The 89,553-nt window shown below is 59.7% G+C and carries 99 protein-coding genes (1 of these 99 running past the window's edge); 52 read left to right on the top strand and 47 right to left on the bottom strand.

From position 1 onward, the window contains the following. Nucleotides 1-9 precede the first annotated feature (9 nt). Nucleotides 10-1,128, bottom strand: coding sequence for an alanine dehydrogenase (gene ald / locus ACR0I7_RS15035; RefSeq protein ID WP_480512419.1), 1,119 nt, complete (start codon nt 1,126-1,128; stop codon nt 10-12). Between the two features lie 136 nt (nt 1,129-1,264). On the opposite strand from ald, the gene ACR0I7_RS15030 reads away from it, so the two are divergent. Beyond that, a complete protein-coding gene (locus ACR0I7_RS15030) occupies nt 1,265-1,723 on the top strand; it encodes an Lrp/AsnC family transcriptional regulator (protein WP_480512417.1) in 459 nt (152 codons plus the stop codon). On the opposite strand, the gene ACR0I7_RS15025 is transcribed toward ACR0I7_RS15030, so the two are convergent. Next, entirely contained in the window at nt 1,720-2,556 is an 837-nt protein-coding gene (locus tag ACR0I7_RS15025; protein ID WP_480512415.1) for a CPBP family intramembrane glutamic endopeptidase, read from the bottom strand. The two genes, ACR0I7_RS15030 and ACR0I7_RS15025, sit on opposite strands and share 4 nt — an antisense overlap. A gap of 201 nt (nt 2,557-2,757) precedes the next feature. Between ACR0I7_RS15025 and ppk2 the strand changes: the two genes are divergently transcribed. After that, nucleotides 2,758-3,675: a polyphosphate kinase 2 gene (gene ppk2, locus ACR0I7_RS15020; protein WP_480512413.1), complete on the top strand. Its 918-nt coding sequence runs from the start codon at nt 2,758-2,760 to the stop codon at nt 3,673-3,675. Between the two features lie 46 nt (nt 3,676-3,721). Here ppk2 and ACR0I7_RS15015 read toward each other — a convergent pair whose 3' ends face one another. Together ACR0I7_RS15015 and rpsU are read right to left on the bottom strand one after the other, a co-directional pair. After that, nucleotides 3,722-4,675 carry a CAP domain-containing protein gene (locus tag ACR0I7_RS15015; protein ID WP_480512411.1) on the bottom strand — a complete coding sequence of 318 codons (954 nt, stop codon included), beginning with the start codon at nt 4,673-4,675 and terminating at the stop codon, nt 3,722-3,724. Nucleotides 4,676-4,973: 298 nt separating this feature from the next. Continuing rightward, on the bottom strand, nt 4,974-5,180 hold the full coding sequence (rpsU, locus tag ACR0I7_RS15010) for a 30S ribosomal protein S21 (RefSeq protein ID WP_005614280.1): 207 nt from the start codon (nt 5,178-5,180) through the stop codon (nt 4,974-4,976). Between the two features lie 111 nt (nt 5,181-5,291). Here rpsU and ACR0I7_RS15005 point away from each other — a divergent pair, with 111 nt between their 5' ends. Further along, a complete protein-coding gene (locus tag ACR0I7_RS15005) occupies nt 5,292-5,984 on the top strand; it encodes a COQ9 family protein (RefSeq protein ID WP_480512409.1) in 693 nt (230 codons plus the stop codon). 72 nt (nt 5,985-6,056) lie between these two features. After that, the gene (locus ACR0I7_RS15000; protein ID WP_480512407.1) at nt 6,057-7,043 is read left to right on the top strand and encodes an NAD(P)H-quinone oxidoreductase; all 987 of its coding nucleotides are present in this window, start codon (nt 6,057-6,059) and stop codon (nt 7,041-7,043) included. 30 nt (nt 7,044-7,073) lie between these two features. Here the strand turns inward: ACR0I7_RS15000 and ACR0I7_RS14995 are convergent, their stop codons facing one another. Continuing rightward, on the bottom strand, nt 7,074-7,931 hold the full coding sequence (locus tag ACR0I7_RS14995; RefSeq protein WP_480512405.1) for a DUF2189 domain-containing protein: 858 nt from the start codon (nt 7,929-7,931) through the stop codon (nt 7,074-7,076). A gap of 192 nt (nt 7,932-8,123) precedes the next feature. On the opposite strand from ACR0I7_RS14995, the gene ACR0I7_RS14990 reads away from it, so the two are divergent. Continuing rightward, nucleotides 8,124-9,107 carry a quinone oxidoreductase family protein gene (locus tag ACR0I7_RS14990; protein WP_480512403.1) on the top strand — a complete coding sequence of 328 codons (984 nt, stop codon included), beginning with the start codon at nt 8,124-8,126 and terminating at the stop codon, nt 9,105-9,107. Nucleotides 9,108-9,161: 54 nt separating this feature from the next. Here the strand turns inward: ACR0I7_RS14990 and ACR0I7_RS14985 are convergent, their stop codons facing one another. The 9 genes from ACR0I7_RS14985 to ACR0I7_RS14945 all read right to left on the bottom strand — a co-directional run bounded on the left by ACR0I7_RS14985 (nt 9,162) and on the right by ACR0I7_RS14945 (nt 15,919). Beyond that, nucleotides 9,162-9,695 carry an outer membrane protein gene (locus ACR0I7_RS14985; RefSeq protein ID WP_480512401.1) on the bottom strand — a complete coding sequence of 178 codons (534 nt, stop codon included), beginning with the start codon at nt 9,693-9,695 and terminating at the stop codon, nt 9,162-9,164. A gap of 265 nt (nt 9,696-9,960) precedes the next feature. Further along, the gene (locus ACR0I7_RS14980; protein ID WP_480512399.1) at nt 9,961-10,437 is read right to left on the bottom strand and encodes a YHS domain-containing (seleno)protein; all 477 of its coding nucleotides are present in this window, start codon (nt 10,435-10,437) and stop codon (nt 9,961-9,963) included. 233 nt (nt 10,438-10,670) lie between these two features. Further along, on the bottom strand, nt 10,671-11,507 hold the full coding sequence (locus tag ACR0I7_RS14975; protein ID WP_480512397.1) for a fatty acid desaturase: 837 nt from the start codon (nt 11,505-11,507) through the stop codon (nt 10,671-10,673). A gap of 75 nt (nt 11,508-11,582) precedes the next feature. Continuing rightward, nucleotides 11,583-12,125, bottom strand: coding sequence for a GbsR/MarR family transcriptional regulator (locus ACR0I7_RS14970; protein ID WP_480512395.1), 543 nt, complete (start codon nt 12,123-12,125; stop codon nt 11,583-11,585). Nucleotides 12,126-12,206: 81 nt separating this feature from the next. Continuing rightward, the gene (plsY, locus tag ACR0I7_RS14965) at nt 12,207-12,815 is read right to left on the bottom strand and encodes a glycerol-3-phosphate 1-O-acyltransferase PlsY (RefSeq protein ID WP_480512393.1); all 609 of its coding nucleotides are present in this window, start codon (nt 12,813-12,815) and stop codon (nt 12,207-12,209) included. Beyond that, the gene (gene pyrC / locus ACR0I7_RS14960) at nt 12,815-14,095 is read right to left on the bottom strand and encodes a dihydroorotase (protein ID WP_480512391.1); all 1,281 of its coding nucleotides are present in this window, start codon (nt 14,093-14,095) and stop codon (nt 12,815-12,817) included. Before pyrC ends, plsY begins: the two co-directional genes overlap by 1 nt. Further along, on the bottom strand, nt 14,092-14,481 hold the full coding sequence (locus tag ACR0I7_RS14955) for a hypothetical protein (RefSeq protein WP_480512389.1): 390 nt from the start codon (nt 14,479-14,481) through the stop codon (nt 14,092-14,094). Before ACR0I7_RS14955 ends, pyrC begins: the two co-directional genes overlap by 4 nt. Continuing rightward, nucleotides 14,466-14,987: a hypothetical protein gene (locus tag ACR0I7_RS14950; protein WP_480512387.1), complete on the bottom strand. Its 522-nt coding sequence runs from the start codon at nt 14,985-14,987 to the stop codon at nt 14,466-14,468. Before ACR0I7_RS14950 ends, ACR0I7_RS14955 begins: the two co-directional genes overlap by 16 nt. Next, nucleotides 14,984-15,919 carry an aspartate carbamoyltransferase catalytic subunit gene (locus tag ACR0I7_RS14945; RefSeq protein WP_480512385.1) on the bottom strand — a complete coding sequence of 312 codons (936 nt, stop codon included), beginning with the start codon at nt 15,917-15,919 and terminating at the stop codon, nt 14,984-14,986. The genes ACR0I7_RS14950 and ACR0I7_RS14945 overlap by 4 nt, the downstream gene beginning before the upstream one ends. 762 nt (nt 15,920-16,681) lie before the next feature. Between ACR0I7_RS14945 and ACR0I7_RS14940 the strand changes: the two genes are divergently transcribed. The 6 genes from ACR0I7_RS14940 (at nt 16,682) to ACR0I7_RS14915 (ending at nt 24,178) form a co-directional block, all read left to right on the top strand. Next, entirely contained in the window at nt 16,682-17,446 is a 765-nt protein-coding gene (locus ACR0I7_RS14940) for a uracil-DNA glycosylase (protein ID WP_480512383.1), read from the top strand. Continuing rightward, complete coding sequence (locus ACR0I7_RS14935) at nt 17,446-18,045, top strand: metallophosphoesterase family protein (RefSeq protein ID WP_480512381.1); 600 nt, start codon at nt 17,446-17,448, stop codon at nt 18,043-18,045. The genes ACR0I7_RS14940 and ACR0I7_RS14935 overlap by 1 nt, the downstream gene beginning before the upstream one ends. Next, complete coding sequence (locus ACR0I7_RS14930) at nt 18,042-18,662, top strand: LysE family translocator (protein WP_480512379.1); 621 nt, start codon at nt 18,042-18,044, stop codon at nt 18,660-18,662. The genes ACR0I7_RS14935 and ACR0I7_RS14930 overlap by 4 nt, the downstream gene beginning before the upstream one ends. A gap of 6 nt (nt 18,663-18,668) precedes the next feature. Further along, nucleotides 18,669-19,211, top strand: coding sequence for a molybdenum cofactor biosynthesis protein B (gene moaB, locus ACR0I7_RS14925; protein ID WP_480512377.1), 543 nt, complete (start codon nt 18,669-18,671; stop codon nt 19,209-19,211). A gap of 106 nt (nt 19,212-19,317) precedes the next feature. After that, the gene (locus tag ACR0I7_RS14920) at nt 19,318-20,772 is read left to right on the top strand and encodes an efflux RND transporter periplasmic adaptor subunit (RefSeq protein WP_480512375.1); all 1,455 of its coding nucleotides are present in this window, start codon (nt 19,318-19,320) and stop codon (nt 20,770-20,772) included. 4 nt (nt 20,773-20,776) lie between these two features. Beyond that, complete coding sequence (locus tag ACR0I7_RS14915) at nt 20,777-24,178, top strand: efflux RND transporter permease subunit (protein ID WP_480512373.1); 3,402 nt, start codon at nt 20,777-20,779, stop codon at nt 24,176-24,178. Here ACR0I7_RS14915 and ACR0I7_RS14910 read toward each other — a convergent pair. Then, nucleotides 24,158-24,595, bottom strand: a complete 438-nt coding sequence (locus tag ACR0I7_RS14910) for an NUDIX hydrolase (protein WP_480512371.1) — start codon at nt 24,593-24,595, stop codon at nt 24,158-24,160. The genes ACR0I7_RS14915 and ACR0I7_RS14910 overlap by 21 nt on opposite strands. Before the next feature lie 4 nt (nt 24,596-24,599). Beyond that, entirely contained in the window at nt 24,600-25,412 is an 813-nt protein-coding gene (locus ACR0I7_RS14905) for a protein-disulfide reductase DsbD domain-containing protein (RefSeq protein ID WP_480512369.1), read from the bottom strand. 146 nt (nt 25,413-25,558) lie between these two features. On the opposite strand from ACR0I7_RS14905, the gene ACR0I7_RS14900 reads away from it, so the two are divergent. After that, entirely contained in the window at nt 25,559-26,113 is a 555-nt protein-coding gene (locus ACR0I7_RS14900; RefSeq protein WP_480512367.1) for a YqgE/AlgH family protein, read from the top strand. On the opposite strand, the gene ACR0I7_RS14895 is transcribed toward ACR0I7_RS14900, so the two are convergent. Beyond that, entirely contained in the window at nt 26,114-27,064 is a 951-nt protein-coding gene (locus ACR0I7_RS14895; protein ID WP_480512365.1) for an L-threonylcarbamoyladenylate synthase, read from the bottom strand. Nucleotides 27,065-27,200: 136 nt separating this feature from the next. Between ACR0I7_RS14895 and ACR0I7_RS14890 the strand changes: the two genes are divergently transcribed. From ACR0I7_RS14890 to ACR0I7_RS14860, 7 genes are all read left to right on the top strand, one after another. Then, nucleotides 27,201-28,904 (top strand): acyl-CoA dehydrogenase, encoded by a 1,704-nt coding sequence (locus ACR0I7_RS14890; RefSeq protein WP_480512363.1) that lies wholly within the window; start codon nt 27,201-27,203, stop codon nt 28,902-28,904. Then, entirely contained in the window at nt 28,904-29,950 is a 1,047-nt protein-coding gene (locus tag ACR0I7_RS14885; protein WP_480512433.1) for an MBL fold metallo-hydrolase, read from the top strand. Before ACR0I7_RS14890 ends, ACR0I7_RS14885 begins: the two co-directional genes overlap by 1 nt. A gap of 6 nt (nt 29,951-29,956) precedes the next feature. Next, nucleotides 29,957-30,409 (top strand): DUF6173 family protein, encoded by a 453-nt coding sequence (locus ACR0I7_RS14880; RefSeq protein WP_480512361.1) that lies wholly within the window; start codon nt 29,957-29,959, stop codon nt 30,407-30,409. A gap of 64 nt (nt 30,410-30,473) precedes the next feature. Further along, complete coding sequence (locus ACR0I7_RS14875) at nt 30,474-32,312, top strand: glycerophosphodiester phosphodiesterase family protein (RefSeq protein ID WP_480512360.1); 1,839 nt, start codon at nt 30,474-30,476, stop codon at nt 32,310-32,312. Next, nucleotides 32,299-32,859: a hypothetical protein gene (locus ACR0I7_RS14870; RefSeq protein ID WP_480512358.1), complete on the top strand. Its 561-nt coding sequence runs from the start codon at nt 32,299-32,301 to the stop codon at nt 32,857-32,859. Before ACR0I7_RS14875 ends, ACR0I7_RS14870 begins: the two co-directional genes overlap by 14 nt. A gap of 66 nt (nt 32,860-32,925) precedes the next feature. Then, nucleotides 32,926-33,060, top strand: coding sequence for an aa3-type cytochrome c oxidase subunit IV (locus ACR0I7_RS14865; RefSeq protein WP_480512356.1), 135 nt, complete (start codon nt 32,926-32,928; stop codon nt 33,058-33,060). Between the two features lie 19 nt (nt 33,061-33,079). Beyond that, a complete protein-coding gene (locus ACR0I7_RS14860) occupies nt 33,080-33,712 on the top strand; it encodes a hypothetical protein (RefSeq protein WP_480512354.1) in 633 nt (210 codons plus the stop codon). Here ACR0I7_RS14860 and ACR0I7_RS14855 read toward each other — a convergent pair. Both ACR0I7_RS14855 and ACR0I7_RS14850 read right to left on the bottom strand, forming a co-directional pair. Beyond that, complete coding sequence (locus tag ACR0I7_RS14855; RefSeq protein WP_480512352.1) at nt 33,701-34,033, bottom strand: AzlD domain-containing protein; 333 nt, start codon at nt 34,031-34,033, stop codon at nt 33,701-33,703. The two genes, ACR0I7_RS14860 and ACR0I7_RS14855, sit on opposite strands and share 12 nt — an antisense overlap. Further along, nucleotides 34,030-34,746 (bottom strand): AzlC family ABC transporter permease, encoded by a 717-nt coding sequence (locus ACR0I7_RS14850; RefSeq protein ID WP_480512350.1) that lies wholly within the window; start codon nt 34,744-34,746, stop codon nt 34,030-34,032. Before ACR0I7_RS14850 ends, ACR0I7_RS14855 begins: the two co-directional genes overlap by 4 nt. A gap of 49 nt (nt 34,747-34,795) precedes the next feature. Here ACR0I7_RS14850 and ACR0I7_RS14845 point away from each other — a divergent pair, with 49 nt between their 5' ends. From ACR0I7_RS14845 to ACR0I7_RS14820, 6 genes are all read left to right on the top strand, one after another. Then, nucleotides 34,796-35,686 carry a formate dehydrogenase accessory sulfurtransferase FdhD gene (locus ACR0I7_RS14845; protein ID WP_480512348.1) on the top strand — a complete coding sequence of 297 codons (891 nt, stop codon included), beginning with the start codon at nt 34,796-34,798 and terminating at the stop codon, nt 35,684-35,686. Nucleotides 35,687-35,800: 114 nt separating this feature from the next. Beyond that, the gene (locus tag ACR0I7_RS14840) at nt 35,801-36,754 is read left to right on the top strand and encodes an AEC family transporter (protein ID WP_480512346.1); all 954 of its coding nucleotides are present in this window, start codon (nt 35,801-35,803) and stop codon (nt 36,752-36,754) included. Nucleotides 36,755-36,806: 52 nt separating this feature from the next. Then, nucleotides 36,807-37,451 (top strand): molybdenum cofactor guanylyltransferase MobA, encoded by a 645-nt coding sequence (mobA, locus tag ACR0I7_RS14835; protein ID WP_480512344.1) that lies wholly within the window; start codon nt 36,807-36,809, stop codon nt 37,449-37,451. Further along, the gene (mobB, locus tag ACR0I7_RS14830; RefSeq protein ID WP_480512342.1) at nt 37,448-37,939 is read left to right on the top strand and encodes a molybdopterin-guanine dinucleotide biosynthesis protein B; all 492 of its coding nucleotides are present in this window, start codon (nt 37,448-37,450) and stop codon (nt 37,937-37,939) included. Before mobA ends, mobB begins: the two co-directional genes overlap by 4 nt. Nucleotides 37,940-37,959: 20 nt before the next feature. Then, nucleotides 37,960-40,011, top strand: coding sequence for a molybdopterin-binding protein (locus tag ACR0I7_RS14825; RefSeq protein ID WP_480512431.1), 2,052 nt, complete (start codon nt 37,960-37,962; stop codon nt 40,009-40,011). Next, nucleotides 40,008-40,601 carry a GNAT family N-acetyltransferase gene (locus ACR0I7_RS14820; RefSeq protein ID WP_480512340.1) on the top strand — a complete coding sequence of 198 codons (594 nt, stop codon included), beginning with the start codon at nt 40,008-40,010 and terminating at the stop codon, nt 40,599-40,601. Before ACR0I7_RS14825 ends, ACR0I7_RS14820 begins: the two co-directional genes overlap by 4 nt. On the opposite strand, the gene ACR0I7_RS14815 is transcribed toward ACR0I7_RS14820, so the two are convergent. The 3 genes from ACR0I7_RS14815 to ACR0I7_RS14805 all read right to left on the bottom strand — a co-directional run bounded on the left by ACR0I7_RS14815 (nt 40,598) and on the right by ACR0I7_RS14805 (nt 42,697). After that, nucleotides 40,598-41,596, bottom strand: coding sequence for a hypothetical protein (locus ACR0I7_RS14815; RefSeq protein ID WP_480512338.1), 999 nt, complete (start codon nt 41,594-41,596; stop codon nt 40,598-40,600). The genes ACR0I7_RS14820 and ACR0I7_RS14815 overlap by 4 nt on opposite strands. Nucleotides 41,597-41,611: 15 nt before the next feature. Beyond that, on the bottom strand, nt 41,612-42,082 hold the full coding sequence (greA, locus tag ACR0I7_RS14810; protein ID WP_480512337.1) for a transcription elongation factor GreA: 471 nt from the start codon (nt 42,080-42,082) through the stop codon (nt 41,612-41,614). Nucleotides 42,083-42,316: 234 nt separating this feature from the next. Next, on the bottom strand, nt 42,317-42,697 hold the full coding sequence (locus tag ACR0I7_RS14805; RefSeq protein WP_480512335.1) for a VOC family protein: 381 nt from the start codon (nt 42,695-42,697) through the stop codon (nt 42,317-42,319). An 88-nt stretch (nt 42,698-42,785) separates the two neighbouring features. Here ACR0I7_RS14805 and soxR point away from each other — a divergent pair, with 88 nt between their 5' ends. The 4 genes from soxR (at nt 42,786) to ACR0I7_RS14785 (ending at nt 47,647) form a co-directional block, all read left to right on the top strand. Next, a complete protein-coding gene (soxR, locus tag ACR0I7_RS14800) occupies nt 42,786-43,241 on the top strand; it encodes a redox-sensitive transcriptional activator SoxR (RefSeq protein WP_480512333.1) in 456 nt (151 codons plus the stop codon). A 137-nt stretch (nt 43,242-43,378) separates the two neighbouring features. Then, complete coding sequence (locus tag ACR0I7_RS14795) at nt 43,379-45,025, top strand: electron transfer flavoprotein-ubiquinone oxidoreductase (RefSeq protein ID WP_480512331.1); 1,647 nt, start codon at nt 43,379-43,381, stop codon at nt 45,023-45,025. A gap of 161 nt (nt 45,026-45,186) precedes the next feature. Next, nucleotides 45,187-46,842 carry a tetratricopeptide repeat protein gene (locus tag ACR0I7_RS14790; protein ID WP_480512429.1) on the top strand — a complete coding sequence of 552 codons (1,656 nt, stop codon included), beginning with the start codon at nt 45,187-45,189 and terminating at the stop codon, nt 46,840-46,842. Further along, the gene (locus ACR0I7_RS14785; protein WP_480512329.1) at nt 46,832-47,647 is read left to right on the top strand and encodes a 4-(cytidine 5'-diphospho)-2-C-methyl-D-erythritol kinase; all 816 of its coding nucleotides are present in this window, start codon (nt 46,832-46,834) and stop codon (nt 47,645-47,647) included. Before ACR0I7_RS14790 ends, ACR0I7_RS14785 begins: the two co-directional genes overlap by 11 nt. Here the strand turns inward: ACR0I7_RS14785 and ACR0I7_RS14780 are convergent. Beyond that, nucleotides 47,640-48,638: a polyprenyl synthetase family protein gene (locus tag ACR0I7_RS14780; protein ID WP_480512327.1), complete on the bottom strand. Its 999-nt coding sequence runs from the start codon at nt 48,636-48,638 to the stop codon at nt 47,640-47,642. The two genes, ACR0I7_RS14785 and ACR0I7_RS14780, sit on opposite strands and share 8 nt — an antisense overlap. 56 nt (nt 48,639-48,694) lie before the next feature. Here ACR0I7_RS14780 and ACR0I7_RS14775 point away from each other — a divergent pair, with 56 nt between their 5' ends. The 3 genes from ACR0I7_RS14775 to ACR0I7_RS14765 all read left to right on the top strand — a co-directional run bounded on the left by ACR0I7_RS14775 (nt 48,695) and on the right by ACR0I7_RS14765 (nt 49,965). After that, the gene (locus ACR0I7_RS14775) at nt 48,695-48,910 is read left to right on the top strand and encodes a putative signal transducing protein (RefSeq protein ID WP_480512325.1); all 216 of its coding nucleotides are present in this window, start codon (nt 48,695-48,697) and stop codon (nt 48,908-48,910) included. Next, entirely contained in the window at nt 48,907-49,677 is a 771-nt protein-coding gene (locus ACR0I7_RS14770) for a tRNA1(Val) (adenine(37)-N6)-methyltransferase (RefSeq protein WP_480512324.1), read from the top strand. The genes ACR0I7_RS14775 and ACR0I7_RS14770 overlap by 4 nt, the downstream gene beginning before the upstream one ends. A 123-nt stretch (nt 49,678-49,800) precedes the next feature. After that, entirely contained in the window at nt 49,801-49,965 is a 165-nt protein-coding gene (locus ACR0I7_RS14765) for a YdcH family protein (RefSeq protein WP_480512322.1), read from the top strand. Here ACR0I7_RS14765 and yddG read toward each other — a convergent pair. From yddG to ACR0I7_RS14720, 9 genes are all read right to left on the bottom strand, one after another. After that, a complete protein-coding gene (gene yddG, locus ACR0I7_RS14760; protein WP_480512321.1) occupies nt 49,962-50,828 on the bottom strand; it encodes an aromatic amino acid exporter YddG in 867 nt (288 codons plus the stop codon). The two genes, ACR0I7_RS14765 and yddG, sit on opposite strands and share 4 nt — an antisense overlap. Beyond that, nucleotides 50,821-51,771: a transcriptional regulator GcvA gene (locus tag ACR0I7_RS14755; protein WP_480512319.1), complete on the bottom strand. Its 951-nt coding sequence runs from the start codon at nt 51,769-51,771 to the stop codon at nt 50,821-50,823. Before ACR0I7_RS14755 ends, yddG begins: the two co-directional genes overlap by 8 nt. 278 nt (nt 51,772-52,049) lie before the next feature. After that, a complete protein-coding gene (locus ACR0I7_RS14750; RefSeq protein WP_480512317.1) occupies nt 52,050-52,289 on the bottom strand; it encodes a hypothetical protein in 240 nt (79 codons plus the stop codon). 23 nt (nt 52,290-52,312) lie between these two features. Further along, entirely contained in the window at nt 52,313-53,806 is a 1,494-nt protein-coding gene (locus ACR0I7_RS14745) for a S8 family peptidase (protein WP_480512315.1), read from the bottom strand. Nucleotides 53,807-53,955: 149 nt separating this feature from the next. Then, complete coding sequence (phbB, locus tag ACR0I7_RS14740) at nt 53,956-54,678, bottom strand: acetoacetyl-CoA reductase (RefSeq protein ID WP_480512313.1); 723 nt, start codon at nt 54,676-54,678, stop codon at nt 53,956-53,958. A 185-nt stretch (nt 54,679-54,863) separates the two neighbouring features. After that, nucleotides 54,864-56,039 carry an acetyl-CoA C-acetyltransferase gene (locus ACR0I7_RS14735; protein ID WP_480512311.1) on the bottom strand — a complete coding sequence of 392 codons (1,176 nt, stop codon included), beginning with the start codon at nt 56,037-56,039 and terminating at the stop codon, nt 54,864-54,866. 197 nt (nt 56,040-56,236) lie between these two features. Beyond that, complete coding sequence (locus ACR0I7_RS14730; RefSeq protein ID WP_480512309.1) at nt 56,237-57,070, bottom strand: EAL domain-containing protein; 834 nt, start codon at nt 57,068-57,070, stop codon at nt 56,237-56,239. Between the two features lie 88 nt (nt 57,071-57,158). Further along, on the bottom strand, nt 57,159-57,350 hold the full coding sequence (locus tag ACR0I7_RS14725; protein WP_480512307.1) for a hypothetical protein: 192 nt from the start codon (nt 57,348-57,350) through the stop codon (nt 57,159-57,161). 210 nt (nt 57,351-57,560) lie between these two features. Continuing rightward, entirely contained in the window at nt 57,561-58,127 is a 567-nt protein-coding gene (locus ACR0I7_RS14720; protein WP_480512305.1) for a TlpA disulfide reductase family protein, read from the bottom strand. 21 nt (nt 58,128-58,148) lie between these two features. On the opposite strand from ACR0I7_RS14720, the gene argH reads away from it, so the two are divergent. The 5 genes from argH (at nt 58,149) to ACR0I7_RS14695 (ending at nt 63,877) form a co-directional block, all read left to right on the top strand. After that, nucleotides 58,149-59,537, top strand: a complete 1,389-nt coding sequence (argH, locus tag ACR0I7_RS14715; RefSeq protein ID WP_480512303.1) for an argininosuccinate lyase — start codon at nt 58,149-58,151, stop codon at nt 59,535-59,537. After that, complete coding sequence (locus tag ACR0I7_RS14710) at nt 59,537-59,719, top strand: argininosuccinate lyase (protein ID WP_480512301.1); 183 nt, start codon at nt 59,537-59,539, stop codon at nt 59,717-59,719. Before argH ends, ACR0I7_RS14710 begins: the two co-directional genes overlap by 1 nt. Before the next feature lie 76 nt (nt 59,720-59,795). Then, complete coding sequence (locus tag ACR0I7_RS14705; RefSeq protein WP_480512299.1) at nt 59,796-59,957, top strand: hypothetical protein; 162 nt, start codon at nt 59,796-59,798, stop codon at nt 59,955-59,957. Nucleotides 59,958-60,022: 65 nt separating this feature from the next. After that, the gene (gene lysA / locus ACR0I7_RS14700; RefSeq protein ID WP_480512297.1) at nt 60,023-61,288 is read left to right on the top strand and encodes a diaminopimelate decarboxylase; all 1,266 of its coding nucleotides are present in this window, start codon (nt 60,023-60,025) and stop codon (nt 61,286-61,288) included. Between the two features lie 36 nt (nt 61,289-61,324). Next, a complete protein-coding gene (locus tag ACR0I7_RS14695; protein WP_480512295.1) occupies nt 61,325-63,877 on the top strand; it encodes a TIGR02302 family protein in 2,553 nt (850 codons plus the stop codon). 5 nt (nt 63,878-63,882) lie between these two features. Here ACR0I7_RS14695 and ACR0I7_RS14690 read toward each other — a convergent pair whose 3' ends face one another. Continuing rightward, nucleotides 63,883-64,587: a zinc-ribbon domain-containing protein gene (locus ACR0I7_RS14690; protein ID WP_480512293.1), complete on the bottom strand. Its 705-nt coding sequence runs from the start codon at nt 64,585-64,587 to the stop codon at nt 63,883-63,885. Nucleotides 64,588-64,771: 184 nt separating this feature from the next. Between ACR0I7_RS14690 and ACR0I7_RS14685 the strand changes: the two genes are divergently transcribed. From ACR0I7_RS14685 to ACR0I7_RS14670, 4 genes are read left to right on the top strand one after another with little or no spacing between them, the layout of a single operon-like run. Then, complete coding sequence (locus ACR0I7_RS14685) at nt 64,772-65,449, top strand: cell division ATP-binding protein FtsE (protein WP_480512427.1); 678 nt, start codon at nt 64,772-64,774, stop codon at nt 65,447-65,449. Then, nucleotides 65,446-66,345, top strand: coding sequence for a cell division protein FtsX (locus tag ACR0I7_RS14680; protein ID WP_480512291.1), 900 nt, complete (start codon nt 65,446-65,448; stop codon nt 66,343-66,345). The genes ACR0I7_RS14685 and ACR0I7_RS14680 overlap by 4 nt, the downstream gene beginning before the upstream one ends. Continuing rightward, the gene (locus tag ACR0I7_RS14675) at nt 66,345-67,082 is read left to right on the top strand and encodes a lysophospholipid acyltransferase family protein (RefSeq protein ID WP_480512289.1); all 738 of its coding nucleotides are present in this window, start codon (nt 66,345-66,347) and stop codon (nt 67,080-67,082) included. The genes ACR0I7_RS14680 and ACR0I7_RS14675 overlap by 1 nt, the downstream gene beginning before the upstream one ends. After that, nucleotides 67,069-67,674 (top strand): pyridoxamine 5'-phosphate oxidase family protein, encoded by a 606-nt coding sequence (locus ACR0I7_RS14670; protein ID WP_480512287.1) that lies wholly within the window; start codon nt 67,069-67,071, stop codon nt 67,672-67,674. Before ACR0I7_RS14675 ends, ACR0I7_RS14670 begins: the two co-directional genes overlap by 14 nt. Before the next feature lie 10 nt (nt 67,675-67,684). Here the strand turns inward: ACR0I7_RS14670 and ACR0I7_RS14665 are convergent, their stop codons facing one another. Continuing rightward, nucleotides 67,685-68,278, bottom strand: a complete 594-nt coding sequence (locus ACR0I7_RS14665) for an NAD(P)H-dependent oxidoreductase (protein WP_480512285.1) — start codon at nt 68,276-68,278, stop codon at nt 67,685-67,687. A gap of 100 nt (nt 68,279-68,378) precedes the next feature. On the opposite strand from ACR0I7_RS14665, the gene ACR0I7_RS14660 reads away from it, so the two are divergent. Continuing rightward, nucleotides 68,379-68,957 carry a TetR/AcrR family transcriptional regulator gene (locus ACR0I7_RS14660; RefSeq protein WP_480512283.1) on the top strand — a complete coding sequence of 193 codons (579 nt, stop codon included), beginning with the start codon at nt 68,379-68,381 and terminating at the stop codon, nt 68,955-68,957. 165 nt (nt 68,958-69,122) lie between these two features. Beyond that, the gene (locus tag ACR0I7_RS14655) at nt 69,123-70,160 is read left to right on the top strand and encodes a sterol desaturase family protein (protein ID WP_480512281.1); all 1,038 of its coding nucleotides are present in this window, start codon (nt 69,123-69,125) and stop codon (nt 70,158-70,160) included. 89 nt (nt 70,161-70,249) lie between these two features. Here ACR0I7_RS14655 and lpdA read toward each other — a convergent pair whose 3' ends face one another. The 12 genes from lpdA to mdh all read right to left on the bottom strand — a co-directional run bounded on the left by lpdA (nt 70,250) and on the right by mdh (nt 83,218). Beyond that, the gene (gene lpdA, locus ACR0I7_RS14650) at nt 70,250-71,638 is read right to left on the bottom strand and encodes a dihydrolipoyl dehydrogenase (RefSeq protein ID WP_480512279.1); all 1,389 of its coding nucleotides are present in this window, start codon (nt 71,636-71,638) and stop codon (nt 70,250-70,252) included. Between the two features lie 69 nt (nt 71,639-71,707). Next, nucleotides 71,708-72,097 (bottom strand): MAPEG family protein, encoded by a 390-nt coding sequence (locus ACR0I7_RS14645; RefSeq protein WP_480512277.1) that lies wholly within the window; start codon nt 72,095-72,097, stop codon nt 71,708-71,710. A 22-nt stretch (nt 72,098-72,119) separates the two neighbouring features. After that, nucleotides 72,120-72,389, bottom strand: a complete 270-nt coding sequence (locus ACR0I7_RS14640) for a hypothetical protein (RefSeq protein WP_480512275.1) — start codon at nt 72,387-72,389, stop codon at nt 72,120-72,122. A 2-nt stretch (nt 72,390-72,391) separates the two neighbouring features. Beyond that, complete coding sequence (gene odhB, locus ACR0I7_RS14635) at nt 72,392-73,906, bottom strand: 2-oxoglutarate dehydrogenase complex dihydrolipoyllysine-residue succinyltransferase (protein WP_480512273.1); 1,515 nt, start codon at nt 73,904-73,906, stop codon at nt 72,392-72,394. Between the two features lie 3 nt (nt 73,907-73,909). Further along, entirely contained in the window at nt 73,910-76,867 is a 2,958-nt protein-coding gene (locus ACR0I7_RS14630; protein WP_480512271.1) for a 2-oxoglutarate dehydrogenase E1 component, read from the bottom strand. Then, complete coding sequence (locus ACR0I7_RS14625; RefSeq protein WP_480512269.1) at nt 76,864-77,406, bottom strand: DUF805 domain-containing protein; 543 nt, start codon at nt 77,404-77,406, stop codon at nt 76,864-76,866. The genes ACR0I7_RS14630 and ACR0I7_RS14625 overlap by 4 nt, the downstream gene beginning before the upstream one ends. Then, the gene (locus ACR0I7_RS14620) at nt 77,403-78,266 is read right to left on the bottom strand and encodes a hypothetical protein (protein WP_480512267.1); all 864 of its coding nucleotides are present in this window, start codon (nt 78,264-78,266) and stop codon (nt 77,403-77,405) included. Before ACR0I7_RS14620 ends, ACR0I7_RS14625 begins: the two co-directional genes overlap by 4 nt. A gap of 7 nt (nt 78,267-78,273) precedes the next feature. Further along, complete coding sequence (gene sucD, locus ACR0I7_RS14615) at nt 78,274-79,155, bottom strand: succinate--CoA ligase subunit alpha (protein WP_480512265.1); 882 nt, start codon at nt 79,153-79,155, stop codon at nt 78,274-78,276. Nucleotides 79,156-79,168: 13 nt separating this feature from the next. Further along, nucleotides 79,169-79,996, bottom strand: coding sequence for a glycosyltransferase family 25 protein (locus ACR0I7_RS14610; RefSeq protein ID WP_480512263.1), 828 nt, complete (start codon nt 79,994-79,996; stop codon nt 79,169-79,171). A 193-nt stretch (nt 79,997-80,189) separates the two neighbouring features. Beyond that, nucleotides 80,190-80,738, bottom strand: coding sequence for a hypothetical protein (locus ACR0I7_RS14605; protein ID WP_480512261.1), 549 nt, complete (start codon nt 80,736-80,738; stop codon nt 80,190-80,192). Nucleotides 80,739-80,741: 3 nt separating this feature from the next. Beyond that, on the bottom strand, nt 80,742-81,935 hold the full coding sequence (gene sucC, locus ACR0I7_RS14600) for an ADP-forming succinate--CoA ligase subunit beta (protein WP_480512259.1): 1,194 nt from the start codon (nt 81,933-81,935) through the stop codon (nt 80,742-80,744). Nucleotides 81,936-82,255: 320 nt separating this feature from the next. Further along, complete coding sequence (gene mdh / locus ACR0I7_RS14595) at nt 82,256-83,218, bottom strand: malate dehydrogenase (RefSeq protein ID WP_480512257.1); 963 nt, start codon at nt 83,216-83,218, stop codon at nt 82,256-82,258. 161 nt (nt 83,219-83,379) lie between these two features. On the opposite strand from mdh, the gene ACR0I7_RS14590 reads away from it, so the two are divergent. Then, nucleotides 83,380-84,135 (top strand): sulfite exporter TauE/SafE family protein, encoded by a 756-nt coding sequence (locus ACR0I7_RS14590; RefSeq protein ID WP_480512255.1) that lies wholly within the window; start codon nt 83,380-83,382, stop codon nt 84,133-84,135. Here the strand turns inward: ACR0I7_RS14590 and ACR0I7_RS14585 are convergent. Beyond that, nucleotides 84,132-84,437, bottom strand: coding sequence for a hypothetical protein (locus tag ACR0I7_RS14585; protein ID WP_480512425.1), 306 nt, complete (start codon nt 84,435-84,437; stop codon nt 84,132-84,134). The genes ACR0I7_RS14590 and ACR0I7_RS14585 overlap by 4 nt on opposite strands. A gap of 179 nt (nt 84,438-84,616) precedes the next feature. Here ACR0I7_RS14585 and ACR0I7_RS14580 point away from each other — a divergent pair, with 179 nt between their 5' ends. The 8 genes from ACR0I7_RS14580 to sdhA form a co-directional block, all read left to right on the top strand. Beyond that, the gene (locus ACR0I7_RS14580; protein ID WP_480512253.1) at nt 84,617-85,474 is read left to right on the top strand and encodes an HpcH/HpaI aldolase/citrate lyase family protein; all 858 of its coding nucleotides are present in this window, start codon (nt 84,617-84,619) and stop codon (nt 85,472-85,474) included. A gap of 7 nt (nt 85,475-85,481) precedes the next feature. Then, nucleotides 85,482-86,036, top strand: coding sequence for an NnrU family protein (locus ACR0I7_RS14575; RefSeq protein WP_480512251.1), 555 nt, complete (start codon nt 85,482-85,484; stop codon nt 86,034-86,036). A gap of 12 nt (nt 86,037-86,048) precedes the next feature. Continuing rightward, nucleotides 86,049-86,255, top strand: coding sequence for a DUF1737 domain-containing protein (locus tag ACR0I7_RS14570; protein ID WP_480512249.1), 207 nt, complete (start codon nt 86,049-86,051; stop codon nt 86,253-86,255). Continuing rightward, nucleotides 86,255-87,283 (top strand): MaoC family dehydratase, encoded by a 1,029-nt coding sequence (locus ACR0I7_RS14565; RefSeq protein ID WP_480512247.1) that lies wholly within the window; start codon nt 86,255-86,257, stop codon nt 87,281-87,283. Before ACR0I7_RS14570 ends, ACR0I7_RS14565 begins: the two co-directional genes overlap by 1 nt. A gap of 64 nt (nt 87,284-87,347) precedes the next feature. Beyond that, the gene (locus ACR0I7_RS14560) at nt 87,348-88,010 is read left to right on the top strand and encodes a DUF1194 domain-containing protein (RefSeq protein ID WP_480512245.1); all 663 of its coding nucleotides are present in this window, start codon (nt 87,348-87,350) and stop codon (nt 88,008-88,010) included. A 215-nt stretch (nt 88,011-88,225) separates the two neighbouring features. Continuing rightward, the gene (sdhC, locus tag ACR0I7_RS14555; protein ID WP_480512243.1) at nt 88,226-88,609 is read left to right on the top strand and encodes a succinate dehydrogenase, cytochrome b556 subunit; all 384 of its coding nucleotides are present in this window, start codon (nt 88,226-88,228) and stop codon (nt 88,607-88,609) included. An 11-nt stretch (nt 88,610-88,620) separates the two neighbouring features. Continuing rightward, nucleotides 88,621-88,992: a succinate dehydrogenase, hydrophobic membrane anchor protein gene (sdhD, locus tag ACR0I7_RS14550; protein WP_480512242.1), complete on the top strand. Its 372-nt coding sequence runs from the start codon at nt 88,621-88,623 to the stop codon at nt 88,990-88,992. Between the two features lie 24 nt (nt 88,993-89,016). Then, nucleotides 89,017-89,553: the beginning of a succinate dehydrogenase flavoprotein subunit gene (gene sdhA / locus ACR0I7_RS14545; protein WP_480512240.1), read on the top strand. 1,269 nt of this gene lie beyond the right edge of the window; only the first 537 of its 1,806 coding nucleotides appear in the window; its start codon is at nt 89,017-89,019; the stop codon falls past the right edge of the window.

The raw sequence follows: 89,553 nt of genomic DNA, 5'->3' as shown, positions 1-89,553 counted from the left end.
CTTTGCCCCTCAAGACTTGATGATCACGTTGGGCGACACAACATCAATCCCCAGCGCCTTGCCGACAGCGTAGTAGGTCAGTTGTCCGGCATGCACGTTCAGGCCTTCCAGCAGGTGTGGGTCGTCCTGACAGGCCTGTTTCCAGCCTTTGTCAGCCAGCGCCAGCATGAACGGCATAGTTGCGTTGCCCAGTGCAATGGTTGACGTACGGGCAACTGCGCCCGGCATGTTGGCGACACAGTAGTGCATGATTCCGTCGACCTCATAGATCGGCTCGGCATGGGTGGTTGCCTTTGAGGTTTCGAAACACCCGCCCTGGTCGATGGCGACATCCACCAATACCGCACCGGGCTTCATCGTCGACAGTTGTGCGCGGGTGACCAGTTTCGGTGCCGCTGCACCGGGGATCAGCACCGCACCGATCACCATGTCTGCGTCCTGAACCAACTCGGCGGTGGCTCCGGCGGTGGAGTACTGGTTCTTGAACCGTCCCCCGAACACATCGTCCAGATACCGCAGGCGGGGCAGTGAGCGATCCAGAACAGTGACATCCGCGCCCATACCAGCCGCAACCTGTGCGGCGTGGGTGCCGACAACGCCGCCACCGATCACAACGACCTTCGCAGGCCCAACACCCGGCACGCCGCCCATCAGAACACCACGCCCGCCATTCGCCTTTTGCAGGGTCCACGAACCCACCTGAGGTGCCAGACGTCCGGCGACCTCAGACATCGGTGCCAGAAGTGGCAGGCCGCCGCTTGCATCGGTCACGGTCTCATATGCAATGGCCGTACAACCCGAGGCCAGCAGATCGTGGGTCTGGTCCGGATCGGGTGCAAGGTGCAGATAAGTGAACAGCAGTTGGTCTTCGCGCAGCATTTTGCGTTCGACGGCTTGTGGCTCTTTCACTTTGACGATCATGTCTGCCGTTGCGAACACCTCCTCGGCGGTGTCCACTATACGGGCCCCGGCGGCAATATAGGCGTCATTGTCAAAGCCGGAACCCAGCCCGGCATTGGTCTCGATGAGGACCTCATGCCCACGGCTCACAGCCTCTTGGGCGGCGTTGGGCGTTATGCCGACGCGGAATTCCTGAGGTTTGATTTCCTTGGGGCAGCCGATTTTCATTTTGGGTCTCCGTTCATAAGCTGCCTAAATTATGTGCAGAAACGGCTGCAATTTTTATGAAACTCCGTACATTGACAAATAAACGTTTGGGAGAATATTCGAAGAAATACAAATTTCTCGCAACAGATGTGCGCCAATGGCCCTTGATGCAACAGACCGAAAGATTCTAGCTGCGCTGCAGCGCAAAGGCAGGATGTCGAACTCCGAGTTGTCGGAACAGGTGAATCTGTCCCCGTCAGCCTGCCATCGCCGGGTGCAGCGGCTGGAGGCGGACGGTTATATCCGTGATTATGTTGCGTTGCTGAATGCGCGAAAAATGGGTGTGCCGACAACTGTTTTTGTGGAAATAACGCTGCAAGGGCAGGCCGAAGAGGTTCTGGAAGCCTTTGAAAAGGCCGTGCGCCGCATTCCGGACGTTCTGGAGTGTCATCTGATGGCGGGTACCGCAGATTATGTCCTCAAAGTCGTGGCGGAAAACACCGAAGACTTTGCCCGCATTCACCGCCAATACCTGTCGCGTCTGCCGGGCGTTGCGCAGATGCAAAGCTCATTTGCGTTGCGCACCGTGTTCAAGACGACGGCTCTGCCGGTCTAGGCCGGGGCAGGATAGGTGAACAGGGTGAGGTGCAGGAAATTGAACCCAAAATGCACGAGAGTCGGCACCCAGAGCCGCTCGGTCGCATAATATCCAAGGCCACAGGCCAACCCCAGCAGAGATGCAAACAGCATCAGCACCAGCCCGCCGCCCATATGAGCCACACCAAACATCAAGCTGGCCGCGATCAACCCGATCACAGGTCCTGCTTTGGCCACAAAGGCCGATTGGAGATAGCCGCGAAAGAATGCCTCTTCGGTCAGGCAGGTCAGAAACAGATTGGACATCACAAAGACCAGCCACCAGTCGGGTAGGCCTAGCTCAGGCCTGACGGCACCGGAGGCCACCGCTGCGATCAATAGCAGTGGCAACAGTGTCAGGCCGAGGCTGAGCGGCCACTTGCGCAAAGGGGCCGTGGCGTGGACCACTGGCCAGGCCAGCAACGCCGCAAAGAAGACCAGCGGTTTGTCGAGGTTCAGATACAGGGTGAACGGGCGGCTTTCAGGCCCGGCATAGACCTGATCCAAAAGCAGCAGATTGTGGAACCCCGGCACCAGATGCGCTCCAAGCGCCAGACACCAGACAACCAGCACCGCATGTGCGGTCAGAGCCTTCGCACCCGTCAGGCGCCGCACATAGACCGCCCACACCAAACCAGACGCTCCGATTAGCAGACCGACCGGTGTTATCAGGCCCAACGCCAGCGTGACGCAGGCAAACAGCAGCAGCAGCGCCGTGCTCAGGGTGCGGTACCCCTGCAATGCCACGATCTGCCCGGTGATCAGGATCAGCCACGGCCAGACTGATGGCAGAAGGGTCAGAAAAAAGGCCAAGGGCACCTCCGGTTGCATGGATGACTTGGCTTAAATGCACGGGCGCCGTCAATCGCTTGTTATTTCATCGGGCGCAGCGCTTGTATCCCGCGCCTGACGGCGGCACATTCAGTATTCCGAGCATATTCTGATGTTTTGCGACATCCGCTGTTTACACAGGCCCGGTACGGTCCGACCCCGAAGAATGATAAGGAGAAGATCTTGGCTTACGAACGCGACGACCAACGCAAGGATTGGCTGGAAGCCGAGCTGGAAGATACGCTGGATGAGGATTTTGAGATCGAACTCAGCGAACCGATGCTGTCGATGGAAGTCCGCAAAATCTACAAGGACCAGCACCCCGACATGCTGGATCGCAAGGTTTATTTCCGCAATCTTCTGCGTCTGCAGGCTGAACTGATCAAGGTGCAGGACTGGGTTGTTCACACCGGGGCAAAGGTCTGCATCTTGTTCGAAGGGCGCGACAGCGCGGGCAAGGGCGGCGTGATCAAACGGATTACCCAACGACTGAATCCTCGGGTCGCGCGGGTGGTCGCCCTGCCAGCCCCCAGTCGTCGCGAACAAAGCCAGTGGTATTTCCAACGCTATGTACCGCACCTGCCTGCGGCGGGTGAAATCGTGTTCTTCGACCGGTCGTGGTACAACCGCGCAGGTGTGGAACGCGTTATGGAGTTCGCATCTGAGGATCAGGTCGAACAGTTCTTTCAGGACGTTCCCGAATTTGAGCGGATGCTGGTGCGATCGGGTATCATCTTGCTGAAATACTGGTTCTCGATCACCGATGAAGAACAGCAATTGCGTTTCCTGATGCGCATCCATGACCCCATGAAACAGTGGAAGTTGTCGCCGATGGATCTGGAATCCCGTATCCGCTGGGAATCTTATACGAAGGCCAAGGAAGAGATGTTCTTTCGCACCAACATCCCCGAGGCGCCGTGGTACATCGTTGAAGGTAACGACAAAAAACGCGAACGCCTGAATTGTATCGAGCATCTTTTGACCAAGATACCTTACGAGGACGTGCCCCAGGAAAAGGTCAACCTGCCGGACCGTCGATATAATCCAGAATATGAGCGCCGCATCCTGCCAGACGAGCTGTATGTTCCCAAAATCTATTAGAATAAGGGATGCGAGGCGTTAAGATCGCCCCGCATCAACTCGTAAATCAGGCTGCTTCCATCATGAAGTCGCCAGCACAGTAGTCGAATGCAAAGAAATCGTCGTAGGGATCATATTCTGGAGTTTCATCAGAGGCTTCCGGTTGGCTTGTTGCGTTCTGAGCGATCATAAAATCATCCGCTTCAGCCATCACTCCGGTTGCCTGCTGTGGATTCCAGTCGAATTGATCAAGCTGGGTTTGCAGATTCCTGATAAAAGCTTCGATTTCAGTAGAAATATTTGCAAAGTCAAAACAGTCAGGTTCTGTCGGGGTATTGTTCGGCGTGCCATCTGTTGGGCTTGATGTTGGAGTTTCTGGGTTATCTGTTCCAGGAGTTGTCGGAGGATTGGTGCCAGGTGTTTCCCCGACCGGAGTGGGTGCGGGTGTCTCCGGCATAGTCGGAGTTTCCGGATTTTCAGTGCTTGGCGCTTCCGCTACAGGCGTGGGCGTTGAAGGAGGGGTGGACTCGGGAGTTTCGGTGGGCGGCTTCGAGGCTGCGCTGGTGTCCAGCATGACAGCGGCTTCGGTCGTGGCGAAGTTCTGAGTGACCATGACTGCATCAAACCCTTGCATGTCGCCGGTTTCGATTCCGATTCCGATGTATTTGAAGTCCGGATTCAGAATATTGGCGCGGTGGCCGGGGCTGTTCATCAGGTTCTCGTGAAGCTGCACGACGTCATCGCTGATGCCGGGCGCGCCGCGTTCCGATTGCCAGGCAATGTTCTCGCCCGATCGCCAATTGCCTGAAAAGTCGAACCCAGCCATCTCCATCCGTTGCGTCGCGCTGGTCCCGCCTGATCCGGTATGGCTGAATGTGTCCGTATCCAGCATCCATTCGCTGTGATCTTCGGACGAGTCATTCAGACGGGTTTCCAGTTCCAGCGGTTCCAGCCCGCGGGATGTGCGCTCCTCATTAATCAGCGCCAACATTTCTCGTTCAATACTGCTTGCAGTCGACATTCTAGCCTCCGTTTGTGTGTGCGCCCCTGTGTGGGCGCTGTCAGTTACGAAGGTACCTGGGCCGGACGACAGATGTTGTGCCGTTCGCCCCCTGTTCGAGCGTGCGGATGCTGTTCAACGCAGATTCGCTGCGCTGTAAAATGCCGGGCAAAATGTTGCCGGATTCAAAATGGCTGGTTGCCGCACTGCAAAGGGGCCGTATCGGCGGATTTATGTCGACCCCTAAAAAACGACAAACCCCCGGGCAGGGCCGCGGGGGTCGTCAAATCGTGTCATCCAAAGCTGGACGAGGAAAGTCTTAAAGCAGACCTTCGCGCTGGGCTTTCTTGCGTGCCAGTTTACGGGCACGGCGGATCGCTTCAGCTTTCTCGCGCGCTTTTTTCTCGGACGGTTTCTCGAAATGTTGCTTCAGCTTCATTTCACGGAACACGCCTTCGCGCTGCAGCTTTTTCTTCAGGGCACGAAGCGCCTGATCGACGTTATTGTCGCGAACACTAACCTGCATGTGGTTGTCACCACCTTTCTAGATAGAGTTGCAAGGAAATTGCAGGAAGTGGCCGTATAGCAAAGCGCTCCTAACTTGTCTAGTACTGGGGCTTAGAACCGGAGAACCGCCATGACCGCGACGTATGAAGAGACCAAAGAGCAGTTGTTGAACGCCATTCTGGGCCACGTTCCCTTTGACGGATGGTCCGAAGCCAGCTTTCGGGCGGCGATCACCGAGTGCGGGATTGACGATGGGCTGGCCCGCGCCATTTGTCCGCGCGGTGCGGTCGATCTGGCGCTTGCCTTTCATGCGCGTGGTGATTCCGCCATGCTGGCGCGGCTGAAAACCGAGGATCTGAGCGGGCTGAAATTCCGCGAGAAAATTGCGGCAGCGGTTCGATTCCGTCTGCAGACAGTCGACGACAAAGAGGCGGTGCGCCGTGGTGTCACGCTATTTGCATTGCCGATCTACGCCGCAGATGGGGCAAAGGCGATCTGGGGCACATGCGATCTGATCTGGGACGCGCTGGGCGACACGTCGGACGATGTGAACTGGTATACGAAACGCGCGACGCTGTCGGGGGTCTATTCCTCGACCGTCTTGTTCTGGCTGGGCGATGACACGCCCGGATATCAGGCCACGTGGGAGTTTCTGGACCGCCGCATCGAAGATGTCATGCAGTTCGAAAAGCTCAAGGCGCAAGTGAACGGTAATCCGTTGTTCAAGCCGTTTCTGGCGGTCCCGAACTGGCTGGCGGGGCAGGTCAAGGCGCCGGTCAGGATACGCAATGATCTTCCCGGATCGGTGGCCTTTCGGAAATAATCCCACAGCGGCAAGTTGCGGCTAGGCGGCGGGGGTCCTCCCTGCTAGGCAAGGGGCAAAGGAGATTTGCCCATGACCCAAGCGATGCGCGCCGTTGAAATCACCACCCCCGGCGGCCCCGATGTTCTGCAACTGACAGAACGTCCTGTGCCCGAACCGGAGGATGGTCAGGTGATCATCAAGGTCGCATATGCGGGTGTGAACCGCCCCGACGCGTTGCAGCGAGCGGGGGCGTATGATCCGCCCGCAGGCGCCAGCGACCTGCCCGGGCTGGAAGCTTCGGGCGAGGTTGTGGCCATAGGCACCGGCGTTGACGGGGTTACGGTTGGCGATCAGGTCTGCGCGCTGCTGCCCGGTGGCGGCTATGCGGAATATGTCGCCACGCCCGCCGCGCATTGCCTGCCCGTTCCTTCGGGCATGGAGCTGAAAGAGGCCGCCTGCCTGCCAGAGACATTCTTTACGGTGTGGTCCAACGTCTTCACCCGCGGCGGTTTGCAGGCGGGTGAGCGGTTTTTGGTTCATGGCGGCTCCAGCGGGATTGGCACAACGGCTATTCAACTGGCCAACGCCTTTGGGGCCCGTGTCTTTGCCACCGCAGGATCGCCCGAGAAATGCGAGGCCTGCACCAAGCTGGGCGCGGAAAAGGCCATCAACTATCGGGATGAGGATTTCGTGGGTGCCATGCGTGCCGAAGGGGGCGCGAACCTGATCCTTGATATGGTGGGGGGCGACTATATCCCGCGCAATGTCAAAGCATTGGCCGAGGATGGCCGTCTTGTTCAGATCGCGTTCCTGCAAGGCCCGAAGGTCGAGCTGAACTTTGCGATGATGATGGTCAAACGGCTGACCCTGACCGGCAGCACGCTGCGTCCACAAAGCGATCTAGCCAAGGCCAAGATCGCGCAGGATCTGCGCGAGGCGGTCTGGCCGCTGCTTGAGGCCGGAAAAGTTGCGCCGGTGATGGACAGCGAGTTCGCGCTTGCCGATGCAGCGGCGGCGCATAGCCGTATGGAAAGCTCGGGCCATATCGGCAAGATCGTGTTGAACGTCGCTGGCTGAGGCACATGGCGCGGGCCGGTCCCGCGCTGTTTAGGCCACCGCCCTGCGATACAGGTGCCAAGTGGCGTGGCCCAGAACCGGCATGACAACAATCAGCCCCAAAAGCATCGGCAGCGCGCCCAGCACCAACAGCGCGGCGACGATGAACCCCCAGGTCAGCATGACGCCGGGGTTGTGGCGCAGCACGCGTACCGAAGTGACCACAGCAACCGGCAGCCCGACTTTCTGGTCTAGGAGCAATGGAAAACTGATCGCGCTGACGGCCAGTGCGACCAGCGCAAACAGGAACCCGATGGCGGTGCCGAACACGATCATGGTCCAGCCTGCGCCTGTGGTGAAGACCTCGGCCGCGAAGGAGCTGATCGAAGCGGGCGGTTCAGGGCCCAGCGTCAGGGTATAGACCCCCTGCGCGACCATCAGCCAGACCAACAGCAGCATGACCAGGTAGAACCCCAGTATCAGGATGGCGCCAAACGAGGGCGAGCGGAACACACCGAACGCATCCAGCCAGTGTACGGCACCGCCCTGTTCCCGCTTGCGGCTGATCTCATACAGCCCAACGGCGGCCACCGGACCGATCAGGGCAAACCCCGCGACCAGAGGGGCCAGCAGGGGGACCATGCTCATGTTCAGCCCGATCCCGAACATCATCAGGCCTGCAATCGGATAGATCAGCACCACGAAAATCGCATCGGCGCGGGTTTCCAGAAAATCGTTATATCCCGCCCGCAGGCAGGCCTGCAGATCCTGCAGGGTCAGTGTGTGCACGGTCGGCAGGTGGCGGGTATCTCCGCTGCCGATCCGGGTTACGCTTTCTGCAATATGATCGCCCGTTGCGCCCATGTTCTGGGCTGCCCAACTGATCGGATTGCCTATGGTTTTTGCCATTGTCATCCCCTTTCCAGGCGTATCTGCGCCATGGAAACTGTCCGGCATAGGGATGCCCGTGGCCGGATCAGCCGGCAACGCCTGCGCTTAGTATAGCACATTTTCGCCCAAACCGGATCACGGTCGTGAGATTGCAAGGATTGCCTCGCGATGCAGGCATGTTAGCCTTGCGTCACGTCACAGGAGGTTCACATGCAGCAAACGGCGCGCACTGTTGTCATTCACGAAACCGGTGGGGCCGAGGTTCTGAAGCTTGAAAACAGGCCCGTCGGCAGTCCGGGACCGGGTATGGTGCGCATCCGGCACCATGCGTGCGGGCTGAACTTCATAGACATCTATCAGCGCACCGGCCTCTACCCGCTGGACCTGCCCCACGCGCTTGGTATGGAAGCCGCGGGCGTCGTCGAAGAGATCGGCGAGGGCGTGACGCACCTGGCGCCCGGACAGCGCGTCGCATATGCGGCAAACCCGCCCGGCGCCTATTGCGAAGTGCGGGTCATGTCGGCGGCGCAGGTGTGCCCGATACCAGATGACATCTCGTTTGATGCCGCTGCTGCTGCGATGCTCAAGGGGTTGACGGTGGATTATCTGTTTCACCGGACGACGCCTCTCAAACGTGGGGATACGGTGCTGTTTCATGCCGCTGCGGGCGGTGTCGGTCTGATTGCCTGCCAATGGGCAAAATCCGAAGGCATCACCCTGATCGGGACTGCCGGGACAGATGATAAATGCCGGCTGGCTCAGTTCAACGGGGCCGCGCATTGCATCAACTATAGGACCGAGAATTTTGCAGAGCGGGTTGCTGAGATAACCGGCGGCAAAGGGGTCGATGTGGTGATGGATTCGGTCGGCGCGGACACGTTTGAGGGATCATTGAGCTGCCTCAAGCCGCTGGGCATGATGATTTCGTTCGGAAACGCATCCGGCCGGGTTCCTCCGTTCGATATCAGCCTGCTGGGGCAGAAGGGCTCGCTGAAAATTACCCGACCGGTGTTGTTTACCCATATTGCCGATCACGCTGTATGTCAGGCCATGGCGCGGCGACTGTTCGGAAAGATTGTGGGGGGCGAGGTCAAGATACATATCGATCAGCGTTTCGCGCTGGATCAGGTGGCTGACGCCCATATCGCGTTGGAGGCCCGGCACACCACCGGCAGCACGATTCTGCTTCCTTGATACGGGGTGCGGCCCCGAGGGAAAAGCCGGGACCGCGCATAACGTATGTCGCTCTCAGAACCGGTAGGCCGCCCGGATCTGCAACGTGGTGGCATCAACATCGATGCCGGTTGCGTTGAAGTTGTCAAACTCATGATACAGAAGCTCGCCGGCAATGCTGACATTTGGTGCGACGATCTGCTCATATCCGGCGCCGATGAACCAGCCGTCATCGCTGCCCAATGTGTCGGTCCCCGCTTCGGCGTAGCCCGCGGTTCCATAAAGCAAGCCTTGCGGGTTGATCTTGTAGCCCGCGCGCGCTTTCAGACGCCATACATCTTCGACAGTGGCTGCGCCCGACAGGTCCACATCGGACCAGTCATAGTCAAAGCCACCCCCAAAGACCCAGTCGCCCGTGTCATAGTCATAGCCCAGAATGATACCACCGATTGCGCCGTCGCCATCAACGCCGGATAGATTGGTGTCAACATCGGCATATCCGAACTGCGCACCGCCGTAAAACCCAGTCCAGTCGCCCGAGGATTGTGCCAAGGCTGTTCCTGCCACCGAAGTCGCGACAGCGGTGACGAATACCAGTTTTCCTGTCATCTTCTTATCCTTCCGTTCGAAAAGTTTCCACACGTGCACAGGCTCGCGTGGAATGTACTTATTGCTACGCTCCGGTGCGGTGACCGGATCATTGATGTCCTGCGTATTCCGACCTCTAGCCATGCGCGGCGGACCGAATTTCGGCTGCGCGCGCCCTTATCTCTGGGCGTTCCTAATCAATGAAATAGGTCTTGAAGAATGGGTATCAAAACGACGAACGGCGGCAGAGTTATCTGCCGCCGAAACGTTGCTTTTGGTCAGCGGATTATTGCTGTTGCAGTTCCGCAGGGGTTTTTTCAGCAATGGTTTCCCAGTTGGTGCTGGCTTGCTCGATGAAGCCCGGGATGTCGCCTTCCCAACGCTGCTGGATACCCTCGGACAGGTTCAGGTACAGCTTGTTGTCAACGATCTTCCAGTAGTTCGGGTCACCGTCAAACTTGAAGCCCATTGCCGCGCCGAATGCGCAGTAGCCGCCATATGCCGGCAGGTATGCCTCTGGGTTTGCTTCAAACGCGGCTTTGTTTTCCTCGTTTGCGAAACGGTACATTGCATCGTTGTGCAGAGTGGTGATCTGCCAGTCGCCTTTTGTGGGCTGGCCTTCGGTGAAGTAAGCAACCGGGTCGTAACCTTGCAGCGCCAGACCGGTTGTGGTGGTGTTCAGTTCGACACCGGCAGCGATGGCCGAGCTGGCGATTGCAACGGACAGCGCAACGCCGCCAATGATGGATTTGATCTTGTTCATGATTTCACCTTTCGTGAATTGGGATACGTCAGACCATCTGAATACATCGCCCGAAGACCCTTTGATTTGTCATGTGCGGTCGGTAATTGGCCGTCACAGCACCGAGGTGGGCAGTCCCCTGATCACGTTCAAAGCAATCAATTGTGATTGTGCCTGCGTGAACGCGGCATGTGCGATTGTGCGCAGAGCTGGTTGCCTTCCTATTGGCTACACGCTGCCCGTTTCCTAGGATTTCACATCCGATACCGGCGGGGTTCCAGCCATCCGATGACCGGCTTGCGCTGGGCAGAGTAGCCGGTAACTGACCGATCCAGCCGGTCCGCCAGCACCGGCAGGCGGCTCACCGGCACTTTGGGGAACAGGTGGTGTTCGCGGTGATAGAACATCAGATAGGCCAGTCGCGCGAGAACGCCACGCTGGCTGCGTGCGGCAATGCCGCTGTTGTGGGTGCCCTGATGGGTAATCCAGACGGCAAACAGCGCCGACAGCGACTGGGCAACGATCATCGCAGCAACATGCAGCAACAGCACTTGTGACCCGGTCAACAGCGCCGCGGAGACCACGCTGGCAACCAGCGCCCAGTCCAGCACGATGCGTCTACGGGCGCGGGAGTTTGCGACACGCCAGGCGGCGCGATTGATATCAATCGGAAAACGCGGCCCATAGATCAGAACCTGCGGCAGGGTCATATGTCCACATCGTCCTTCGCAGTCACCGGCCCCCATGGCATGTTTGTGATGCAGCAGATGACACTGGCAAAACGCATGGTTGGACCCCAGCATCAGCGCGCTGAGTATATGCATGACAACGCTGTCCCAGCGCCGCGGCAGGCCGAGATTGCCGTGGATCGCTTCGTGGTTCAGTCGCAGCCCACACAGAAAGAACATAAAACTTGCAAGGCTTCCCAGGGGCCACAGATGGGTGCTGTACAGTGCAAGCGAGGCGGTCAGCCACGGCAGCGGCAGCAACAACTCTCTGGTCTTGTCCCAATTGCTGAGAGGCACCAGATCGGCCCAAGCAACATTTTTCGGAGGGCGTTCCGGCGGATGAGGTGACGTTGGGTTGGGCATCTGGCGCTCCTGTCATTATGTGCGGCCTTAAAGAACAGTCATTTCTGTATTAAGTGAAATTTAGGTCAAAATTTTTTAGTCGGAAGACTCTCCTGCGCCTTTGGGCATTAACCGTGCAATCCGGCCGCCAAGTTTGACAATGGCAAGCTGGACACGGCGGGGCAGGCGGTTCACGTCGACATACCAGTCATCGAACATCTGCATCGTCTCCAGCGTCTCCTCAAGGCGTTTGCGCACCTTGTCGGGCGTGCCATCGGTGCGGGCATCCTCAGTCGCGGAACGCATTGCGGCCAGGGTTGGAACGTATTCGCGCGCGCGGCGGCCTTCGACCACCGCTTTGGTCAGATCGAACATGTCCCGGATCGAGTGGAAATGATCCCGGCGATCCCCAAGCTTTCGGGTTGCCTTGACCAGTTTCCAGCTTTGCAGTTCCTTCAGCCCGTTCGAGACGTTGGACCGCGCCAACCCAAGCGTGTCGCAAATATCATCTGCGGTCAGCGGTTCCGGCGAGATATGGAGCAGGGCGTGAATCTGCGCCACCGATCGGTTCACGCCCCATTTCGAACCCATGTCCCCCCAGTGGAGAATGAAATCCTGCATAGCTTGTGTCAGACGCATCTTTAGTTCCTGTTATTTCTGCAATAACAGAAATTACAGGAATAATCGATTCGATCAAGTGGGCATCCGACTTTTATCCGTTCAGGGCTTTGAACCGATCCGAGGTTCGGTTCCTGCACGAATGCGCGCGATATTGGCGCTGTGGCGCCAAAAGATCAGCGCCGTCAACAGACATCCCAGCACCAAAGTCGACCCATCGGTCAGCACCATCACCCACGCCAAAGACAGGGCCGCTGCCGCCAGCGCGCCCAGCGATGAGATGCGCCAGATCGCCGCCGCCGCAAGCCATGTCAGGCAGCAGGCAATGCCGACGCGCCAGTCCAGCGCCAGCCACAGGCCCAGAAACGTCGCCACGCCTTTGCCGCCCTTGAAACCCAGCCAGACGGGAAAGCAATGCCCCAGAAACGCAAACAGCGCGGCAAGCTGCGTGGCGTCCTCGCCCGCCAATGAACGGGCCAGCAGGACGGCTGCGGCCCCTTTGCCCGCGTCAAACAGCAGCGTCAGCGCTGCGGCGGCCTTGTTGCCCGTGCGCAGCACATTTGTTGCGCCGATATTTCCGGACCCGATATTGCGCAGATTGCCCAGCCCCATAACGTGCGCGATGATCATGCCAAAGGGGATCGACCCCATCAGATATCCAACCGCCGCCCAGAGGATCAGCTGGGTCGTAGTGCTGTCAAACAAGGGCATCAGGATCTCCGGTAAACTTCTTTCCCCGCGACATAAGTCGCCGCGACCTTACCTTGCATCCGCTGGCCGTCAAACGGCGTATTCTGCGATTTGGACCGTAGCGTGAAACGGTCGAGCACAAACGGCACATCCGGGTTGAATAGCACCAGATCAGCAGGCGCACCTTCGGACAGACGACCGGCTGGTAGCCCGAGCCTTTTGGCGGGGTTCAGGGCCATCGCGCGGAACAGCGTCGGCAGGTCCAGCTGACCAGCGTGATAGAGGCGTAATGCGGCAGGCAGCAGGGTTTCCAGCGCGACGGCGCCCGATGCGGCCTCTTCAAACGGCAGGCGTTTGCTTTCCTCGTCTTGTGGGGTGTGCATCGAGCTGATCGTGTCGATCAGGCCGCTGCGCACCGCCTCGATCACCGCCTGACGGTCGTCTTCGGATCGCAGCGGCGGTTTGACCTTAAAGAAGGTGCGATAGTCGGCGACATCCAGCTCATTCAGCGTCAGGTGGTGGATCGAGGTGCCCGCGGTGATGTCCAGACCGTTGCGCTTGGCACGCTCCAGCGCGGGCAGGGCGCGGGTGGTTGTGATCTGGTCGGCATGATAGGCGGCTCCGGTCATTTCCAGCAGAGCGATATCGCGGTCCAGCCCCATGCGTTCGGCCATCGGAGATACCGCGGGCAGACCACGCAGCGCGGCGAACTTGCCGCTGGTTGCGGCGGCCCCAGCGCTCAGACCGGGGTCTTGGGGATGCGCGATGACCAAAGCCCCGCAGGATTTCGCATAGGTCAGCGCGCGCGAGAACACCTTGGTGTTGGTGATGACATGATCGCAATCGGTAAAGGCCACCGCGCCTGCATCCAGCAGAAACCCGATCTCGGTCATCTCGCGCCCTTCGCGGCCCTTGGTCAGCGCAGCCATGGGCAGCATGTTGACCGGCGTATCTGCCTGCGCACGCCGGGTGATGAACTCCAGCGTCTCGGGCGTGTCGGTGGCCGGGTTGGTGTCGGGCCGGGTGATGATCGTGGTCACGCCTCCCGCCGCCGCAGCCAGACCCGCCGACCGATAGCTTTCCTTGTGCCGCTCGCCCGGTTCGCAAACCTTGACGCCGATATCGACGATGCCGGGGGCCAGGCATTTGCCGCCGCAGTCGACGATTTCGGTGTCTGCTGTTGGCGCGTCCCCTTCGCCACGGGCTGCAATGCGCCCATCGGTGACCTGCAGCCAACCGGCGCTGTCTGTGCCGGTTTCGGGATCGATCAGGCGTGCGTTGGTGAAGATAAGATTGCTCATGGCAGCGCCCTTTCGATGGCGGCTTTGGTGGCTGCGGGATCGGGTTGATATTTGATCAGGTGCTTGTCGCCGCCTTTGGTGATGATCTGAACAAAGCTGCACATGACGTTCACCGCCTGAATCTGGCTCAGCGCGACATTGCGCGGGCCGGGGCCGGTTAGGGTGGTTTCATTCATCTCCCACCCGGCCGAGAGCTCTTCGGAGGCCAGATACCACGCTCGCAGCCCGATCGCTGCAAGACCAGCAGGTGCACCAGTCCAGACATAGGGATTGCCGACCAGCCAGAGCACGATCATCGCCGCCGCCATGGCCCCGGCGGCCATCCAGGCATTGGTGCGGATATACGCTTGCTTGTCAGGCATGAAACGGATCACAGGATCAGCCACAGCACACCCCCTAATATCAGCAGGATCAGAATTGCCAGAGCGGCCGAGCCGATGCGGCGGGACTTGTCGCCACCTTCTGTTGCCGCTTGTGGGGCCGAAAAGGGCTTGGCGCTGTCTGTCTCAATGCTGCCACCGGTCCAGTTGGTCGCTTCCTCTGTATAAAGACCAATCAGATGCAGTCTGGGATCGGGCTCCAGCGTTGCGCCCTGCCCGGCGAAGGCTGCGCTGCGCAGAACCAGAACCCAGCCCTCGACGGCCTCTAGCGCGTGTTGGTCCAGTTGATCCTCGGGGACGCCGCAGCCGTCGCTGAGATAGCCATACAGCCCTAAATCCTCTAGATCAGAGACGGGGAAGATATCGATCTGTTTCGAGTCCAAACCGATAACCCCAAGGACCTGATCCACAGCGCTGGGCTCGCGCAGGAATTTCGCCACTTCGGGGCGCATATCCAGCGTGAACAGGCGGATCACACCGTGTTCATGGGGGGCGATGGTCAGGTCGTTCATGCGGCCTCGCGCAGGTTTCGGGCCAGAAGGTCCATGGTGGCCATGCGAACAGCAACGCCCATTTCCACCTGTTCCTGAATCACCGACCGGTTGATATCATCGGCCAGCGTACCGTCGATCTCGACCCCGCGGTTCATGGGCCCCGGATGCATGACGATGGCGTCGGGTTTGGCCAGCGCCAGCTTTTCAGCATCAAGCCCGTAGCGGTGATAGTATTCCCGTTCCGAAGGGATAAACCCTCCATCCATCCGCTCTTTCTGAAGACGCAGCATCATGACAACATCTACGTCCTTCAGGCCCTCGTTCATGTCGTCATAGATTTCGGCCCCGAACTCAGCGAATTGCGCGGGCACCAGTGTCGGTGGACCTATCAGGCGAATGCGGTTCTCCATCTTGCCCAGCAAAATCAGGTTCGATCGCGCCACGCGCGAATGAGCGACATCCCCGCAGATCGCAATGTTCAACCGGTGCAAACGGCCCTTGGCGCGGCGAATGGTCAATGCGTCCAGCAGGGCTTGCGTCGGGTGTTCGTGCCGCCCGTCGCCTGCATTCAGCACGGCGCAATTCACCTTTTGCGCCAGCAGATCGACCGCACCGGAATGCGGGTGCCGTACCACCAGCAGATCGGGATGCATCGCGTTCAGCGTCATCGCGGTGTCGATCAGTGTCTCGCCCTTTTTGATGGAACTGGCCTGCATTGCCATATTCATCACATCCGCGCCCAGCCGCTTGCCCGCAATCTCGAAACTGGCCTGCGTGCGGGTCGAGTTTTCAAAGAACATGTTGATCTGCGTCAGCCCGGCCAACACATCCGAGTGTTTGCTCGACTGGCGGTTCATGGCGACATAGGTTTCGGCCAGATCGAGAATGGCAGTGATATCGGATTGCGACAGATGCTCGATGCCAAGAAGGTGACGATGGGCGAAACGCATGGGCGGGCTCCTGTCTGACAATCGGCCCGCTTATAGAAAGCCGCGTGGCACAAGGCAACCTAAGGATCAGAGCCTTCCGGTAGTTTCTCGCATCCGCCATCGGGCAGGCACTGTTCGCCCGGCTTGCACCATTTGCCATAGCCGCAATCGACGGCCTTGATCGGCACACATCCCTGATGGTCCGAGCATTTGAAACCGGGGCGGCATTGTGACCCGGTTTCCTCGCATAAAAACCACCCCGGGCGGCTGCATCCGCCCCTCGGCAGGCAAGTTGATCCGCGCGCGCAGGTCAGCCCGTCGTCGCAGGGGCTTGCCGAGGTGGGGTCGAATTCAGGCGTGATCCGCTCGCATTCGCCGCGCCCATTGCAGAAACTGCCGCCCGGGCAATCCAGACGCGAGGTGCATTTGCCAGCCCCCTCAGGCGCGCATCGCGTGCCACCCGCGACACAGCGCTCGAACGGACCGCAGGACCGACCGCCGCCGCAATAGGTGCCTCCGGGCCGGATGCAGTGGCCGTCAAAGCTGCACCTTTGACCAGCAGAACAACAGGTGGTGCCACAACTAAACTGCCCGGCGCGGCATTGTTTACTTCTGTTCAGGAAATCAGCCGAAACAAATCCGCCGCTTGCCACGGTGCACAGCAGTCCCAACAGAAGGAATCGCAAAATCGAACGCATGAATATTCTCATGGTCGGCGCGAGGCAGGCCCATAGCAAGGCCTATTCGCTTTCCCTCAGTCAAAAGCTGGTTAGATTGAGGGCTATGGAATCGGGCCTAGATTATCATACGGCGCGCGCGCTGCTGGAATGGCAGATCGAGCTGGGCGCAACGGATGCCATCGGGGATACCCCGGTGGACCGTTATTCGCTGCCGGATACGGCCCCAAAGGCCAAGAAAGCTGCACCCGCGCAAACCTCACCTGCCAAGCCTATGCAGGTCGATCCGGTCGCGGCGGCAAAATCCGCTGCGCAAGGTGCCGGAACGCTTGAGCAGTTGCAGGCTGCCATGAATGCGTTCGAACATTGCGAATTGAAGCGGGGCGCCCGACAACTGGTGTTTGCCGACGGTCAGCCCGGTGCGCGGGTCATGATCATCGGCGAGGCGCCGGGCCGGGATGAGGACCGCGAGGGCAAGCCTTTTGTGGGCCGGGCCGGGCAATTGCTGGACCGGATGCTGGCGGCCATTGATCTCGACCGGGCGGACAACGTCTATATCACCAATGTCCTGCCCTGGCGGCCGCCGCAAAACCGTGACCCTAAGCCCGAAGAGATCGGCATGATGAGCCCGTTCCTCGAACGGCATGTGGCGCTGGCCGAGCCCGAGGTACTGGTTGTGATGGGCAATATCAGCTGTCAGGCACTGCTGGGCAAACGCGGCATCACGCGGCTGCGCGGGAAATGGGATCAGGCGCTGAACCTGCCGGTGATCCCGATGTTTCACCCGGCCTATCTGTTGCGGCAACCGCAGATGAAGCGGCACGCCTGGGCCGATCTGCTGGAACTCAGGGCAAGGCTGGAGAATGCGTGATGAAAGTCCTGGCCTTTTCAGACCTGCATATGGCCCGCAACCGCGCTGCTGAGCTGGTCGCGGCCAGCGTGACCGCTGATCTGGTGATCGGGGCCGGAGATTATTGCAACATGCGGCAAGGCTTGGACGAAGCGATCGAGATGCTGTCGGGCATCACCGCGCCAACCGTTCTGGTGCCCGGCAACGCCGAAAGCGCCGAAGAACTGACCGCAGCGGCCCCGGACGGGATGCATGTATTGCACGGGACAGGTATGACAGTTGACGGGCTGCGCCTGTTCGGCTTGGGCTATGGCGTACCCGAAACCCCGTTTGGTCAATGGTCCTGCGACCTGACCGAAGGTGCTGCGGCCGAGATGCTGGCGCGATGCGAAGGCGCTGATGTGCTGATCGTGCATTCTCCGCCCAAAGGCTATGGGGATCAGACCTCGCAGGGTGTTTCGGTCGGCTCCACGGCCATTCGAGATGCCGTAGAGCGCATTCAGCCAGCGCTGACCCTGTGCGGTCATATCCATGACAGCTGGGGCTATCGCGGCACACTTGGTCGGACGCAAATTGCCAATCTTGGTCCGCGCGCAAACTGGTTTGAGGTCGACCTATGATCGAAACCGTCACGCTGCTGGCGTTTGTTCCGGCTGCTATTGCGCTGAACCTGACGCCGGGTGCGGACATGATGTTCTGCTTTGGGCAGGGGCTGCGATCCGGTGCCAAACCGGCATTGGCCGCGAGCGCCGGAGTATCGCTGGGCTCGATGGTTCACGTCTTGCTGGCGGGTTTGGGTCTGGGCGCGGTGGTGGCTGCGATACCCTGGACGTTTGATGCCATTCGCTGGCTGGGTGTTGCTTATCTGCTCTATCTCGCCTGGGGGACCATCCGCCATGGTGCGATTGCGGCCAATGGGGCGCTGCGCCCTACGCGCTTTGCCTTTCGCGACGGGCTTATGGTCAACCTGACCAATCCCAAGGTCATCCTGTTTGTGCTCGCCTTCATCCCGCAATTCGTGAACCCGGCAGCGGGGTCCGTTCTGGCGCAATTCCTGATCTTCGGCCTGATCATCGCGGTCGGCGGCTTTGTGGTGAACGGGCTGGTGGGCATTTTTGCAGGCGGTGCGGGCCGGGTGCTGATGAGCAACCCACGCATGTCACGTATTCTGGGCTGGATCAGCGGCGGTATCTTCGCCGCTCTGGCGATCCGGCTTGCCATTATGGAAAGGGCCTGACGCCACATGTCGCGTATTGATGAAACAAAGGACTTTGTACCGGTCCGGATTGCTGTCCTCACAGTGTCGGATACCCGATCGATGGAAGAGGACCGCTCGGGCCAGACCCTGATCGACCGTATCGAGCGCGCCGGTCACACGGTCGCTGACCGCAAAATCCTGCGCGATGAACGCGCTGAGATTGCCGATCAGCTGCGTGCCTGGGTGGCTGACCCGAATGTTGATGTCGTGCTGTCGACCGGCGGTACTGGCCTGACCGGGCGCGACGTCACCGTCGAGGCGCATCGGGATGTCTATGAAAAAGAAATCGAGGCTTTTGGCACGGTGTTCACCATCATCTCGATGGAAAAGATCGGCACATCTGCGGTTCAGTCCCGCGCCACCGGGGGTGTTGCCGGGGGAACCTATCTGTTTGCGCTGCCCGGCAGCCCCGGTGCCTGCAAAGACGCGTGGGACGGAATTCTGGAAAAACAGTTCGATTATCGCCATCGCCCCTGCAATTTCGTCGAAATAATGCCCAGATTGGACGAACACCTGCGACGGAAGTAAACTGGTAGCACGTATAACATCTCATAACCGCTTTGTGGCTTGGCATTTTTTCCTGCCCCGCTACCATTTGAAAATGGCAGCCCAAAGCAACCGGAGTGAGTGATCGATGCGATTCCTACGGCAGAGCCTTGTCGGTGTCTTTCTGGCGTCGCTGACGCTGGCGCTGCTGCTGGTTGCTGTCCAGCTGATCACCGGCGCGGTGCAGGATGTCCTGACGCGCGACAGCCAGCCTCCGCAGGCGCGCGAGCGGATTTTTGCAGTCACCGTGCAAACGGCTGAGATGGATACTGTCACGCCGCAGCTTGAAGCATTTGGCCAGATCCAAAGTCGCCGCCGGCTGGAACTGCGCGCGGCCCTTGGTGGGCGCGTGATTGCGCTGGCCGAAGACTTTGAGGATGGCGGTACGGTGACCGCAGGTGAATTGCTGGTCGAGCTTGATCCGGCAGATGCGCAGTCGGCGCTGGACAGGGCGAAATCCGATCTGCTGGACGCGCAGTTCGAAGAGCGCGATGCGGAACGTTCGCTTTTGTTGGCGCAGGATGAGCTCAAATCAGCCGAGGCGCAGGCCGAACTGCGTGAGCGCGCGCTGCAGCGCCAGCGCGATCTGGAAACGCGCGGCGTGGGAGCTGCGGCCAGCGTGGAAGAGGCCGAATTGGCAGCTACATCAGCCGAGCAGGCAGTGCTGGCGCGGCGCATCGCGCTGGCGCAGGCCGAGTCGCGCGTCGATCAGGCAACAACGCTTTTGTCGCGGGCGCGCATCGCGCTTGCCGCTGCCGAGCGTGACCTGAACGACATGTCTGTTCATGCCGGTTTTGACGGAACACTCACTGATGTAACTCTGGTCGAAGGACGTCTGGTCGCGGCCAATGAAAAACTGGCCGAGCTGATTGATCCTAACGCGCTTGAGGTCGCCTTTCGTGTGTCGACCGCGCAATATGTCCGGCTACTGGATGCAGCGGGCGATCTGATTGCCTCACCCGTGACCGTCTCGCTTGAGGTGACGGGTGCCGACTTGACCGCACGTGGTTTCATCAGCCGCGACAGTGGCTCGGCGGGCGAGGGGCAGACCGGGCGGTTGATCTATGCCCGTCTGGATGATGCACCTGGCTTTAAGCCCGGCGATTTTGTCACCGTCTCGGTCGAGGAACAGCCGCTGGAGCGCGTTGTGCGTTTACCGGCCTCGGTTCTGGATGCCTCAGGTGCGGTTCTGGTGCTGGGGTCGGATGACCGCCTGGAAATGCTGCCCGTACAGCTGGTGCGCCGACAGGGTGACGATGTGTTGCTGCGCGGGCAGGGGCTTGAGGGCCGCGAGGTTGTGGTGGGGCGGACACCCCTGCTGGGCACCGGGGTACGTGTGCGCCCGTTGCGGGTTGAAGCCAGCGTTGCCGCCGACCCGGACATGGTTGAACTCAGCGACGAGAGGCGCGCGCAATTTGTCGCGCAGGTCGAGGCCAGCGAGCAGATGCCGCAAGACGTCAAAGCACGTGTTCTGGGGCAGTTGAACGCGGCCAAGGTGCCTGCATCTTTGGTCCGGCGTCTCGAAAACCGGGCCGGAGGCTGACGCCATGATGCGCGAGATTCCGGGTGCCGCCGGGGGTATCCTGAGTTATTTCACCCGCCACCGGACTGTCGCGAACCTGCTGCTGCTGGTGATGCTGGTGCTGGGTGCTGCGGCAATTCCAAGCATGCGGGCGCAGTTCTTTCCCGATGTCATTCTCGAAAGCGTCGATGTCAATGTGGAATGGGACGGTGCCGGTCCTGAGGATGTCGACAATGGCATTGTCCAAATCCTCGAACCTGCGCTGTTGGCGGTTGAAGGCGTGGCAAGCACCGATTCAACCTCGCGCGAGGGGTCGGCGCGCATCCGGCTGGAATTTGAACCGAACTGGGATATGTCCCGCGCGGTCGAAGAGGTGCGCACCGCTGTCGACAGCGTGACGAACCTGCCCGACGACGCCGAGGAACCCTCGATCCGGCGCGGAGCGTGGCGGGACAGGGTTACGGACGTTGTCATTTCGGGCCCGATTGAGGCCGAGCAGCTGGCGAAATTCACCGATGAACTGATCAACCGCTTGTTTGCTGCCGGTGTGACGCGCACCACGATCCGCGGCATTGCCGCGCCACGTACTGTCGTTGAGGTGCCAACGGCGCAACTGATTGCAAATGACATCACCCTGTCCGACATCGCCACGGCCATTGCCGCCGAAGTGACGACCAGCCCGGCCGGGGATGTGACCGGTGCCAACGCGCGGATACGCACCGGTACCGAAAAGCGCACACCTGAGGAGATCGAGGCGATTGCCCTGCGTACATTTGCGGACGGCTCCAAACTGGTGGTCGGGGATGTGGCGCAAATCCGCGTCGAAGGCGTCACCCGCAGCCGCAGCTATTTCGTCGGGGACAATCCGGCGATGTCGATCCGGGTTGACCGCTCTAACCTGGGCGATGCCATCGGCATTCAGCACTCGGTCGAAGATGTCGTGGCTGATATGCAGGCCAGCCTGCCCGAAGGTATCTCGATTGAGCTGATTCGGACCCGCGCGCAGGCGATCACTGATCGTCTGGATATTCTGGTCGATAACGGGCTGGTAGGGCTGGGTCTTGTCGTATGTCTGCTGTTTTTGTTTCTCAACGCCCGGATCGCGTTCTGGGTGGCGGCGGGTATCCCGGTTGCGATGTCTGCTGCCATTGCCTTCATGTATATCGGTGGGCTGTCGATCAACATGGTCTCGCTGTTTGGGCTGATCATTACGCTGGGCATCGTGGTGGACGACGCGATTGTGGTCGGCGAACACGCCGATTTCCGTGCGCGGCGGATGGGTGAGGCACCCATGATTGCCGCTGAACGCGCGGCCCAACGCATGGCGATGCCGGTCTTTGCCGCCACCATAACCACGGTGATTGCGTTTTTTGGCCTGACCTTGATCGGTGGTCGGTTCGGAGAGTTGATCTGGGACATCCCTTTTACGGTCATCGCCGTGCTGATCGCCTCGCTGATCGAATGCTTCCTGATCCTGCCTAATCATATGGCGCATGCCATCGCGCACTCCGCCAAGGAACATTGGTACGACTGGCCCAACCGTATCGTGAACCGGGGGTTTCGATGGGTGCGCGACCACCTGTTCCGCCCGCTGATCGCCTGGGTGGTCTGGGCACGTTACGCCGTTGTGGCTTTAATGATTGCCGTACTTGCCAGTCAGATCGCCCTGTTTATCCGGGGGGATGTGAATTGGCGGTTCTTCAACGCGCCCGAGCGTGGCTCGGTCACCGGCAACTTTATCATGGTCGAGGGCGCAACCCGCGCCGAGACGCTGGAAATGATGCGCATGTTGCAGCGCGCCACCGATGAGCTTGGGCAGATCTACGAGGAACGCCACGGGCGCAATCCTATCGATTATGTTCTGGCCGAGGTTGGCGGCAGCGCGGGCTTTGGCCTGTCGGCGGCCGAGGGCAAAGATGATGATCTGCTGGGTGGTATCTCGATCGAGCTGATAGATGCCGATTTGCGCCCCTATTCCAGCTTTGAATTTGTTGGCGAGCTGCAGGACTTTGTCCCCCGCCACCCCAAGGTCGAATTGCTTACCTTCCGCGGCTGGCGTTCAGGGCCCGGCGGCGACGCCATCGACGTGCAGCTCTATGGCGCGGATGTAAACACACTGAAAGCGGCCTCTGAGGACCTGCAGACCGAGCTGTCGAAGTACTCTGAGGTTTCGGCGCTAGAAGACAATCTGGCCTACGACAAGGAAGAATACATCCTTGATCTGACCGCACAGGGCGAGGCGCTGGGCTTTCGCATCGAAACGCTGGGCCGCGTTCTGCGCGACCGGTTGAACGGGATCGAGGCCGCGACCTTCCCGGATGGTCCGCGCAGTGCGGAAATCCGGGTCGAGCTGCCCGAGGGTGAGCTGACCGCCGATTTCCTGGAACGCACCCTGATGCGCACACCGGATGGTATCTACGTTCCGCTGGCCGATATCGTTTCGGTCGAACGCAAGTCGGGCTTCTCGGCCGTCCGGCGCGAAAACGGGCTGCGCGTGATTTCGGTGAACGGCGACATTTCCGAAGACGATCCGGCACAGGCCACCGAGATTGCCCGTGCATTGCGTGAAGAAATCCTGCCCAACATTGCCGCCGAACGTCAGGTCGAGTGGCATATGGCAGGCCTCAGCGAGCAAGAGGATGAGTTCCTGTCCGAGGCCCGAACCGGGCTGATCCTGTGCCTCACCGGCATCTACCTGGTGCTGGCATGGGTTTTTGCCAGCTGGGCACGTCCCTTTGTGGTGATGGCGATCATTCCCTTCGGCCTCGTGGGGGCCATCTGGGGGCACTATATCTGGGAGGTGCCGCTTAGCATGTTCACCGTGGTCGGGCTGCTGGGCATGACGGGGATCATCATAAACGATTCAATTGTACTAGTGACCACCATCGACGGCTATCAGAAAGACCGCGGATTGGTGCCGTCGATTGTTGAAGGCACCGCCGACAGGCTGAGGCCGGTGATGCTGACCACGCTGACGACGGTTCTGGGGCTGACGCCGCTTCTGTATGAAGGATCGCAGCAGGCGCAGTTCCTCAAGCCAACGGTGATCACACTGGTCTATGGTCTGGGCTTTGGCATGCTGTTGGTTCTGCTGCTGGTACCTGCGCTTCTGGCCATTCTACAGGACCTGTCGCGCCCGATGACGGCTATGCGCCGCGCCGCCCGCGCGCCTGATCGCGTGGTGCGCGGCGCGGTTGCCGCAACCGGGCTGGCCCTTGTGGGCTGGCTGGGGGTGTCCATGATCTGGCCCATCTTGGTGGGCGCACCGCTTGAGGTTTTGCGCGGCTTCTATCCGGGCACAGACGGGGCGGCGGTACTGCGTATGGGGCTTGGGGTCTTTGCCGCCGGGGCGATGCTGATCCTTTTGATCAGTGTGTTGGCCTCTGGTTTGCTTTATGTGCGGTTATCAGACCGAGCTAAGGCCTGATCCGCTTTTCAGCGCTGTTTCTAACAGCTCGGGGACGCGCGCGCTCATCGGCAGGTCGCCGCGTCGGATCTGGTCTATGGGAAACCATTGGGCCGCAAGCGCGTCATCGCCCGCTTCGGGCTGGCCAGAGACATAGCGGCATGCCACCCCCACCAGCAGATAGTGCACACTGACCTGACCGCTTTCATCGCGGCGCAGCAGATCAAGATTGTCCAGATATTGCACCGGTTCAGCGGTGATGCTGGTTTCTTCCATCAACTCACGCACGGCGGCCTGCTGGACGGTCTCGCCCCATTCCACGTGACCACCGGGAAAGCCCCATAGCCCGGCATCCGGCTGTTTGCTGCGCTGGACCAACAAAACCTGTCTCTGATCAATGACCACGGCCAATGCGCCAATCTTTGGGGTTTGCGTCATGCAATCAGCCCGCATTGCATCCTTGAATGTCGACCGCGTGTTTGGCGCCCAGAACCGTGATCCGAACCTCGGAACGGTCCAGCGCAAAAACCTCGCCAGCATTGTGGATGATCTCTGCGCGCGCGATCAGTGTATCACCGCTGCGCGTGGTTTCGGGTGGTGACGCCCACAAGGCCGGGTGGCCGGGTTCGATAACGGCGATTTCCTCTCCACCTGCTGGTGGCATGGTAATGTGCGCTTCGATCTGCATGCCCTCGGTTGTTGGGCTCAGGTGGCAAGCGGCTTTGCCCACGCCCGCTTCGCGCGCCGAAAAAGGCCGCTGGGCAATGGCGGCGGCAATCGCAGGATTACGTCCGGCAGCCGCATCGACGGTATGGTCAAAATCCACACTGGCGGGGATACAGACCTCTTTGCAGACGCCCAGATCCATCTCGCCCCGCAGCCGGATCGGTTTGCCTGCGGTCTTGGGTGTGATTTCAATTGGCAGGACCAGCTGATCCTCATACCCGATGGAGCGCAGACCATTCTGGTCAAACACACCCGGTGCGGGCCAGGTTATGGCTATGTCATCCACATTCGCCGAACCTGACCAGTCGAACTGCGGCGGGATGCCTGCATCACCTGGCGCGCGCCAATAGGTTTTCCACCCGTCTTTCAGGTTCAGACGCAGAGCGCCCAGATAGGTTCCGTTTTTGGTCTTTCCACCGTCCAGAACGTCAAGCTGGACGACGGTGCCAATGTCCTGCGCTGCCGCTGGGACCGTGCTGAAAAGGCAGGCGGTCAGGGCGACCGCAATATGAGTATGGATACGCATCATGGCCTATACATGCGCGCTGAGGCCCCGATTGCCAAGTCACGTTCCGGTCACCGCAATGAAATGCTGTGAAATCGCTGTTGCTCCCTTGCCAAGGTCCACCGCGCGGGGCCATTGTTAAGCTGATCGTTGGCGAAAGAGATCGGCATATGGAACTGACCGGAAAACTCCTGATAGCGATGCCCGGAATGGGCGATCCGCGGTTTGAGCATTCGGTGGTCTATATGTGCAGCCATGGCGATGATGGCGCCATGGGGCTGATCATCAACAAGCCATCCGACCTGCGGGTCAAAACGCTGCTGGGACAGTTGAATATCGCCTGCGAAATTCCGGTGGTTGGAGAACGTCTGGTGCATTTTGGCGGACCGGTGGAAATGTCGCGCGGCTTTGTGCTGCACAGCGCCGATTATGAGGCCAACCTGCATTCGATGCAGATATCGGATGATTTCAGCATGACTGCCACGCTGGACGTGCTGGAAGATGTTGCCGCAGGGCGCGGCCCGCTGAATTCGATGCTGATGCTGGGCTATTCTGGTTGGGGGCCCGATCAGCTTGAGGATGAAATTGCCATGAACGGATGGCTGACCACCGAAGCGACGCCAAAGCTGGTCTTTGATGTTCCTGATCATGAGAAATGGGAGGCCGCACTTGCCTCGCTTGGCGTTGATCCGCTGTCGCTGTCGGCCAGCGCTGGCCGCGCCTGATCAGGTGTCGCGCGGGGCTGCGGCCCTGCCCAAACGATCATTGATGGCAGCACCCAGCCCGTGGTCGGGGATCGGGCTTACGGCAATTGGCCGACCTGCTCCATCCAAGGCATGAAGCGCCGCGAACAGATTTGCTGCTGCTTCGATCAGATTGCCATCGGCGGACAGGTTGATGTCGCAAGCCACCGGACCAAAGCCCAGCATCACCTCATCGCCCTGACAGCTCTGGGCGTTCAACCGTACGGATGCGTCGGGCGCGTAGTGGGACAGCATCTGCCCCGGCGCGGTCAGCGTATCGCTGGCGTTGTGATGATGCAGCTCAGCGCCCAGAACTGCCTCAATCTCTTCCAGCGCGACACCGCCGGGGCGCAGCAGCGCAGGCTCTCCGGCCAGACCAACGATAGTGGATTCAAGGCCAACGCCGCAGGGGCCATCGTCCAGCACGGCGGCAATGCGCCCGTCCAGACCTGCGCGAACGTGATCCGCCGTGGTGGGGCTGATCCGGCCCGACGGGTTTGCCGATGGGGCTGCGACGGGGCCATCCACCGCCTCCAGCAAGGCCCGTGCCGTGGGGTGTGCGGGAACCCGTACGGCCAGCGTCTCCAACCCGGCTGTGACAAGGGATGAAATGCCATGATCCGCGCGCAGTGGCAGGACCAGCGACAAAGGGCCGGGCCAGAAGGCGGCAGCCAGCTTTTCCGCCTGATCCGACCACTCTACGAAACGTCTCGCGGCCTCGGCCGAGGCAACATGCGCGATCAGCGGATTAAAGCTAGGCCGCCCCTTGGCCGCATAGATTGAGGCCACGGCCTCACCATTGCGCGCATCGCCGCCTAGCCCATAGACGGTCTCGGTCGGGAAGGCGACCAGCAGACCCTGTCGCAGCAGGTCAGCGGCCCGTGCGATGCCGGACGGATCGGCGGACAGATATTCGGTGCCGTAGGGGATCATGTTTGGTGACGCCGCGTTTTGATTGCTTGCTGCACTGGTTCGGGTAGGTATTCGTTCCAGCCCAGATGATTAACGGTGCAGCTTGTCGAATCCAAGCCCATGTGTACAAAGCGCCAGACTAGCTCCGAGGGAAACCATGCCATATCGCGCCCCAATCTCCGACTATGAGTTCCTGCTTAACACTGTGGTCGGGTTCGATCAGGTCGCTGCGACGGATATGTTCTCTGAGGCCAGCTCTGACGTTGTTAGCGCCATCCTGTCCGAGGCGGGCAAGATGTGCGAAGAGGTCATGGCCCCGCTGCAACGCCCCGGCGATCTGGAACCGGCGCGTTTGGAAAATGGGGTTTTGCGCACCTCGCCCGGTTACGCCGATGGCTGGAAGGCAATTTCCGAAGGCGGCTGGATCGGGATGAGCGGGGATCCCGAATATGGTGGCATGGGTCTGCCGATGACCGTGACGACCGCTGTGAATGAGATGATGAGCGCGGCCTGCCTGTCGCTGCAACTGGCCCCGCTGATGAGCCAGGGCCAGATCGAGGCGCTGGAACATCATGCAAGCGGCGCGCTGAAAGAGCTGTATTTGCCCAAACTGATGTCGGGCGAATGGGCCGGAACGATGAACCTGACCGAGCCGCAGGCCGGATCAGATGTCGGCGCGCTATCGTCGAAGGCGGAGCCCAATGGTGACGGCACATATGCGGTGAGCGGTCAGAAAATCTATATCTCCTGGGGCGATAATGATTTCTGCGGGAATATCTGTCACCTCGTGCTGGCGCGGCTGCCTGATGGGGTACCAGGCACCAAGGGGATTTCGCTGTTTCTGGTGCCGAAATACATTCCCGATGACAGCGGCAATCCCGGTGTGGCCAATGACCTCAAGGTGGTCTCGTTGGAGCACAAGATGGGCCTGCACGGCTCACCTACCTGCGTGATGCAATATGACGGCGCGACCGGTTGGCTGGTTGGCAAGGAACATGGCGGGATGGCGGCCATGTTCACCATGATGAACAACGCACGTCTGGGTGTGGGCGGGCAGGGTGTTGGGGTGGCCGAGGGCGCCTATCAACACGCGCTGGCCTATGCGCAGGAGCGTAAGCAGGGCAAGTCTGCGTCCGGAACGATCATTGACCACGCGGATGTGCGCCGGATGCTGACCTCGATGCGGGCAGATGTGTTTGCCGCGCGCGCGATCATGCTGGCCAATGCGCAGGCCATCGATATGGCCCGCGCCACCGGCGATGCCGATTGGACGGCCCGTGCGGCACTGCTGACGCCGATTGGCAAGGTCTTTGGCACCCAGACCGGCATGCGCGTGGCCGAAACCGGCGTGCAGGTCCATGGCGGCATGGGCTTCATCGAAGAAACCGGAGCCGCGCAGTATTACCGCGATGTTCGCGTCACCGCGATCTATGAGGGCACCAACGGCATTCAGGCGATGGACCTTGTGGCGCGCAAGATGATGGACGGGGGCGAAGCGGCCTCGCGCCTGCTGGATGAGATCGAAGATTACGCAGAACAGGCCCGCGCCACCTTGCCGGAACTTGCCGGTCCCGTCTGGAACGCCACCGAGTCACTGCGGGAAGCCACCGAATGGCTGGTGGCGCAGGAGGATATGAACAACCGCTTTGCCGGAGCGGTCGCCTATCTGCACGCCTTCGCGCGGGTGCTGGGCGGACATTACCATCTGGCCGCAGCCCTTGCTGACCCGGATGGGCCTCGGGCGAAACTGGCGCGCTACTATATCAACGCTCTGCTGCCCGAACACAGCAGCCTGTTGGCACAGGCGCAGCACGGCGCGGATGACCTCTTTGCGCTTAGCGCCGATGATCTGGTTGCATGATGGACGGCGTGCAGGCCCCGGCGATCCGATATCCATGGCCTGAACCGCCCGGTTCGGGTGAGGCCATTGAAATCGCCGAGGGTGTGCTGTGGATGCGTCTACCGCTGCCGATGGCGCTGGATCATGTGAATGTTTATGCACTGGACGATGGCGACGGCTGGACACTGATCGACACCGGCATGTCGTCGAAGAAGACGCGGGGGATCTGGGACGGCCTCATGTCCGGTCCGCTGTCCGGCAAACCGGTCAACCGCATCGTCGTCACCCATCACCATCCCGACCATGTGGGCAATGCTGGCTGGTTCCAGTCCGCGCATGGGGCCGAGCTGGTGACCAGCCGCACCGCATGGCTGTTCGCGCGGATGCTGACGCTCGACGTGCAGGAAAACTGGCCCGAAGAAACGCTGGATTTCTATCGCAGCGCCGGCATGGCCCCGGATGTTCTGGGCCAGCGTATGGCGCAGCGCCCCTTTAACTTTGCCGATACCGTCTATCCGATGCCACTGGGTTTCACCCGGATCAAACAGGGTGATATGATCCGCATCGGCGGTCGCGACTGGGACGTGCATATGGGCAATGGCCACGCGCCCGAACATGTCACCCTCTGGAGCCGTGACGACAATCTGGTGCTGACAGGCGATCAGGTCATCAGCTCGATCAGCCCCAATCTGGGCGTCTACGCGACCGAGCCGATGGCCGACCCGGTATCCGACTGGTTGGAAGCCTGCGAACGGCTGCAACCGCTGGCGCGACCGGATCATATGGTTCTTGCCGGACACAAGCTGCCCTTCACGGGCCTGCCCGTGCGGATGCGGCAACTGATCGAGAACCATCACGGCGCGTTAGAGCGTCTGATGAATGACCTGAACACACCCAAAACAGCGGCCGAATGCTTCCCTCCGCTGTTCAAACGCTCGATCCGCGACGGCGAATATGGCCTTGCGCTGGTCGAAGCGGTTGCACACCTGAACCATCTCTACCACAGTGGCTCTGTTACTCGGTCGCGGCGTGCGGACGGGGCATGGGAATACCAACGCAAAGGGTAGAACGGGATGCAGGACAAGATCGAAACCTCGGCTGAGGCTGCCGAAGCCGCCGCATTGCCGCGCTGTTATGAGGTGCATGCCAACCCGGACGCGCAGTCCGGCAACAAGGCTTTGCCCGAACCTCTGCAGACCCCTGTTGAGACCAAAAGCCCCGCGCAATGGGCCTATGAGCGGCTGATCCTCTATATCCAGAATTTCGAAAAGACGCTGGATGGCGATCATGAGGTTGCCATGGGCTTTACCGGCGGCGATGCAGGCGTGATGCGGATCGAGGGGATGGGCTATTTCGACCCCGATGTCATTACGTTTTACGGCTCGGACGGGACCGGTGCGCGCACCCAGCTGGTGCAACATGTCAGCCAGCTGAACGTGATGCTACGCGCCTTGCCCAAATCGGTCGAGGATAAGCCCGCCAATCGTATTGGCTTCCGGCTGGCTGCGGATCTCGAAGAAACCTGACCGCCCGGCTTGCAATTCACGCCTTCGCAGCCTTGAATGAGTGCATCATTTCGGAGGGCTCCGCGTGACATATTTTTCAGCCGTTACAAATGCCTATACTGGTGCGTGGCGGCGGCGCAGGGTGTTTGTGCCGATTTACATCGCGGTGCGCCTGCTGTTGGTCGCGCTGATTGCACCCGGCGTGGCGATGGCGGTCAACTTCGCCGTATCGCTGTCGGACCAGACTGCTCTGACCGATCAGGATATCGCCATGTTCCTGCTGTCGCCTGCAGGCTTCATCGCGGCGGTTGTTGTGCTCAGCCTGTTTCTGCTGGCCGAGGTGTTTGTGTTCTCGGTGATGGCCGGGTCGTTACGCATGGGCGAAAGCGATCCTTGGCGCGCGGGCAGCGCGGCGGTCAGGCTGATCCTGTCGCGTCTCCCCGCGCTGTTTGGCTTTGCGGTTCGGTTCATCCTGCGGGTCTTGTTGCTGGCGCTGCCCTTTGTCGCCGTGGCGGGGCTGATCGCATGGTGGACGCTGACGGAATACGACATCAACTATTACCTTACCTTCCATCCGCCCGCCTTCTGGGTTGCAGTGGTTCTGATCGGGATCGTTATTCTGGCGCTGGCGTGGGTCCTGATCCGCAGGCTCTCGGCCTGGGCGCTGTCGCTGCATCTGGTGCTGTTCGAAGGCTGCGCGCCTGCTGCGGCTTTTGACGCAAGCGCGCAACGCATGCAGGGCAAGCGAGGTCGCCTGAAGATCGAGCTGGCGTTGTGGCTGGGTCTGCGTCTGGTGATTGCGGCGCTGATCGCAGCGGTTGCCGGGGTGATGTTTGCGTTGGTTCCGCTGCAGGATGGCGCGAACCTGAAATTTGCCCTGCTGCTCAGCCTGATCGTCGCAGGGCTGTGGTCGCTGGCAGGTCTTGTTCTGGCGGCTTCCGCGCTGGGCGCGCTGGCTGTGCTGCTGGATGGTTTCTTCGAGCCCAAATCCGCTGATATCCCCCATCGCGAATCCGGAAGTATGCGTGCTCCCGTTTTTGCAACAGTTGGGGTGGCTCTACTGGCGTTGTTGATTGGCCTGTGGTCTGGTCAGGAACTGCTGGAGCGGGTTCAGGCGCCCGATCATGCGGATGTCATCGGCCATCGCGGGGCGGCGGCCTTGCGGCCTGAAAACACCATGGCTGCGGTCCTGAAAGCGATCGAGGACGGCGCCGATTGGGTTGAGATCGATGTTCAGGAGACGGCCGATGACGTTGTGATTGTCGCCCATGACAGTGACTTCATGAAACTGGCCGGTGTGCCCACCAAGGTCTGGGACGCCACGATGGCAGATGTTGCCCAGATCGATATCGGCAGTTGGTTCGGGCCCGAATATGCCTCGGAACGGGCGCCCACGCTGCGGGGTGTGCTGCTTGCGACGCAAGGCAAGTCCAAGGTCATTATCGAACTCAAGTACTATGGCCACGACGTTGATCTCGAAAACCGGGTTGCGCAAATTGTGGAAGAACTGGGCATGCAGGACGACATCGCCACCATGTCGCTGAAGTACCCGGCGGTGCAAAAGATGAAAGCGCTGCGCCCTGATTGGCGCGCTGGTGTTCTGGCCGCCACGGCTGTCGGCGATCTTTCTGGCCTGGAAGGGGACTTTGTTGCCGTCAACGCCGGGATGGTCACACCGGGGCTGATCCGGTCTGTTCATGAGGCGGGCAAGGATATCTATGTCTGGACGGTGAATGACCCGTTGCAGATGTCGGCCATGGCCTCGATGGGGGTCGATGGCTTGATTACCGACCGCCCCGCCATGGCCAAGGAAGTACTGCGCATCCGCGCCGAAATGGGGCCGGGGGAGCGGTTGCTGCTGTGGATGGCCACCACCTTTGGCCTGCGCGTGGACACCGAGGCAATGCGCGATGAAAGCCCCTGAACTGGCACTGATCCTGTCCTGTCTGGCGCTGCCCGCCGCAGCGCAGGACCTGATGCGGGGCATTGAAATGCCCGGCCATCGGGCGCTGATGGAACAGCGCACAGACAGCGAGCTGAGCGCGTTTGAAACCGATGGTTGTTCAGGTGGGATGTCGGCCAGCTGGCAGCTGGTGGCCGATACGTTCCCTGAATTCGCGCGGCTTTACGAAGATCGCCCGCCTTGGGAATATTGCTGCGTGACCCATGATCGCGCCTATCACGACGCAGGCGGGACCGAGACCGCGGCCGAGAGCTTTGACGCGCGCCTGTCCGCCGATCAGGAATTAAGGAGCTGCGTCAAGGACCATGGCCGCACCAACGCAGCGGATTATGCTGAGCGCTATGGCATGACGCCGGATCAAGTGCGCGCAGCCCATTCGATCACAGCGGAAGGCATGTTTATGGCTGTCCGTTTCGGCGGCGGGCCCTGCACTGGCCTGCCATGGCGCTGGGGCTTTGGCTATCCGGGTTGTTCGGTGTTCACATCTGTGAACCCTGCGCGCGAATGACGTGGTGACAGGCCCGCGGTTTTGCATTATCCAACCGATAAACACGCGAATTGGGATTCTTGAGACATGGCTGACTACAAGCACGGCGAGATGGACATCACTGTTCAAACCAAAACCTTTGACGGGTTTATCAAATTCACCACTTGGTGCGTGGTGGCGATTGTTTTCCTCTGCCTGTTCCTGGCTGTTTTCGCGGCCTAACTGAGGGACGGGTGCATCCGTGATCAGGATTTTGATTGCCTGCCTTCTGGCAGCAACGGTGGCAGGCTGCGCGGGGTCGCAGCGCCCGCAGGCCGATCAGGCCGAGATTGTGGCGCGGTCCTACCGTGATCCCGGTCCCTCGACCCTGACGCTGTATACAATGATCAATACCCGCACCGGCTCGGGCGCGCATACATCCCTGATGATTGGCGCCAGCGAGCGGGTGATCTTTGACCCGGCGGGTTCCTTCCGTGCAGACGTGGTGCCGATCCGGGATGACGTGCTCTACGGCATCACCCCGGCGGTTGAACGGGCTTATCGCAGCTCGCACGCGCGCGAGTCGCATTACGCGTTGGTTCAGACGATCGAGGTCACCCCGCAACAGGCCGAGATCGCCTATCAGCTGGCCAAACAGTCCGGCCCGGTACCGGGAGCGTATTGCGCAAACTCGACCTCGCGGATTTTGCAGCAGGTGCCGGGGTTCGAAGAGATCGACACCACCTTTTTCCCGGTCAAACTGTCCGAGCAGTTCGGACAAATTCCGGGCGTTGTCACAACCGAATACCGGGAATATGACGATGCCGACCTGCAAAAGGGCCTAGCCGCGAACAATGCCCGGCTGAACCAGCTGGATACAGGTCTATCCCAGTAGAAACAGCAACCCGTACAGGGTGGCGGCCCCGCTGAAGATGGCCGCCAGCACATTTTTAGTGAGCAGCCCCACACCCAGCGCAGCCGCGGCGGCGGCCATGCGCGGTATGTCTGGCTGGCCATCTGTTGCAGAGGGCCAGACCACCAGCGGCGCGATCAGCGCGGGCAGGATTGCCACCGCCGTATAGCGCAGGTGCCGCAACAGCCAGGCCGGCATCGGACGGTCGCCGACAAAGCCGATAAACGTAAAGCGCAGCAGATAGCTGCCAATCGCCAGCCCAACGATGATGACCCACATTGTGACGGGATCGACCTGTGTCATGACGCGTCCTTTTTCCGGGTCATCATCAGTTCAGCCTGCGCCCCTGCCATCATCCCGGCGCACCCGGCGACCAGCAAGCCCAGATTATAGGGCACCGCGAAGCTCAGCAGAGACACAATGATCGCAACCAGCGCAGCCACCACATGCGGAAGTGTGCGCATCATGGGCCCGACCATCGCCAGAAACGTGATCGGCAGGGCAAAATCCAGCGCCCAGCTTTCCGGGATCTGCGTGCCCAGAATGGCACCCAGATAGCTGCACCCGATCCACAGCGGCGTGATCGGCGCCATTGTTCCAAAGAAATAGGTCATGCGCTGCTGGATGGTCAGCGCGGGCTCTTTCTCAAAGCGCATAATCGAACAGGCATAAGACTGGTCGACAGTAAAATAAGCGGCAATCGAACGCTGCCACAGTGGGGCCGCGCCCAGATAAGGGGTCAGCGAGGCAGAATACATGGCCACCCGCAGATTCACCGCCAGCGCCGAAATCAGTACGATCAGCGTCGGCGCGTTATCCTGCAGCAACTGCAACGCGGTAAACTGAGCGGCCCCGGCAAACACCGTCGCGCTAAACGCGACGGTCTGCACCAGACCCAGCCCTGCCTCGGTGGCGAAAACGCCAAACAGCAGCCCAAAAGGGGCGACCACAAAGACAAAGGGCGCGCTGTCTCGAAAACCCGTCCAAAAATATGACTTCGATATGGTGGAGGCCATGGCAAATTCCTATGGTGTGAATTGAACCAGTAACGGGCTTGAAAGAGGGTTGCAATTGGCCACGCAAACAGAGCTGTCAGACTATATCATTGCGCCGGACCCAGCGGCGGCGCGCCTGACCCGCGCCGTTGAAGGCGTGGATCAGAATGGCGATGTCAGCCGCATTTCGGTGGTCGAAGAGCGGCCACTGACGATTTTCCTCAACGCGCAGGAAATCGTGACGGCGATGACCATCGGCGATTACCCGGAATATCTGGCGCTCGGTTTCCTGCGCAATCAGGGCATGCTGCTGCCCGATGACCAGATCACACGGGTCGATTACGACGATGATCTGGAAACCGTCGTGGTGCGCACGGCCCGGGAAACCTCTTACGAGGACAAGCTGAAGAAAAAGACCCGCACCAGCGGTTGCGCCGTGGGTACCGTGTTCGGAGACATGATGGAGGGGCTCGAAGACGTGCGCCTGCCGCAGGTTTCGGTGCGGACATCGTGGCTCTATGAACTGGCCGCCAGAATCAACCGCACCCCGTCGCTTTATCTTGAGGCAGGCGCGATCCACGGAACGGTTCTGTGCCATCAGGATCGGCCTCTGGTCTATATGGAGGATGTGGGCCGCCACAACGCCGTCGACAAAATCGCGGGCTGGATGCTGTCCGAGGGCGCGGATGCGGCTGACAAAATCCTTTATACCACCGGTCGTCTGACCTCGGAGATGGTGATCAAGACGGCGATGATGGGCATCCCGGTGCTGGCGTCGCGGTCGGGCTTTACCGCTTGGGGCGTTGAAATCGCGCGCGAGGTTGGCCTGACCCTGATCGGGCGCATGCGCGGCCAGCGGTTTGTCTGTCTGGCGGGTGAAGAGCGGTTGCTGCGCGATGCGGACCCAGCGCTGGTTGAAGTCGAAGACAAGAAGCACCGTCGGAAAAGTGCTGAGGGATGAGGCAGGCTCGCTCTCAGAAAATGCTGCAAAATCTGTTGGATATAGCGTAGCATAGTGTCATGCACCGATGTATTTCTCAACTGGTGCATTACCTGATTGCGATCCGAGGTCCCTATGGAACTGATCAATCTGATTGCACCGGTCTTTGCCGTTATCCTCACGGGCTATGCCTTTTCCTGGACCAGCCTTCTGGCCGAAGACACGTCAGAATCGCTTGTGCAGTTTGCCGTATATGTGCTGATCCCGGCGATCATGTTCTATCTGATCGGGCAGGAGAAGTTTGAGAACCTGCTGAACTACGGTTTCTATTTGGCGTATGGCGGTACGCTCCTGGCGCTGTTTGCAGCCCTTTTCATAGGCTTCAAATCCGTCTTGGGGATGCAGGTCGGGTCGGCAACCGTTGCCGCGTTTGCCGCTGTGGCCTCCAATACCGCATTGGTCGCTTTACCAATCCTGCATGCTATCTTCGGCTCAAGTGGTGCGCTGCCCGCCGTTCTGGCCAATCTGGTTGTTGCGACACTGCTGTTGGTCTTCACGATCATTCTAGAAACTTCTGCAGGGCGTGACGAAAAACAAAAGACATCGATCCTTACGATTGGGTTGAATGTCCTCAAGAACCCCATCATTGCAGCCACTCTGATCGGGGTTGCGTATTCCTTTACCGGTCTGGGCTTTTCGGACGCGGTATCAGATTATCTGGAACTGCTGAGCCAGGCTCTGGCGGCAGTTGCGCTGTTTGCCATCGGCTATACCACCAGCGTGCGCACCATTGTTCAGACCGGGCCGCTGATCCTGTTTCTGACAGTGGTGAAGCTGATCGCGGCGCCGGGTCTGGTTCTGCTGGCGGCGCATCTCATCGGGCTTGACCCGCTTTGGACCATTGCGGCGACGGTCTCGTCTGCTGTTCCAACCGCCAAGAACATCTTTCTGCTGGCCAAACATTATAATCAGGAACCGCAACTGGCCGCGCATACGGTTTCGGCGACCTCTTTCCTGTCGGTGGGCACGCTAATCATGTGGCTGTTTGTCCTGCATCATCTCTATCCGTCGGCATTCCAGTTAAACTGAATGGGTTGTAGTGTGGCGCGGAAATCGCCGTAATCGGGATAGTGGAGCGGAAATGACCAAGCCTCTGGGCGTAATCCTTGCCGGTGGGCAAGCCACCCGGATGGGGGGTGGAGACAAGGGGCTGTTGCGTTTGGGCGGGCGCAGCTTGCTTGAGCATGTGATTGACCGGCTTGGCCCGCAGGTGGCCGGGTTGGCGCTGAACGCAAACGGAGATGCGGCGCGGTTCGAGGGGTTCGATCTGCCGGTTGTCGCGGATTCGATCGACGGGTTCGCGGGCCCGCTGGCGGGTGTGCTGGCCGGGCTCGACTGGGCCGCTGACCAGGGTGCGGATTGCATCGTCACCGCCGCGGCGGATACGCCATTTTTCCCACGGGACCTGGTTGCGCGGCTGATGCAGGCGGCGCAGGGTCAGACATACCCGCTGGTCATGGCGACAACGCCAAGGACCAGTGATGAAACGCTGAAATCCGGCGGCGGCAAGCGCGTGAACCGGCATCCGACCTTTGGCCTCTGGCCGGTTGCATTGCGGGACGATTTGCGCGCCGCGCTGACCGCAGGCCTGCGCAAAGTGGTCCTGTGGACCGACCGGCATGAGGGGCGCGAGGCGCTGTTCCCCGCCGATCCGTTTGATCCATTTTTTAACGTCAACACGCCCGACGATTTGTTGCAGGCACAGAAAATGCTGGAGAAGGCATGAGGCTATACGGCGTCACCGGCTGGAAAAATGCGGGTAAAACCGGGTTGATGGAACGGCTGGTGGCCGAGATCACCTGGCGCGGATTGACCGTATCCACCGTCAAACATGCGCATCACGCTTTTGATGTCGACCAGCCGGGGCGCGACAGCTATCGCCACCGGAGCGCCGGTGCCAGTGAGGTGCTTCTGGCCTCGGGCAAGCGCATTGCGCTCATGCAGGAATTGCGCGATGCGGCTGAGCCGTCGCTGGATCAATTGCTGGCGCGGCTGTCGCCCGTCGATCTGGTGCTGATCGAAGGCTACAAACGCGAACGTCACCCCAAGATCGAGGCGTTTCGGGCCGAGCCCGGTAACCCTCTGATTGCCACGGATGATGAGACGATACATGCCGTGGCCAGCGATACAGCGCTGACATTGGATCGCCCGGTTTTTGATCTGAACGACACCAAATCCATCGCTGATTTCATCCTACAAGAGGTTGGCTTGTGAGCCTGTTTGACAGCTTTGCGATGGTCGACTGGTCCAGCGGAAATGACACCGGTGCCCGCCCCCGCAAAGATGCGATCTGGGCCTGTGTGGTGCGCAGGGGTGCTGTGGAAGAACCTGAATATCTCAGGAACCGCGGAATCGCCGAGCTTTGGTTGCAGGACCTGATCGCCCGGGAACTGGCGGTGGGTCGCCGTTTGTGTCTGGGGTTCGATTTTCCTTTTGGGTACCCCAAGGGCTTTACCCGCGCGGTGACCGGATCCGACGATCCGTTGCAGCTGTGGGACTGGTTCGAGCGTCAGATTGAAGACAGCCCGCACCGCAACAATCGTTTTGACGTCGCCGGGACGCTCAATCGCCGGTTTGGAGGCAAAGGTCCGTTCTGGTTCAACGGCCTGAAACGAGAGATTGACGGCTTGCCTAAAAACAAGGCCGATTACCACAATCCGTTCCCCGACCGTCGCACCATTGAAACCACCCCTGCCGCCAAAGGCAGCTTTACCTGCTGGCAAATGGGCGGCACGGGTGCCGTTGGCGGGCAGGTTATGACCGGGCTGCCGGTTCTGGCGCGGCTGCGCCGCCGTCATGCCGGTGACATCGCTGTCTGGCCGTTCGAGTCGTTGGACAAACCCGTCGCCTTTGTTGAAATCTGGCCGTCGCTGAACCTTGGCAGAGCCCCCGAAGGCCAGATCAAGGATGCCTGGCAGGTGGAACAGGTTGCCCGAGGGCTCGCAGATATGTCAGATCAGGATCTGACGGCGTTGCTGGACATCAGCGCCGCAGAGGAGGGTTGGATTTTGGGCGTGCCACAGAACAAACCGGACATCGCGCCGCCGCCGTTGCGCAACGACTGCTTTGCCCTGCCTGCCGGGGTGAACTGGACGCCGGTTGACGACGCGCTGCATTTTCTGCGCGACCGGCTCCGGCCTGTCACCGGTGTCGAGATGGTCGCCTTGGGCAATGCGTCGGGCTGTATTCTGGCCGAGGATGTGACCGCCCAGCGTTCCAACCCGCCGCAACGCAACACCGCCGTGGATGGGTATGGCTTCGCGGTTGATATCCCCGAGGGCGCGCATGTCCTGCCGCTGCTCGGCGGGCGCGCGGCTGCGGGGGTACCGTTTGAGGGGCAGGTTCCCGACGGCCACGCCCTGCGCGTTCTGACGGGTGCGGCGCTGCCCGAAGGAGTTGATACTGTGATCCTCGAGGAGGACGTGACCGTTCAGGACGGCCACATCGCCTTTCACGGGCCGCTGAAGCGTGGTGCCAACACACGGCGCGCGGGCGAGGATGTTGCCGCAGGCCAGACCGCGCTTGTTGCAGGTCGCCGGTTGACCCCGGCAGATTTGGCGTTGCTGTCCGCAATTGGGATATCCGAGGTTCCGGTGCGCAAACCCCTGCGCGTAGCGGTTCTGTCTACCGGCGATGAACTGGTCGAGCCGGGTGCCCCGGCGGCGCCTAGTCAGATATATGACGCGAACCGGCCCATGTTGTCGTCGCTGATCGACCGGATGGGGTTTCAGGCGTTGGATATGGGTCGTGTACCCGATGACCGCGCAGCTTTGCAGGCCTGTCTGGATCAGGCTGCCGCGCAAGCCGATGTTATCCTGACCAGCGGCGGCGCATCTGCCGGGGATGAGGATCACGTGTCCGCCCTGCTGCGCGCAGCGGGTGCGATGCAGGAATGGCGGATTGCCCTGAAACCCGGTCGCCCGCTGGCGCTGGGCATGTGGCAGGAAACTCCGGTCTTTGGGCTGCCCGGCAATCCGGTGGCCGCAATGGTCTGCACGCTGATCTTTGCGCGCCCCGCATTGGGTCTGATGGCTGGCGAAGGCTGGAACATTCCGCAAGGTTTTGATCTGCCTGCCGCCTTTGAAAAACGCAAGAAACCGGGCCGCCGCGAATATCTGCGCGCCCGCGTTCGGGATGGCCGGGCCGAGGTCTTCGGTTCGGAAGGATCAGGACGCATCAGTGGCCTCAGCTGGGCTGAAGGGCTGGTTGAAGTCGGGGACGGGGCCTGCCACATCAAACCGGGCGATCCGGTGCGGTTCATCCCTTATGGAAGCTTTGGATTATGACGGTCATCATATCCCGCGGGTTTGACGATCACGAGAGACCACAGGCGGCGCGCCTGTTCTGGCAGGCGTTTTCCGGCAAGCTGGCCAAGATCATGGGACCGGATGATCGGGGCATCAGCTTTTTTGAGCGCACGCTGAACCCGGATTTTGCGTTGGTGGCCCGCGATGACGCCGGACACATGCTGGGGCTGGCCGGGTATAAGACCAGCTCGGGCGGGTTTGCCGGTGGCGAGATGCGCGATCTGGCGCGCGTCTATGGCTGGTTCGGCGGCCTCTGGCGCGGGCTGATCCTGAGTGTGCTGGAGCGTAACCTGCAGCCCGGTGTCTTTCAGATGGATGGCATTCTTGTCGCCGCAGAGGCGCGCGGGCAGGGGGTTGGCACCGCCCTGCTGTCTGCCATCAAGCAAGAGGCCGCGCAGGCCGAGATGACCGAAGTGCAGCTGGACGTGATCAACACCAATCCCCGTGCCCGTGCACTGTACGAGCGCGAGGGGTTTCAGGTGGTCAGTGAAGAAGAGACCGGGCCGTTCAGACATCTGTTCGGCTTCGATACCGCCACGCGGATGCGCTGGCCGGTACCGAAAAGTTAGTCGAACGTCCCCGCCACACGCCCGACCAGCATAAAGGCGCGGGCTGTGCGTGTCTCGCTCAGCGCGGCCAGATCGGCGTCGCTGGCTTCGGGTTCGAATGCGATGATCATATTGTCGAACCGGCGCAGGAAATGATGCGCCGCGTCGCGGAAAATCGGATCCTGCTTCATCCGCGCCGCCGTCAGCGCCAGCGATGAGCGGTCGCGAATACCGCCAAGAGCCGCCACTTCGCGTCCGCGCGCGCCTTGGGCAAACTGCCGCCAAATCTCGGGTCGTGCCATATCGGGGCGCAGGTCATCCATATAGATGCCCTCCTGGCTGAGCAGCGTCAGCACATCCTGCGACGCCTGCACCAGCTGCGCGGTCTGTCGGTCCTTTAATGCCTGCCGCAAGGCGTCAAAACCGCGGGCATCTTCAGCCGTCTCGGGAAAGTTCAGCGCGCGGATAAAGACTTCTTTGGTCAGCGGGGGCGTGATCTCTTCGGCAGAGGTACCCAGCTCCAGCGAGGTCTGATCGCCCGACGCAGCGGTCTGCAGCGGCATCCGTGCGGGCTCGGTCCGTTTGGTAGAAAACGTGGCCAGCGCGGATTCGGTGTTTTTGGTCGTCTCGGCAATCTCGTCCAGCTTCTTGCTGACTGTTGGCTCATAGGTGCTGGCGGCGCGCTGTTGCTGGGTGACGTAAGTATTGCGGATGGCATCGATCGCCGTCTGCAGACGGGCGCTTTCTTCGCGCATGATCCGGCTGGTGCGCATCGCCGTGGCTGCGACCCAGATCATGGCAACCGGCATAAAGACGGCCAGCAGCGTCACGACAAACCCACCGGCCTGTCTGGGACCGGGAAGCACCAGATACACAAACGCCACCAGCAGCCAGATCAGGCTCAGCCCGATGGCCACGATCTCAACGATAGTCACAGCCGATCTGCCCGGGCGATCATAGATGCCCAGCGAGGTCGGACGCTCCTCGGTTTCCTGGTCAGGTGTTTGCCCCGACATACGCGATGCTCCGGATCAGGAGTACTGGATGCTCAAAATCTCGTAAGATCGCACGCCGCCGGGGGTGCGCACCTCGACACTGTCGCCTTCGTCTTTGCCGATCAGGGCGCGGGCGATGGGCGATTTGATGTTCAGCAGGCCGTTTTCGATATTGGCCTCGTATTCGCCGACGATCTGCCAGGTCTTTTCCTCGTCGGTATCTTCGTCCACCAGCGTGACCTTGGCACCGAATTTGATGGCGCCGGTCAGCTTGGCCGGGTCGATGACATCCGCCAGAGACAGGATACCTTCCAGCTCTTTGATGCGGCCTTCGATAAAGCCCTGCTTTTCGCGGGCCGAATGATATTCGGCGTTCTCTTTCAGGTCACCAAGCTCACGCGCTGAAGCGATGGCTTCGATAATCGCCGGGCGCTCAACGGATTTGAGGTTCTTCAGTTCCGCCTCGAGCGCGGCATTGCCCGCAGGCGTCATTGGAATTTTTTCCATTCTCTTGTCGTCCACGCATAAATTGAGTCGCCCCGCCGCACTAAAGCGTCGGGGCGACAGATGGGTTGACCAATACCTGACCCAAATGATGCGCGAATTGCAAGAGGGCAGCCGCGCCTTGTGATCAAACTCGCAATTTAGCGCCGCCGCTTTGACGCGGGCGGGTGCCGGTGGCGCTTACCCAGCAATTCGCCGCGTCGCCAGCGGTGTGCTTCATGCCCCAGCCAGAGCATTTCAATCATACTGAACCACCTCAAATTCGATGCCGTTGTCATCTTCGAAATAGAACCGGCGGCCCGGCTCGTAGTCTGCATGATTGTGCGGCTCGAACCCGGCTTCGCGCACCTTGGCTTCGGTGGCGTCGATATCTTCGACCAGAACGCCGACGTGGTTCAGACCCCCGACAATGTCATAGCTGCTTTCGCCCGCAGGTCTGGGATCACTGGGGGCGTAAAGCGCCAGATAGGTATGGGCACTGCCGACATGCACGGTATAGCCGTCGGCAATGGCCGGCCCTTCCCACCGGGTTTTCCAGCCGAATACCTTTTGCATCCAGTCCGCCGATGCCTTGGGGTCACGCACGGTGAAGTTGGTATGTTCCAAAGTCGCCATCATGGGGTCTCCTTTCCAGATAAGGCTTGTTTCGACTCACCGTAATTTCTAAACCTAACTTTAGGTCAAGAGATTATTTCATGAGGTCGAAATGCCTGTATCCGAGGGTCTGTCCATCGGCGCGCTGGCGCGGCGCACCGGGTTGGCAGTGTCTGCAATCCGCTACTACGAAACACAGGGGCTGATCACGCCGTGGCGAAATTCGGGCGGCCAGCGGCGGTATCAAAGGGCTGACATAAGGCGGCTGAGCTTTGTCATGATCGCGCAGCAATTTGGCCTGACCCTGCCTGAAATCCGCGAGGTTTTGTCGAGCTTGCCGGGCAGCCGCACGCCGACCCCGAAGGACTGGAAAGACATCAGCAAGCGCCTGCGCAGCCATCTGGATCAGCGAATCGATACGCTGATCCGATTGCGGGACAATCTGGATGGCTGCATCGGCTGTGGCTGTCTGAGCCTGCCAAAATGCGCGCTTTATAACCCCGATGATCGGGCTAAATCTCACGGAAATGGGCCAAGATACCTGTTGGGCGACGCACCAGAGACCTGAACTGGCGCATTGATGCTAAATTACGCCGTGTTTCGATTGACCAAGGTCTTGGCAAACAGGTAATCAGCCGTGAAACAAAATTGCGCAGACCATGCAATGAGAGCGCCAATTCGGAAAAGTTAGCTAAGGAGCCCGCGATGGCCGAGATTGAACGCGAAGCGATGGAGTATGACGTTGTGATCGTGGGTGCAGGCCCCGCAGGTCTGTCAGCGGCCATCCGTCTGAAACAGCTCGACGCCGACCTGAACGTTGTTGTGCTGGAAAAGGGTTCCGAAGTGGGCGCGCACATCCTGTCGGGCGCGGTACTGGACCCCTGCGGTCTGGATGCGCTGATCCCGGATTGGAAAGAAAAAGGCGCGCCGCTGAACACGCCGGTCATCGAAGATAATTTCTATATGCTGGGTGAGGCGGGCAAAATCCGCATCCCCAATTTCCCAATGCCGCCGCTGATGAACAACCACGGCAATTACATCGTCTCGATGGGCAATGTTTGCCGCTGGATGGCCGAACAGGCCGAAGAGCTGGGCGTGGAAATCTTCCCCGGCATGGCCTGTTCCGAGCTGGTCTATGGCGAGAATGGCGAGGTCAAAGGCGTGGTCGCGGGTGTCTTTGGTCTGGAGCCCGATGGTTCTTATGGTCCGCAAACCGAGCCGGGGATGGAGCTGCACGGCAAATATGTCTTCCTGTCGGAAGGTGTGCGTGGCTCACTGTCCAAGGAAGTGATTGCCAAATACGACCTGTCTGCTGGTAAAGAGCCGCAGAAATACGGCGTCGGCATGAAAGAGATCTGGGAGATCGATCCCGAAAAGCACAAAGAAGGCAGCGTTACGCACACGATGGGCTGGCCTTTGGGCAGCAACGCAGGTGGCGGGTCCTTCATCTATCACCTTGAGAACAATCAGGTCTATGTCGGCTTTGTGGTTCACCTGAACTACAGGAACCCGCACCTGTATCCTTACATGGAGTTCCAGCGCTTCAAGCATCACCCGGTTGTGGCTGACCTGCTGAAAGGCGGCAAGCGCGTGGCCTACGGGGCCCGTGCGATCACCGAAGGCGGGTATCAGTCGATGCCAAAACTGGTGGCACCTGGCGTGGCACTGCTGGGCTGTTCGGCGGGTATGGTCAACGTGCCGCGCATCAAAGGCAACCACAACGCCATGCTGTCGGGCAAGGCCGCAGCCGAGGCCGCCTATGACGCGATCAAGGCCGAACGGTCGGGTGACGAGCTGTCCGACTACGAAACCGAAGTGCGCAACGGCGCCATCGGCGCAGACCTGAAGAAGGTCCGCAACGTCAAGCCGCTGTGGTCGAAATATGGTCTGACTGCCAGCTTGATGCTGGGTGGCATGGATATGTGGACCAACACGCTGGGCTTTTCGTTGCTGGGCACACTGGGCCATGGCAAAAACGATGCGGAAGCGACTGAGGATGCCAGCAAGCATCAGCCGATCGACTATCCAAAACCCGATGGCACACTGTCCTTTGACCGCCTGACCAACGTGTCCTTTGCGATGACCAATCACGAGGAAAGCCAGCCTTGCCATCTGAAGCTGACCGACCCGGACATCCCGGTAAAGGTCAACCTGCCCAAGTTCGACGAACCGGCGCAGCGTTATTGCCCGGCGGGTGTGTACGAGATGGTCGAAGATGAAGAGGGTCCGCGATTCGTGATCAACTTCCAGAACTGCGTCCATTGCAAAACCTGCGATATCAAGGATCCGAGCCAGAACATCACCTGGACCACGCCGCAGGGAGGCGACGGCCCGAACTATCCCAATATGTAGGCAAAAACACGGGCAATGGCGGCGTCGTGAAGGCTCTGCCATTGCCTCTTTCGAACCAAAGCCCTAGCTTATTGTGCAGTCAACAACAGCAGGGCAGGATTTTGGTGGCTTCTCTGGTTCGTCGCGCAGCACTGGCTGTGTTGTTCACCTCTTCATTTGCAATGCCGGCGCTTTCGGACGGCGGTTTGGGATCGTATCTGGCAGGCCGTCAGGCCATCTATGAAAGCGATTATGCAGCTGCAGCCCGGTATTACGCACAGGCGCTGAAATCTGATCCAAAGAATGAAAAGCTGCTGGAAAGCGTTCTTCTGTCCCGTCTAGCGCTGGGACAGGTCGCGGATGCATGGCCTATCGCAAAGACGATGGAAGAAGATGGCTTGGACAGTCAGGCTGCCAAGATGGTCATTGCTGCAAATCTCGCCGCCTCCGGACAATTGGATGAGCTGCTCGCGCGTGATCCCGAAACGCAGGGCGTTGGCCCTCTGGTCGATGGCCTGATAGCTGCTTGGGCCTACATCGCGCAGGGCGAAATGACCAAGGCGATGGAGCAGTTTGACAAGGTTTCGACCGAAGAAGGCTCGCGGGAGTTTTCGCTTATTCACAAGGCCCTGGCGTTGGCGTCGATCGGTGATTTCGAAGGGGCTGAAGAGATTTTCCAGTCCAATGACGGTATTTTGGCACGGTTTTCGCGCAGAACCGCCCTGGCGCGAGCCGAAGTTCTGTCACAGCTGGACCGCAACGAAGACGCCTTGCAGTTCCTTGATGAGGTCTTCGCCGCCGGAAATGATCCCGCAATAGAAGGCTATGTCAGCCGTCTGACGGCGGGCGAGACCCTGCCATTTACCCATGTCGGTTCGGCACAGGATGGCATGGCCGAGGTCTTTTTCTCAATCGGCACCGCCCTGAACACAGAAGCGTCGCCTGACTATGTCCTGCTCTATTCTCGCATCGCGGCCTTCTTGAGGCCCGATCATCATGATGCAATACTGCTCAACGCGGAATTGCTGGAGACGCTGCAGCAATATGATCTGGCGGTCGAGGCCTATCGCTCGGTTCCGCCCGAAAGCCCAGATTACCACGCGGCCGAGTTGGGTCGGGCAGAGGTGCTTGGCCAGTCCGGCAAGAACGATGCCGCGGTTGAGGTGTTGCAAAACCTTGCAACGCTGCAACCTGGCTTGCCCGCGGTACATGTGGCGCTGGCCGATCTGCATCGCCAGCAGGAAGACTATGCCGCCGCCGTGACCTCGTATGAAACGGCGATTGAGCTGATCGAAGAAACATCCGGCGGCAACTGGTTCCTGCACTATGCGCGCGGGATTTCATTCGAGCGTCTAAAGAACTGGGATCAGGCAGAATCCGATTTCCGCCGGGCACTGGAACTGAATCCGGATCAGCCGCAGGTTCTCAACTATCTGGGTTATTCTCTGGTTGAACGGCGCGAAAAGCTGGACGAGGCGCTTGATATGATCGAACGCGCCGTCGCAGCGCGCCCTGACAGCGGTTATATCGTCGACAGTCTTGGCTGGGTTCTGTTCCGGCTGGGCCGCTATGATCAGGCGGTTGGACATATGGAGCGCGCGGTCGAACTGCTGCCAGTTGACCCGGTGGTGAACGACCACCTGGGCGACGTCTACTGGGCGGTTGGCCGCGAGCGCGAGGCCGAGTTCCAGTGGAAACGTGCCCTGTCCTTTATCGACCCCGAAGATACCGATGGTGAAGCCGATCCTGACCGCATCCGCCGCAAGCTTGAGGTGGGTCTGGATGCCCTGCTGTCCGAGGAAGGTGCAGAACCGCTGAAGGTCGCAAATGGCAACTAAGGTTTTTGCGCCAGCCAAGATCAATCTGACTCTGCATGTGACCGGCCAGCGCGCCGATGGCTATCACCTGCTGGATTCGCTGGTGGTGTTTTCGGATGTCGGGGATACGTTGACCTTTCGTCCTGGCGCGAGCCTGTCGATGGCTGTGACAGGTGAGCATGCTGCAGGGGTTCCCATCGACCACCGCAATCTGGTCTGGCAAGCGGCTGAGGCCGCTGGCTGGACCGGACACATCGCACTGGACAAGGTCCTGCCGCATGGTGCCGGGATCGGTGGCGGCTCATCGGATGCTGCTGCAACCCTGCGCGCACGGTCGGCGCAGGCTGTACCTGCTGAAACGGCGCTGGCCTTGGGGGCGGATGTTCCGGTTTGTATGAAGGCACAGGCAACCCGAATGCGCGGTATCGGTGATCAGCTGTCGCCTGTGGCATTGCCCCCTCTGTCTGCGCTGCTGGTCAATCCGGGCGTTGCAGTGCCCACTGCGTCGGTGTTCACGTCGCTGGCCAGTCGGGACAATCCGGCCATGCCCGAAGATATCCCTGCATTCGCAACGGCTGAGGCCTGCGCGGCCTGGCTGATCGATCAGCGCAACGATCTTGAACCACCGGCAACCACCGTCGCGCCAGAAATCGAAACCTTACTGAATGAACTCCGTCAGACCCGCCAATCCACGCTGGTCCGCATGTCGGGCTCGGGCTCAACCTGCTTTGCGCTCTATCCAACAATGAAAGACGCGCAGTTCGCGGCCTATGAGATTGGCGCGGCCCATCCCGACTGGTGGTGCCGCGCAACCTTGCTCAGTTGAGGCGCGACACCACATAATCGGCCAGATCGCGCAGCAAGCTGCGCAGCTCGTGATCCGGTAGAACCTCGAGTGCGTCTTTGGCTTTGGTGGCCCAGCCCAACGCATCCTGGCGGGTTTCGTCGAGCGTGGCGTATTTGTGCATCAGGCTGAGCGCATGATCCAGATCACCATCCTGCTGGCGGCCCTTTTCAATTGTCCGCTCCCAGAAAGCGCGCTCTTCGGGCGTTGCCTGCGCCACGGCCTTGATCACCGGCAGGGTCAGCTTGCGCTCGCGGAAATCGTCGCCGACATTCTTGCCAGTTGCCTTGCTGTCGCCCTGATAATCCAGCAGGTCGTCGGCAATCTGAAACGCGATACCCAGCGCATCGCCATAGTCGAACAGCGCGCGCACCTGCGCCTCGGTAGCGCCCGCAATAACACCGCCCACTTCGGTTGCGGCTGAAAACAGAGCGGCGGTTTTGCCGCGCACAACCTGCAGGTAGACGCTTTCATCCGTGCGCAGATCGGTGGCTGCGGTCATCTGCAGCACCTCACCCTCGGCAATCGTGGCCGAGGCGTTGGCGAGGATATCCAGAACCCGCAACGACCCAGTTTCAACCATCAACTGGAAGCTGCGCGAAAACAGATAATCGCCCACCAGAACGCTGGATTTGTTGTCCCACAGCAGGTTCGCCGTGGGGCGCCCGCGCCGCTGGGCGCTTTCGTCGACAACATCGTCGTGCAGCAGGGTGGCGGTGTGAATGAACTCGACCGTGGCCGCGAGGCGGACATGGTGATCGCCGGAATAGCCAAACAGCCGCGCTGCCGCCAGCGTCAGCATCGGGCGCAGGCGCTTGCCGCCTGCCTCGACCAGATGTGCCGTCACCTCGGGAATGCGCGGGGCGTGCTCTGACGCCATACGCGTGCGGATCAGCTCGTTCACGGCGTCCATTTCACCGGCCAGAATCTCGGCCAGTCGCTCATGCGGTTTCGAGATCGTGCTGATATTCATCACACTCCTGATACAAGGCTCGACTTCCGTCCCGCCTTGCCCTTACATCCATCCCCATGAAAGAACTTTTGCGCAGCACCGATCCCACCGTCCTGGCCTTTGCAACCGCTCTCCTTGAAGGCGAGGATATAGACTGCTTTCAGATGGACGTAAATATGAGCATCCTCGAAGGCGGCATCGGAATCTTCCCAAGGCGGCTGATGGTCCGGACCGAAGACCTGACCCGCGCCGAACGTGTCATGCACGACAACGAAATCCCACTGGGCAGATGAGCGGGTTTTCCGACAGCCAACTGACCTGCAATGATTTTCTGGGCGGTCGTGTCCGCCTATGGCAACCAGCCACGGGTTACCGCGCCGGGGTCGATCCGGTGTTTCTGGCGGCGTCTGTGCCTGCATCCCCCGGTCAGTCTGTGCTGGAGCTTGGCTGCGGGGCAGGGGCTGCGGCTTTGTGCCTCGCAGCGCGTGTACAAGACCTCCGTCTGACGGGGATCGAGCTGCAGACGCCCTACGCTAAACTGGCGCGCAAAAATGGGGCCGAGAATGACGCTGAGCTTCAGGTTTTCGAGGCTGATCTGGCCAATCTGCCCACTGAATTGAAGCAGCAGCAATTTGACCATGTCATCGCCAATCCACCCTACTATCGCCCCGCCGCGCACAGCCCGGCCGAAGACCCGGGGCGGCGTATCGCGCTTGGCGAAGAGACGCCTTTAGAAGTCTGGATCGACACCGCCACGAAACGCCTGACCCCACGTGGCTATCTGCACATGATCCAGCGCGTTGACCGTTTGCCGGATATGCTGTCCGCTTGTTCGGGGCGGTTGGGATCGGTGGAGATCCTGCCCCTTGCACCGCGTATCGGTAAGGCGGCGCAATTGCTGATCCTGCGTGCCCGTAAAGGGGGGCGGGCTGATTTCAAACTGCACGCGCCGTTGATTTTGCACGAAGGCGCGCGCCATTTGCGCGACGCAGAATCATACACAGCCGACGTGGCCAATATCCTGCGCGATGGCCAAGCACTTCCCTGGCCCGCAGCCTGATCGGCAATGACCAGCCGAAATTGTCGGATTTATATCGGATTCTGTGCGTCTGCGGCGTGACAGGGTGGAAACGATGTGATCAACTTCCTACGTGAGACTTATACATCGAGAAGGAGGATCGCCATGAGCGTGAGCGCACATCTGACGGAACTGAAGAAGAAGCACGAAAACCTCAGTCTTGAAGTAGAACATGCCCAGCGCTCGCCCGGCATCGATGATCTCCACATCGCTCAGTTGAAGAAACAGAAACTGAAGCTCAAGGAAGAGATCGAACGCCTTTCAGCCTAAGATTTCGCACTGGCACGTGCGGCAATGACCGCGCCGCCGGTGATAAACAAGGCCGCGATCGCCAGTGTCCATGAGGGCGCAGCGATCCCGGCCAATACCAGAACAAGCGTAGACAGCAACGGTGCCGCATATGAGCTGGTGCCAAGCATCTGAATATCTCCACGCTTGACCCCTATATCCCAGACATAAAACGCAAGCCCAACCGGCCCCAGCCCCAGGGCTAGAGCCGATCCCCAAGCGATTGGCGTTGCGGGCCAGACGGTGTCTTCCAGTGCAAAATGCAGCCCCCAAGACGCGAGTGCGGTTAGCACGCAGAAGATCGCAACCGAACTGGTTGGCGTTTCCCCCAACCGGCGCGACAGCACCGAATAGCCCGACCATGTCAGCGCACAAAGCAGCGCCAGCGCATAGCCGGGCAGGTGGGTGCTCTGGAACCCGGCGCTGCCACCTCCGCTGATGATCAGCGCGGCACCTGCAAAGGCAAGACAGGCGCCAATCAGGTGCCCTGCACGCAAGTTCTCACCCGGCAGTAGCCCCGAAAACAGGACAATCAGCAACGGCCAGAGATAGGCGATCAGGCCCGCTTCGGCTGCAGGGGCCATGCGCAGCGCCGAGAAATAGAGCGCGTGATATCCAAACAAGCCAACCGTGCCGAACAGGTATATTTTCCAGCTGACCCAGCGCAGCTGGCCCAGATCGCCCGTAACAATAGTCCAGGCAAGACCCAGCGCCCCGCCGATGCTGAAGCAGATCGCATTCAGCAACAAAGGAGGCGTCGGCGCTGAGCCAACAGTGAACAGCGCCAGCAAGGCCCACAGAAGGACAGCAACAAATCCAATCGCAGTGGCGCGTGTCTTAGTCATGTTGTGGGAGATTCTTGACCGGGATGATATCAATCTCACCCCAGATATTTGCGGTTTTCTCTATTTCTGCCAGATACCAATCGCGAAACGCAGCGATCTGCGGCAGGGTTTCCCGCCCCGGCAAGCACAGGAATGAAAACCGCGCGTCTGTTTCAATTGCGATTTTGAACGGCGTTACCAGACGGCCCTCCAGCACATCCTTGATCAGCAGCGGGCGCCGCCCCAGCAATACGCCGACCCCGGCACAGGCCGCATCAATCGAGTGTTCGACATTCGAGAACTGCATGCCGTGCGGTTCGAACCCATGAATTCCGACCGCCCGGAACCATGCCGGCCAGTCGCAGGGCGGCTGAAGAAAGCTGTCATAGTCGTTGATAACCAGCGGCGCATCGACAAGGCTTTCGGGGGTCGGAAACTGCTCGGCCAGGGCCGGGGTCATTGCGGGGGTCAGCCACTCCTTGCGCGCATGTACGGCATAGAGGTTATCATAGTCCTGATAACCAAAACGGATCGCGACATCGGCGTCATCCCGATGCAGATCAACCATCTGGATTGAGGTTGAAATGCGCAGATTGATATCAGGAAAGGCCTTGGCAAAGTCATACAGCCTTGGGGCCAGCCATTTTGCCGTCAGCGCCGGACCAGCCGCCACCGTAAGCGTCGTGTTATCCTGCAACCTGCGTGTTTTGGTCCAGGCTGTCTGTAGGGCGCTGAATCCTTCTGCCGCGCCTGGGGCGAGTGTTCGCCCCGCTTCAGTCAGCTCGACAGCCCTGTTTAAGCGCCGGAACAGCGGTTGGCCTAGATGCTCTTCCAGGGATTTGATCTGAAAGGATAGCGCCGCCGGGGTGACGTTCAATTCATCCGCAGCCTTGGCAAAGGACATATGACGCGCGGCAGCGTCAAAGGCGCGCAGGGCTGTCAGAGGGGGCAGGCGGTCACTCATGTCGATTAAGAATTTCTAAAGTGAGCTGGGAAAAACTCTCGTTTGTGCCTTTTGAAAACAACAGGCATCTTAAAGGCAAGTCAAGTTCACCTTTATCAAAAAGGGAAAACCCATGATCGAGATGACAACAAACCCCGCTGTCCACCGCGCCTTTCTTCGCGCCCATGTCGAGCGCGGCAGAGCCATCAGAAATATCTGGAAATGGCTGACCGGTTCCCGCTGAACGCAGCGCGCGCGTTCTTACGGGATATCGGGGCCGACCTTTCAGGGGTCGGCCCCTATTTTATGTCCTGCGGCTTCTTTGACAGGTCGTGCAGAATAACGGGTTCGATCACACAAGATGCCCCCAGTTGCTCTCGGACCGCTGCCACCGCATCTGGCGTGGCAGAGATCACCAAACGCCCGAACGGGCCCGGTTTTACATTGCTCACGCCAGACACGGCCGATAGTTGACGCGCCAGATCGTCCGGGTCAGGCCCGGTCTGGTTCCTGCGCAAAGCGACCACGTAGTCTGTCATTTTCGCTCCTGTTTCGGGTGCCCTTAGTCGCGCGGCATCCCATGTCCCTGAAAACTTGGATCAAGGCCGATTGGAATGCAAATCTGGTTCAGGATATGCCGCGCCATATTGGTGCGGTGGATGTTTCTGGGCAGCACCATGTAGGCCGCGCTCTTGGCAAGCACCCGCGCCAGCGCGCCGCAAGCCACGGGCGTCGCCATCGAGGTACCGTCCAGCGCCGCATAAGGGGCCACGAATCCATTGCGTTCAGGCACCGTCGCGATGATCCCGACGCCGGGTGAGATTGCATCAATCTCGGGTCCGAAATTCGAGAACCGCGCCAGAAAGAACCCATCCAGACCAATTTTTGATGGCTCCTGCGGCATCTGATTGCCCGAGAGTGAATTTGACGGGGCGGTGCCGATTTTACCAGCGGCCGAGATCGCCACGGTTTCCGGCAGGGCGGCCGGAAAGTTCACCGGCGGGCCGCCATCATTGGCCGCCGCACACAGGCACAGCGTCCCGCGTTCAGCGGCATCCTGCACCGCGTCCTGCACCAGGTCGGATTTGACCGGGGCCCCCAAGCTCATGTTGATCAGGTCCGCGCCGGCGCGGCTGAGATGATCGATGGCGTTGGCGATGTCGATATTGGCAGCGCCCGATCCGGGCGGGAACACCCGTGCAGAATGCAGATCAACGCCCGGAGCAATACCGGAATGCTCCCGTTCTGCACCCGGACGTCCGCCGATACTGCCGGCAACATGCGAGCCATGCACATCAACATCTGCGCCGCCTGCAGGGTTGTGCTGGTTGTCGATAAATGCGCCATGATCGGTGCCCGTCAGATGCGGATGCGGGCCAAAGCCCGTGTCGATCACGCCGACTGTCACCCCGTCACCGGCATCTGCGGCAAAGCTGTCAACGCCCACTGCGCGGTGCCACCAGTCAATCCTGCGATTGCCGGGCAGCCGGTCGCAAACCACCGTGGTTCTCGGGCCCGTCACCGCCGCCTGCCGCGCCCAAAAGCCTTCATAGGGGCTGACTATGCAGGCCAGCGGCTGCAGCGAAGGCACGACGTCGAACACCGCCCGCCCGCCCGTGTCGGTCTCGCTTTCGACGCGCACGACCTCGCCATTCACTTCGCGCAGGAACAGCGCAACCGTTGCAAAGGGCAGGGCTTGGCCGCCGCCCCGGACCTCGATCTCGAACAGATTGCCGACGCCCGCAGTGTGCGACAGGTCGATCAGCGGGACATTGACGCCAGCAAACAGGCTGCGCGCGCCGTCAACGCGGTCATGGATGATCAGCGGCTCGACGATGACGTCTTCGGTGCTTGAGGCTGCAAGGGCCTGCATCTCACCTTCGGTGCCCTCCATGATTACGCTGCGGCGCGCCAGATCGTCCGGCGGCGTAAGGTCCGTCAGCATGTGGGTGGCACCCATCGGCATCGCCAGCGCAGCGCTCAGGGCCTGACGGGATGCAATCTTGTCTTGCTCGCGAAATTTACCGGCACGACGGTTGGACATCACAAATTTCATTTCAAATCCTCCCTGCTAAAATAAGGGTAAGGATAGCACAAAATCGTGAGAAATGGGCGGGGCGAGTGGTCGTTTGGCGCAAGTGCCAGTGCCCTGAAATGCAAAAGCGCCCGCCAATTCAGGCGGGCGCTTGCCGTAAGTTGCCAGGGTTACGCGAAAAATTGCGCGCCATTGGCCGAGATGGTCGAGCCGTTGATGAACTGAGAATCGTCCGAGGCCAGGAAGGCCACGCAGCGCGCGATCTCTTCAGGCTCGCCCAAACGGCCCGCCGGGATCTGGCCGATGATCGACTCACGCACCTTTTCCGGCACTGCCATCACCATTTCAGTTGCGATATAGCCGGGGCAGATGGCGTTGGCGGTGATACCGGCACGCGCGCCTTCCTGCGCGAGCGATTTCACGATGCCCAGATCGCCCGCCTTGGTCGCGGCATAGTTCACCTGCGCGAACTGGCCTTTCTGACCGTTGATCGAGCTGATCACGATCACGCGGCCAAACTTGCGCTCGCGCATGCCGGGCCAGACAGGGTGCACAGTGTTGAACACGCCGGTCAGGTTGGTGTCGATCACTTGATGCCACTGTTCGGGTGTCATCTTGTGGAAGGGCGCATCGCGGGTGATGCCTGCATTGGCGACGACGATGTCGATGGGGCCAACCTCGGCTTCGACCTTCTCGATACCCGCCTTTGATTCGTCGTAGTCGGCGACGTTCCATTTATAGGTCGCAATGCCCGTCTCTTCGGTGAACTTTGCCGCAGCTTCGTCGTTCCCCGCATAGGTGGCTGCTACGTTATACCCTTCGGCCTTAAGCGCCTTGGAAATTGCTGCGCCGATGCCGCGGGAACCACCGGTTACGAGTGCTGTACGTGCCATTTAGGAATCCTCCAAATTTAGTCGCCTTGGTAATGCTGTTACTCTGAGAGATACGGATGCGCAATATTGTTTCGCTGCGATTTTCGATTTCAACAGGTCAAAATCGTCGCATCTCAGAGCTATCGTTTATTTGTAACAAAAAAGGGCGCCCGTCTGGCGCCCTTTTTCAGTCATTGTCCATACACTTAGTCGCGCTCCACACACAGTGCCACGCCCATGCCGCCACCGATGCACAGCGTCGCCAGACCTTTCTTGGCGTCGCGACGCTTCATTTCAAAGAGCAGCGTGTTCAGAACGCGGCAGCCGGATGCGCCGATCGGGTGGCCGATGGCAATCGCGCCGCCGTTCACGTTCACGATCGACGGATCCCAGCCCATGTCCTTGTTCACGGCGCAGGCCTGTGCGGCAAAGGCTTCGTTGGCCTCAACCAGATCCAGATCATCAACCGACCAGCCCGCTTTCTCCAGCGCTTTGCGTGACGCGTAGATCGGGCCAACGCCCATGATCGACGGGTCCAGACCCGCGGTTGCGTAAGAGGCGATGCGAGCCAGAGGCTCGATACCGCGCTTTTCGGCGTTCTCAGCCGACATCAGCAGCGTGGCCGCCGCACCGTCGTTCAGGCCCGAGGCGTTGGCCGCTGTAACCGAGCCATCCTTGGTGAAGGCCGGGCGCAGTTTGGCCATGGCTTCCATGGTCGCGCCGTGGCGGATGTATTCGTCTTTGTCCATCACGATGTCGCCCTTGCGGGTCTTGATGGTGAAGGGCACGATCTCTTCGGCGAATTTGCCTGCGTTCTGCGCGGCCTCAGCTTTGTTTTGCGAGGCAACAGCGAATTCGTCCTGCATGTCACGGCTGATCTGCCACTTCTCGGCGACGTTCTCGGCGGTCTGACCCATGTGATAGCCATTGAAGGCATCCCAAAGACCATCGCGGATCATCGTGTCGATATACTTCATGTCGCCCATCTTGTGACCAGCACGCAGATTGGCGGCATGGGGGGACAGGGTCATGTTTTCCTGGCCACCAGCAGCAACGATATCCGCATCACCCAGCTGGATATGCTGAGCGCCCAAGGCAACAGCGCGCAGGCCCGAGCCGCAAACCTGGTTGATGCCCCAGGCTGCGCTTTCTTGTGGCAGACCTGCGTTGATATGCGCCTGACGCGCCGGGTTCTGACCTTGGGCGGCCGTCAGAACCTGACCCATGATGGTCTCGCTTACCTCGCCCTTTTCGACGCCGGCGCGCTCCACTACGGCTTCTAGAACCGCAGCGCCCAGATCATGTGCGGGGGTGTTCGCGAACGAACCGCTAAAGCTGCCGACACCTGTACGTGCGGCGGATGCGATTACTACGTTGGTCATACAGTCATTCCTTTACCGTCATGGTCCTGTGGGAATCTGACGGCGCAGGTCGCGGAGAAGTACTCTCCCAGTTGTACAAGAGCGCCTCATGATCCCCCGCTCAAGCCCTTCCTGCCATAGCGTAATGCTGCACTTGCAGCAACGGACAGCTTGTCTCAGCTTCGTGAGCGGCAAAGAACCGCGTCTGGAGGGTGCATTTAACTTGCTGTTTTTGATTGTTTTTCCATCTTCCACGGCGGTGTTACTGAAGGAGCGCCAAACAGAAAGCCCTGCAGACAGTCAACGCCGTTTGCCACCAGAAACTCGGCATCCTGCCTGTCTTCGACCGATTCGGCGGTTACCAGCATTTCGAACTCGCGGGCCGCGGCGATTAACGCCCGGACCAGTGCCTGATTGTCCGGATTGCTGCTGATCCCGCGGATGAACTGCCCATCAATCTTGGCGGCATCGAACAGAAATTCACGAAAATGGCGAAAGCCAAAATTGCTGGCGCCAAAGTCGTCTAGTGCAAAGGCGATTCCCCGGTCCTGCAGGCGATCCATGAAATCGACCACCAGTTCCGGCACCTGCAAGGCAGAGCTTTCCGAGATCTCTAGAATCAGCCGTTCACCGATGCTGGCATCCCGTTTCAGGAACCGGTCCAGCACGCGGGACCAGCGCCCAAACCCGATAGAGCGCGCAGACATGTTGATTGACAGGCGGATATCGGGGGTGCGCGACAGCGTGCGCAGGCCCAGTTCCAGCGCGACGCAATCCAGCTCCCTGCCAATCGGCGTGTGTTCGACCTGAGGCATGAATTCGCGGGCCGGAATCACTCGCCCTGTTTCATCAAGCACGCGAATGAAGCCTTCATAAAAGGCGATCCCATGCGGCGGGTTGGATTGCACCACCGATTGAAACGCCAGCTTGCATTGCTTGTGCTTCACCGCCTCGGTCGCCATCTGCACGATCGAATGATCCCGCCCCGCCAAGGCCGAATTCAAAGGACTGTCTGCGCCTTCGGGCAGATCGGAAAGTTTCTTGTCCCGCATATGAAGTGTCACCCCAGGTGTTGCCGAAATGGGTTCGGCTACAGTTTCAGGGCAAACAGGTGAATCTGAGGTTAAGGACCGTCGGGTTTCAGCGGGCCGACTGCCACGCATGTGCCCATGAGGCGACCGCGCCAAACACCGCACCCAGAATGCCTGTGAACACCATGGCAAATCCCAGTGCGACAAGAACGGAAGGTACGCTGCTGATCAGGGCGGCTAACATGGCGATCACCAGACCCAGAAGGCCGATAGCGGTTGAAACAGTTGTCAGTCGTGACATCTCGGCCTCCGGGAAAATCGTACGCATCACATCACCCCGATATGGAGCCGCCAGCCGGTTTTTCAAGCAACCCGGTGCCGCATCCGGCATGATCCGGTCGGTTCTGCCGCTTTCTTGAGCGATTTTGCGTCAAGCTGCTTGAAACCGGGCGTCCCGCGATCTTTTGGATGCCCGGACGACAGCGCCGGGTTCGATGAATGTCGCGGCGGCTTAGCTCTCGGCACCCACCAAGGTCGCGATGATAGCCTTGGCACTGTCCGAGTTCCATTCGGCGTCACCAATCAGCCGGGCGATCTCGCGGCCCTCGGGGTCGAGGATGACGGTGATCGGCAGAGCGATCACACCGAATTCGCGCGCCGCGGACTGGCCCTGATCCTGATGGCGGGGCAGGTTGTGGATGTCGTTCTCGGCAAAGAACTTCTTGATGCCGGCGGGCGAGTTGCGGCCGGTTGCGAGCGTCAGAACCTGGAATTTATCGCCGCCGAACTCCTCCTGCAGCTCTGCGATTTGCGGCATTTCCTTTCTGCAAGGGGCGCACCAGGTGGCCCAGAAGTTCAGCAGAACGTATTTGCCCGCATAATCCTCGAGCGTGCCAACGCCTCCGTCGTCTTCCAACTGGAATTCGATTGTCTTGGCGGCTTTCGGCTCCTTGTGCAGAATCAACCGTTTCAGCGTGCCGTCGCGCAGCGGGCCCAGAGTCTCGGCATCCGTGGCCAAAGCCGCGTTTGCACCCAGCGCGAGGGCCATATAAAGGGGGATCAGACGAAATAGGCGCATATCAACTCCGGGTTTTCTTACATGACCGATCAATCCTCGAACCAGATGTGGGGCGGCCGCTTTGCCGCCGGTCCAGACGCGATCATGGAGGCTATCAATGCCTCGATCGGGTTCGATCAGCGGATGGCAGCCCAGGACATTGCAGGCTCGCGCGCCCATGCCGCCATGCTGGCGGCCACAGGCGTTATAACTGATAATGATGCGCAGGCTATTCGGGAAGGGCTGCTCACCGTTTTGTCAGAAATCCAGAACGGAGAATTTCAGTTCTCGACCGCGCTGGAAGACATTCACATGAATGTCGAGGCGCGACTGAAAGAGGTGATAGGTGAGCCTGCAGGCCGTTTGCACACGGGCCGGTCGCGAAATGACCAGGTTGCGACCGATTTCAAACTCTGGGTTCGCGATCAGTTGGACGCCGCCGAGACGGGCCTGCTGGCCCTGATCCGCGCGCTTTTGGCGCAGGCTGAGGTCGGAGCGGATTGGGTCATGCCCGGTTTCACCCATCTGCAAACCGCGCAGCCGGTAACATGGGGCCACCACATGATGGCTTATGTCGAGATGTTTGGCCGTGATCTTTCCCGCGTCCGCGATGCCCGCGCTCGGATGAATGAATCCCCGCTTGGCGCAGCCGCACTGGCCGGAACCTCCTTCCCAATCGACCGCCACATGACGGCTGAGGCGCTGGGCTTCGACCGCCCCGCCGCGAACTCGCTGGATGCTGTCAGTGACCGCGATTTCGCGCTAGAGTTCCTGTCGACCGCCTCAATCTGCGCCATGCATCTGTCGCGCTTTGCCGAAGAGCTGGTGATCTGGTCCTCGGCCCAGTTCCGCTTTGTCACGCTGTCTGATCGCTTCTCAACCGGCTCATCGATCATGCCGCAAAAAAAGAACCCCGATGCCGCCGAACTGATCCGTGCCAAGGTGGGCCGCATATACGGTGCCAACACCGCGTTGATGATGGTGATGAAGGGCTTGCCGCTGGCCTATTCCAAGGACATGCAGGAAGACAAGGAACAGGTCTTCGACGCCGCCGACAACTGGATGCTGGCGCTGGCCGCGATGGAGGGGATGGTCAAAGACATGACTGCCAACCGCGAGAGCCTTGCCACCGCCGCCGGGTCGGGCTTTTCAACCGCGACAGACCTTGCTGACTGGCTGGTCCGCGTGTTGGGGCTGCCATTCCGTGATGCGCACCATGTGACCGGGTCACTGGTGGCGATGGCCGAAACCAAGGGTTGCGATCTGCCAGACCTGACGCTGGAAGATATGCAATCGGTCCACACAGACATTACTGATGATGTCTATTCTGTTCTTACCGTCGAAAACTCGGTAAGTTCGCGCCAGTCTTATGGCGGCACGGCACCGGATCAGGTGCGGGCCCAGATCAAGCGATGGAAGGCGCTGGTGTGATGCGGATACTGCGTGTGGTGCTTTTGATCTCAGCCGGAGCGGTTCTGGCCGGATGTGGTGCGGATGGCGAACCGATCCAACCCACGATGAGCGCCAATGTCGGCGTCGGCAGCAGCGGTACCTATGGCGGCGTTGGCGTTGGTCTACGTCGCGGAGGTCTGGGCGTTTACCTCGGCCTCTGAGAAATTCATTTGCAAATAGGGGTTTTCACACCCATTTGCTCATGATGATCCGCCTCGTCTTTAAGAAGAGATACACATGAAACTCATCGCTCTTGCCCTGTCGCTTGCCGCGCTTGCCGCCTGCGAGCCGTCTTCGGGGCCAAGACCCGAGCCAAGGCCTGAACCAAGCGCTTCATCCGGCGGGTCCGGCATCTCGGTTTCTGGTTACGGTCGGGTCGGTGTTTCGACACGTCTGTGATCTGATGCCCCAAGCCGTTCAGACTCCATTGATCCGCAGGGCGGTTTTGGTCTAAGCGCGCAGGTATGGATCACTTTCTCTACCGCGACGGCGCGCTTTTCGCCGAGGATGTCCCCATCTCCGAAATCGCTGCAGCGGTTGGAACCCCGTTTTATGTCTATTCGACAGCCACGCTGTTGCGGCATTTCAAACTGTTTGACGACGCGCTGGACGGCACCGATCACCTTGTCTGTTACGCGATGAAGGCCGCCAGTAATCAGGCGATCCTCAAGACACTGGCACAGGCGGGTGCGGGCATGGATGTGGTCTCGGGCGGGGAATACCTGCGCGCCAAGGCAGCGGGTGTGCTGGGCGACAAGATCGTGTTCTCAGGCGTTGGCAAAACAGCTGATGAAATCCGTACCGCTCTGACCGGCGGCATCCGCCAGTTCAATGTCGAATCCGAGCCCGAGATGGAGGTGATCAATGCGGTTGCGTTGGAACTCGGTCTGATCGCCCCGATCACCGTGCGGGTGAACCCGGATGTCGACGCCAAAACCCACGCAAAGATTGCCACCGGCAAGTCTGAAAACAAGTTCGGCATCCCGATCGCCCGCGCGTCCGAGGTCTATGCCCGCGCCGCCAGCCTGCCGGGGCTCGAGGTGATCGGCATCGACGTCCATATCGGTTCGCAACTGACCGAGCTTGAGCCGTTCGAGCTGGCCTATACCAAGGTCGCCGAACTGACCGAACAATTGCGCGCCGAAGGCCACACTATCCGCCGCCTCGACCTGGGCGGAGGTTTGGGCATTCCCTATACCCGCGCCAATGACGCGCCGCCGCTGCCGATGGAATATGGCGCGCTGATCAAGAAAACGCTGGGCCATCTGGGCTGCGAGTTAGAGATTGAACCCGGTCGTCTGATCGCAGGCAATGCCGGGCTGATGGTCAGCAAGGTGATCTATGTGAAATCCGGCGAAGGCCGCGATTTTCTGATCCTGGACGGCGCCATGAACGATCTGATCCGCCCGGCTATGTACGAGGCGCACCATGACATCATCGCCGTAGAGGAACCCGCGCCGGGCGTTGAACAGCAACCCTATGACATCGTAGGACCGGTCTGTGAATCTGGGGATACTTTTGCCAAACAACGCAACATGCCCCCGCTACAGGCGGGCGATCTGATCGCCTTCCGCAGCGCCGGGGCCTATGGCGCGGTGATGTCCAGCGAATACAACACCCGGCCCCTGATCCCCGAGGTTCTGGTGCACGGGGATCAATTTGCCGTAATTCGTGAACGCCCGAGCTTTGACGAAATCATAAACCGCGATACCATACCTTCGTGGCTTTGACGCGATAACCGCGCGGGCCTGATCAGGAGGCTCGCCTTGAACGACCGACCAAACCTGCCAATTCCCCGGTTCTCCCTGCTGCTGACGCGTGCGGGCTTGCTGGCTGAGCGGGTCTTGCGCGCCTTCTGGCCGTTCTTTTCGCTGATCATGGCTGTGCTCGCCGCGCTGATGCTGGGCCTGCAGGATCAGGTCAGGGTTGAGGTTGTCTGGGCTGCCGGGGGCGTGGCGCTCTTGGCCGTATTGGTTGCGCTGGTACTTGGGGTCAGGCGCTTTCACCTGCCCAGCCGGGCCGAGGCTTTGGTCCGCTTGGACGAATCTCTGCCCGGTCGCCCGATCCAGGCCCTGCTGGACGATCAAGCCATAGGCGGGATGGATGCCGATTCGGTCGCGCTGTGGCAGGCGCATCAGGCGCGAATGGCAAAGAAGGCCGCCGCTGCTGGACCGGTGAAACCCGATTTGCGGCTGGCGGCGCGTGATCCTTATGCGTTGCGTTATGCTGCGTTGCTGGCACTGGTGGTGGCAACTCTGTTCGGATCCTTCTGGCGCATCGGATCGGTCGCGGAAATGGCCCCCGGTGCGGCCGTAGCTGGTCAAGGGCCCACTTGGGAGGGTTGGGTCGAGCCGCCGCGCTATACCGGATTGCCCACACTTTACCTCGCGGATCAAACCGGCCCGACCCTCGCAGTGCCGCAGGGCAGCCGCATCACATTGCGGTTTTACGGTGAGGTTGGTGCTCATACTCTGACTGAGACGACATCTTCTGCAGGGGTCGAGGCTGCCACCGAACCCGAACAGGATTTTGTTGCCGAGCGGTCCGGCCAGCTGCGCATTGAAGGTCCGGCAGGCCGGGATTGGGCGATTGAAATTCTCTCGGACACGTCCCCGAAGGTCGAAGTGACCGGGACGGCTGAGGCCGAGGCAGGGGGGCAGATGAAGCTGCCCTTTGCGGCGGCTGACGACTATGGTGTTGTGTCCGGCTCGGCCCTGATCGAACTTGATCTGGCTGCGGTCGCGCGTCTCCACGGGTTGACCGCCGACCCCGAACCTCGCGAGGCGATCACTATCGATCTGCCGATGCCCATCACCGGCGACCGCAGCGACTTCACCGAGGATCTGATCGAAGACTTCTCACAGCACCCCTGGGCGCATCTGCCGGTCACGATCACGCTCACCGCGCGCGACGCGGCAGATCAGCAGGCGGCTTCGGCGCCGTATGAGACCGCGTTGCCCGCCCGTCGCTTCTTTGACCCGCTGGCGGCTGCCGTGATCGAACAGCGCCGCGATCTGCTGTGGACCCGCGACAACGCTGCCCGCGTGGCGCAGATGCTGCGCGCAGTGTCGCACCGGCCCGAAGACCTTTTCCGTTCGGAAACCGCGTATCTGCGGCTGCGCACCGTTCTGCGGCGGCTTGAGACCTTTCAAAAATACGGCCTCAAGCAGAAACAACAGGAAGAGATTGCGCAGGCCCTCTGGGAATTGGCGGTGTTGATCGAGGACGGCACCCTTGCCGATGCGCTTGAACGCATGCGCCGTGCGCAAGAGCGTTTGACCGAAGCGATGCAAAATGGTGCCAGCGACGAAGAGATTGCCGAGCTGATGCAGGAACTGCGCGAAGCAACGCAGGACTATATGAATCAGTTGCGGCGGCTGGCACAGGAAAACGGCGAGGGCGAAAACCAGCCCGGTCAGAATGGCGAGACCCTGCAGATGACGCAGGACGACCTGCAGCGCATGATGGACCGCATTCAGGAGCTGATGGAACAAGGCCGCATGGCCGAGGCGCAACAGGCGCTGGAAGAGTTCCAGCAGATGATGGAAAACATGCGCGTCACCCAGGGGCAGGGTCAGGAAGGACAGTCTGAGGGGCAACAGGCCATGGAAGGGCTGGCCGAAACGCTCAGGGAACAGCAGGGCCTCAGCGATCAGGCCTTCCGCGATCTGCAGGAACAATTCAACCCGGGCGCACAAGCTGGTGAAAGCCAGGGCAATGAGGGCCGTTCGGGCGGTCAGGGCCGTGGCCAGAGCCACGAGGGTCAGGGCGGACAAGGAGAAGGTGAGGGCGAAGGATCGGATCAGGCGGGCGAAGGCCAGCAGGGTCAGGGATCACTGGCAGATCGGCAGCAGGCCCTTCGGGATGAGCTGCGCCGTCAGGAACAGGGCCTGCCCGGAGCCGGAACCGCCGAGGGTGACGCTGCGCGCGAGGCGCTGGACCGCGCAGGCCGGGCGATGGATCATGCCGAAGATGCCCTGCGCGCAGATGATCTGGCCGAGGCCATTGGCCGCCAGTCCGACGCGATGGAGGCATTGCGCGAAGGGATGCGCGCGCTGGGCGAGGCGATGGCCCAGAACCAGCAGAACCAGCAGGGTCAGGGCGCACAGGAAGGCGATATGCAGGCCAATAACCGTGACCCGCTGGGTCGCAATCCCGGTGCTGGCGGCTCGATCTCGACCGAAGACAACCTGTTGCAGGGGGAAGACGTCTATCGCCGTGCCCGCGAATTGCTGGACGAAATCCGCCGCCGCACAGGGGAAACGGATCGCCCGCAAATCGAACTGGAATATCTCAAGCGCCTGCTTGAGAGGTTCTGATCAGGTTACTGGCTGGCTGAACTGCTCTGCGCCTCAAGCCAGATCCGTGCCTGATCGACCAATCCGACATAAGACTGCAACGCAGGTTCGGCCTGCGGTACCGCTTCGCTGATCTGGCTGGCATTGCCATAGATCAGGAACAGCACGACACCGATGATTGCGATCACCGCAAAGCCGCGCAAGAAACCACCCGATTTGCGAGCGGCCTTTGCGGCATGGGCCTTGTCCTCATCGTCGTTCAGCAGGCTCGAATTGATGCTGTCGACATCCGGCAGCACATCCTTTTGGCCCGAATCCTCGGCAGTTTCGGTGGCGGCAGGGCGTTTGGGCACGGCTTTCGCCGGTTCCGGGGCCGTGTCCAGCGCCAGATCTGGTTGGCTTTCCAGGCTGCTGCCTTCCTTGGCCCGCAGCTCAGACTCACGCTCGGCCTCTTGCTTGAGAATATCCGCAACCGAAGGATCAACCGTTCCGCTTGCTTTTGCGGGTTCAGCCTCGGCGACGGGCCCTGCCTTGATTTCAGTAGGCGTGGTTTTTTCGGCCCTGGCGCCGGCAGTTGCCGCAGGGGCCATAGTCGGCTTGGCTTGATCCGGACGCTTTGCCTGAAACCATGTTTCCTCGCAGTTGGAACACTGCACATCGCGACCCTCTTCCGGGATCACGTCATCGGGAACTTCGTATTGGGCACTGCACTTAGGGCATGTTAGACGCATACTGCCTCCCCGGCCTGCCAGACGGCCGATAATAGTTTTTTCAGGGATGATATGCCGTTAAGAGCCAACAGCAAAGTGCGTTTTTGGTTTCATAGGGCAAGTGTCACCCATTGGACCCGGCGCAGGCATTGAAACCCACTGCGCCGTCAGGCAAGAAGAGCAGCAGAAAACAATGGGGACAGGCGTGATCGAGCTGGAAAATGTCAGCTACAGCTATGGGGACGGCGCATTGCTGAGCGATGTGTCCGTGCAGCTGCAGCCGGGGTCGTTTCACTTTCTGACCGGGCCGTCGGGGGCCGGAAAGACAACCTTGCTCAAGCTCTGCTATGGCGCGTTGCTAGCGACCTCAGGCCGGATTAGCGCCTTTGATCAGGATATTGCGCTACTCGACCGCGATCAGATGGCCCTGCTGCGGCGGCGTATTGGCGTTGTGCATCAGGATTGCCATTTCCTAGATCATATGACGCTGTCCGAGAACGTGGCCCTGCCGATGATGGTGTCAGGCCGCGCGGCGGATGCCGAGCAGGACAATCTGACCGAATTGCTCAGTTGGGTTGGTCTGGGCAACCGGCTGGATGCCCACCCGCCCGAGCTTTCGGGGGGCGAACGCCAACGCGCTGCGCTGGCGCGTGCGCTGATCCTCTCGCCGGATGTGGTGATCGCGGATGAGCCCACTGGCAATGTCGACTGGGAGATGTCCCAGCGCCTGCTGCGCCTGCTGGTCGAGCTGAACCGGATGGGCAAAACCGTGCTGATCGCCACCCATGACCTCAGCCTGATCCGCGCCGCCAAAAGCCAGGTGCAGGCGCGGGTTCTGCGAATCTCGCAGCGTCAGCTACAACTTGCGGGGGCCGATTTATGAGCAACGGTGACATCCGCGCCCTGCTGCGCCGCGATACCCGCGCCGATCGTGTGGTACCGCCCACCGGCTTTACCGCGCAACTGACCCTGTTTGTGTCCGGTGCCATGGCCTTTCTGGCTGTGTTCGCGCTGGCGTTGTCGTTGGCATCCGGCCGGTTGGCGGATCGCTGGGCCTCGGAACTGGCGGGCGCGGCAACCCTGCGCATCAATGCTCCGACGGAACAACGCGCTGCTCAGACCGAAGCGGCGCTGAAAGTGCTGGAACAAACACCGGGCGTGGCCTCGGCCCGCGCCCTGACGCAAGAGGAACAGGCGGCCCTGCTGGCACCATGGTTCGGTCCCGATCTGCCGCTGGATACATTGCCGGTGCCGCAGCTAATCGAGATCATCGAAGGTGAGCCGGGGCTGGACACGATGGGCCTGCGCCTCAGGCTTGGGGCCGAAGTGCCCGGTGCGGTTCTGGATGACCACACGCGCTGGCGCGAGCCTCTGGTTGATGCCGCGACGTCGCTGCGGAGGTTGGGCTGGATCTCAATCCTGCTGATCGGCGGAGCGACGGCGGCGATGATCACACTGGCCGCCAATTCCTCACTCGCCGCCAATGCCCAGATTATCGAAGTGCTGCGTCAGGTTGGCGCCCGCGACCGGTTCATCGCTGGGGCCTTTGTGCGGCGCTTCACCTTTCGCGCCTTCTTTGGGGCAGCAGTGGGCACACTGCTTGGCATGACTGGCGTGCTGCTGCTGCCCGACGCCTCAGATGCGGGCGGGTTTCTGACAGGTCTGGGTTTTCAGGGGATCGGTTGGTTGCTGCCAATTGCCATCCCAATCCTCGGCGCAACCGTTGCCTTTTTTGCCACATGGTCCGCAGCCAGGCGCAAGTTACAGGAGCTTTCGTGATGCCCGCCCTTCAATGGCTCCGTTCTCTGATTTTCATGATTGTGATCTATACATGGATGCTGATCCTCGGGCTCGTCTTTGCGCCCTATGCGCTGTTTGCGAAACGCGGCGCGTTGCAGGCCTGTAAAACCTATGCGCGTAGCACGATGTGGCTGGCCCGCTGGATGGTTGGCATCCGATGCGAGGTACGTGGCACCGTGCCAACCACGGAGGTAGTCGTTGGGGCAAAACATCAGTCCTTTCTCGACATCATCATGATCTTCAACGCCATTCCCCACGGCAAGTTCATCATGAAGCGAGAGCTTCTCTGGACCCCGATCATCGGCCTTTACGCAAGGCGGCTGGGCTGCATCCCGGTCAATCGCGGCAAGAAAGGCGCCGCCGTGGCCAAGATGGTCAAAGACGTCTCAAAAGAGTTCAGCGAACCCGGCCAGTTGGTGATCTACCCGCAAGGCACCCGTGTCGCGCCGGGAGCTCAGAAACCCTATAAGGTCGGCACCGCGATCCTCTACGAAGGTCTCGGATTTCCCTGCGTACCGGTTGCAACCAATGCTGGCCTCTTCTGGCCGCGCACCGGTATTCTACGCAAGCCGGGTCTGGCGATCGTCGATTTCCTCGACCCGATCGAACCCGGTGTTGGGCGCAGCGATTTCCTGACGCGGCTCGAAGATGTGATTGAAACACGCTCGAATGATCTGATGCGAGAAGTGGGGTTTGATCCTGATGGAGTTCATTGAAGACATCACAACACTTGAGGCTTTGTACGGTACGCCCGGCGCGCCGTCTTTGCGCAAAGTGGCCCGCCGCCTGACGCCGCTCTATCGCAAATGGATCATGGCCTCGCGCCTCTGCGTGCTCAGCACTGTTGGGCCAGAAGGCGTCGACGGCAGCCCACGCGGCGATGACGGTCCGGTGGTGCTGGAACTGGACCCCGGAACGCTGGCCCTGCCGGACTGGCGTGGCAACAATCGGCTGGACAGCCTGCGCAACATCGTGCGCGACCCGCGCGTTGCGCTGATGTTCATGGTGCCCGGCTCGAACAACGTGGTGCGCGTGAACGGAACCGCCAAACTGACTGCCGATCCCGACCTGCGCGCGCAGTTCAAAAAACAGGACAAGCAGCCCGCGACTGTGATCCTGATCGAAATCGCTGAGATATATACCCAATGCGCGCGGGCCCTGATGCGCGCCCGAACCTGGGCCGGTGACAGTGACGCAGCGGATTTGCCCACCGTTGGTGAGATTCTGGCCGAGGTCACAGCGGGCGAAGAAGGTGGCACCCGCTATGATGAGGGCTGGGGCGCACGCGCGGCCAAGACCATGTGGTAGGCGCGGGCGGTCATACCGCCGCCGCGCCGATTCTTGAGACCTTTGAAATCCAGCGATCCACGCTGCCCGGCTTGGGATCGCTGGCCCCTGCGAAATAGGTAAAGCGGGTGGGCTTGAACCCAACAAATCCCAAAATCTGATCGCGCACCTGCCGGATCAGCGCTTGGCGATAGATCAGGCGCATGAACCAGCCGGGCGTATCCGAGGTCAGGATGACCCGCGCGGTGCGCCCGGTCAGCATTGGCGCAGGAAAACCGATCTTGGTGGTGTTGCGCGTGTCAAAAGTGCGACCGGGGATGAATGTCCGGTCGATCAAACCTTTGAGCTTGGCTGGCAGACCGCCCCACCACATGGGTGCGGTTAGCACCAGATGATCGCTCCACTCCAGATCCTGCAACACATGCTCCAGAACCGGCTCAAGCGGTTTGAAGTCATGATAGTTGCCCTGACCAAAATCATGGTCGAACTGCAATTCGCTCAGATGGACCATGCGCACGTCATGGCCTTTGCTCCGGGCCGCATTGGCATAGGTCTCTGCAAATGTGCGGGACAGGCTGGTCTCGCCGGGGTGTCCGTCGAGGATCAGGATTTTCTTAGCAGGCATGATGATTCTCCAAAATTGACCACGGTCACTTTTAGAATCATAAATTGACCACGGTCAATATTAAATTTGACCACGGTCATTTTGTGTGCGATCAGAGACCATGCAAAAGACGGTACAAAAGAGAACGCTCAAAACCCGTGCGCGGCTGCTGGAGGCTGCAGAACAGGTCGTTGGCAAAAACGGCTATCAGGCGCTGCGGGTGGAAGAGGTGGTGCAAACCGCGGGTGTGGCCAAAGGAACCTTCTTTGCACATTTCCGCGACAAAGACGCGCTGATGGAACTTCTGATCGGCGACAAGCTGACCGCCTGTTTAGATCAGGTTGAGCAGGCCCCTGCGCCGGGAACCGTGCCCGACATCGCACAGGCTCTGAAGCCGATCCACGACTTCATGACTTCTGAGCGATACGTGTTTGACCTGATCCTGCGGTATTCCGGTGCGGCAGCGATAACTGAGATCGGCCCGATTGCATACTGCTTTGAGCGGTATGTGCGAATGGTGGCTGGCTGGCTGGAGCGCGCAGAGCTGCGAGAAGACGTCAGCGCTGATCTGTTGGCCGAGGGCGTTCAGGCCTTTGCCGTTCAGTCGATGGCGTTGAAGTTTTGCGCCTTGCACGATTCTGAAGACTTCAGCGACCGGCTTGAAACCTATCTGCAGGCATGGCTCACCCCGGCGCGCTGAACGTCAGTCACCATGGTACCATCCTGGATGCAAACAGGTCGCCCTTGCGGAAGGTCCCCCCGAATGCAAGCCGCATGATCTGCCATCATTTGGCCACGCCGTTTTCACGCGGTTGGACAAATCGCCCGTTATCCGTACCATGCGCAAAAAATGCCGGAGGCGCAGATGCAGCAGCTACAGTCCTTTTGGGAGGCCCTTATGGGCCGTGCGGTAGACGTGATCTTCTACCCGCTGGACCCTGCCAACCGGATTTTCTACGGCTATCTGGCCAGCTCGATCCTCATCGCTTTTGTCATCTATGCGTTGAAGCGCCGGCATCAAACCGAGGTCGAGGGTGAACGCAGCTTCATACGGTTTCTATTTCCTAGAAAAGTCTGGGATCACCCGTCGGCCTGGCTGGATGTCCGGTACTTCTTTTTTCATCAGATGATCGGCCATTTTCTGATGCTGGGCCTGATGGCCGGGTCTGCGGCACTGGCTTACAGCTGGATCGTCACCGACACCGGCACCCCGGCACAACCGCTGGAAGGGTGGAAAGGGGTTGCGGCAACGCTCGGCTATATGTTGGCCGCGTTTCTGGTCGTCGATTTCATCGGGTTCTACGCGCATTATCTGCAACATAAAATTCCGGTGCTCTGGCAGTTTCACAAGGTGCATCACAGCGCCGAAGTGATGCATCCCATGTCGAACTTTCGCGAACATCCGGTCGATAACTTCTTTTACAAAATCGCGATCGGTCTGGGCGGGGGCGCGGTGACCGGCCTGTGCGTCAACCTGCTGGGATACCAGCCGAACCTGCCGACGCTGCTGGGTGTTCCGGCGCTTGTGTTTCTGTTCAACATTGTGGGTTATAACCTGCGCCATTCTCATATCTGGCTGCGCTGGCCCGGCGTCTGGTCCAAAGTCTTTCCCTCTCCAGCCCATCACCATGTGCATCACAGCTGCCACCCGGATCATCTGGACAAGAATTTCGCATTCATGCTGCCGATGTGGGACGTGATCTTTGGCACCTATGAAATGCCCGAAGACAACAAGGATGTGAAATTCGGCGTCACCGAGAAAGATCGCGGGCATGAGCTGGACACCTGTTTGAAGCTTTACATCTCTCCGTTCAAAGACGCCTGGCGCGTGCTGCGCCGCAAAAAGCGCAAGGTTGTTCCGCCCGCAGAGGACATAGCTGAACCGCAGCATCCGGCCGAATAAATCCACGCGCACGACAGGAAAGCATCGGGCTGATCAAAAAAAGGCGGGCACCCGGGCCCGCCTTTTCTGCATCGAGAATGATCGACGGCTTAGCTGTGAATTGGCCCGTCTCCGCAGGCCAGCGCGGCCTCGCGCACCGCCTCGGAATAGGTAGGGTGAGCGTGGCAGGTCAGGGCCAGATCCTCGGCTGAGGCACCGAACTCCATCGCAACGCAGACCTCATGGATCAGGTCACCGGCAGCCGGGCCGATGATATGGCAGCCCAGGATGCGGTCGGTTTCCTTATCGGCCAGGATTTTCACAAACCCGTCGGCGGCAAAGTTGGCTTTGGCCCGGCCATTGCCCATGAACATGAACTTGCCGACCTTATAGGCGCGGCCCTGTTCCTTGAGCGTCTCTTCGGTCTCTCCCACATTGGCCACCTCGGGCCAAGTGTAGATCACGCCTGGTATGATGCCATAGTTCACATGGCCATGTTTGCCTGCAACTTGTTCGGCTGCCGCCATGCCCTCATCCTCGGCTTTGTGTGCCAGCATCGGGCCTTCGGTCACATCCCCGATCGCATAGATGCCCGGCACGTTGGTCTGCCAGTCTGCGCCCACCTTGATCTGACCGCGCGGTGTCATCTCAACGCCCAGAGCCTCGAGCCCCAGACCATCCGAGAACGGCTTGCGCCCGGTGGCGACCAGAACCGCATCCGCGTCAATCACATGCTCGCTGTCATCCTTGCGCAGCTTATACGTGACTTTGGCTTTGGTCTTGGTGGCTTCGGTCTTTTGCACCGCAGCGCCCATGACGAATTTCAGGCCCTGCTTCTTGAGGATGCGCTGGAAGGTTTTTTGCACCTCGGGGTCCATTCCCGGCGTTATGACATCGAGGAATTCGATCACCGTCACCTCTGCGCCCAATCGTTGATAGACCGAGCCCAGCTCCAGCCCGATCACCCCGGCGCCGATCACAACCAGCTTCTTCGGAATCTTGCCCAGCGACAGCGCGCCGGTCGAGGTCACGACAACCTTTTCATCCACCTCGACACCAGGCAGGGATGCAGGCTCGGACCCGGATGCGATGATGATATTCTTGGCCGAATGCACCTCATCGCCCACCTTGACCTGACCGGCGGCGGGGATCGATCCCCAGCCCTTCAGCCAGTCGATCTTGTTCTTCTTGAACAGGAACTCAATGCCCTTGGTGTTCCCGTCGATGACCTCGTCCTTATAGGCCTGCATCTGCTTCCAATCGACCGAGGGGCTTTTGCCCTTCAGGCCCATCTTGGCAAAGTTATGCTCGGCCTCATGCAGCTGATGGCTGGCATGCAGCAGCGCCTTGGACGGAATGCAGCCCACGTTCAGGCAGGTGCCGCCCAGCGTCTCGCGCCCTTCGACAACGGCGGTTTTCAGGCCCAGCTGGGCGCAGCGGATGGCGCAGACATAGCCGCCCGGGCCTGCTCCGACTACGATGACGTCATAATTTGCCATATCTTAGGTCCTTGTTTTGACGGGGGCTGGGTGCGCCATGATATCCCCTGTTAAAATTCCTGGCCAGTTCTAGAGTAGCGTGGCCAAAAGCAAAGCAACTGTCGCAAACAGCCCGATCATCCAGATCACGGTGCGCCAAGGTGTCCAGCCAAATGCATAAGCCGGAACATATAATACGCGCGCAGCCAGATAGATCCACGCACATAGCGCTGTGAACGTGCTGGACTGGCCCGAGACAGAAACAACTACTGCTGCAATTGCAAACAGAACCAAACCTTCGGTGTGGTTACTGAGCGCGCGGTGCAGCCGCCCAGACAGTCCAGGTTTATCAAACGGTACATCCCGAGGGCCTAGGGCTTTTGCAACGTCGATCTCGCCGTGACCCGCTATCAGATACCCCAGAAACTGAACAACCCAAAGCAAGGCAGCCAGCGTCAGAATGGTGAGTTCCGTCGTCATTCTTTTTTGGTTCCCAGTCTGTCTAAGCGGGTTTCAGAAGCTTGATTTCGACATGTGCGACACCGCCGCGTTCGTGATACAGCGCCATGGCCTCAGATTCCAAAAAGGTCTCGGCCTTGTCCAGATCAGTGATTTCGAACATGGCAACCGCGTGATTGATGCGATCGGGGTCGCTCCAGACATGCAGGTCTTTGATACCCGCTGCTTTCCGCAGCGGCTTGTCATCCCGAAATGCCTTTAGCCAGACATCGAAATCGGCCACATCTGCCTGCCACAAAACATGCGTTGCCATGATTACAGATCCATCAACAAACGGCGCGGGTCTTCCAGTGCCTCTTTGACGCGGACAAGAAACGTCACTGCCCCTTTGCCATCCACGATCCGGTGGTCATAAGACAGGGCCAGATACATCATCGGGCGGATCTTGATCTCACCATTAATAACCATCGGGCGGTCCTGAATCTTGTGCATGCCCAGAATGCCCGATTGCGGTGGGTTCAGGATTGGCGACGACATCAACGAGCCATAGACCCCCCCGTTTGAGATGGTGAAGGTCCCGCCCTGCATTTCGGCCATACTCAGCTTGCCCTCGCGGGCGCGCTTGCCCTTTTCGGCAATCGCCTTTTCGATCGCTGCAAAGGACATGCTGTCCGCGTCGCGGATCACCGGCACAACCAGACCCTGTGGCGTCCCCGCCGCGACGCCCATATGAACGAAGTTTTTGAAGACGATGTCGGTGCCGTCGATCTCGGCATTCACCTCGGGCACTTCTTTCAGTGCATGACAGCAAGCCTTGGTGAAGAAGGACATAAAGCCCAGCTTTACGCCGTGTTTCTTCTGGAAAAGCTCTTTGTATTCATTGCGCAGGGCCATCACCTCGGTCATGTCCACCTCGTTATAGGTGGTCAGGATCGCGGCAGTGTTCTGCGCATCCTTCAGGCGCTTGGCAATGGTCTGACGCAGGCGGGTCATCCGCACACGTTCTTCACGGGCTGCGTCATCTGCCGCAACCGGCGCGCGTGGGGTTTGGGCAGCGGGGGCGGGCACAGCCGCCGCAGGCGCTGGGGCCGAAGCCGTTGCAACCGCTTTTGCCACATCTTCCTTCATGATGCGGCCGTCGCGGCCGGTGCCGGTCACCTGATCGGCAGACAGGCCAGCCTCGGCCATGGCTTTCTCAGCGGACGGCGCATTAGACACGTCCTTGCCGCCACCATCGCTGCCACCCGCCGCGGGGGCCGCCACAGGCGCAGAGGTCGCTACAGCTCCTGCCGCCGCGCCAGAGATCACTGCCAGCTTGGCGGTGGCATCCACAGTTGCACCTTCGAGGGCCACGATTTCCGCCAGAACACCAGCCGCCGGGGCCGGTACCTCGACCGAGACCTTATCGGTTTCCAGCTCACACAGCATCTCATCCTGCGCGACGCTGTCACCAACCTGCTTGAACCATGTCGATACGGTTGCTTCGCTGACCGACTCGCCCAGCGTCGGCACCATGACATCAATGCTGCCCGCTGCAGCAGCAGGGGCCGCCGCCGGAGCCGGAGAGGCCGCCGGGGCCGGGGCTGCGCCCTCACCAGCGGTGATTGTGGCCAGCAGGGCATCAACGCCCACGGTGTCGCCTTCGGCGGCAACGATTTCACCCATCACGCCGGCTGAGGGCGAGGGTACTTCGACCGTGACCTTATCGGTCTCCAGCTCGCACAGCATTTCATCTACGGCAACCGCGTCGCCGGGTTTCTTGAACCATGTCGCAACCGTGGCTTCGGTGACCGACTCGCCAAGCGTGGGAACACGAACTTCAATCGTCATCGCTTATTTTCCTTCGATGCTCAGCGCTTCGTTCACCAGCGCTTCTTGTTGGGCTTTGTGTTGGCTGGCCAGACCCGTCGCGGGCGAGGCCGATGTGGCGCGACCGACATAGCGTGGCCGCTTGTGTTCGGCGCCGATGCGGGTCAGCACCCATTCGATATTGGGCTCGATGAATGTCCAGGCCCCCTGGTTCTTGGGCTCTTCCTGGCACCAGACCATTTCGGCACCCTTGAACCGCTCCAGCTCATTGATCAACGAATGCGCCGGGAAGGGGTAGTACTGCTCGATCCGCAGCAGATAGACATCGTCGATCCCGCGCGCATCCCGCTCTTCCAACAGGTCATAATAGACCTTGCCCGAGCACAGAACGACCCGCTTGATCTTGCCATCCGCCACCAGCTTGGTGTCGGAATTGCCCTGCTGCGCGTCATCCCACAGCACCCGGTGGAAGCTGGAGCCGGTGGTAAACTCCTCGGCCTTGCTGACAGCCAGCTTGTGGCGCAGCAGCGACTTGGGCGTCACCAGGATTAACGGCTTGCGGAAGGTGCGGTGCAGCTGACGGCGCAAAATGTGGAAATAGTTCGCCGGTGTCGTGCAGTTTGCCACGATCCAGTTGTCCTGACCGCACATCTGCAGGAACCGTTCCAAACGGCCCGAGCTGTGTTCGGGGCCCTGACCCTCGAAGCCGTGCGGCAGCAGCGTGACCAGACCGGACATCCGCAACCACTTCGATTCACCGGAGCTGATGAACTGATCGAACATGATCTGCGCACCGTTGGCAAAATCGCCAAATTGCGCTTCCCATAATGTCAACGCGTTGGGTTCGGCCAGAGAATAGCCGTACTCAAAACCCAGCACCGCATATTCGGACAGCATCGAGTCGATCACCTCGTACTGCGATTGCCCCTTGCGAATATTGTTCAGTGGGTAATAGCGCTCCTCGGTCTCCTGGTTCACCAGGCCGGAATGGCGCTGGCTAAAGGTCCCGCGCGTGGCGTCTTGGCCCGACAGGCGCACGGGATAGCCCTCGGTCAGCAATGACCCAAAGGCCAGCGCCTCGCCGGTTGCCCAGTCAAAGCCTTCACCGTTCTCGAACATCTGTTTCTTGTGATCCAGCAGACGGCCAACGGTCTTATGTATTGCAAACCCGTCCGGCGCGCTGCTCAGCGCGGCGCCGATCTCAGACAGCGTTTCCGGCGCGATGGCGGTATCGCCGCGCACGTATTCCTCTTTGTTCTTATTCAGATGCGACCAGCGCCCATCCAGCCAATCGGCCTTGTTGGGCTTGTAGTCCTTCCCGGCCTCAAACTCATCATTCAGATGCGCCTGAAAGGCCGCCTTCATATCCTCGATCTCACCCTCGGGGATCAGGCCATCCTTGACCAGACGCTCGGTATACAAGGACAGCGTGGTCTTATGCGTCTTGATCTTCTTGTACATGATCGGGTTGGTGAACATGGGCTCGTCGCCCTCGTTGTGACCAAACCGGCGATAGCAGAAGATGTCGATAACCACGTCTTTGTGGAACTTCTGACGGAACTCGGTTGCGACCTTCGCGGCATGCACGACCGCCTCCGGGTCATCCCCGTTCACGTGAAAAATAGGCGCCTCAACCATCAGCGCGATATCTGTCGGATAGGGGCTGGAGCGACTGAAATGCGGCGCGGTGGTAAAGCCGATCTGGTTGTTCACCACGATATGCATGGTGCCACCGGTTTTGTGCCCGCGCAGACCACTGAGGCCAAAGCCTTCGGCCACAACGCCCTGACCGGCAAAGGCTGCATCCCCGTGCAGCAGAATGCCCATCACCCGCGTACGGTCTATGTCTTTCAGCTGATCCTGCTTGGCGCGCACTTTGCCCAGAACCACCGGGTTCACCGCCTCAAGGTGGCTGGGGTTGGCAGTCAGTGACAGGTGAACGCTATTGCCGTCGAATTCGCGGTCGCTGGAGGCGCCGAGGTGATATTTCACATCGCCCGAACCATCCACATCCTCAGGCTTAAAGCTGCCACCCTGAAATTCGTTGAAAATGGCGCGATAAGGTTTGCTCATCACGTTGGCCAGAATGTTCAGACGCCCCCGGTGCGGCATCCCGATGACGATATCGCTGATCCCCAGCGCGCCGCCGCGCTTGATGATCTGCTCCATCGCAGGGATCAGCGCCTCGCCGCCGTCCAGACCAAACCGCTTGGTGCCCATGTATTTCACATGGAGGAATTTCTCGAACCCCTCGGCCTCGACCATCTTGTTCAGGATGGCCTTCCGGCCCTCTTTGGTAAAGGCGATTTCCTTGCCATATCCCTCGATCCGTTCCTTGAGCCAAGCGGCTTCTTCCGGGTTCGAGATATGCATGTACTGCAGCGCAAAGGTGCCGCAATAGGTCCGCTTTACGATCTCAACGATCTGCCGCATGCTGGCCATCTGCAGGCCCAGCACGTTGTCGATAAAGATCGGCCGATCCATGTCAGCATCGGTGAAGCCATAAGTCTTGGGATCCAACTCAGGATGCGTGCTGGCGGCGCGCATGCCCAGCGGGTCCAGATCAGCGGCCAGATGGCCCCGAATGCGGTAAGCCCGGATCAGCATCAGCGCCCGAAGCGAATCCAGCACTGCGCGCTTGATCTGATCGTCGCTGACCTCAACGCCCTTGGCCGCAGCCTTATCCTTGATCTTGTTGCCCGCCGCCTTGGCGTCGATCTCAGCCCACTCGCCGGTGAGCGCACCCGTCAGATCATCCGCTGGCATAGGCGGCCAGTCGGTTCGCGCCCAGGACGGCCCCTCAGCCTCGCGCTGCACATCCGGCGTGGCATCGCCCATTTGCCTGAAAAACTCGGCCCAGGCGGCATCCACGGCACCGGGATCCTTGGTGTACTGGGCATAAAGCTGCTCGAGATATTCGGCATTATGCCCCTGCATAAAGCTTGAGGCATGAAAGGCGGAGTTGGGCAGTTGTTCGGTCATTGGGTTACCTCATATGGGTTGGGACCGTATTGGTTGGTGCCTGGCTGGCTGGGGCGGGTCAGCCACCACAGCACCAGGAGAGGCGACACAAACAGGACGATAAGTGTCGGAATAACGATTAATAGTGTGGCGCGGGTGAACAGGATGTCCAGATTGCCCCCATGCTGGAAATGCGAGGCCAGACCTATGCCAAAGACCAAAACAGCTCCGGCAATGAGTACCAGCAATATCGGCAGCAAAGCATAAAGCCCACTGCGCCCGGTATCGTGCATCCGCCGCCACGCGACAGCTAGATGTGGGAAGAACACGATCAGGCTGACGATGCTCTGCACCGGTGTCGAGGATGTTGTACTGATTGACGTGCTTGTCGCGGTTTCACTTGTTGAGACCTGCGTGAAAAACTGCGCATCAATGATCCCGGCGATGATGTTCCAGATCACGATGAACAGGAAAAAGAACCAGTATTCGGGGCGCGATGCACGGCCAGAGAACGTGAAGAACTTAGAGAAACAGGTGCGGATCGCGTCAGAGAAGGTCATAAACGCCTATCCCTCGACACCTTGATCACCCATTCTTCAGGGCTGTCTACAGTCAAGAAACCTTGATCAAACCTAAAAACCTCAATTTTTGCATTTGGTAGCCTGTGGTTTTTTCCAATTCCGGTCACCAATCTGACCAAAATGCGAGAAAGGGGGGCTCTCGCTCGAATTGTCGCGCTGTAGCGCGTTATCGGTCCAAACGTCTCAGACGTGAAGTTCCAGCCTTCATCCTCTACCAACTGTGTTGCTGTTCCTGATGGAACACCATAGATTTCGCACGGATAGCCAGAAAAGTGGAATGACGATCCGTCCCACACAACGGCAATGTCTTCTGCAAACCACCACGCGCTGCCACCGACGATGCCATATCCGTCCCACCGCGCATTTTCGTGTGTATTTTTCCACAACGCGTTAGCACCCACCTGCCGCAGTACCGTTTCGTGGTGGCGCTCAAGAATTTTCTTGTCTTCCAACATACGGTGCATTTGCCTGGAGACTTCCACATATGAGGTGTCAGCGGTCTCTGATGTAAAAAGCAAGCCTACGCTGATATCAACAATACTGAGCTTGGTGGCTTCTTCGAACCGGGCCACATCCTTGAGTCCAACTTCGGAAAATCTTGTTTCTTGCGTTTTGATAGGAAGCTGTGGCTGATTTTCATAATCAAGATCGGTTTGTTGGATACAAGCATCGACCAGAGCCTCAAGGTCCGGCAGAGAAAAGGGCTTATCGGCCGCTACCGGTGATGAAAGAAAACCAAGCAGAGCCGTGCAAGTTGCAATGCAAAATGTACGCGAGCGCTCAAAGACAGGCTTGCCTGCTGTCTTTGAAAACTTGAGCGCTCGCGAAGATTCGTACATTAGGCGCTTACCCAATCGCTTCCAGCACGGCCTCACCCAGCTGCGCCGGGCTTTCGGCCACGACGATACCGGCCGAGCGCATGGCTTCGATCTTGTCCTCGGCTCCGCCTTTGCCGCCGGCGACGATCGCGCCCGCGTGGCCCATGCGGCGGCCCGGAGGGGCTGTGCGGCCAGCGATGAACCCAGCGGTCGGCTTTTTGCGGCCCTTCTTGGCCTCATCCGCCAGGAACTGTGCGGCTTCTTCCTCGGCAGAACCGCCGATCTCACCGATCATGATGATCGAGTGGGTTTCGTCATCTGCCAGGAACCATTCCAGCACGTCGATATGTTCGGTGCCTTTGATCGGGTCGCCACCGATGCCGACGCAGGTGGACTGGCCCAGACCCACATCGGTGGTCTGCTTGACCGCCTCGTACGTCAGCGTGCCTGAGCGCGACACAACGCCGACCGAGCCACGCTTGTGGATGTGACCGGGCATGATGCCGATCTTGCAGGCGTCAGGTGTGATGACGCCGGGGCAGTTCGGCCCGATCAGGCGTGATTTGCTGCCTTCCAGCGCGCGCTTCACCTTCATCATGTCCAGAACCGGGATGCCTTCGGTGATGCAGACGATCACTTCCATCTCGGCGTCAATCGCCTCAAGGATCGAATCCGCGGCAAAGGGCGGTGGCACATAGATCACGCTGGCATTGGCCTCGGTCACCGATTTGGCCTCGTGGACCGAGTTGAACACGGGTAGGCCCAGATGCTCCATCCCGCCTTTGCCGGGGGTCACGCCGCCGACCATCTTGGTGCCGTAGGCGATGGCCTGTTCCGAGTGGAATGTGCCCTGCGAGCCGGTAAAGCCCTGACAGATCACTTTGGTATTTTCGTCGATGAGGACTGCCATGATGTCCCTTTCCTTAGGCGATGCTGGTTTGATTGGGGTGCGCGTCCGGCAGAACCTGCGGCGCATATGTGATTTTCTCAAGCGTGGCGCGTCCCAGCGCCACATTGGCGATGGTACGAGCCCCGCCATCGATTTCGGCGATCCCGCGCCGGATTTTTTGTCGGACCAGAGGCCAGCCGGTCGGGCGTCGGCGCGGCGCGCCCATCTGAACCTCTCCTTCGGCTTCGTTGCCCTGTTCCACCATGGCCGGGATGACCTGATAGATATTGACCTGCCGCGCGGCGGCAGAGGCGGACGGATTGAACAACAACCCGTCCAGTGTGATGTCATAGGGTTTCTGCGCCAGAAAATGCTGCGCCGCCTTGCGGGTCATTGCATAGGCCGCCCCGCCGGGATGGCGCGACCGCATCAGGCGCATCTCGCGCCCCAGATGCGACCGCCGCTTGCGCCCCAGCGCGACATAAAGCTTGGTGCTGCGCCAGCGCTCGAACCGGACGATATCGGCATCCGCAGGCCACCAGGACGGATCATTGAGCCAATCGGCCAGTTCCGGAGACAGAAACACATCATCCTCAAGGATCAGCGCCTGTTCCGCGCCCGATGCGACAACGGCCTCCCAAGCCTTGGCGTGGCTGAGCGTGCAGGCCATATCCTTGGTCTGGAAATACCCCCATGGCCCCTCGGACTGGCAGTCGCGCAGAAATTCCTCACGGCTGGCCGCATCGCAGTCAACAGCTTTGACGCGTGTCGCCGACAGGCCTGCCTTTTGCAGCTCCTGCTCCATCAAACGTGCCCGCCCGGTGGCGCGTTCGAGGCCTATGAGGAAGATGGGGATGGTCATGGGGTCAGATGGTTCCAAACAGTTCAAGCAGTGCGCATCATATCAATCTGCCCTGCGAACTAATAAAGTCTGGACAGACCACATTGTTATTTTCTCTATGGGAGCAGCCATTTGGCATTTTCCTTTTGACAACGGCAGCATCTGCTGAAGTTCATTCCATAAAGCAGAGACGGCCCCGCTATTCGCTCTGGCGTCAGTTGTAGATGTAGCTTGCGACTTCCTTTCTAGAGATGGGTTTTGTAACGAAGATAAAATGGCGAACTTGTCCGCGTGGTTTTTTAACTTCGTAAACCAATAAGCTGCCATTTTTGAGTTGATAGGCGTAATTATACCGTCCGCTTGGAAATTGTTTCTGAGGTTTTCCCCCAGTTCGTTTTGAAGCCTCTTGAAGGAACAATTCTCCGATTTCCTTGCTGTTCACACTCCCAAGAAAGGCGACAGCGCATGCCGACATGTCATCTTCTTCAAAGACTGTTGCTGCCAAGAACTTGTCGCCCGGAGCCGTATATGCGTCTTTCCCTCCTATTGGAGTTGAAGGTTTCAGACCCTGTTTCTGAACGGCATTTAAGAACGTATCGAAACTTGGAAGCGTTTTTAAGCAGACGTCAGAAAACAGCTGAACAGGTCTATTCGTTTCTGAGAACGTAAATGACGCCTCAGCAATTTTCTCTGGTGACGGCGCGCTGCAACCTGACAAGGCCGCGGCAAACGCCAAAGCAACAGCTTTAAGTCCAATCTTCACTGACTACCCCTTAACCGCCTTCACGATTTTCTCGGCCCCATCTTTGAGGTTATCCGCCGCGATCACGTCCAGGCCTGAGGTGTTGATGATCTCTTTGCCTTTCTCGACATTGGTGCCTTCAAGACGCACGACCAGCGGCACTTTCAGACCAACCTCTTTCACCGCGGCGACAACGCCCTCGGCAATGACGTCACAGCGCATGATGCCGCCGAAGATGTTGACCAGAATGCCTTTGACCTGCGGGTCTGAGGTGATGATCTTGAACGCCTCAGTGACTTTCTCTTTGGTCGCGCCACCACCCACGTCGAGGAAGTTGGCAGGCTCGGCCCCATAGAGCTTGATGATGTCCATCGTCGCCATAGCCAGACCGGCACCGTTGACCATGCACCCGATCTCACCGTCCAGCGCGATGTAGTTCAGGTCGTATTTGCTGGCTTCCAGTTCCTTGGGGTCTTCCTCAGTCGTGTCGCGCAGCTCGGCAATATCGGGGTGGCGGTAAACCGCGTTGCCGTCAAAGCCAACTTTGGCGTCCAGCACCTTCAGGTCGCCGCTGTCGGATACGATCAGCGGGTTGATCTCCAGCATCTCCATGTCCTTCTCGACGAAGGCGGCATAAAGCTGGCTCATCAGTTTGACGCATTGCTTGACCTGCGGGCCTTGCAAGCCCAGCGAGAACGCGATGCGGCGACCGTGATAGGGCTGATACCCCGTCGCAGGGTCCACTGAGAAGGACAGGATTTTCTCGGGCGTGGCCGCGGCCACCTCTTCGATGTCCATGCCGCCTTCGGTCGAGCAGACGAAAGAAATCCGGCTGGTCTGGCGGTCCACCAGCAGGGCCAGATACAATTCACGCTCGATGCCCGAACCGGCTTCGATATAGATGCGGTTGACCTGCTTGCCTGCCGGGCCGGTCTGATGGGTGACCAGCGTGCGGCCCAGCATCTTCTTGGCTTCTTCTGCGGCTTCCTCAACCGACTTGGTCAGGCGCACGCCGCCTTTTTCCCCGGCATCAGCTTCTTTGAACGAACCCTTGCCGCGCCCGCCCGCATGGATCTGCGCCTTAACGACCCAAAGAGGGCCATCCAGCTCACCGGCTGCGGTTTTGGCTTCTTCGGCGCGCAATACTGCGCGGCCATCGGATACTGGCGCGCCATAGCTGCGAAGAAGGGCTTTGGCCTGATATTCGTGAATGTTCATCGAAACTGTCCCGTCTGACTGCAATTTAACCGTTATAGGGGTGTCTACCCTGTAAGTTTAAAGGGTTTTTTGACGGGAAAGAGGATTTTCACGAAGATTTTCAGTATTTGTGATCACAGGTTTTTGGGGTGTGATCACAAAACTTGGAGCGACCTGATTTTGATTCGAGCGGTTCTCTGTGGAAACGGGAAAACAGCGTCGGAAAAGGGTTTTGCACCGTTTGCGCTAAACGTATCAGCGCCTGAGAAGCGCTAGGACGTTCTGAAATAAATTGAGCCGGCCCCCAAGGGGACCGGCCCGGTATTGCAATCAGCGTTGGCTTAAGCCAGCGAGCTGTCGATGCCCTTGCAGGCCTCGATCAGACCTTTGACGGCGTTGACCGAATTGTCGAACCCGGCCTGCTCGTCTTCGTTCAGTTTGATGTCGACGATCCGCTCGACGCCGCCGGCACCGATCACGGTGGGCACGCCAACATAGAGGCCATCGACCCCCAACTCGCCGCTGCAATAGGCGGCGCAGGGCAGCACGCGTTTCTGGTCTTTCAGATAGGCCTCGGCCATTTCGATCGCCGAAGTGGCCGGCGCGTAATAGGCCGAGCCGGTTTTCAGCAGGCCAACGATTTCGGCGCCGCCATCACGGGTACGCTGTACGATGGCGTCCAGCTTGTCCTGTGTGGTCCAGCCCATTTCGACCAGATCGGGCAGCGGGATACCGGCTACGGTCGAATAGCGCACCGAAGGCACCATCGTGTCGCCATGGCCGCCCAGAACAAACGCAGTCACATCGCGCATCGATACGTTAAACTCTTCCGACAGGAAATGCGCAAAACGGGCCGAGTCCAGAACGCCTGCCATGCCGCAGACCTTGTTATGCGGCAGGCCCGAGAATTCACGCAGCGCCCAGACCATCGCGTCCAGCGGGTTGGTGATGCAGATCACGAACGCATCAGGCGCGTGAGCCGCGATGCCTTCGCCAACCGACTTCATGACCTTCAGGTTGATGCCCAGCAGGTCGTCGCGGCTCATGCCCGGTTTGCGGGCCACGCCTGCGGTCACGATGCACACATCCGCGCCGGCGATGTCGGCATAATCGCTCGAGCCTTTCATCGAGGCGTCAAAGCCTTCGGACGGGCCGGACTCGGCGATGTCGAGCGCCTTGCCCTGCGGCAGCCCGTCAGCGATGTCGAACAGGACGACGTCGCCCAGTTCCTTGACAGCTGCAAGATGAGCGAGCGTGCCGCCGATGTTCCCCGCGCCGATCAGCGCAATCTTGGGTCTGGCCATTTGGAATTTCTCCGGTCGGTTTTGAAATCGCGGTTTTGCTAGTCGCTAAAACGACATCGCGCAAGGGCCGTGCCGCGCGGCATGCGACCGCATACCGTTTGCAACTGGTCGTCTGGTTGCGCTAAAGGGCTTGCGAAATAAGCCGTTTCCGGGACCGTTTCATGTTCGAACCCAACCTGATGTTTTTTGTTGTGGCAATCCCGGCGGTGATCTTTGCGGGCATTTCCAAGGGCGGGTTCGGCTCGGGCGTTGCCTTTGCATCCTCGTCGATTCTGGCCTTGATTTTAGAGCCGGGACAGGCGCTTGCCTTGATGTTGCCGATCCTGATGCTGATCGACGTAAGCACCCTGCGCCCCTATTGGAGGCGCTGGAGCTGGTCGGATTCCTGCCTCCTGATGCTGGGCGCAGTGCCGGGCGTGGCGCTGGGTGCTTGGCTCTATCGCGCCACCGATGCTGACCTGCTGCGGCTGCTGATCGGAGGAATCTCTGTCGGGTTTGTGATCTGGCATCTTTCGCAATCGCGCGGTTGGGTGCGCGGGTTTGCCAAACGCCTGCCACCGCCCGCCGGTCTGTTTGCCGGACTTGTCGCGGGCTTCACCAGCTTTGTCAGTCACGCGGGCGGCCCCCCGGCCGCCGTCTATCTGCTGTCGCAACGTCTGTCCAAGACCGAGTTTCAGGCCAGTACGGTTCTGGTCTTCTGGGTCATCAACGTCGCAAAGTTCGTGCCCTATGCTTATCTCGGTATGTTCACCTGGCAGGTCGCCTGGATCGACCTTGTGCTGGCGCCCTTTGCTGTCCTGGGTGCCTGGCTTGGCGTGCGCGCCCATTGGATGATGTCTGAACGCCTGTTCTTTGGCATCGCTTATGTCCTACTGACCATCACCGGTAGCAAACTGATCTGGGACGCGTTGACCTAGACATTGGGGGGCAGGGCACCCGCCACCGCCTCATAGGCCTGACCCGAGGCCAGTAGACAGGTCATACCATCCGGCAAAGTCACGGTAATGGTCCAGCTTCCAGTATCGTCCGAGGCGAACAGCTCAACCACAGTCCCCTGCCGGGCCAGCCCAACCCCTTTGCGTTTTTCACCATGGGTCTCTGCCAATTGCCGCAGCACATCCGCGCGCGGCGCGCAGTTGCCTTGCTGCGCCTGCAACTGCTGCGCCGCCAGCACTATGATCCCCAGACCCATCGTCATTTTCAGAAAGAATTTCATCATCTCGGCCCCCTCTTGTGATCTGTCCTCAAAGGGTGTCTCAGCCACGCAGATATTCGGTTAAAGCAACGCGCGTTGCCCCGTCCGCAACGTCAATGCTGCGCTGCGGCAAATTTATGCTTGAACTTTCCGACAAAAAATGCCCCATTCTACGCAACAATATTTCAACAAGGGGGTCGCTTATGGATCCGCGCCAGCGCCCATATCGCTCTGTTCTATATATTCCGGGCTCCCGAGCACGGGCGCTGGAAAAGGCGCGTAACCTTCCTGTGGATGCGATAATCTTCGATCTCGAGGATGCAGTTGCAGCGGACGAAAAGGACCGTGCGCGCGAAACGCTCAAGGCGGCTCTGGCCGAAGGCGGATACGGCGCGCGGGTCAAGATCGTGCGAATCAACGGGCTGGATACCGAGTGGGGTCAGGTCGACGCAAAGGCCGTACGCGAGATGGATGCAGACGCCGTCCTGCTGCCCAAGGTTGGCAGCGCCACGGATGTGGATGCGCTGGCCGCGATCACTGGCGACCTGCCGATCTGGGCGATGATGGAAACACCCCGCGGGATGCTTAATGCGGCCCAGATTGCAGCCCACCCGCTGATGGCGGGCTTTGTCATGGGTACCAATGATCTGGCCAAGGAACTGCAATCCCGGTTCCGCCCGGATCGCCTGCCGATGATGACCTCGCTGGGCCTGTGCCTGTTGGCCGCAAAGGCCGAAGGGCTGATCATCGTCGATGGCGTCTATAATGCCTTTAAGGATCAGGAGGGGTTGGCCGCTGAATGCGAACAGGGCCGTGATATGGGCTTTGACGGCAAAACCCTGATCCACCCCGCGCAAATAGATGTGACTAACGCGGCCTTTGCGCCGTCAGAGGTCGAGATTGATCTGGCACGCCGTCAGATAGCCGCCTTTGAAGAGGTCGAAGAACAAGGGCAGGGCGTCGCTGTAGTGGACGGAAAGATTGTTGAAAACCTTCACGTTGTAACTGCCCGCGAAATTCTGGCAAAAGCAGAGGCAATATCAGCTTTGCAAGCGGGGTAAGCCAGCAATGGGATTTGTGCTTCTGATTTTGGGGGTGGCGCTTTGGTGGGCCGCTCATCTGTTCAAACGCGTGATGCCGCAGCAGCGTGCGGCGATGGGAAATGCTGGCAAGGGTGCGATTGCTTTGGCCTTGGTCGCAGCGATCCTGCTGATGATCTTCGGCTATCGTATGACCGATTTCATCTATGTCTGGGCGCCGCCAACCTTCATGGTGCATCTCAACAACCTTTTGGTGCTGATTGCGTTCTTTTTCATGAGCCCAGCAGGCCAGAAAGGCCGGCTGTTGAACAAGGTGCGCCATCCGATGCTGGCTGGGTTCAAGCTCTGGGCCTTTGCGCATTTGCTGGTCAATGGCGATTTGGCCTCGATCGTCTTGTTCGGTGGATTGCTGGCTTGGGCAGTTGTCGAGGTCATCGTGATCAACCGGTCCGAGCCTGACTGGACGCCTGCAGAGCCCGGCACCTACGGCAAAGACGCGATGTTCTTTGTCGCCTCAATCGTCTTGCTCGGCATTGTCGGCTATATCCACGGGCTGGTTGGCCCGTCGCCTTTTGGCTCATAAGGGTTTGATAAAATGGCACAACTCTATCGGCTGTTGACCGAAGAAGACACATCTGCCTTCTGCCACAAGGTCTCGGACGCGCTGGCCAAGGGCTGGGTTTTGCATGGCTCACCCTCTTACGCTTTTGATGCGGCCAATAACGTCATGCGCTGTGCGCAGGCGGTGACCAAAGAGGTCGAGGCAGACTATTCACCTGATATGAAACTGGGACAGCAATAATGGCAAAGACAAATCCGGGCTTCTACTTCGAGGACTATTCGGTCGGGCAGGTTCTGCACCATGCGGTGCCCCGTACCGTCACCGAAGGCGAACGCGCGCTCTATCATGCGCTCTACCCTGCGCGGCATGCGCTCTATTCCTCGGACGAGTTCGCCCGGAATTGTGGCCTGCCACAAAGTCCGATTGACGATCTGGCTGCCTTCCATGTTGTCTTTGGAAAAACCGTCCCTGACATCTCGCTGAACGCGGTCGCCAATCTGGGCTATGCCGAAGGCCGCTGGCTGAAACCGGTCTATCCCGGCGATACGCTTCGGTCAGAATCCGAGGTCATCGGTCTCAAGCAGAACTCCAACGGCAAGACCGGCGTGGTCTGGGTGCGGACGCGCGGGATGAACCAGCGCGACGAGGTGGTCATCGAATATGTGCGTTGGGTCATGGTGCGCAAATCCAACCTGGATGCACCCGCGCCAGAAACCGTGATCCCGGATCTTAAGAAAGTGTTAGACCCGCAGGATCTGGTGGTGCCTGAGGGCCTCGATTTCTCGAATTACAGTTTTGTACAATCCGGAGAATCTCATCGCTGGGATGATTACAAAACGGAAGAAACGATTGATCACGTCGATGGAGTGACGATTGAAGAGGCCGAGCACATGCTGGCCACCCGCCTCTGGCAAAACACCGCCAAGGTGCATTTCGACCTCACCGTCCGCCCCGAAGGTCGCCTGATATATGGGGGCCACGTCATCTCGATGGCGCGTGCTTTGTCGTTCAATGGTTTGGCCAACGCGCAGATGATTGTCGGTCTGAATGGCGGTGCCCATGCCAATCCGTGCTTGGCTGGCGACACGATCAAGGCTTGGTCTCAGGTGCTGAACAAAGCGGATACAGGCACCCCGGGCGTTGGTGCGCTGCGCCTGCGGCTGGTCGCGACCAAAGGTGGTCAACCGTTTGAACTGAAAAACGAAAACGGAAAGTACCTGCCTGATGTCCTGCTGGACCTCGACGTCTGGGCGCTAGTTCCGAAATAGGGTGCTGCGGGTCCCCTGATGAGAATTTGAAGTGACTTTCCCGCAGCTATGCTAGGGTTGCTGCATGCAAATCCTGCGTGCCGCCACAGTCGCATCTTTCCTGGCAATGCCAGCTGTCGCCTGCGACCTCGCCTTGGCATTGGCGGTTGATGTATCCGGGTCTGTCGATACGGATGAGTATAGAATTCAGATGGATGGCCTCGCCGCAGGCCTGCGCGATCCCATCGTTTCCGAGGCTCTGGTGCGATCTCAGGCGCGCCTGATGCTGGTGCAATGGACCGGCTCATCCCGCCAGCGCACCACGATTCCGTGGACCCATATCGACAGTTTCGAGGCGCTGGAAAACTTTGCGCAAGGCGTGGCCGACGACCCCCGCGTCTGGCGCAACTTCTCGACGGCGATTGGAGAGGCGCTGGAGACCACCATGGCCAGCTTTGATGCCGTCTCAGACTGCAAGCGGCACCTGATCGATATCTCAGGAGACGGTATCTCGAACGAAGGGATCGAACCCTCGGAGCTGCACAGCCGGTTGCGCAACCGGCGTGTCACCGTCAATGCTATTGCCATCGAAGAAAGCGAACCTGACCTGACCGCCTATTTCTTCGAGAATGTCATAGTGGGCGAGGGCGCTTTTGTTGTCTCAGCCGCCGGGTTCGAGGACTATCCCGAACGCATTCGAAAAAAACTGCTGCGCGAAGTGACGCAGCAAACCGCGCATTTAAAATAAGCCAGTCGAAGATTCGTGATCACATCGCTTTGATACTGAAAACGCTAACATTGATGGGGAATGACCGGATTTGTGATCACGAGATTATTTTGTGTGATCACGTTCGGCTATAATCGGTGTTTTCGCCCGCAAATCGCGATTTTTTGCACCCGCAGCGCGTGACAGGCTTGCAAAAAACTTTAAAAGGATCGGTAGCCAACCGAAGAGGAGCCAACATGGCCGATGTAAATCGAGGCAACCGCCCGCTCTCACCACATCTGACGATCTATCGTCCGCAGATGACCTCGGTGTCGTCCATCATGGTGCGCATCACCGGCATTGCGGCGCTTGTCTTGTCTGTCCTCGTGGTCTGGTGGTTGCTTGCAGCGGCAACATCGCAAAGCGCGTTCGATTTCATCGACGGGTTGATGCGCAGCTTTCTTGGTGACGCCGTCATGTTCGCAGGCACCTGGGCGATTTTCTATCACATGCTGGGGCGTCTTCGTCACCTGATCTGGGATCTGGGATACTGCCTGAACGTGCAGGTTTCAGAAAAGCTAGGTATCGGCATGTTCGCGCTTGCGACGATTTTGGCGCTGATCACAGCGGTTGCGGTCTAAGGAGTTTGGCAATGCAATATCTCACTGAACGCAAGCGCGCGCAGGGCATGGGGGCTGGCCGCGAGGGGACCCATCACCACTGGCAGATGATGGTCAGTTCGGCGGCGCTGGTCATTCTTGTACCGCTCTTTGTTTTCACATTTGCCAACGGGTTGGGCGGCACCTACGAAGAGGTGCTGCACTATTACAGCCGCCCGTTCCCGGCGATCATAACCGGCCTGACTCTAGTGGTCGTCATTCTGCACCTGATGCGCGAAGCACAGGCCGCGATTGAAGACTATGTTCACGGGGTCGCCGAGAAGCTGGCGCTGATGGCGGTCACAGCAATTTCCTACACTTTGATCGCTGCAGGGCTGTTCGCCCTGATAAAGCTCGCTCTGTAATTCGCGCGTTGAGGATCAGCTAAGATGACAGCATATGAATACGAAACCCACGAATATGACGTGGTTGTTGTGGGCGCTGGCGGCGCCGGTCTGCGCGCAACGCTGGGGATGGCGGAACAAGGCCTGCGTACGGCCTGTGTCACCAAGGTTTTCCCAACCCGCTCGCACACCGTAGCGGCGCAAGGGGGGATCGCGGCCTCCTTGTCTAATATGGGGCCGGACAACTGGCAATGGCACATGTATGACACCGTCAAAGGGTCAGACTGGCTGGGTGATACCGACGCGATGGAATACCTCGCCCGCCACGCACCCAAGGCCGTGTACGAGCTGGAGCACTACGGTGTGCCGTTTTCGCGCACCGAAGAGGGAAAAATTTATCAGCGCCCGTTTGGTGGCCACACGACCGAGTTTGGTGAAGGTCCCGCTGTGCAACGTACCTGTGCTGCAGCAGACCGGACCGGCCATGCAATCCTGCACACGCTGTATGGTCAGTCGCTGAAGAACAACGCCGAGTTCTATATCGAATATTTCGCCATCGACCTGATCATGTCCGATGATGGT

It is taken from the genome of Ruegeria sp. AM1, from assembly GCF_056540745.1.
This window is presented reverse-complemented; position numbering and strand designations above follow the sequence as displayed.

Coding starts and splice junctions, on each gene's coding strand:
- ACR0I7_RS14575 (WP_480512251.1), top strand. CDS start 85,482: ATGGGATTTGTGCTTCTGATTTTGGGGGTGGCGCTTTGGTGGGCCGCT.
- plsY (WP_480512393.1), bottom strand. CDS start 12,815: ATGCCCTTGTTTGACAGCACTACGACCCAGCTGATCCTCTGGGCGGCG.
- ACR0I7_RS14670 (WP_480512287.1), top strand. CDS start 67,069: ATGGAGTTCATTGAAGACATCACAACACTTGAGGCTTTGTACGGTACG.
- ACR0I7_RS14995 (WP_480512405.1), bottom strand. CDS start 7,931: ATGGCAAAAACCATAGGCAATCCGATCAGTTGGGCAGCCCAGAACATG.
- ACR0I7_RS14560 (WP_480512245.1), top strand. CDS start 87,348: ATGCAAATCCTGCGTGCCGCCACAGTCGCATCTTTCCTGGCAATGCCA.
- ACR0I7_RS14815 (WP_480512338.1), bottom strand. CDS start 41,596: ATGTCGGGGCAAACACCTGACCAGGAAACCGAGGAGCGTCCGACCTCG.
- ACR0I7_RS14780 (WP_480512327.1), bottom strand. CDS start 48,638: ATGAATATCAGCACGATCTCGAAACCGCATGAGCGACTGGCCGAGATT.
- ACR0I7_RS14735 (WP_480512311.1), bottom strand. CDS start 56,039: ATGACCAACGTAGTAATCGCATCCGCCGCACGTACAGGTGTCGGCAGC.
- ACR0I7_RS14980 (WP_480512399.1), bottom strand. CDS start 10,437: ATGAACAAGATCAAATCCATCATTGGCGGCGTTGCGCTGTCCGTTGCA.
- ACR0I7_RS14870 (WP_480512358.1), top strand. CDS start 32,299: ATGAAAGCCCCTGAACTGGCACTGATCCTGTCCTGTCTGGCGCTGCCC.
- ACR0I7_RS14945 (WP_480512385.1), bottom strand. CDS start 15,919: ATGCGTTTCGCCCATCGTCACCTTCTTGGCATCGAGCATCTGTCGCAA.
- ACR0I7_RS14880 (WP_480512361.1), top strand. CDS start 29,957: ATGCAGGACAAGATCGAAACCTCGGCTGAGGCTGCCGAAGCCGCCGCA.
- ACR0I7_RS14645 (WP_480512277.1), bottom strand. CDS start 72,097: ATGACGACGGAACTCACCATTCTGACGCTGGCTGCCTTGCTTTGGGTT.
- ACR0I7_RS14795 (WP_480512331.1), top strand. CDS start 43,379: ATGGCCGAGATTGAACGCGAAGCGATGGAGTATGACGTTGTGATCGTG.
- ACR0I7_RS14915 (WP_480512373.1), top strand. CDS start 20,777: ATGATGCGCGAGATTCCGGGTGCCGCCGGGGGTATCCTGAGTTATTTC.
- ACR0I7_RS14895 (WP_480512365.1), bottom strand. CDS start 27,064: ATGATCCCCTACGGCACCGAATATCTGTCCGCCGATCCGTCCGGCATC.
- ACR0I7_RS14790 (WP_480512429.1), top strand. CDS start 45,187: ATGCCGGCGCTTTCGGACGGCGGTTTGGGATCGTATCTGGCAGGCCGT.
- argH (WP_480512303.1), top strand. CDS start 58,149: ATGACCGATCAATCCTCGAACCAGATGTGGGGCGGCCGCTTTGCCGCC.
- ACR0I7_RS14840 (WP_480512346.1), top strand. CDS start 35,801: ATGGAACTGATCAATCTGATTGCACCGGTCTTTGCCGTTATCCTCACG.
- rpsU (WP_005614280.1), bottom strand. CDS start 5,180: ATGCAGGTTAGTGTTCGCGACAATAACGTCGATCAGGCGCTTCGTGCC.
- ACR0I7_RS14665 (WP_480512285.1), bottom strand. CDS start 68,278: ATGCCTGCTAAGAAAATCCTGATCCTCGACGGACACCCCGGCGAGACC.
- ACR0I7_RS14765 (WP_480512322.1), top strand. CDS start 49,801: ATGAGCGTGAGCGCACATCTGACGGAACTGAAGAAGAAGCACGAAAAC.
- lpdA (WP_480512279.1), bottom strand. CDS start 71,638: ATGGCAAATTATGACGTCATCGTAGTCGGAGCAGGCCCGGGCGGCTAT.
- sdhD (WP_480512242.1), top strand. CDS start 88,621: ATGCAATATCTCACTGAACGCAAGCGCGCGCAGGGCATGGGGGCTGGC.
- ACR0I7_RS14905 (WP_480512369.1), bottom strand. CDS start 25,412: ATGATGCGTATCCATACTCATATTGCGGTCGCCCTGACCGCCTGCCTT.
- ACR0I7_RS14725 (WP_480512307.1), bottom strand. CDS start 57,350: ATGTCACGACTGACAACTGTTTCAACCGCTATCGGCCTTCTGGGTCTG.
- ACR0I7_RS14680 (WP_480512291.1), top strand. CDS start 65,446: ATGAGCAACGGTGACATCCGCGCCCTGCTGCGCCGCGATACCCGCGCC.
- lysA (WP_480512297.1), top strand. CDS start 60,023: ATGGATCACTTTCTCTACCGCGACGGCGCGCTTTTCGCCGAGGATGTC.
- ACR0I7_RS14890 (WP_480512363.1), top strand. CDS start 27,201: ATGCCATATCGCGCCCCAATCTCCGACTATGAGTTCCTGCTTAACACT.
- ACR0I7_RS15005 (WP_480512409.1), top strand. CDS start 5,292: ATGACCGCGACGTATGAAGAGACCAAAGAGCAGTTGTTGAACGCCATT.
- phbB (WP_480512313.1), bottom strand. CDS start 54,678: ATGGCACGTACAGCACTCGTAACCGGTGGTTCCCGCGGCATCGGCGCA.
- ACR0I7_RS14655 (WP_480512281.1), top strand. CDS start 69,123: ATGCAGCAGCTACAGTCCTTTTGGGAGGCCCTTATGGGCCGTGCGGTA.
- ACR0I7_RS14565 (WP_480512247.1), top strand. CDS start 86,255: ATGGCAAAGACAAATCCGGGCTTCTACTTCGAGGACTATTCGGTCGGG.
- ACR0I7_RS14950 (WP_480512387.1), bottom strand. CDS start 14,987: ATGAACGACCTGACCATCGCCCCCCATGAACACGGTGTGATCCGCCTG.
- ACR0I7_RS14720 (WP_480512305.1), bottom strand. CDS start 58,127: ATGCGCCTATTTCGTCTGATCCCCCTTTATATGGCCCTCGCGCTGGGT.
- ACR0I7_RS14745 (WP_480512315.1), bottom strand. CDS start 53,806: ATGAAATTTGTGATGTCCAACCGTCGTGCCGGTAAATTTCGCGAGCAA.
- ACR0I7_RS14660 (WP_480512283.1), top strand. CDS start 68,379: ATGCAAAAGACGGTACAAAAGAGAACGCTCAAAACCCGTGCGCGGCTG.
- ACR0I7_RS14625 (WP_480512269.1), bottom strand. CDS start 77,406: ATGACCTTCTCTGACGCGATCCGCACCTGTTTCTCTAAGTTCTTCACG.
- ACR0I7_RS14785 (WP_480512329.1), top strand. CDS start 46,832: ATGGCAACTAAGGTTTTTGCGCCAGCCAAGATCAATCTGACTCTGCAT.
- ACR0I7_RS14770 (WP_480512324.1), top strand. CDS start 48,907: ATGAGCGGGTTTTCCGACAGCCAACTGACCTGCAATGATTTTCTGGGC.
- ACR0I7_RS14750 (WP_480512317.1), bottom strand. CDS start 52,289: ATGACAGACTACGTGGTCGCTTTGCGCAGGAACCAGACCGGGCCTGAC.
- greA (WP_480512337.1), bottom strand. CDS start 42,082: ATGGAAAAAATTCCAATGACGCCTGCGGGCAATGCCGCGCTCGAGGCG.
- ACR0I7_RS14865 (WP_480512356.1), top strand. CDS start 32,926: ATGGCTGACTACAAGCACGGCGAGATGGACATCACTGTTCAAACCAAA.
- ACR0I7_RS14705 (WP_480512299.1), top strand. CDS start 59,796: ATGAAACTCATCGCTCTTGCCCTGTCGCTTGCCGCGCTTGCCGCCTGC.
- ACR0I7_RS14755 (WP_480512319.1), bottom strand. CDS start 51,771: ATGAGTGACCGCCTGCCCCCTCTGACAGCCCTGCGCGCCTTTGACGCT.
- ACR0I7_RS14920 (WP_480512375.1), top strand. CDS start 19,318: ATGCGATTCCTACGGCAGAGCCTTGTCGGTGTCTTTCTGGCGTCGCTG.
- ACR0I7_RS14910 (WP_480512371.1), bottom strand. CDS start 24,595: ATGACGCAAACCCCAAAGATTGGCGCATTGGCCGTGGTCATTGATCAG.
- ACR0I7_RS14935 (WP_480512381.1), top strand. CDS start 17,446: ATGAAAGTCCTGGCCTTTTCAGACCTGCATATGGCCCGCAACCGCGCT.
- ACR0I7_RS14970 (WP_480512395.1), bottom strand. CDS start 12,125: ATGCGTCTGACACAAGCTATGCAGGATTTCATTCTCCACTGGGGGGAC.
- ACR0I7_RS14900 (WP_480512367.1), top strand. CDS start 25,559: ATGGAACTGACCGGAAAACTCCTGATAGCGATGCCCGGAATGGGCGAT.
- ACR0I7_RS14985 (WP_480512401.1), bottom strand. CDS start 9,695: ATGACAGGAAAACTGGTATTCGTCACCGCTGTCGCGACTTCGGTGGCA.
- soxR (WP_480512333.1), top strand. CDS start 42,786: ATGCCTGTATCCGAGGGTCTGTCCATCGGCGCGCTGGCGCGGCGCACC.
- ACR0I7_RS14990 (WP_480512403.1), top strand. CDS start 8,124: ATGCAGCAAACGGCGCGCACTGTTGTCATTCACGAAACCGGTGGGGCC.
- ald (WP_480512419.1), bottom strand. CDS start 1,128: ATGAAAATCGGCTGCCCCAAGGAAATCAAACCTCAGGAATTCCGCGTC.
- moaB (WP_480512377.1), top strand. CDS start 18,669: ATGTCGCGTATTGATGAAACAAAGGACTTTGTACCGGTCCGGATTGCT.
- pyrC (WP_480512391.1), bottom strand. CDS start 14,095: ATGAGCAATCTTATCTTCACCAACGCACGCCTGATCGATCCCGAAACC.
- mobA (WP_480512344.1), top strand. CDS start 36,807: ATGACCAAGCCTCTGGGCGTAATCCTTGCCGGTGGGCAAGCCACCCGG.
- ACR0I7_RS14590 (WP_480512255.1), top strand. CDS start 83,380: ATGTTCGAACCCAACCTGATGTTTTTTGTTGTGGCAATCCCGGCGGTG.
- ACR0I7_RS15015 (WP_480512411.1), bottom strand. CDS start 4,675: ATGTCGACTGCAAGCAGTATTGAACGAGAAATGTTGGCGCTGATTAAT.
- mdh (WP_480512257.1), bottom strand. CDS start 83,218: ATGGCCAGACCCAAGATTGCGCTGATCGGCGCGGGGAACATCGGCGGC.
- ACR0I7_RS14775 (WP_480512325.1), top strand. CDS start 48,695: ATGAAAGAACTTTTGCGCAGCACCGATCCCACCGTCCTGGCCTTTGCA.
- ACR0I7_RS14585 (WP_480512425.1), bottom strand. CDS start 84,437: ATGATGAAATTCTTTCTGAAAATGACGATGGGTCTGGGGATCATAGTG.
- ACR0I7_RS14675 (WP_480512289.1), top strand. CDS start 66,345: ATGCCCGCCCTTCAATGGCTCCGTTCTCTGATTTTCATGATTGTGATC.
- odhB (WP_480512273.1), bottom strand. CDS start 73,906: ATGACGATTGAAGTTCGTGTTCCCACGCTTGGCGAGTCGGTCACCGAA.
- sdhC (WP_480512243.1), top strand. CDS start 88,226: ATGGCCGATGTAAATCGAGGCAACCGCCCGCTCTCACCACATCTGACG.
- ACR0I7_RS14885 (WP_480512433.1), top strand. CDS start 28,904: ATGGACGGCGTGCAGGCCCCGGCGATCCGATATCCATGGCCTGAACCG.
- ACR0I7_RS14640 (WP_480512275.1), bottom strand. CDS start 72,389: ATGGCAACGCATGTTTTGTGGCAGGCAGATGTGGCCGATTTCGATGTC.
- ACR0I7_RS15000 (WP_480512407.1), top strand. CDS start 6,057: ATGACCCAAGCGATGCGCGCCGTTGAAATCACCACCCCCGGCGGCCCC.
- ACR0I7_RS14690 (WP_480512293.1), bottom strand. CDS start 64,587: ATGCGTCTAACATGCCCTAAGTGCAGTGCCCAATACGAAGTTCCCGAT.
- yddG (WP_480512321.1), bottom strand. CDS start 50,828: ATGACTAAGACACGCGCCACTGCGATTGGATTTGTTGCTGTCCTTCTG.
- ACR0I7_RS15030 (WP_480512417.1), top strand. CDS start 1,265: ATGGCCCTTGATGCAACAGACCGAAAGATTCTAGCTGCGCTGCAGCGC.
- ACR0I7_RS14570 (WP_480512249.1), top strand. CDS start 86,049: ATGGCACAACTCTATCGGCTGTTGACCGAAGAAGACACATCTGCCTTC.
- ACR0I7_RS14610 (WP_480512263.1), bottom strand. CDS start 79,996: ATGACCATCCCCATCTTCCTCATAGGCCTCGAACGCGCCACCGGGCGG.
- ACR0I7_RS14825 (WP_480512431.1), top strand. CDS start 37,960: ATGGTCGACTGGTCCAGCGGAAATGACACCGGTGCCCGCCCCCGCAAA.
- ACR0I7_RS14630 (WP_480512271.1), bottom strand. CDS start 76,867: ATGACCGAACAACTGCCCAACTCCGCCTTTCATGCCTCAAGCTTTATG.
- ACR0I7_RS14930 (WP_480512379.1), top strand. CDS start 18,042: ATGATCGAAACCGTCACGCTGCTGGCGTTTGTTCCGGCTGCTATTGCG.
- ACR0I7_RS14855 (WP_480512352.1), bottom strand. CDS start 34,033: ATGACACAGGTCGATCCCGTCACAATGTGGGTCATCATCGTTGGGCTG.
- ACR0I7_RS14975 (WP_480512397.1), bottom strand. CDS start 11,507: ATGCCCAACCCAACGTCACCTCATCCGCCGGAACGCCCTCCGAAAAAT.
- ACR0I7_RS14620 (WP_480512267.1), bottom strand. CDS start 78,266: ATGTACGAATCTTCGCGAGCGCTCAAGTTTTCAAAGACAGCAGGCAAG.
- sucD (WP_480512265.1), bottom strand. CDS start 79,155: ATGGCAGTCCTCATCGACGAAAATACCAAAGTGATCTGTCAGGGCTTT.
- mobB (WP_480512342.1), top strand. CDS start 37,448: ATGAGGCTATACGGCGTCACCGGCTGGAAAAATGCGGGTAAAACCGGG.
- ACR0I7_RS14850 (WP_480512350.1), bottom strand. CDS start 34,746: ATGGCCTCCACCATATCGAAGTCATATTTTTGGACGGGTTTTCGAGAC.
- ACR0I7_RS14580 (WP_480512253.1), top strand. CDS start 84,617: ATGGATCCGCGCCAGCGCCCATATCGCTCTGTTCTATATATTCCGGGC.
- ACR0I7_RS14730 (WP_480512309.1), bottom strand. CDS start 57,070: ATGCGGGACAAGAAACTTTCCGATCTGCCCGAAGGCGCAGACAGTCCT.
- ACR0I7_RS14805 (WP_480512335.1), bottom strand. CDS start 42,697: ATGATGGCGACTTTGGAACATACCAACTTCACCGTGCGTGACCCCAAG.
- ACR0I7_RS14820 (WP_480512340.1), top strand. CDS start 40,008: ATGACGGTCATCATATCCCGCGGGTTTGACGATCACGAGAGACCACAG.
- ACR0I7_RS14710 (WP_480512301.1), top strand. CDS start 59,537: ATGCGGATACTGCGTGTGGTGCTTTTGATCTCAGCCGGAGCGGTTCTG.
- ACR0I7_RS14940 (WP_480512383.1), top strand. CDS start 16,682: ATGGAATCGGGCCTAGATTATCATACGGCGCGCGCGCTGCTGGAATGG.
- sucC (WP_480512259.1), bottom strand. CDS start 81,935: ATGAACATTCACGAATATCAGGCCAAAGCCCTTCTTCGCAGCTATGGC.